Genomic DNA, 114,431 nt, shown 5'->3' with positions numbered 1-114,431 from the left:
GCCGCGCGGGGTGGTGAGCGAGGACGATCCCGCCTTCACCACGATGCGGCGCGCACCGGCGAGCTCTCCGCGCACCCCCGCGGGCTCCGTGGCGGCGGCCGGGCCGCCCGGAGCGGCGGTGGCGTCCGGTGCGGTCGCGGCTGCCTGTTCGCGGCTCATGCTCTCCCTCACGGCTTGCTCTGGAACGTTCTGGGACGGGGACGCTAGCGGTGGCCGTCCAGGCGGCGGTCGGTGCCGCGCGGCCCCGGGGCGGCCTGGCCCGCGATCACCTCCGGCTCCCAGTCGAAGACGATCGACTCCTCCTGCGTGCCGATCATGACCGTGGCCCCGGCGGTCGCGCCCGCCTCGGACAGCGCCGCCTCGACGCCCAGCCGGGCCAGCCGGTCGGCGAGGTACCCCACGGCCTCCTCGTTGGCGAAGTCGGTCTGCCGCAGCCACCGCACCGGCTTCTCCCCGGTGATCAGGTAGGTGTTCGCGCCGGCCGGGCGGATCTCGAAGTCGGGCGCGCCACCGACCGGCTCGGGCCGGATCACCAGCCGGGTCGGCTCGGCCGGAGGCAGCGCCGCGCGGTGCTCCTCGACCATCGCGGCCATGGCGAACGACAGCTCGCGCAGCCCTTCGCGGGTGGCCGCCGACACCTCGAACACGCGCATGCCGCGCGCCTCGAACTCGGGCCGCACCAGCTCGGCCAGGTCGCGGGCGTCCGGCACGTCCACCTTGTTGAGCACGACGATCCGCGGCCGGTCCGACAGCGGACGGTCCCCCAGCACCCGGTCGTAGGCGCGCAGCTCGTTCTCGATCACCTCGAAGTCGCTGACCGGGTCGCGCCCCGGCTCGGGCGTGGCGCAGTCGAGCACGTGCGCCAGCGTGGACGAGCGCTCGATGTGCCGCAGGAACTCCAGGCCCAGGCCGCGGCCCTCGCTGGCGCCCTCGATCAGCCCCGGCACGTCCGCGACCGTGAACGTGGTGTCGCCCGCGCTCACCACCCCCAGATTGGGGATCAGCGTGGTGAACGGATAGTCGGCGATCTTGGGCTTGGCCGCGGACAGCGCTGCGATCAGCGACGACTTGCCCGCGCTGGGGAAGCCCACCAGCGCCACGTCCGCGACGCTCTTGAGCTCCAGCACCACGTCGTGCTCCTCGCCCGGCTCGCCCAGCAGCGCGAACCCGGGCGCCTTGCGCTTGGCGGTGGCCAGCGCGGCGTTGCCGAGCCCGCCCTTGCCGCCGCGCGCGATCACGAACCGGGTGCCCTCGCCCACCAGGTCGGCCAGGACCGTCCCGGCGGCGTCCTTGACGACCGTCCCGTCCGGCACGGGCAGCACCACGTCGCCGCCGTCGGCCCCGGTGCGGTGCCCGCCCTGCCCGGGGCGCCCGTTGGCCGCCTTGCGGTGCGGGCGGCGGTGGTACTCCAGCAGGCTGGCGGCGTTCGCGTCCACCTCCAGGACCACGTCGCCGCCGTGGCCGCCGTTGGCCCCGTCCGGGCCGCCCAGCGGTTTGAACTTCTCCCGGTGGATCGAGGCACAGCCGTTCCCGCCGTTGCCCGCGGCGACGTGCAGCACCACGCGGTCGACGAACTGCGCGCCGGATCCGGCTCCTGCGGCCACGATCTCTCCTCTGCTCATGAACAGGAAACAGGGGCGGACCGTTCCGGTCCGCCCCTGTGTCAACGTCTCGCTGCGGCGGACTACTCCGCCGGGACGATGCTGACCGCGTTGCGCCCGCGGTAACGGCCGAACTCGACCGTGCCCGCGGCCAGCGCGAACAGCGTGTCATCGCCGCCACGGCCCACGTTGAGGCCGGGGTGGAAGTGGGTGCCGCGCTGCCGCACGATGATCTCACCGGCGTTGACGACCTGGCCGCCGAAGCGCTTGACACCCAGGCGCTTGGCGTTGGAGTCCCGACCGTTGCGGCTGGACGACGCGCCCTTCTTGTGTGCCATGACTCGGCCCCTCCCTTACTTCCCGGCCTCGATAGCGGTGATCTTGACCTCGGTGTACGGCTGGCGGTGGCCCATCCGCCGCTTGTACCCGGTCTTGTTCCGGTAGTGCATGATGTTGATCTTCGGTCCCTTGACCGCGCCGAGAATCTCGGCGGTCACCTGGTACCTGGCCAGCTCGGCGGCGGAGCTGACGACGTCGTCGCCGTCCACGACCAGCACGGCCGGGAACGTGACGGTGGAGCCCTCCTCGCCGGGCAGCCGGTCGACGGTGAGCACGTCGTCGACGGCCACCTTCTCCTGCCTGCCGCCTGCGCGAACAATCGCGTACACCGCGGAAACCTCTCGTCTGCGCGCGCTTCCGGAGCGAACCGGTCCCACGCGTGGTCTACCAGCCCCCGGATGGGGGCCTACCCGCGGCTGCGGGCCGCGGGCGGCACGCCGGGCCGCTTCGCCCGGCGCTCTCTGCTGGGATCTCGCCCGCCGGATGAAGGACCGGCGGCCACGCACCGAGTGGTGCAGGTCGAGATGACGTGCTCACGCACGCCGAAACCCCAGGGTACCGGACGCCCGTACCGGACGCGAACGGCCTCGCCCCGCCGGCCCGGGCTCGCGTGACCCCGTCCAGCCCAACGGGACGGCGCAGGCGTGCCCGGCACGCTGAGCGCCCCCTCCGCAGGGCCGTGGTGGCCCAGCACGAGGATTCGCCCGGCGGCCCGGCCCCGGATGTCCGGGGCCGGGTGCGCGATGGTCACTCGCCGGCGGGGTCGCCCGCGGCGGAGCTGGGTTCGGCGGACAGGGCCTTGGCCCGCGGGCGCCGCGTGCGGCGCCGCCGCCCGTTGCCCGCCGCCGCGACCTCGTCCTGGCCCTCGCCCGGGACGGGCTCGGCAGGCTCGACACCGTTGGCGACGGGCTCGACCGCCTCCAGCGGGCCCGGGCCGGCCTCGGCCGTCTCCGCGGCGGCCTGGGCGGCCTCCACGGCCGCCTGCGGCTCGGGCTCCCGGTCGTCGGCCTCCGCGCCGGACGGGTCGCCCACGGGCTGCTCCACCCGGTCGGACGGCTGCTCGGCCGCGACCCGCTTGGCCGACTTGGCCTTGCCCTCCTGCTGGGAGAGCTTCTCCTCGACGGCCTTCTCGACCTCGCCCTTGCGCTTGCGGCGGCGGCCGCCGCCGCTCGCGGCGCCGGCGCCCGCGCCCTTGTCGGCCTTGGGCTCGACCGGCGTCAGATGGACGTGGATGCCGCGGCCGTTGCACGACTCGCAGGTCTCCGAGAACGCCTCCAGCAGCCCCTGCCCGACCCGCTTGCGGGTCATCTGGACCAGGCCCAGCGAGGTCACCTCGGCCACCTGGTGCTTGGTGCGGTCCCGCGACAGGCACTCCACCAGGCGGCGCAGCACCAGGTCGCGGTTGCTCTCCAGCACCATGTCGATGAAGTCGATCACCACGATGCCGCCGATGTCGCGCAGCCGCAGCTGGCGCACGATCTCCTCGGCCGCCTCCAGGTTGTTGCGGGTGACCGTCTCCTCCAGGTTGCCGCCCTGCCCGGTGAACTTGCCGGTGTTGACGTCGATGACCGTCATGGCCTCGGTGCGGTCGATCACCAGCGAGCCGCCGGAGGGCAGCCACACCTTGCGGTCCAGCGCCTTGGCGATCTGCTCGTCGATCCGGTACGCCGACAGCACGTCCTGGTCGTCGGTCCAGCGCTCCACCCGGTCGGCCAGGTGCGGGGCGACGTACTCGACGTACTCCGAGACGGTGTCCCAGGCGTCCGGGCCGGCCACCACCAGCTTGCTGAAGTCCTCGTTGAAGATGTCGCGGACCACCCGGATGGTCAGGTCGGGCTCGCCGTACAGCAGCGAGGGCGCGGAGGCGCTCTTGACCTGCTTCTGGATGTTGGTCCACTGGGCGGCCAGGCGGGACACGTCCCGGGCCAGCTCCTCCTCGGTGGCGCCCTCGGCGGCGGTGCGCACGATCACCCCGGCGTTCTCCGGCATGACCCGCTTGAGGATCTGCTTGAGCCGGCTGCGCTCCTTGTCGGGCAGCTTGCGGCTGATGCCGGTCATCGAGCCGTCCGGCACGTACACCAGGTAGCGGCCGGGCAGCGAGATCTGGCTGGTCAGCCGGGCGCCCTTGTGGCCGACGGGGTCCTTGGTGACCTGCACCAGCACCGACTGGCCGGACTTGAGCGCCGACTCGATCCGGCGCGGCTGGCCCTCCAGGCCGGCCACGTCCCAGTTGACCTCGCCCGCGTACAGCACGGCGTTGCGGCCCTTGCCGACGTCGACGAACGCCGCCTCCATGGACGGCAGCACGTTCTGCACCTTGCCCAGGTAGACGTTGCCGACGTAGGACTGGTGGGTGGCGCGGTTGACGTAGTGCTCGACCAGGACGCCGTCCTCCAGGACGGCGATCTGGGTGCGCTCGCCCTCCTGGCGGACCACCATCTGCCGCTCGACCGACTCGCGGCGGGCCAGGAACTCGGCCTCGGTGATCACCGGCGGGCGGCGGCGGCCCTGCTCGCGGCCCTCCCGGCGGCGCTGCTTCTTGGCCTCCAGCCGGGTGGAGCCGCGGACCGCCTGGACCTCGTCCTCGACCGCCCGCGCGTCGCGGACGTGCACGACGGTGTTGGGCGGGTCGTCGGTGGTGCCGCTCTCGCCGTCCCCGGCCCCGGTGCGGCGGCGGCGACGGCGCCGGCGGCGGCTGCCGACGGCCTGCTCGCCGCCCTCCTCGCCCTCGTCGGCGGCGTCGCCGGTCTCGGCGGCGTCCTCATCGGACTTGGCGTCCTTCTTACGCTGCTTGTCCTCGGCCGTGTCCTTGCCGGAGTCCTTCGCGTCGACGCGGCCGCGCTTGCCCTTCTTCTCCGGCTTCTCGGCCTTCTCCGCCTTGTCGCGGTCCTTGCCGTCCCGGGCCTCCTCGGCCTCGGTCTCGTCGGCGGCGTCCTCGTCGCCGTCCCGGCCGCCCCGGCCGCGGCCCCGGCCGCCCCGGCGCCGGCGGCGGCGGGAGGGACGGTCACCGGACTCGTCGTCCTCGTCGTGGTCGGCCTGCGCCGTGTCGTCGGGCTCCTCGTCCTCGGCGGCCTGGGCGGGCTCGTCCTTGGGACGGGTCGGCGTCTCGGCGGGCTGCGGCGGCTGGAACACCACCATCGGCGGCTGGAACGTCACGCCGGGCACCCCGCCCGAAGCGGGCTCGGCCTCCGGGGTCGCCGTACCGCCCGGACCCATGTCCGGAACGACGGGCACCCCCGGAACCTGCGGCGGGCCCGCCACGGCCGTGTCGGGCGTCACCGGTCGCTCGGCGGCCACGGGCGCGTCGGCGGCCGAACGGCGGCGAGCACGGGTGCGCGCCGGCTTCTCCGAGCCCGACTCGCCCGCACCCTCCAACCCAGAATCCGGCGCCACCGCGGCCCTGCCGGCTCGGGACGCAGAACGCGTCGAACGCGACCGTGAGGTCTTCTCGTCGGCAGACGAGTCCGCCGCGGCGGCCGCACTCTCCAACTCGGGGTCGGGCGCCGTTGCCGGCTTAGTGGCCCGGGACGCGGTGCGGGTCGAACGCGCCCGTGAGGCCTTCTCGTCGGTGGACGAGTCGCTCTCCGGAGCCGACTCGGCCACACGCTCCAACTCCGGATCCGGCGCCATCGCAGGCCTGCTGGCCCGGGACGCAGAACGCGTCGAACGCGACCGTGGAGCCTTCTCATCGGCAGACGAGTCCGCCGCGGCAGCCGCACCTTCCAACTCGGGCTCGGGCGCCGATGACGGCTTGGTGGCCCCGGACGCGGTACGCGTCGAACCCTCGTCAGCGGACGAGTCGCTCTCCGGGGCCGACTCGGCGGCACGCTCCAACTCCGGATCCGGCGCCATGGCGGGCCTGGTGGCCCGGGACGCGGTCCGGGGCGTGCGCGGGCGCGTGGCCTTCTTGGGCTCGGCGGCGTCCTCCGGCTCGTTCTCCGCGGCCTCGTCCGCCTCCTCCTCGTCCTCGGCGGTCTCGTCGACCTCGGACGCGGCGGGCGGCGCAACGGGCGGAGCGGCGGTCACCGGGGGGCTGTCGTCGATCTCCGGGGGCGGCCCCGCGGGGCGGCTGGCGGCGCGGCGGCGCTGCCGTGTCGTTCCGGTACCGGACTCCTCGGTGGAACCGTTCGCGTTCTCAGTGCCTTCGGCCTCGGCCGAATCGGCTTCGTTCTCTAGCATGCGGGCAATCTCCCGTCAGGTTCCCGGGCGCGACCTCGTTCCGCCCCCCGGGGCGGAACGGTGCGGTGCGCCGCACGGGAACTCTCTCCGTCAGTCGTCGGCGCCGTCGCCCCCGGGCCACGTCCGTGGCCTGGCGGCGACGACAAAGTCGTCGGGGGCGCGCCCGCCGCTCCCTGGAAACCGGTTCCGTGTCACCACGGCTTCGGTCTACGAACGGGCGCCGGCGACATCCGCGCTCGCGGCCGGATCGGACTGCGGCAGCGCAGGGCCGCGCGCCGTCACGGCGCCAGCGCCGGACGGCCGTACGGCCTCTCGGTCGGGCGAGTGGTCGCCGCGATCGAGTTCGAGCGGATCAGCGAGCTCACCGGTGACCGCGTCAAGGGGCCCCTGCGCCAGCCTGGTCACCAGTGGCGGTGACGGCGGCGCGAGGTCGGCGACTTGGCGCAGTCCGGTGAGGATGTCGTCGGGTCGTACGGCCGGTGTGGTATGCCGAACAACCATTCGAAGTATTGCACAAGGGGCATCCGCCGCACCCGCGGCGCGCCGGTCCGGCTCCAGAGCCACGACGGCGGCGCGCACGTCGAAACGGCGGCGCCCCTTCTTGGTGAGGCGTTCCACCTCGATCGCCTTGGCGCCCAGGAAGGCGGCCACGGCCTCGGCGGCGTCGGTCTCATGGACGCCGTCCAGCCGCACCCGCCATTCGGACGCCTCGAGCCGATCCGCCAACGCGCTGGTCTTCTCCCGGCCGACGGCCACGGCATCGACGATGTCGAGCCCGTCCGGCAGGGCGGCGTCGAGGTCGGCCCGGACCCGCGCAGGGTCGCGGGTCTCGCTGAGCCCGATCTCGAGGTACTCGGCCTCACTGGCCACCCCGGTCGCCGCCGCACCCGTGTACGAGATCTTCGGGTGCGGGCTGAATCCCGCGCTGAACGCCACAGGGATCCCGGCGCGCCGGACGGCGCGTTCCACGGCCCGGGATATGTCACGATGGCTGGTGAACCGCAGCCTGCCGCGCTTGGCATAGCGCACGCGGAGGCGCTGGATCACTGGGGCCGGCGCTGGACCCTCCGGCATGGGAGCCAGGGCTGTTGTCCTTCCTACTCGTCTCGAGTCGAAAACGTCTCCCTATAGAGTACGGGTCGCCCGGGGCCTTTGGGCCCGGCGGGCTGGCCCAAGGCGTCGCGATCAGTGCCCGCGCGGCCCCGCCCGGTGGCGCGAGCCCCGTCCAGGAAGGCGTTTCAGACGACCGAAAGCGGCAGCAGTTTCTTGCCGGTCGGGCCGATCTGGATCTCGGTGCCCATGGTCGGGCAGACCCCGCAGTCGTAGCAGGGGGTCCACCGGCAGTCCTCGACCTCGGTCTCGTCGACGGCGTCCTGCCAGTCCTGCCAGAGCCACTCGCGGTCGAGGCCGGCGTCGAGGTGGTCCCAGGGCAGCACCTCGACCTCGTCGCGCTCGCGCAGCGTGTACCAGTCGAGGTCGACCGGCTCGCCGGCCAGGGCCTTGTCGGCGCAGGCCGTCCAGCGGGCGTAGGAGAAGTGCTCGCTCCAGCCGTCGAAGCGGCCGCCGTCCTCCCACACCGCCCGGATGATCTTGCCGACCCGGCGGTCGCCGCGGGACAGCAGGCCCTCGATGATCGACGGCTGGCCGTCGTGGTAGCGCAGGCCGATGGCGCGGCCGTACTCCTTGTCGCCGCGCAGGGCGTCCTTGAGGGCGCGCAGCCGCCGGTCGACGGTCTCGTGGTCGCATTGGGCGGCCCACTGGAACGGGGTGTGCGGCTTGGGCACGAACCCGCCGATGGAGACCGTGCAGCGGATGTCCTTGCGGCCGGTGGCGTCCCGGCCCGCCTTGATCACCCGCTTGGCCATGTCGGCGATGGCCAGGACGTCCTCGTCCTCCTCGGTGGGCAGCCCGCACATGAAGTAGAGCTTGACCTGCCGCCAGCCGTTCTCGTAGGCGGTGCTCACGGTGCGGATGAGGTCGTCCTCGGTGACCATCTTGTTGATCACCTTGCGCATCCGCTCGGAGCCGCCCTCGGGCGCGAACGTCAGCCCGGAGCGGCGGCCGCCGCGGGAGAACTCGTTGGCCAGCGTGATGTTGAACGCGTCGACCCGGGTCGAGGGCAGCGACAGCGAGGTGTTGGTGCCCTCGTAGCGGTCGGCCAGGCCCTTGGCCACGTCCCCGATCTCGCTGTGGTCGGCGCTGGACAGGCTGAGCAGCCCGACCTCCTGGAAGCCGCTCTCCTTCAGCCCCTGGTCGACCATGTCGCCGATCGTGGTGATCGACCGCTCCCGCACCGGACGGGTGATCATCCCGGCCTGGCAGAACCGGCAGCCGCGGGTGCAGCCGCGGAAGATCTCCACGCTGAACCGCTCGTGCACGGTCTCGGCCAGGGGCACCAGCGGCTTCTTCGGGTAGGGCCACTGGTCGAGGTCCATGACCGTGTGCTTGTCGACCCGCCACGGCACGCCCGGACGGTTCGGCGCGACCCGCTGGATCCGGCCGTCGGGCAGGTAGGTCACGTCGAAGAAGCGCGGGACGTAGACGCCGCCGGACCGGGCCAGCCGCATCAGCAGCTCGTCCCGCCCGCCGGGGCGGCCCTCGCCCTTCCACTCCCGGATCACCTCGGTGATCGCCAGCGCGATCTCCTCGCCGTCGCCGAGCACGGCGGCGTCGAGGAAGTCGGCGATCGGCTCGGGGTTGAACGCCGCGTGCCCGCCGGCCAGCACGATCGGGTGCTCCTCGCCCCGGTCGGCCGCCTCCAGCGGGATGCCGGCCAGGTCGAGCGCGGTCAGCAGGTTGGTGTAGCCCAGCTCGGTGGAGAACGACACGCCGAGCACGTCGAACGCCGCGACCGGGCGGTGCGCGTCGACGGTGAACTGCGGGATGCCGTGCTCCCGCATGATCGCCTCAAGGTCGGGCCAGACGCTGTAGGTGCGCTCGGCCAGGACGCCCGCGCGCTCGTTCAGGATCTCGTAGAGGATCTGGACGCCCTGGTTCGGCAGCCCGACCTCGTAGGCGTCCGGGTACATCAGGGCCCACCGCACCTCGGCCTCGTCCCAGTCCCGCACCTGGGAGTTCAGCTCGCCGCCGACGTACTGAATCGGCTTCTGCACGCGCGGGAGCAGCGGCTCCAGACGCGGGAAGATCGACTCGACAGGCATGCGGTGTCCTCCGGGGCGGGCTTGGGAACGGACCATCCAGCCTACCGCCGCCGCACCCCGTCCCGGCCCCGTTCAAGATCCCCGCCGGCTCGCGGCGGTTCAGTCGAACGGGCGGCGTCTCAGATGGACGGCCTGCAGCAGTCCCAGCGCGATCATGTTGGCGAACGTGGCGGACCCGCCGTAGGACACGAACGGCAGCGGCAGCCCGGTGATCGGCATGATGCCCAGGGTCATGCCGATGTTCTCGAACGACTGGAAGGCCATCCAGCACACGATCCCCGAGGCCACCAGCGTGCCGAACAGGTCTGCGGCCTGGGTGGCGATCCGCAGGCCGCGCCACATGACCACGCTCAGCAGCAGCACGATCACGGCCGCGCCGACGAAGCCGAGCTCCTCGCCCGCCACGGTGAAGATGAAGTCGGTCTGCTGCTCGGGGACGAAGTGCCCGCCGGTCTGCTCGCCGTTGAACAGGCCCTTGCCCGTCACGCCGCCGGACCCGACCGCGATCCGGGCCTGCTGGGCGTTGTAGCCGGCGCCGCGCGGATCGGCGGACGGGTCCATGAACGCGGTGAACCGCGCCAGCTGGTACGGCTTGAGCAGCTCGAAGAACCAGGCCGCGAACGCCACCAGCAGCCCCGACCCCACCAGGCCGCCCAGCCAGCGCTTGGGCGCCCCGGAGATGGCGAGCATGCCCATCACCACGGCCATGAAGACCAGCGTGGTGCCCAGGTCCGGCTGCAGCATGATCAGCGCGGCGGGCGCGCCCGCCAGCACCAGCGCCAGCAGCATGTCCCGGCCCCCCGGGCCGACCTCGCCGTCGCGCGGCTCGCCCAGGATCATCGCCAGCAGCACCACCAGCCCGACCTTGGCGAACTCCGAGGGCTGCAGCTGGAACCCGCCGCCGAGCACGATCCACGAGTGCGAGCCGTTGATCGTGTCGCCCAGCGGGGTCAGCACCGCGACCAGCCCGACGCAGGACAGGCCGTACAGGATCGGGGCGTAGGCGCGCATCAGCCGGTAGTCGAGCACGGCGACCAGGCCGCACACCGCGAAGGCCAGCACGACGTTGAGGATGTGCCGTTTGAAGAAGCTGTTGGGGTCGTCGCCGCGCTCGGTCAGCAGCGGGACGGTCGCCGCCCGGACCAGCAGCGCGCCGATGATCGACAGCGCCAGCACGGTCAGCACCAGCACCCAGTCCAGCCGGCGCAGCGCGGCCAGCCGCCGCTGCCAGACCGACTGGTCGCGGTAGCCGTCGAGGGCGCCGACCCCGGTGTCGCCGATCATGGCGCGGACCGCAGCGCGCGCAGGTCGGGCAGCTTGTCGGGCAGCCGGCCGTCCTTGAGCGCGGGCTTCTGGCCGCCCAGGCCGTACATCGCCTCGTAGATCTGCCGGACCGCCGGGCCGGCGGTGGACGCGCCGGTGCCGCCCTGGGAGACCATCGCGACCACCGCGTACCGCGGCTTGTCGGCCGGGGCGAAGGAGGCGAACCAGGAGGTGTCGTTCTTGCCCCAGACCTCGGCGGTGCCGGTCTTGCCGGCTACCGGGACCTTCTTGAGGTCGAAGCCCTGGAACGCCCCGGCCGCGGTGCCCGACTTCGGCACCTCCGCCAGCGCTTTGCGCATGTACTTGAGCACCTTGGAGTCGACCGGCAGCTTGGGCGCGCGCGGCGCGTCGAGGCGGCGCGCCACCGAGCCGTCGGGCTTCACCACGGCCACCCCCACCCGCGGGACGACCAGCTTGCCGCCGTTGGCCAGCGCCGCGTACGCGCGGGTCAGCTGCAACGGCGTCACCAGGATGTCGCCCTGCCCCACCGAGAAGTTGGCCGCGTCACCGGCGCGCCACACATAGCCTTCGGCGCAGTTCTCGGCGGCGACCGCCTTGAGGTAGGAGGCACGGCCCGGATCGGTCTTGGCGACCTCGGGGTAGCCCTGCTTGGCGCCCTTGCAGTCGGCCTTCTTGGTGGCGTTCCAGTAGCCGCGCTTCCAGGCCCGGTCGGGGATGCGGCCCGGCGTCTCCCCCGGCAGGTCGATCCCGCTGCGGGCGCCGAAGCCCCACTCGCGGGCCATGCCGACCATCGGGTCCTTGGGATTCTTGCGCGGCTTGGTGGCGCCGTCGCGCAGCCACTCCTCGTAGGCGAACTTGTAGAAGATCGTGTCGCAGGAGACGACCAGGGCGCGGTGCAGGTTCATGGCGCCGTGCCCCTGGCCCTCGAAGTTGGTGAACGCGCGGCTGCCCACGTTGTAGGAGCCCGGGCACGGGTAGATGCCGTTGAGCGAGTAGCCGTCGGCCACCGCCGCCGCCACCGAGGAGATCTTGAACGTGGAGCCCGGCGCGAACTGGCCGTGCGTGGCCCGCGAGATCAGCGGCTCGCCGCGCTTCTTGCCGAGCAGCGCGTCGTACTCGTCCTGGGAGATCCCGCCGGTCCAGATGCCGGGGTCGTAGGTGGGACGGCTGGCCAGCGCCACCACGCGGCCGTTGGTCACGTCCATGACCACCGCGGCGCCCGCGTCGGCCTTCTCGCCGCGCCCGCGGGCCGCCTTCATCTGGTCGTCCAGGGCCTTCTCCGCCGCCGCCTGGATCCGCGCGTCGATGCTGGTGATCACGGTGTCGCCGGGGATCGCGGCCTGCTCGGACGCAGTCCCGGTCACCCGCCCCTGGCTGTCGACCAGCACCCGCCGCAGGCCGGGGCGGCCGCGCAGGTCGGGGTCGTAGGTCGCCTCCAGGCCGTCCCGGCCGACCAGGTCGACCCCGCTGTAGCCGGTGAACTTCTGGTCCTTGCGCTTGTCGAGTTCCTCCTGCGTGACCGGCTGGATGTAGCCGAGGGCCTGCACGGCGGCCGCCCCCTCCGGCCGCGGGTACTCGCGCACCGCCTGGACCGCCGCGGTCACGCCCGGGAAGTCCTCCTGGCGTTCCATGATCTGCAGCGCCCGCTTGGGATCGACCCGGTCGTCCACCGGGATCGGCTGGTACGGCGAGCCGGGCCAGCACGGGCGCTTGACCGTCGGCGAGCACAGCCGGGTCTTCTTGATCAGCTCGTCGTGGGAGGTGCCGAGCACCCCGGCCAGCCGGGTCAGCACTCCCCTTCCCTTGTCCTTCTGCCGCCCCAGCGTGGTCTTGTCGACCGACACCACCAGCGCGGTGCGGTTGCGCACCAGCGCCCGCCCCGAGCTGTCGAGGATCACGCCGCGGACGGCAGGGACGACGATGTCGCGGATGCGGTTCTGCTCGGCGATCTGCTGGTACTTCTCGCCCTCCAGCACCTGCAGCGTCCACAGCCGCCCCATCAGGACCAGCAGCATCGCGGCGACCAGGACGTACAGCACCACCAGCCGGAAATGGGTGCGCGGGTTCACAGTCCCGACCCCCGGCCCGACATCGCGCGGTAGCGGGCGGTGGGCACCGCCATCCGGTTGCGGGTCCGGTCGCGATGCTCATGCCGGCCGGTGACCTTGAGGACCGACCACACCACGAACGGGCTGGCTATCACGTCGTACAGCACCTGCAGCGGCACCATCCGCGACACCAGCGCCCAACTGGAGCGCGGATCGCCCAGCATCATCCCGGTCAGCGCGTACAGCACGGTGCCGGCCAGCGCCCCGGCCGCCACCGCCAGGAAGGGCACCAGCGACTGCCGGTCCATCTCGGCGGCGGCCAGCCCGCACACGTACCCGATCAGGCAGTAGACCAGCGCGTACCGGCCGATCGTGTGGTCGGCGGGCGGGATGATGTCGGCCGCCAGCCCGGCGGCGAAGCCGGCCACGATGCCGGTCAGCGACCCGTACACCAGGGCCAGCGCCACCACGGCCAGCAGCACCAGGTCGGGCGTGATCTGGCCGGGCAGCGGCAGCCGGTTGGCCACCGAGACCTGCAGGATCAGCGCCACCACGAGCACCACCCCGGCCATCAGCTTGCGGCCGGCCGGCGCGGTCTCCGGTGCGTTCAGCACGTCGATCAGTCCCCCGCTTCGCTGGTGGTCGGGCTCGGCGACCCGCTGGCCCGGTCGCTCGGCCGGTCGCTCGCCCGGCCGCTCGGCCGCCCCTCCGGCGCGCCGCTCGGGGTGCCGCTCGGGGTACGGGACGGCGACGGGCTCGGACTGGGCGGCTTGGGCGGCAGCACGGCGTCCCGCGGGTCGGCCTTGGGCGGCGCGACCACCACGGCCACCACGTCGAGGGTGGTGAACCGGGTGAACGGACGGATGTAGGCGGTGCGGGTCAGCCCGCCGACCGGCTCGTCGATCCGCTCCACCATCCCGATCGGGACGCCCGGCACGTACGGCCGCTCGCCCTGCGAGCCCAGCGTCACCAGGCGCTGCCCGACCCGCATGGGCGCGTTGGCGTTCAGCAGCTGGAACCGCATCGGGGTGGCGCCGCCCCCGCCGAACCCGCGGCGGCCCCGGCCCTGCACGATCCCGATCTCCCGGGAGTCCTCCAGCCGGCTGCCGACCGAGGAGGTCACGTCGGTGGCCAGCAGCACGGTCGCGGTGGCCGGGCCGACCCGGGTGACCCGGCCGACCAGCCCGTCCGCGCTCATCACGGTCATGTCGGGTTTGACCCCGCTGCGGCTGCCGACGTCCAGCGTGACGGTGTCCTCGAAGCCCTGGCCGGCCGAGATCACCTGGGCCGCGACGATCTTGTAGCCGCCCATGCCCGCGGTGCCGAGCAGCCGGTCCAGCTGGGCGGCGCGGGTGCGGTCCATCCCGCCCGAGCGCAGCTGCTCGCGCAGCCGCTGGTTCTCGCGTTCCAGCCGGTCGGCGCGGCGGCGTTCGCCGGGCGCGTCGGTGACCGCGTCGAGGGTGTTGCCGATCGGCCGCACCACCGCCGCCGACACCCGTTCGACCGGGCCGAAGACCGCGGCGCCCACGCCGCGCAGCCCGCGCAGCGGGGAGTTCGCCCCACCGCGGTAGTCGACCGTGATCAGCATCAGCGCGACCACGAGCAGCACGCCGAGGACCACGCGGGTCCGCCGGGTGTCCTTCACCCACCGACCTCCCGATTCATCGCCTGTGGGCGGGGGTCAGTGCTGGGGGGACTACCCCCGGCCCCCCGAACGGCTCGCCATCAGTGCCATCAGAGTGTCGTCAGTGTCTGGGCTCGGGGACGAGCACCTGGCGCAGCGACTCGAAGTCCTCCACGCACTTGCCGGTGCCGAGCACGACCGAGTCGAGCGGGTTGTCGACCAGATGGATCGGCATCCCGGTCTCCTCCCGGAGGCGCTCGTCGAGGTTCTTCAGCAGCGCGCCACCGCCGGTGAGGGCGATCCCGCGGTCCATGATGTCGCCGGACAGCTCGGGCGGGCATTTGTCGAGGGTGGTCTTGACCGCGTCCACGATCGCGTTGACCGGTTCCTCGATCGCCCGCCGCACCTCCTCGGAGGAGATCACCACCGTCTTGGGCAGCCCGCTGACCAGGTCGCGGCCGCGGATCTCGGCGTGCGGCTCCTCGTCCTTGGTGGGGAACGCCGAGCCGATCGCCATCTTGATCTCCTCGGCGGTGCGTTCCCCGAGCATCAAGGAGTATTCCTTCTTGGAGAAGGAGATCACCGCCTGGTCGAGCTCGTCGCCGCCGACCCGCACGGACTGGCTGGTGACGATCCCGCCGAGCGAGATGATCGCGACCTCGGTGGTGCCGCCGCCGATGTCGACGACCATGTTGCCGGTCGGCTCGTACACCGGGAGCCCGGCGCCGATCGCGGCGGCCATCGGCTCTTCGATGATGTAGACGCGCCGGGCGCCGGCCTGGTAGCCGGCCTCCTTGACCGCGCGCTGCTCCACCCCGGTGATGCCGCTCGGGACGGCCACCACGATGCGCGGCTTGGCGAAGTGCCGTCTTTTGTGGACCTTCTGGATGAAGTAGCGCAGCATCCGTTCGGTCACGTCGAAGTCGGCGATCACACCGTCCTTGAGCGGACGCACGGCGACGATGTTGCCCGGGGTGCGGCCGATCATCCGCTTCGCCTCGATCCCGACCGCGACGATCTTCCCAGTGTTGGTGTTGATCGCCACGACCGAGGGCTCGTTGAGGACGATGCCGCGCCCGCGCACATAGACCAGCGTGTTGGCAGTGCCAAGGTCGACCGCCATGTCACGGCCTAGAAACGACAGCTTGTTACCCATGAAGAAAGGGAGCCCTTCATGCTTGACGGGCGTGCAGAGCGGCGTCCCCATCGTAACGCGACGAAGCCGGGCAGGGCAGGCACCCGGTGGCCGCGAGTCGCCTAAAGAACACGTTCTGAGCAGCTGGGTTTCCCATTAAAGAGCACGCGGGCCGGAAGATCCGGCCCGCGTGTCCGCTGATCCGCCGCGGCGGCCACCGGAATGTTCGCGCGGCGTTCGCCGCGCCGCCCGCGGTGTTCACCGCGAAGCCCGCGGTGTTCGAGGCGGTGTTCGCGCGGCGGCCGCGGGGTGATCGTGCTCAGCCCAGGTCGGGGAAGAACAGCTTGATCTCCCGGTCCGCCGAGTAGGTGGAGTCGGAACCGTGCACGATGTTCTCGCCGATCTCCAGGGCGTGGTCGCCGCGGATCGTGCCGGGGGTCGCGTTCACCGGGTCGGTGGCGCCGGCCAGCGCGCGGAACGCCTCGATCGCGCGCGGCCCCTCGACCACCATCGCCACCAGCGGGCCGCCGGTGATGAACTCGACCAGCTCGCCGAAGAACGGCTTTTCGGCGTGCTCCTCGTAGTGGGCCTCGGCGGTCTCGCGCGCCAGCGTGCGCAGTTCCAGCGCCACGAGCTTCAGGCCCTTGCGCTCGATCCGCGAGATGACCTCGCCCACGACACCGCGGCGGACGCCGTCGGGCTTGACCAGGACAAGAGTGCGCTCGGACACGGGTGGTCCTCCTTGAAGACTGTCTGACGAGATGGGCGCGCCCCGCCGCAGCGGACTGCCAGAAGGGGCACCCCGGCGCTCCGGGTGTGCGCCGCGAAGCTTACCCGCCTCCGGGCTCCGGGACGGCCTCGCCGCCGCCGCGCCGCCGCCGCGCGGCGAGCGCCAGGACGAGGGCGATCACGCCGGCGGCCACCAGCCAGGCCCGGTAGCCGTCGGTCAGCGCGGCCAGCCGCTGCGCCGCGGTCTCCGGCCGCGCGTGGTACCAGCGTCCCGCCTGGAGGGAGAGCACCAGGAGCTGGCCGGTCAGGACGGCGGGGAAGCACAGGCCGAGCCCGAACAGCGCCGCGCTCGGCCCGGCGTCGCGCAGCGAGGCGGCCAGCGCCGCGCCCACGCCGAGCCCCAGCGGCACCAGCACGGCCGCCAGCAGGCGCGGGTCTCCGGCGGCGGGCGTGGCGAGCGCGACCACGACCGCGACGACGATGAGGCCGTGCCCGCCGGTGACCGCGGCCCGCACCGCCCTCTCCGGGAGCCGGACGGTCAGCAGGGCCCCGGCCAGCGCCGCCGTCCCGCCCGCCGCGAACGGGACCGTCGGGACGCCCCCTGCCCCCTGCGCCGCCCCGCCCGTCGCCCCGTCCACGGCACCGCCCGCCGCCAGCCCCGCCAGCGGACCTGCCAGCGGGTACGCCAGCAGCCCCGCGGTGACCATCACGACCGCGCAGCCGAGCGGGCTGCCCGCGGTCGCGTCCCGTCCCGCGACCACCGCCAGCCCGAACAGCGCCACGAGCGCGATGCCGGCCACCACCAGCCGTGCGCCGGGCGACCAGTCATGGGTCGTCGCCACCGCCAGGAACGCCAGCCCGGCCGCCGGGGCGACCGGAAGCACGAGCTGCCCGCGTTCGGCCGACCTGGGCGCGGGCAGCGGCTCGGCCCGGACGCCCCGCCGGCCCTCGGCCAAGCCCACGATCAGTGCCGCGGCCGCCGCGGCGACCGCGAACCAGGGAAAGGGGGCGAGCGCGTCCCGCCATCCGCCTTCCTCGAGCATGTACAGCGCGAGCGGCATCGCGCCCAGAAGCCCGGCCGCGAGCGTCCCGGCCCAGAACGCGACGAGGAACCGGCTGCGCCGCTCCCACACCAGCACGAGCGACGCGGGAAGCATGAAGCCCGCGCCGGCGCCCTGCGCCAGCCGGGCCGCCGCGACAGCGGGCACCGAATTCGCGTACTGGGCACCGGCCAGGCCCGCGAGCAGCAGCAGCAAGCCGGCGGCCAGGACGAGCCGCGGCGAGGAGCGGCGCGCCAGCCCTGCCGCCGACGGGACGGCCAGCAGCAGCGCGGGGAGGGTGACCCCGGCGGCGCGCACGAAGGCGGGCCCCTCGCCCAGGCTCGCCCGCGCGGCGTCCATGACGCCGGGGCTGAGATCGGGCAGGACCAGCGCGGCCGCGGGCGGGGCGGTCAGGGCGAGCAGCGCCGTCCCGGTTGCGGCCGCGGCGGAACGGCAGGACGAACGGTGGGACACGGCCCTCTCCTCCGGGGTCGTCGCCCACCGATGGGACAAATAGTGAAATGCCCGAATTAGTCAAAAATTGCGGTGGACTGATGGCGAAGCCGTCCCCGCGAATTTAGCGCGCCCCGGCACCTTCCGCCTTGCGCCCCATCCAGATCGCCGTCCCCCACAGCACCCCGAAAAGGGCACCGAGGAAGAACATGGTCGGCACCATGAACCCGGTCGCGATGACCAGCACCTGCAGCGCCGTACCCGCCGGAACCGCCCAGGAGAACCGCAGCATTCCGGCCATGACCAGGCAGATCACCGCGAGTCCACCGCACACCAGGCCCGCGATCAAGGCGTCCACCTTCAGCACCGCGATCGCGACCGGAACGGCCAGGCCGATCACGATCGCCTCGCATGCCAAAACCGTCGACAGCAATCGCCGCACCGGGTTTCCACTGGGATCGCCCGTGCGATTACCTGTGGGATTGCCCGTGGGCGGACGCTCCTGCACGCTCACCGGCCCCCCTCCACACGCAGCAGAGTGCGGGCGTCGCCCGCCGTGACCACCGAACCGGTGATCAGCACGCCCGCGCCCCGGTACTCGCCCGTCTCCTCGGCCAGCCCGATCCCGCGGTCGATGGCGTCGTCCAGCCGCGGCACGGCATGCACCCGCTCGGTGCCGAAGATCCCCTCGGCCAGCTCCGCCAGCTCGTCCACCGGCATCGACCGCGGCGAGGAGTTGCGCGTCACCACCAGCTCCGCCAGCACCGGCTCCAGCTGGTCCAGGACGCCCGCGACGTCCTTGTCGGCCGCCGCGGCGAACACCCCCACCAGCCGGCTGAAGTCGAACGACTCGGTGATCGTCGCGACCGTGGCGGCCATTCCCGCCGGGTTGTGCGCCGCGTCCAGCAGCACCGTCGGCCCGGTGCGCGCCACCTCCAGCCGCCCCGGCGACGACGATTTGGCGAACCCGCTGCGCACCAGCGCCGGGTCGAGCTGCCCCGCCTCGCCGCCCACGTACGACTCCCCCGGGGCGATCCGCGTGGCCGCCTCCAGGTTGGGCTCCCCGCGCGTCGGCGCGCCGCTGGCGAAGGCCTCCACCGCCGCCAGCGCGGTCGCCGCGTTGCCCGCGTGATGCTCGCCGAACAGCGGCAGGAAGATCTCGTCGTAGGCGCCGTGCAGCCCCTGGAGCCGGATCTGCTGGCCGCCGAACGCCACGTCCCGGTGCAGGACGCCGAACTCCACGCCCTCCCGGGCCGCCGTGGCGCCGACCTCGACCACCCGCCGCAGCAGCACCTCGGCGGCCGCCACCGGCTGCTGCGCCAGCACCGCGACCGCGCCCGGCTTGATGATCCCGGCCTTCTCCGCGGCGATCTCCTCGATCGTCTCGCCCAGGTAGCGGGTGTGGTCGAGCCCGATCGGCGTCACCACCGCGACCGTGCCGTCGGCCACGTTGGTGGCGTCCCAGGACCCGCCCATCCCGGTCTCGACGACCGCCACGTCCACCGGCGCGTCCGCGAACGCCGCGTACGCCATGGCCGTGAGCACCTCGAAGAACGACAGCCGCGTGCCGTGCTTGTCGTCGATCAGCCCCAGGTAGGGCAGCACGTCCTCGTACACCTGGACGAACCGCTCCTCGGAGATCGCCTCCCCGTCGACCGCGATCCGCTCCCGCAGCGTGTTCAGCTCGGGGCTGGTGTAGAGGCCGGTGCGCAGCCCCCGCTCGCGCAGCAGCGCCTCGACCAGCCGGGCCGTGCTCGACTTGCCGTTCGTCCCGGCGATATGGATCACCGGATACGCGCGCTGCGGCTCGCCCAGCACGTCGACCAGATCGCGGATCCGGTCGAGGGTGGGATCGATCTCCCACTCGACCCCGCGGCTCATGATCGCGGTCACGACGGCGCGGTAGTCCAGCGGCTCGGTTACCTGGCTCACGATGCCCCAGCCTACTGGCCATGCCCCGCCGCCTGACGGTGGCCCCGAGCCCGCCGGCCGGCGCTGACAAACTGAAGGCATGGCGGCCGAGGTCGAAGAGGTGTTCTTCCGCGAATGGCGGCGGCGCGGGCCGGGCGAGACCCGCAGCCTTGAACGCGCCCGCGCGCTCGCGGAAAGGCTGGCACTCCCGGATCCGGACCGTCCCGTGCTGGCCGTCGTCGGTTCGAAGGGCAAGGGCACCGCCGCCACATACGCGTCGGCCGTCCTGGCCGCGAGCGGGCTGCGCGTGGGAACGGTGACGAGCCCCGCCTACCGCGGCAACCGGGAACGGATCCGCGTGGACGGCCGAGCCGTCGGCGAAGCCGAACTGGAACGCCTGGCCGGGCGCCTCCAGGACGGGATCCGGGGGCTGCCGGGCCGTGCCGGCGGCTACCTGTCCCCCTCGGGGCTGTTCCTGCTGGCCGGGGCGCTGCACGCGCGGGAGGCCGGGCTGGACGTCCTGGTGCTCGAGGCGGGCATGGGCGGCCGCTCCGACGAGATCTCGCTCTTCCCGCCCGCCGTCGCCGGGATCACGCCGGTGTTCCGCGAGCACGCCGGGGTCCTCGGCGACACCGTCACCGAGATCGCCGAGGAGAAGGCCGGGGCCGTGGCGCCCGGCACCCGCGCCGTCGTCTCCGCGCCGCAGAGCGAGGAGGCGGCCCGGGCGATCGCGACGACCGTACGGAAGATCACCGGCGGGGCGGTGGAAACGCCCCGGGCCGGGGGCGGCCTCTCCGCCGACCTGCTGCCGGCCGACCTGCTGCCGGCCGGGCTGTCCCGGTCCGCGGCCGAGACCGGCCACCTGGCCGCCCTGCGCCTCCTGGACGCCTGCGACCGGGACGCCCCACCACCCCGGCGTCTGCGGGCGACACTGGAGACGCTCACCCTCCCAGGCCGACTGTCCTGGCACGGCGTCCCCGGGACCGGCACCGCGCTACTGGCCGACTCGGCCATCGACCGGGCCGGGCTCGCCGCCGCCGTCACCACGGCGCGAACCCGCTGGGGCACGATCGACCACGCCGTCGTATGCCTTCCCGACCACAAGGACGTGGACGGCGCCATCACCGAACTGCGCGACCTGCCGGTGACCTGCGTCCGGCTGCCCTACGACCACCTGCGCTTCTCCCGTCCCCTGCCGGAGACCTGGGACGTCATCGACGCCGCGGCTCTCACCCGCGAGTCCCTGGCGGGCCTGGGCCGCCGCGTGGTCGTCCTGGGGACCGTCTACTTCATCGGCCTGGTACTGGACCTGGTCGACGCCGACACCGACCGCCTCTTCACCCCGCCGCCGCCTTGAGACGGTTCAGGCGGGCTTGGCGCCGGGGCGTTGGTCCTCGACGACGTAGCTCGCCCGGGTGGAGATCGGTGCGCCGGGCTTGGTGACGTAGGGCATCACGCGGAAATCGCTGCGCCAGCGTTCGCTGTTGACGTTGACCCGGACGTAGCCGCGCTGGAAGTTGTAGAACTTCAGGTGCGGGTTGGCCGCCAGGTACGCCTGGCCGGCGGCGTCGATGTCTGCGCCGTCCCTGCCGCTGGTGACCGACGTCCCGACGAACTCGGTCGCGACCGTGCGCGAGTCCGGCTCGTCATAATCGGCCTTGAGGTCCAGCGCGTAGTTGGTGTGGCGGTCCCCGGTGATCACGACCAGGTTGCGGACGCCGCGTTCGTCGGCGGCGGCCAGCACGCGGTCGCGGTCGGCGACATAGCCGTCCCAGGGGTCCAGCGACAGCAACTGGCCGGGTCCGGGGTCCTCGTCGGTCTGGGCCATCGGCGCCTGGTTGCCCAGGATCTGCCAGTGTGCCCGCGAGCGGCTGAACTCCTCGACCAGCCAGTCGCGCTGGGCCGCGCCCAGGATGCTGCGGTCGGTGTCGAAGCGCTCCTCGCAGCCGGTGGTCTTCCCGGTTCCGTTGCCGTGGTTGCAGGGCTGCGGGTCGCGGTACTGCCGTGTGTCGATCATCGTGATGTCGGCCAGCCGCCCGTACGGCAGCCTCCGGTGCAGCCGGATGCGGGTGCCGGAGGGGAGCTGGGCGCTGCGCAACGGCAGGTTCTCGTAGAAGGCCTGGAACGCCGCCGTCCGCCGCTTGGCGAACTCCACCGGATCGGGGTTGGGGTGCCGGCCGCGCAGGACCTTGTCGGCGGCCCAGTCGTTGACCACCTCGTGGTCGTCGAGGGTGTGGATCCAGGGGAAGCGGGCGTGCGCCTTCCGCAGCGGCTCCTCGGCCTTGTAGAACGAGTACTGCAGCCGGTACCGGGCCAGGTCGAACGCCTCGGTGCCGAGCTGGGGCGGCGCGGCCTCAGCGCGCTGGTTGTTGGCCGCGTTGATCTCCAACTCGTAGATGTAGTCGCCGAGGTGCACGATGAGGTCGAGGTCCTCCTCGGCCATGTGGTCGTAGGCGGTGAAGTACCCGTCGTGCCAGGCCGCGCAGGACGTGAAGGCGAAGTTGAGCTCGCGGGGCATGGAGGCGGCGGCCGGTGTCGTGCGGGTCCGGCCGACCGGGGAGATCTCACCGCCCGCGCGGAAGCGGTAGAAGTACTCGCGATCGGGTTCGAGCCCATGGACCTCGGGATGCACCGAGTGGCCCAGTTCCGGCGAGGCCACCGCGGCGCCGCGCCGGACGACGCTCTGGAACCGCTCGTCCCGGGCCACCTCGTACTCGACCCGGACGCTGTGGGAGGGCATACCGCCACCGCCGTCGGCCGCGAAGGGCTCGGGCGCCAGCCGGGTCCACAGGACGAACCCGTGCGGCAGCGGATCGCCCGATGCGACGCCCAGCGTGAACGGGTTGCTCTTGCGCAGGGTCCGGGCCGCGGCGCTCTCCCCGCCCAGCACGCCCGTGCCGAGCACGACCGCGGCCGCGCTCGTCCCGCCCAACCCGAAGAACCGCCGCCGCGACATCAAACGTGAACGCACAGAAACGAGACCTCCACCTCGAACCGGACGGGCGTGATCGGACCCCGCGACCGACCTCGAATCGATCAATGAGGACGACCATTGCCGGACCAGGAAGATGATCTTAGAGGGGAGGATCGGCGCGTTCGGCGGAAACGCGTCATCCGGTCTGGTGCGGGCTCGGGCGGCGCCCCGATCGGGTGGCCCGCCTTCAGGACGTCCTTTTCTCCAAGTCGGTGCGCATGCGCAGCGTCAGCGGGGCCAGGGCGTTGGGCCGGGCCGCTGCCGCCGGCTCGTTCGAGGCGACGAAGCCGAAGGAGTTCTCGGTGGCCCAGGCGCAGAAGAGGTGGGTCTCCCTCAGGACGGCGAACGTCCCGCACGAGATCTGGCCGCCCGCCTTGCCCGGCGGGGTCTTCGCGGCCGTGAGGACCGTGCTGGGACGGGCCTTCTTCAGGAACGCGGCCGGGTCGCCGATGGCGGCCGTGCCGCCCAGGAAAAGAATGCTCTGCGCCCCGTTCACCTGGTCGCGGTAGACGCCGCGGGCGGTGGCGGCCTTCTCGACGCCACCGGCCCGGATCGCGGCGATGACGAACGGGTAGGCGGAGCTCATCGCCGGGGCCGAGGGATCCTTGCGAAGGCCCCCGGCCGTTCCGGCCGCGGCGACCTTGCGCAGCGGAACGTCGTCACCGCCCGCGACCACGACCAGGACGGCCGTGACGGCCGCCGCGAGGACGCCCACTCCAACGGCGACGGCCGCCATCAGCCCGGTCTTCGACTTGCGTTCGGGGGCCGGACGCGGCGGGGCGGGGGCCGGCGGGGCCGGGGGTCGCGGCGTCCAATGCTGGTCTGTGGCGTGCCAGACGTGCTGAGGGCCGGTCGAGATGACCTGGTCGACGAAGGCGTCGGGGGCCGCGGGAGGTGCGGGAGGCGGTTCGGGCGGGGCCGCGGGGGCCGGAGGCGGCGGCGCGACCCGGGCGGCCTCGGGTGAGGGCGCGGGCGCCGGCACGAGCATGATGTCGCCCGGCGCGGGCAGCGGGGGCGGCGGCTCGCCCCCCGGAGGGGGAGGGCCCGCGACGATCGCGGCCGGATCGGGGGGCGGCGCCGCCCTCACCGGGATCGGGTCGATCACAGTGGGCGGCGGCGGCGCGGGCCGCAGGCCGGTCACCGATGGCGGCGGCGTCGGGTCCGGGGTGGACGAGGCCCACCACGGGGCCACCGGCAGCGGCGCGGGCGGCATCATGAACGGCCGGGCGGCGTCCGCCGACGCGTCGCCCTCGCCCGCGACACGCGGGATGAGCTGCGGAGCGTTCAGATCGTCGGACGGCATTTCGGGCCGGGGGGGCGATTCAGTCATTACGCTCCCGAAGGAGTATTCCCACGGATCAAAGATCGTAGCCATGACGCGCGCCGCTCGCGGCGGGTTCACGCATTCCCCCGGCGCGGACGCCGAGGGAACGCGCGACGCGCGGGCGGTCAGCCTGGCAGCGCGGCCAGTTGCGCCTCCAGGCGCTCGATGTCGGTCTCCGACTGGGCCAGCCGGTCGCGGTTCTTGGCGACGACGGCCTCGGGGGCCTTGGCCATGAACGCCTCGTTCGCCAGCTTCCGCCGGGCCTGGTCGGCCTCCTTGCGGGCGGCGGCCAGGTCCTTCTCCAGCCGCCTGCGCTCCGCCGCGACGTCGATGACGCCGGCCGTGTCGAGCCGCACCGTCACGCCCTCCACCGGCAGCGACGCCGTCGCCGAGAACCCCTCGCCCGGCTCGGTGAGCCGCAGCAGCGTGCGGACGCCCTCCTCGTGGACGACCAGCGGCGACCCGCCGAACTCCAGGGCCGCGGCGACCCGCTGCCCCGGCTTCAGCCCCTGGTCGCTGCGGAAGCGCCGCACCTCGGTGACCATCCGCTGCAGCGACTCCACCTCGGCCTCCGCCCCGGCGTCGTGCCGGGACGCGTCCGCGGCCGGCCACTCCGCCCGCAGCAGCGTCTCGGCCTGCGACAGCGACGTCCACAGCTCCTCGGTGACGAACGGGACCACCGGGTGCAGCAGGCGCAGCAGCTTGTCGAGGACCTCGCCCAGGACGCGTCGCGTCGCCGCGGCCTTCTCATCGGCGAGCTGCACCTTGGCCAGCTCCACGTACCAGTCGCAGACCTCGTCCCACGCGAAGTGGTAGAGCGTCTCGCACGCCTTGGCGAAATCGAAGCCCTCCAGCTGCGCGTCGACCTCGGCGATCACCCGGTTCAGCCGGGACAGGATCCAGTTGTCGACCGTGGTCAGCTCGGCGGCGGGCGGCAGCTCGCCGCGCACGTGCGCGCCGTTCATCAGCGCGAAGCGGGTGGCGTTCCACAGCTTGTTGCAGAAGTTGCGGGAGCCCTGCGCCCAGTCCTCGGCCACCGGGACGTCGCCGCCCGGGTTCGCGCCGCGCAGCAGCGTGAACCGGGTCGCGTCGGCGCCGTAGCGGTCGATCCAGTCCAGCGGGTCGACCACGTTGCCGAACGACTTGGACATCTTCTTGCCGTGCTGGTCGCGGACCATGCCGTGCAGCGCGATGGTCTTGAAGGGCTCGGCGCCGTCCATCGCGTACAGGCCGAACATCATCATCCGGGCGACCCAGAAGAACAGGATGTCGTAGCCGGTGACCAGCACCGACGTCGGGTAGAAGCGGTCGAGGTCGGCGGTGCGCTCCGGCCAGCCGAGCGTGGAGAACGGCCACAGCGCCGAGGAGAACCAGGTGTCGAGGACGTCGGTGTCCTGCGTCCACCCGGCCGGCGGCTCCTCGTCCGGCCCCGGGCAGCGGACCTCGCCGTCCGGGCCGTACCAGACGGGGATGCGGTGCCCCCACCACAGCTGGCGGCTGATGCACCAGTCGTGCATGTTGTCGACCCACTCGAAGTAGCGGGCGGCCATCTCCGGCGGGTGGATCGCGACCCGCCCGTCCCGGACCGCGTCACCGGCCGCCTTCGCCAGCGGCGCCACCTTGACGAACCACTGCAGCGACACGCGCGGCTCGACGACCGTGGAGCAGCGCTGGCAGTGGCCGACCGCGTGCTCGTACGGGCGGACCTCCTTGACGATCCGGCCCTGCTCCCGCAGTGCCGCCACCACCGCCGGGCGCGCCTCGAACCGGTCCAGACCCTGGAACGGGCCGTGCGCGGTGATCACACCCCGCTCGTCCATGATCGTCAGAAGCGGCAGGTCGTGCCGCCGGCCGATCTCGAAGTCGTTGGGGTCGTGCGCCGGGGTCACCTTCACCGCGCCGGTGCCGAACTCCGGGTCGACGTGCGCGTCGGCGACCACCGGGATGGAACGGCCGGTCAGCGGCAGCTCGATCTCGCGCCCCACCAGGTGCCGGTAGCGCTCGTCGTCGGGGTTGACGGCCACCGCCGTGTCGCCCAGCATCGTCTCCGCCCGGGTCGTGGCGACCACGATCTCGGCGTCGCCCGAGCCGTACCGGATCGAGACCAGCTCGCCCTCGCGCTCGGCGTGCTCCACCTCGATGTCCGACAGCGCGGTCAGGCAGCGCGGGCACCAGTTGATGATCCGCTCGGCGCGGTAGATGAGGCCGTCGTCGAACAGCCGCTTGAAGATCGTGCGAACGGCGCGCGCACGGCGGTCGTCCATCGTGAACGCCTCGCGCGTCCAGTCGACGCTGTCGCCCAGCCGGCGCATCTGCCCCAGGATCCGGCCGCCGGACTCGGCCTTCCACTTCCAGACCCGCTCGACGAACGCCTCCCGGCCCAGGTCATGCCGGGATTTGCCCTCCTTGGCAAGCTCCCGCTCCACCACGTTCTGGGTGGCGATGCCGGCGTGGTCCATGCCCGGCGCCCACAGCGCCTCATACCCCTGCATGCGGCGCCGGCGGACCAGCGCGTCCTGGATGGAGTGATCCAGGGCATGGCCCATATGCAGCGAACCTGTCACATTAGGTGGCGGGATCACGATGGAGTACGCGGGGGCGTCAGGCCGCCGGCCCGGGTCGGCGGTGAACAGCCCGGCCGATACCCAGCGTTCGTAGAGCCTGCCCTCGACGTTCGCGGGCTGGTACTGGGTGGGCAGATCGACCTCGGCGGCCCCTGGGCCGCGCTCATGGCTGGGCGTCGTCACGGAGCCAGATTCTACGGGTCCCGAAAAGGTAGAACGCCCCGACGCCCTGATGCGTCAAAGAGATCGGCTGCAAGATGCGGAACCTCGCCGGAAGGGCATCCCCTGACCCGCCCGGCCGAGTGCGACAAGGAGTTTGGATATGAGCGGTTGGAACCCCCCGCCCGCGCCCGGAGGTCCCCCGGGCTACGGTTACGGCGCCCCCGGGCCCGGCTTCGCCCCGCCCCCGCCGCGCCGCTCGTCCGGGGCCGGTCTGATCATCGGCCTGATCATCGGTATCGGGCTGATCCTCACCGTGCTGGTCGTGGTGGTCGTGGTGGTGATCGGCGCGACCAGCAAGCACGAGATCAACACCCCCTACACCGCCGGCGGGATGACCCGCGACTACACGACCGAGAGCCGGATCTCCTCCCAGCTCAGCTCGCAGCGGTCGATCATCCGGCGGGCCACCGGCTACAAGATCACCGAGGTGAAGACCGCCGTTTACGGCTCGGGGTCGGAGAAGTACCTGTTCGTGGGCGGCACCGGCGACTTCGATGCGGACGAGCTCTACTCCCAGTGGCGCAGCGCCGTGAACGCCGAGATCTCCAGCAACGTCTCGACGATCACCATTCCGATCTCGGACGCCGGCGGTGACGGCGAGGCGGTGTGCAGCACCGTCCGCAACCGGCAGTCGACGCTGTCGACCTACACCACCGCCATCTGCGCCTGGTCCACCGACAGCTCGTTCGGCACCATCATGCCGATCCCCGACGGGGGCTCGCTGTCGTCGTCCAACAGCGTCAGCTACTCCAGCGTGGCCTCCACGATGCGCCGCATGCGCGACGACATCGAGGACTGATCCCGCGATGGTCGGGACTCCGGTCACCTGACACCGGGTCGTCCCACCGGCGAGGCTGGACAACGGCGTCCGGACTCGACGGGAAGGGGGCGGGATGCGATCGGTGGTGGCGCGCACGGCCGGGCTGGCGGCGGCCTTCGCCGCGGGCGCGGCGGTCGCGCATCTGGCGCACATCCCGCACCTCACCCGGCTGACGACCGACCTGCAGCGTTCCCGGGAACGGATCCTGGCCACCCGGGAGGAGGAGCGCCGCCGCCTCCGGCACGACCTGCACGACGGCCTCGGCCCCACCCTGGCCAGCCTGGCCATGTCGCTGGACACCGCCCGGATCACCCTGGCCGGCGAGCCGGAGCGGATCGAGCCGGTGCTGTCGGAGCTGCGCGACCGGCTGGCCACCACCGTGGGCGAGATCCGCGAGCTGGCGCACGGCCTGCGCCCGCCCGCCCTGGACGATCTGGGCCTGCCGGCGGCGATCGAGTCGCTGGCCGAGGGCTGCTGCGACCGGGTGGACGTCCGCTTCGAGGGCGACCGGACCGATCTGCCCGCCGCGGTCGAGGTCGCCGCGTACCGCATCGTCGAGGAGTCCGTCGAGAACATCCGCAAGCACGCCCGGGCGGCCACCACGCTGGTGCTGCTCAGCCGGGACGCCGAACTGCACATCATGATCGCCGACTCCGGGGTCGGGCTGCCCGAGGCCGTCCGCGGCGCCGGACCGCCCCGCACCGGCGGGCTGGCCCGGATGCGGGAGTGGGCGGCCGAGGTCGGCGGCGGCTGCACCGTCACCTCCCGCCCCGGCGTGGGCACGATCGTCTCCGCCCGCCTGCCGCTGGCCGTGCCCGGCTACCATCGGGCTTTCACCGGCGAAAGCGGGCGGGCATGAGCGCGGAGGGCATCCGAGTCCTCATCACCGACGACCATCCGGTCTTCCGGCAGGGCCTGAAGGGGCTGCTGCAGGCACTGGGCGTCGAAGTGGTCGGCGAGGCCGAAAGCGGCCCCGACGCGGTGCGGATGGCGGCCGAACTGCAGCCCGACGTGGTCGTCATGGACCTGCACATGCCCGGCGGCAACGGCATCGAGGCCACCCGCACCATCACCCGCACCAGTCCCCGCATCGGGGTGCTGGTCCTGACGATGTTCCAGGACGACGACTCGGTCTTCGCGGCCATGCGCGCCGGCGCCCGCGGCTACCTGCTCAAGGAGTCGGGCGCCGAGGAGATCGCCCGCGCCGTCCGCGCGGTCGCCGCCGGCGAGGCCATCTACGGCCCGGAGATCGCCCGCCGCGTGCTCACCTACTTCACCGACATGCCGGACCCGCGCCAGACCGCGTTCCCGCAACTTACCGAGCGGGAACGGGAGGTACTCGAACTGATCGCGCAGGGCCGCAGCAACCAGGACATCGCCGCGACGCTCTTCCTCAGCCAGAAGACCGTCCGCAACCACGTCAGCAACATCTTCATGAAGCTGCACGTGGCCGACCGCGCCCAGGCCATCGTCCTGGCCCGCGAAGCCGGCCTGGGCGAATCCACCCGCAACCCCACCTGACCCCGCCCCCGCCCTGATCAGGCCACAGACGGCGGCCACGGCAAGCGATCTGGCTCGGGCCGAGAACCGCGCACCCCCAGTGCACCACGCGCGGCTTTGTCAGGCGCGGCTAACCGAGGGGGTAACCCCCGCGGGTCTACCTCAAGCACACACAGGGCAGGGCAGAGCCCCGCCAGGGGTGCCGCCCTGCGGCGAGTTTTAGGTGAGTCGGGGGCGTGTGCCCCGGCGATCTCACCAGGACACGACCAGACCCGCCCCCCTCGGGCTACGGGTGGAGCCCCTGCCGGGGTTTGGGAGGCCGTCCGTCCCACCTGGGGGTGGCCCCCCAGATGCCCCGGAGCCCCAAGGGGGTGTGGGGGCGGAGCCCCTGCCAGAGGGCGTGGATGCGGGCCCGATTGGATGTGGCCGTCCCCCGGCCGGGGGCTGGCCCCAGATCAATACAGCACGGCCGAGGGGCAGCGGTCCCTAGCCTGCACAGACACCAGCCCCGTGCACCATCGGGGGTTCCAGGGGGTCGCCCCCCTGGGCCAGCACGAGGAGGGGGCACCGGTCCGCGCTTTCCGCGGACACACTGCTCCCGTGCCCCCTCCCTCCTCCTCAGGCGCTCTTTTCTCTGGGTTCACGCTTGGTGCGTTCGCGTGGGACGAGGGTCGGGTTGACGTGTTCCAGGACGGCCTCGCGGGTGATGACGACGCGGGCCACGTCCTGGCGGCTCGGGACCTCGTACATCACCGAGAGGAGGACCTCTTCCATGATGGCGCGCAGGCCGCGGGCGCCGGTGCCGCGGAGGATGGCCTGGTCGGCGATCGCCTCCAGGGCGTCGTCGGTGAACTCCAGGTCGACCCCGTCGAGCTCGAACAGCCGGTGGTACTGGCGGACCAGGGCGTTCTTCGGCTCGGTCAGGATGTTGATCAGGGCCTCGCGGTCGAGGTTGTGCACGCTGGTGATCACCGGGAGCCGGCCGATGAACTCGGGGATCATGCCGAACTTCAGCAGGTCCTCGGGCATCACCTCGCCGAGTACGTTCACCGACTCGTCGAACTCGGACTTGGAGCGGATCACCGCGCCGAAGCCCATGCCCTGCTTGCCGACCCGGGACTCGACGATCTTCTCCAGCCCGGCGAAGGCGCCACCGCAGATGAACAGCACGTTGGTGGTGTCGATCTGGATGAACTCCTGGTGGGGGTGCTTGCGGCCGCCCTGCGGCGGGACGCTCGCGGTGGTGCCCTCCAGGATCTTCAGCAGTGCCTGCTGGACGCCCTCGCCCGAGACGTCCCGGGTGATCGACGGGTTCTCGCTCTTGCGAGCGATCTTGTCGACCTCGTCGATGTAGATGATCCCGGTCTCGGCCTTCTTGACGTCGTAGTCGGCCGCCTGGATCAGTTTGAGGAGGATGTTCTCCACATCCTCGCCGACATAGCCCGCCTCAGTGAGCGCCGTCGCGTCCGCGATCGCGAACGGCACGTTGAGGAGTTTGGCGAGCGTCTGCGCGAGCAGCGTCTTACCCGAACCGGTGGGGCCCAGCAGCAGGATGTTCGACTTGCCGAGCTCGACGGTGTCGTCCCGCCCCGTGTCACCGGACTGGATGCGCTTGTAGTGGTTGTAGACGGCGACGGACAGTGCCTTCTTCGCCGTGTCCTGCCCGATGACGTAGGAGTCGAGGAACTCGTAGATCTCCCGCGGTTTGGGCAGGCTGTCCCACTTGAGGTCGGAGGTCTCGGAGAGCTCCTCCTCGATGATCTCGTTACAGAGATCGATGCACTCGTCGCAGATGTACACGCCCGGACCCGCGATGAGCTTTTTGACCTGCTTTTGGCTCTTCCCGCAGAACGAGCACTTGAGCAGATCACCACCGTCGCCGATGCGTGCCACCCAACTGTCTCCTTTTCGTGGGGCCGCCCGCCTTGGAGGATGCGGCGCAGCTCGGTTGCGTCCCGAAGGCTTTCGACGTTGGACTCGACGTTACCGCCTGAACGGGACTTGGTAAGCCCCCCGCCCGGAAGTATCACGACCGGGCTGAGGGTTTCCCAGGTCCGCGTGCCGTCTCAGGACGACACTACCTCGGCCTTGCGCTTCCTGCTGAGGAAGACGTCGTCGACCAAGCCGTAGTCCTTGGCCTCGTCCGCCGTCAAGATCTTGTCGCGCTCGATGTCGAACCGGACATCGTCCACGCTCTTGCCGCTGTGCCGGGCGAGGATCGTCTCCAGTTGGTCGCGGATCCGCATGATCTCGCGGGCCTGGATCTCGATGTCGCTGGACTGCCCGTAGGTGCCCTCGGTGGCGGGCTGGTGGATGAGGATCCGCGAGTGCGGCAGCGCGGCGCGCTTGCCGGGCGTGCCGGCGGACAGCAGCACCGCCGCCGCGGAGGCCGCCTGGCCGATGCAGACCGTCTGGATGTCGGGCTTGACGAACTGCATCGTGTCGTAGATCGCCGTCATGGCGGTGAACGAGCCGCCGGGCGAGTTGATGTAGATGCTGATGTCGCGGTCGGGGTCGATCGACTCCAGCGTGAGCAGCTGGGCCATCACGTCGTTGGCGGACGCGTCGTCGATCTGCACCCCGAGGAAGATGATCCGCTCCTCGAAGAGCTTGTTGTACGGGTTCATCTCCTTGACCCCGTACGTGGTGCGCTCGACGAAGGAGGGGATGATGTAACGGTTGTCGACCGGCAGCGGGCCGCCACCGGACTGGACGCCCGGCCGGACCAGATCGCCGAAGCCGGGTCGGATCAGATCGCTCACTGTGTGCCTCCGCTGAGGATTCAGGTCGTCAGGAGACGGGGCCCTGGGAGGGCACCTGGTTGGCGCTGAGCACCACGTGGTCGACGAAGCCGTAGTCCTTGGCCTCGCCGGCGGTGAACCAGCGGTCGCGGTCGGAGTCGCGCTCGATCTGCTCGAGCGCCTGCCCGGTGTGTTCGGCGATCTTCTCGGCGAGCGTCTTCTTCACGTACAGCATCTGCTCGGCCTGGATCTTGATGTCGGAGGCGGTGCCCCCGATGCCGCCGGACGGCTGGTGCATCATGATGCGCGCGTGCGGCAGGGCGTAGCGCTTGCCGGTCGTGCCGGCGCAGAGCAGGAACTGGCCCATCGAGGCGGCCAGGCCCATCCCGACCGTCACCACGTCGTTGGGCACGTACTGCATGATGTCGTAGATCGCCATGCCGGCCGTCACCGAGCCGCCGGGCGAATTGATGTAGAGGGTGATGTCGCGGCGGCCGTCCTCGGCGGACAGCAGCAGAAGCTCGGCGCAGATGCGGTTGGAGATGTCATCGTCGACCTGCTGGCCGAGGAAGATGATCCGCTCGCGCAGCAGCCGCTGGAAGAGCTGGTCGCCCAGAGGCAGCAGGGGCGCCTCGGCGACCCGCGCCTGGATCCGCGACGACTCGTCGAAAGTCGGAGGCATGCTCACCGGGTGTTCCTCCGGTCCTTTTATCGGTTCGGATGATTGGACATTAACGCGCCCCGGGGCCCGGTTAAGCCGGTAGGGCCTCCTTTTCGCTGGGGGCGTACCCGCGCATGGAGATCTCATGGAACGGGGAGCGCCCCGGGCCCGGAGCCGGGCACGGGGCGCTCCTTGGTACGGTCGGGCGCGCGGGCCCGGATCACCCGCCCGGCGGGGCGGGTGATCGGCGACCGGAATCGCCCGGGTTGGCGCGACCTGGTCAGGCGTCCTTCTTGGGCTCCTCCTCGGCGGCCGGCGCCTCGGTCTCGCTCTCGGCGGCCTCGGTCTCGGTCGCCTCGGTCTCGGTCGCCTCGGCGACGTCCTCGGTGCCCTCGGTGTCCTCGGTCTCGGTGTCCTCGGCCTCCGCGTCCTCGGTGGCCTGGACGGTCTCGCCCGTCTCGCCGTTCAGCTCGCGCCGCACGGCCTCGACGTCGATCACGTTGCCGGACTCGTCCTTCACCGTGACGTGCTCGACCAGCAGGTTGAGCGCCTTGCTGCGCAGCACCTCCGACACGACCGCCGGGAGCTGGTTGTTCTCGGTGAGGTACTCGGCCAGCTGCTGCGGCTGCACGCCCATCTGCATGGCCTGGGTGACGACGTACTCGCTGAGCTCCTCGTTCTCGACGCCCAGCTCCTCCTGGACGGCGAGCTGGTCGAGCACGAAGCCGCCCTTGACCGCCTGCCGGGCCGCCTGGGCGACCTCGGTCTCGAAGTCCTCCTCGGACTTCTCCTCGTCCTTGAGGTAGTCGGCCTTGGTCATCCCGGCCATCTGGAGCTGCTGCTCCAGCTGCTGCTCGCGGCGCTGGATCTCCTCGTCGACCACCTTGTCGGGCAGCGGGATGTCGACGCGCTCCAGCAGGGCCTCCAGCGCCTTGTCGCGCGCGTCGGAGATCTGCTGCAGCTTGACCTGCCGGCCCAGCCGGGTGCGGACGTCCTCGCGCAGCTCGTCGATGGTGTCGAACTCGCTGGCCATCTGGGCGAAGTCGTCGTCCAGCTCCGGCAGGTTCTTGACCTTGACGCTCTGCACGGTGACGGTGATCTCGGCCTCCTCGCCGGCGTGCTCGCCGCCGACCAGGGTGCTGGTGAAGGTCTTGTCCTCCTCCGCCGACAGGCCCGGCAGCGCCTCGTCGAGGCCCTCGATGGCCGACTTGCTGCCGACCTCGTAGGAGTAGCCGCTGGTGGAGGCGTCCTCGACGGTCTCGCCGTCGATCTTGGCGACCAGGTCGATGGTGGCGAAGTCGCCCTCCTCGATCGGCCGGTCGGCGGCGGTCAGGGAGGCGAACCGCTCGCGCAGGTTGCCGATGGTCTCCTCGACCTGCTCGTCGCCGACCTCGGCGTCGTCGACGGTGACCTCGAGGCCGTCGTACTCGGGCACCTCGAACTTGGGCCGGATGTCGACCTCGGCGGTGAAGGCGAACTGGGTGCCGTCCTCGAGCTCGGTCACCTCCACGTCGGGCTGGCCGAGGACGAAGATCTCGCTCTCCTCGACGGCGCGGCCGTACAGCTCGGGAAGCGCGTCGTTGACCGCCTCCTGCAGGACCGCACCCCGGCCGACGTACTTGTCGATCAGCGGGGCGGGGACCTTGCCGGGCCGGAAGCCCTTGATCCGCACCTGCTGGGAGATCTCCTTGTACGCCTTGTCGAGGTTCGGCTTGAGCTCGTCGAACGGAACCTCGACGGTGAGCTTGACCCGCGTGGGGGTCAGCTCCTCGACATCGGTCTTCACTGGGGTTGGTCTCCTTGATCGGGCGCTGTCTCGGCCGCGGCGTTCGGCGCGTACTCGCCCGTCCGGTCTCTGAAGCTGTCAGGCGGCAGGAACGGGCACGCCGATGATTGGCTCCGCGCCGTCGCGCGCCAAGTCTATGGGGTACGGGCGAGGACTGCGGACACTCACCCACCCGGGCCCCGCCCGGTTCGGCGGGAAGTTCCGGATCGGTCGCGGACCGCGCCCGTGACGACGGTCACGCACCGCGGATGAGCGGTCTATCAGATGAGCCACACGACCGCACCGATATCACTGAAGTGCCGCCAGAGTGTGACATTGTGCAACCGGTCGGACGATCACGGCGTGCCCCGGTTACGGTCGCCCGTAATCCGCGACACGCCGCGCACGCCCTAGCGGCGGCGCTTGCCTCCCTTGCCGCCGCCCTTGCCGCCTCCCTGGCCGCCGCCGTCCGAGCCTGAGCCCGGCAGGCCCTTGTCGAGCCCGGCCCGGCGCAGCGCGTCCGCCATGGCGCCGCCACCGCCCGAACCCCCGCCCGAACCCCCGCCCGAACCACCGCCTGCCCCGCGGCCGCCGCCGCTGGACCCGCCGCGCCCACCGCGCCCGCCCGGCTGCCCGCCACGGCCACTCTGGCCGCCCTGGCCGCCCTGGCCGCCGCGTCCGCCCTGGCTGCCGCGCCCGCCCTGGCGCTGCGGACGGCCACCGCCGCCCTGACCGCCGCGCTCGCCCCCGCCCGTGCGGGAGCCGTCGTCGAGCCGCAGGGTGAGCGAGATCCGCTTGCGCTTCAGGTCCACGTCCAGGACCTTCACCCGGACGATGTCGCCGGGCTTCACCACGTCACGCGGGTCCTCGACGTACTTGTTCGACATCGCCGAGATGTGCACCAGGCCGTCCTGGTGCACGCCGACGTCCACGAACGCCCCGAACGCCGCGACGTTGGTGACGACCCCCTCCAGGATCATTCCCGGCTCCAGGTCGGCGGGCGTGTCGACGCCCTCCTTGAACACGGCGGTGCGGAACGCCGGGCGGGGGTCGCGGCCGGGCTTCTCCAGCTCGGCCAGGATGTCGGTCACCGTCGGCAGGCCGAACGTGTCGTCCACGAAGTCGGCCGGGCGCAGCGCGCGCAGCGCGGCGGTGTTGCCGACCAGGCCGCGGATGTCGCCGCCCCCCGCGGCCACGATCCGGCGCGCCACCGGGTACGCCTCGGGGTGGACGCTGGAGGCGTCCAGCGGGTCGGTGCCGCCGGGGATCCGCAGGAAGCCCGCGCACTGCTCGAACGCCTTGGGGCCGAGGCGCGGCACCTCCTTGAGCCCGTCGCGGGTGCTGAACGGGCCGTTGGCGTCGCGGTGCGCGACGATGTTCTCCGCCAGCCCCTCGGCGATGCCCGACACCCGGGTGAGCAGCGGCGCCGAGGCGGTGTTGACGTCGACGCCGACCGCGTTCACCGCGTCCTCGACGACGGCGTCCAGCGACCGGGACAGCTTCACCTCCGACACGTCGTGCTGGTACTGCCCGACCCCGATGGACTTGGGGTCGATCTTGACCAGCTCGGCCAGCGGGTCCTGCAGCCGGCGGGCGATCGAGACCGCGCCGCGCAGCGAGACGTCCAGGTCGGGCAGCTCGCGCGCGGCGTACGCCGACGCCGAGTACACCGACGCGCCCGCCTCCGACACCATGGCCTTGGTGAGCCGCAGGTCGGGGTGGCGGGCGATCAGGTCGGCGGCGAGCTTGTCGGTCTCCCGGGACGCGGTGCCGTTGCCGATGGCGACCAGATCGACCGAGTGCGCGCGGGCGAGCCGGGCCAGGACCTCGATCGACTCGTCCCAGCGGCGCCCCGCCGCGCCCGTGTGCGGGTAGATCGTCTCGGTGGCCACGACCTTGCCGGTGGCGTCCACGACGGCGACCTTGACGCCGGTGCGCAGGCCCGGGTCCAGGCCCATCGTGGACCGCGTCCCGGCGGGCGCGGCCAGCAGCAGGTCGCGCAGGTTGGCGGCGAACACCCGGACGGCCTCGTCCTCGGCGTCCTGGCGCAGCCGGGTGCGCAGGTCGATGCCCAGGTGCACCAGGATGCGGGTACGCCAGGCCCAGCGCACCGCGTCGGACAGCCAGCGGTCGGCGGGACGGCCCTGGTCGGAGATCTCGAACCGCCGGGCGATCTCCGCCTCGTAGGAGCTGCGCGCCGCCGGGCCCTCCGCCTCCTCCGGCGCGGCCTCGGGCTCCAGGTCGAGGTCGAGGACCTCTTCCTTCTCGCCGCGGAACAGCGCGAGGATGCGGTGCGAGGGCAGCTTGTCGAACGGCTCGGCGAAGTCGAAGTAGTCGGCGAACTTGGCGCCGGCCTCCTCTTTGCCCTCGCGCACCTTCGAGAGCATGCGGCCCTGTGTCCACATGCGCTCCCGCAGCGTGCCGATCAGGTCGGCGTCCTCGGCGAACCGCTCGACCAGGATGGCGCGGGCGCCCTCCAGCGCGGCGTTCTCGTCCGCGACGCCCTTCTCGGGGTCGACGTGGCCGGCGGCGGCGGCCTTCGGGTCCTGCGCGGGGTCGCCCAGCAGCAGGTCGGCCAGCGGCTCCAGCCCCGCCTCGCGGGCGATCTGCGCCTTGGTGCGGCGCTTGGGCTTGTACGGCAGGTAGATGTCCTCCAGCCGGGCCTTGGACTCGGCGGCGGTGATCTGCGCGCGCAGCTCGTCGGTGAGCTTGCCCTGGGACTCGATCGACTCCAGGATCGCCGCGCGCCGCTCGTCCAGCTCGCGCAGGTAGCGCAGGCGCTCCTCCAGGGTGCGCAGCTGGCCGTCGTCGAGGGTGCCGGTGGCCTCCTTGCGGTAGCGGGCGATGAACGGCACCGTGGCGCCGCCGTCGAGCAGGTCGACGGCGACCCGTACCTGGCCCTCCCTGACGGCGAGCTCGGCCGCGATCCGCTCCGTGATCGACGGGGCGATCGGTGGGGCGGCCTGCGCGGCGGCGCCGTCGGCGGCGGCCGGGTCGGTGGGTGTCTGGCTGATGGATGCGGTCACTGTGTCGATTCGCTTTCTCCCCTGAAGTGTCGCCCATGCATTGTGCAGGTAACGCGGCCGCTTGTCGCGTCACCCCGGAAGTACGGGCGCGGGGCGGCGACCGGCCCGACATGCCCCCGAGCCTGTCTCTTGAAGTGGGCCTAGCACCACTGAAGGCGGCGTCCGTCCCCGCCACAATGGAAGGGCCGACGGCGCGTGCCGCACGGCCCTCGTGACCACGCGCCGGCCCGGACGAGGCGGCCGGGCCGACCCCCTGGAGGCATCGATGAACGACGACGACGGGCGTGGCCGCAGGATCGTCCAGGTCGGGCTCCTCAACTGCCTGCGCGGGCTGGTGCAGGCGGTGATCGCACTGGCCGCGGGCATCCCGCTGTTCGTGCTGGCGGTGCTGTCGATCGTGTTCATCCCGCTCGGCGTCGGGGTGCTGCTGGCGCCGCCGATGCTGCTGGCCGTGCGCGCTTTGGCCAACATGGAGCGGGTGTGGGCGGCGGAGTGGTCGGGTGTGCCGATCCCCGTCCCGTACCGGCGCGAACCGGTTTCGCGGAACCCGTTCCGGCGCCTGAAGTGGGTGCTGGGCGATCCGGCGACCTGGCGCGACCTGCTGTGGCTCCTGGTGAACATGCCGGTCGGGCTGCTGCTGGGGCTGCTGCCGGCCGGGCTGCTGGTGTACGGGCTCGAGGGGATCGTCGTCGCGCCCTGGCTCGGCCAGATCACCTTCTACGGCTGGGGCCCGTTCTGGCCGCTCGAGGACTGGGGCCTGCTGGGCGTGACGGGGGCCATGGCGCTGGGGGCGGTGATGGCGGCGGGCTCGCTGCCGGCGGCCGTGCCGATCCTGAAGGGCCACGCGCTGTTCTCGCAGTCCCTGCTGTCGCCCGCGCGGACGGCGCTGGCCGAGCGGGTGCGGGAGCTGACCGAGACCCGGACCGAGACGGTGGACGCCTCGGCCGCCGAGCTGCGCCGCATCGAGCGGGACCTGCACGACGGCGCGCAGGCGCGGCTGGTGGCGCTGAGCATGAACATCGGCCTGGCCGAGGAGCTGATGAAGCACGATCCGCAGGCGGCGCAGGAGCTGCTGTCGGAGGCCCGGTCGGCCAGCGGGCAGGCGCTGACCGAACTGCGCGGCCTCGTCCGCGGCATCCACCCGCCGGTGCTGGCCGAGCGGGGCCTGGACGGTGCCGTCCAGGCGCTGGCGCTGTCCCTGCCGCTGCCCGTGGACGTGCGGATCGAGCTGCCGGGACGGGCCGAGGCGCCGGTGGAGTCGGCGGCCTACTTCGCGGTCGCGGAGATGCTGGCCAACATCGTCAAGCACAGCGGCGCGTCCCGGGCGTGGGTGCAGATCGAGCACCGCGCGGACCGGCTCCAGATGATCGTCGGGGACGACGGCGGCGGCGGCGCCGATCCCGGCGAGGGCGGCGGAATGCGCGGTATCGAACGGCGGCTGGCCGCTTTCGATGGGACGATGGCGGTCACGAGCCCGCCGGGAGGGCCCACGATCGTGACCATGGAGCTGCCGTGCGCGTCGTCATCGCCGAAGACCTCGCCCTCCTCCGGGACGGCCTGATCCGCCTGCTGGAGGCGTTCAAGTTCGAGGTCGTCGAGGCGGTCGACAACGGGCCCTCGCTGCTGCGCGCGCTGACCGAGCACCGTCCGGACGTGGCGGTGGTGGACGTGCGGCTGCCGCCGACGTTCACCGACGAGGGGCTGCGGGCGGCGCTGGAGGCGCGCGAGAAGGTGCCGGGCCTGCCGGTGCTGGTGCTGTCGCAGCATGTGGAGCAGCTGTACGCGCGCGAGCTGCTGTCCGACAGCACCGGCGGCATCGGCTACCTGCTCAAGGACCGGGTGTCGGACGTGAGCCAGTTCGTGGACGCGGTGCGCCGGGTGGCCGCGGGGGGCACCGCGCTGGATCCGGACGTCGTGGCGCAGCTGCTGACCCGGCACGCCCGCGAGGAGCCGCTGCAGGCGCTGACCCCCCGCGAGCGCGAGGTGCTGGGGCTGATGGCCGAGGGCCGGTCGAACGCGGCGATCGCCTCGGCGCTGTTCGTGACCGAGAAGGCGATCAGCAAGCACACCAACAGCATCTTCAGCAAGCTGGGGTTGCCGCCGTCGGAGGACGACAACCGCAGGGTGCTGGCCGTCCTGGCCTACCTGGGCACGTGATCTCCGCCGGTTCTCACCGCGCCCAGCGGGGGACGAGCCGCTCGTCCCCCTTGGGCGCCAGGTCGCCCGGCTCCTCGTGGCCGCGCGGGGTGTAGGCCTGGGTGCCGGCGGGTGCGGCGACGACGGCGGTGAACCCGTGGGACGGACCGGTGGTCACCTGGCGGAGCACGTCGGCGGGCATCACGACGGTGTCCCCGGGCGTGACGGTGAGGATTGTGCCGCCGAGGTCGATGGTCGCGGCGCCATCCAGGCAGCTCCAGATCTGCTCGGTGTCGAAGGCGTGCAGTGGCCCGGTGCGTCCGGGGGCCATGTCGACGTGCCAGACGGCCGTCCGGGCGCCGCCCTGGGTGGGTGAGGCGAGGGTGGTCATCACTCCGTTGGGCGTCTCGGTGCGGCGGCGGTCGGCGCTGCGGACGAGGGTCATCGGTGAGTCTCCCTAGAATGGTCAATGTGGTTGTCCATGTCGAGAATATAGTCAATGAGGTTGTCTTTTATGTCAAGTGAGCCCGGCACGGGCTTCGAGCTGCCGCTGCGGATGCTGATGGCGTTCCGCACGGCCATCGACGAGGTTCACGCGGACCTGGCCCGGGAAGGGCATCCCGACCTGCGCCCGATGCACGGCTTCGTCTTCCAGGCGATCGGCCCGCAGGGCACCACCGCGGTCGAGTTGGGGCGGCGCCTGGGCATCTCCAAGCAGGCCGCCGGCAAGACCGTCGAGGCACTGGAACGGCTGGGCTACGTCGAGCGCGGGACCGATCCGTGGGACGCCCGCCGCAAGACCGTCCGGTTGACCTCGCGCGGCGCCGACTCGCTGGCCCGCTCGTCGGCCGCGTTCGACCGGATCCGCGACCGCTGGACGGACGAGCTGGGCGCCGACCGGCTGCGCGCCCTGGAGGAGGACCTCCGCAAGATCACCCCCGAGGACTTCTTCCGGCTCGACATCCCCGGCTGGTTCGGTTCCGCCTGACCGGCACCGCCACTGTTCCCCTCCCTTCACCTTTCCGCACTCCGGCCCACTGCCGGACGCCCGGCCGTACGTCCGCAGGCCGAGGCTTAGACCAGCGCCGATGCCGCCCGGAAGGCCGCCGGAGGTCGTCCCGGGGCCCTTGCCGGAGCGTTCCGGCCTCGCTACCATCGGGCCAAATTCTTAGGAAACTTTCCTAAGAGAGAGCGGGTTTGATGTTGGGTTCGGGGGCCGAGCTGAACGGAGAACCATGTCCAGACCGGGCGGACGGCGAGTCCTCGCGCTCGCCGGCGCATTGACGATCGCGGCGTCCACGGCGCTTGTGAGCGCGCCACCGGCGTCGGCGGCGGCGGTCACCGCCGCCTGCGCCAAGACCTCCGACTGGGGCACCGGCTTCGAGGGCCGCTGCACGATCACCAACGGGACCTCCAGCGGCCTGTCCGGCTGGAAGGTCGAGTTCGACCTCCCGGCCGGCACCGCGATCACCTCCAGCTGGGACACCACCCGGACGGTGTCCCAGCAGCCGGGCGGGCGAAGCCGCTACACCTTCGCCAACACCGGCTGGAACGGCACGCTCGCCGCGGGCGCCACCGCGAGCTTCGGCTTCAACGGCACCGGCCCCGGCTGGATCTCCGGCTGCACGGTCAACGGCGGCGCCTGCGACGGCTCGGGCGGCCAGCCCGACCCCGATCCGGACCCCGATCCCGATCCGGATCCCGGGCCCGGGCCCGGCGCCCGCAAGGTGATCGGCTACTTCGCGCAGTGGGGCGTCTACCAGCGCAACTACCACGTCAAGAACATCGACACCAGCGGCTCGGCGGCGAAGCTGACCCACATCAACTACGCCTTCGGCAACGTCCAGAACGGCCAGTGCACCATCGGCGACTCCTACGCCGACTACGACCGCTTCTACCAGGCGGGCGAGAGCGTGGACGGCCAGGCCGACTCCTGGGACACCGGGGCCCTGCGCGGCAGCTTCAACCAGCTCCGCAAGCTGAAGAAGAAGTACCCGCACCTGAAGGTCGTCTGGTCGTTCGGCGGCTGGAGCTGGTCGGGCGGCTTCGGCCAGGCCGCCGCCAACCCGGCCGCCTTCGCCGAATCCTGCTACAAGCTGGTCGAGGACCCGCGCTGGGCGGACGTGTTCGACGGCATCGACATCGACTGGGAGTACCCCAACGCCTGCGGCCTGACCTGCGACACCAGCGGGCCGGCGGCGTTCCGCACCATGATGTCGGCGCTGCGGTCGCGGTTCGGCTCGGGCAACCTGGTCACCGCGGCGATCACCGCCGACGGCACCTCCGGCGGCAAGATCGACGCCGCCGACTACGGGGGCGCCGCGCAGTACGTCGACTGGTACCTGCCGATGACCTACGACTTCTTCGGCGCGTTCGACGCCGACGGGCCGACGGCCCCGCACTCCCCGCTCAACTCCTACACCGGGATCCCGGTGCAGGGCTTCCATTCCGACGCGGCGATCCAGAAGCTCAAGGCCAAGGGAGTCCCGGCGAGCAAGCTGCTGCTCGGCGTCGGCTTCTACGGCCGCGGCTGGCGGGGGGTCACGCAGAGCGCGCCCGGCGGCTCGGCGTCCGGACCCGCGCCCGGCACCTACGAGCAGGGCATCGAGGACTACAAGGTGCTCAAGGGCCGCTGCCCGTCCACCGGCACCGTCGCCGGCACCGCGTACGCCAAGTGCGGCGACCAGTGGTGGGGCTACGACACACCGGCCACCCTCGGCGGCAAGATGACCTACGCCAAGAACCAGGGCCTGGCCGGGTCGTTCTTCTGGGAGCTCAGCGGCGACACCACCGGAGGTGAACTGATCACCGCGATCCGCAACGGTCTCGGCTGATCCCCTTCCTCCCCCGGTCAACGGGCCCCTGGTCTCCTCCGGACGCCGCCAGGGGCCCGTTCCGCCGTCCCCGGCTGGCACAATCGGTGATCGGCACTACCTGATCGGGGAGAGCGTTGGACGACTGGAAGCTGGACCAGACCTTCGCCAGTGGTTCGGGCGAGGTGCGCTGGAGCGCGTTCGGCGAAGGCGCACCGCTCGTCCTGCTGCACGGAACGCCGTTCTCATCCTACGTATGGCGCCGCGTCGGCCGCGCCCTCGCGTCCGCCGGGCACCGGGTGCACGTGTGGGACATGCCCGGATACGGCGCGTCGGAGAAGGCATCCGGCCAGGACGTCTCCCTCGCCGCCCAGGGCCGGATCTTCGCCGAGCTGCTGGAGCACTGGGGCCTGGACGACCCGCTCGTGGTCGCGCACGACTTCGGCGGCGCCGTCGCGTTGCGCGCCCACCTGCTGCACGGCGCCCGCTACCGCGCGCTCGCCGTCGTCGACCCGGTCGCGCTGGCGCCGTGGGGCTCGCCGTTCTTCCGGCTGGTCGCCGCCAACGCCGCGGTGTTCGAGCAGCTCCCGCCCGCGCTGCACCGCGCGCTCGTCCGCGAGTATGTGACCTCGGCGAGCGGCCCCGGCCTGCACCCGGCCACGCTGGACGCGCTCGTGGAGCCGTGGCTCGGCGAGTCCGGGCAGGCCGCGTTCTACCGCCAGATCGCGCAGGCCGACCAGCGCTTCACCGACGAGATCCAGGGCCGGTACGGGGAGATCGGCATCCCGGTGCTGGTGTGCTGGGGCACCGACGACGCCTGGATCCCGGTGGCCAAGGCGCACGAGCTGGCCGCCGCGATCCCGGGCGCGCGGCTGCGGCTCATCGAGGGGGCGGGGCATCTCGTCCAGGAGGACGCCCCCGCCGAGCTGACCGCCGCCCTGCTGGGCTTCCTCGGCGAGGTGGGGCGGTCATGAGCGCCGGGCCCGCCGAGGCCGTCCTGTTCGATCTCGACGGCACCCTGTTCGACCACGGCGCGGCGGCGGCCGCGGCGGCCGCGGCCTGCTTCCCCGAGGCCGACGCGGCGGGCGTGGCCCGCCGCTGGATCGAGCTGGAAGAGCTGGTCTACCTGCGCTACCTGGCCGGCGAGCTGGACTTCGCCGAGCAGCGGCGGGTGCGGATCACGATGCTGGCCGCCGAGCTGGGCCTCGGCGACTGGGACGCCTCCCGCGCCGACGCCTGGATCGCGTCCTACCTGGAGCGGTACCGGGAGCGCTTGGCGCGTCTTCGGCGACGTGGCCGCCTGCCTGGAAGCGCTGGCGGCCCCGCCCCGGCCCCTGGTGACCGGGATCATCACCAACGGCAACGGCGACCAGCAGCGCGCCAAGATCGCGGGGGTCGGGCTGACCGGCCGCTTCCCGCACGTGGTGATCTCCGAGGAGGCCGGCTCCGCCAAGCCCGCCGCGGAGATCTTCCGCCTCGCGTGCCGCACCGCCGGGGTGCCGCCCGAGCGGACCGCGTACGTCGGCGACCGCCTGGCCACCGACGCCCGGGGCGCGCAGGCGGCCGGCCTGCGCGGCATCTGGCTGGACCGCGCCGGCACCGCCCCGGCCGACGACCCCGGCGTGCCCCGGATCACCACCCTCGCCGACCTCCCGCCGCTGCTCCGCTGACCGGTGGTCAGGCGGCGTCGCCGGTGTCCAGGATCGCCTCGATCTCCAGCACGATCTGCACCTTCTCGCTGAGGGCCAGCGCACCGCCGGGGATCGTGGACGAGTCGCCGACCCCGAAGTCCAGCCGGTTGATCTCCGTGGTGGCGGTGAACCCGGCCCGCGCGCCCTTGAACGGGTCGTCGGCGCGGAACGGGTCGGGCCCGAAGCCCTCGATGACCAGGTCGAACGACACCTGGCGGGCCACCTCCCGGAGCGTGAGCTCGCCGTCCAGCACGAAGTTCCCGCGCGCGCCCGCCCGGACGCCGGTGGAGCGGAAGGTCATGCTCGGGTACTTCTCGGCGTCCAGGAAGTCGGCCGCGCGGACGTGCTCGTCGCGCTGGGCGTTGCCGGTGTCGATCGAGCCCAGGTCGACGGTCGCGGTGACCCGCGACTGGAGCGGGTCGGCCCCGGTGACCACCGTGCCCTCGAACGTCCCGAACCGGCCGCGCACCTTGCTGACCATGAGGTGGCGGATCGTGAAGCCCACGGTGGAGTGCAGCGGGTCGATGGTCCAGGTGCCCGCGACATAGCCGGGGATCTCGACAACCTCGGTCGTCATCGTGTCTCCTTAGGAGTGGTTCTGCACAGTAAGTAGGTTCCTATCCATGACCTGCTTCCGGAAAGGAACCGTTCTCATCGTGCGGACCGCCCCGCCGGGCGCACAAGAAGGCACTTTCACCTGCCCTGGTCACCTGGAGATAACCATGCAGCGCAGCATCGTCCCGAATGGCGCGGATCACAGCGCCGCGGCCCGAGGCGCGGGCCCGCGCCTTCCCCTGGAGATGCGGCCGCTCAGCTGCCGGGGCCGGGAGATCCTGGACCGGGTCGGCGACAAGTGGTCGCTGCACGTGCTGGCGGTCCTCAACGGCCGGACGCTGCGGTTCGGCGAACTGCGCCGCGAGATCGACGGCATCAGCCAGCGGATGCTGACCGTCACCCTGCGCAATCTGGAACGCGACGGCGTGGTCAGCCGGACCATGTACCCCGTCATGCCGCCGCACGTCGACTACGCCCTCACCCCGCTCGGCGAGACCCTGCTGGACGCCGCCACCGCGTTCATCCAGTGGGCGGAGTCGCACGTGGACAAGATCGACGCGGCCCGCGCCGACTACGACGCCCGCCAGGCCGAGGAGACGGCGCCCGAGGGGCTCAGGACGTCCTGAACGGCTCCGGAAGATCGGCGTCGCAGAGGGCGCACACGAAGTAGGCGTCCTTCACCAGGTTGAGTCCGCCGCACGCGGCGCAGCGGCGGAAGACGAACTCGTCGGTGAAGCCGTCCGGCCTCCGCACCCCGGCGCGGTCCAGCGCGGCGGCGACCGCCGGCCAGCTCTCGGCGCCCGGGCAGTAGCCGGTCGACTGATTGCTGATCGCGGCGACGGCCACGGACTCGCCGTCCGCCTCGAAGGCGACCTCTCCGGCGGCCAGGACGGGCTCCCCGCCCGCGCACGCCACATGCTCGCTGCGACGCGGGGCCAGGCGCAGCGAGCCGCCGAGGTCGACCACGTACGTGAAAGGCTCGTCGCGCTCGTCCCGCTCCCGGGCGTCCAGCCTGCGCCGCACGTCGTCGGCCGAACCGATCGGCGCCCCGCGCTCCCCCGGCCGCACCCGCGCACGGATCTCGTCCGGACCTACGTAGACATACCGCACGCGCCAATAATCGGATGTCCGCGGCCGCCGGCGCGAGGTATTTTGGCGCGCATGGCCTACTACGAGGTGGGGCGGCGAGCTAGCCGCGCCGAGCCGGGGAACGGGCGGCCATGCCCGGCCCGGCTCGGCGGTGTGCGCCGTCGTCCCGTCGACCTCGTGAGGCCGTTCCATGCTCTCCACTGACATCCGCCGGACGTTCCTCGACTTCTTCGCGGAACGCGACCATCGCGTCGTGCCCTCCAGCCCGCTCGTCCCGTCCGATCCCACGCTGCTGCTGACGGGCGCGGGAATGGACCAGTTCAAGCCGTACTTCCTCGGCCAGGCCGTACCGGAGCACCCCCGGGCGGCGACCGTCCAGAAATGCGCGCGCACCTCCGACATCGACAACGTGGGCCGCACCGCGCGGCACTCCACGTTCTTCGAGATGCTCGGCAACTTCTCCTTCGGCGACTACTTCAAGGAGGAGGCGACCGCCTGGGCGTGGGAGCTGATCACCACCGGCTTCGGGCTCGATCCGGCGCGGCTGTGGGCCACCGTCTACACCGACGACGACGAGGCCGAACGGCTGTGGCGGCGGATCGGCGTCCCCGCGGACAGGATCCAGCGGCTCGGGATGGCCGACAACTACTGGTCGATGGGCGTCCCCGGACCGTGCGGGCCGTCGTCGGAGCTGCACTACGACCGGGGCCCGGCGTTCGGGCGCGAGGGCGGGCCCGCGGTGGACGGCGAACGCTACCTGGAGATCTGGAACCTCGTCTTCATGCAGAACGTCCGGGGCGAGGGCCCGGCGAAGGAGGGCTACCCGGTCGTCGGCGAGCTGCCCGCCAGGAGCATCGACACCGGCCTGGGCCTGGACCGCCTCGCGATGATCCTGCAGGACGTCGGCACGCTGTGCGAGACCGACCTGCTGGCGCCGACGCTGCGGCTCGTCCAGGAACTGGCGGGCCGGGAGGACCCGGGACGCGACGGCAGGGTGGCGGCGGAGCACGCGCGGACGGTCGCGTTCCTGATCGCCGACGGCGTGCTGCCGTCCCAGGACGGGCGCGGGCACGTGCTGCGCCGGCTCATGCGCCGCGCCGTCCGGCACGCGCGGCTGCTCGGCGCCGGCGAACCGGTGCTGCCCGCGCTCACCGGGAGCGTCGTCGACAACCTCGGCCGCGTCTGGCCCGAGCTCGAACGCCACCGCGAGCTGATCGTCCAGGTCTGCGCGGCGGAGGAGGAGGGCTTCGACCGGACGCTGCGGCTGGGCACCCGGCTGTTCGACTCCGCGGTCGCGCGGGCCCGCGCGCAGGGCACCACGGTGCTTCCCGGCCGCACCGCGTTCGACCTGCTCAACACCTACGGCCTGCCGATCGACCTGACCATCGACATGGCGCGCTCGGCGGGCCTGACCGTGGACGAGGACGCGTTCGCGCGGCTCCTGGACGAGCAGCGGCGCCGCGAGCACCGCGCCGGCCGCGACCGCAAGGACGAAGCGGTCGCCCGGCGCGACCTCTTCCGGAACCTGACCGGCCGCACCGAGTTCGTCGGATACGGCTCGACCACCGCCGAATCCCGGGTGCTCGCGCTCGTCAACGGGTCGCGGACCGTCCCGCACGCGTCCGAGGGCGACGAGGTCGAGGTGATCCTGGACCGCAGCCCGTTCTACGCGGAGGGCGGCGGCCAGGTCGGCGACACGGGCACGCTGCGCACCGCTGGCGGCGCGCTGCTGGAGATCCTCGACACCCGCCCGGGACACGTCCACAAGGCGCGCGTCGTCACGGGAGAACCGCGCACCGGCGAGGAGGCGGAGGCGGTCGTGGACGCGGCGCGGCGCGCGGCGACGGCGCGCTCGCACAGCGCGACCCACGTGCTGCACGCGATGCTGGGCGAGCACGCGGCGCAGCGCGGCTCCCGGGTGGAGCCCGGACGGCTGCGCTTCGACTACTCCCACGTCACCGGCGTCGACCTCGGCCACGTCCAGACGCTGGTGAACGACTACCTGCTCGACGACCCCGAAGTGCGGGTCTGGGAGGCGAGCCGGGCGGAGGCGGAGGCGGCGGGCGCGATCGCGATGTTCGGCGAGAAGTACGGCGAGCGCGTGCGGATCGTCGACATCGGCGACGCCTCCCGCGAACTGTGCGGCGGCACGCATGTCGGGCACGGCTCGCAGGCCGGGCCCGTGCACATCGTCGGCGAGACCTCGATCGGCACCGGGCTGCACCGGATCGAGGCGCTCACCGGGTCCGACGCGCTGCGCCACTACGACCACGAGCACGCGCTGCTGACCGAGCTGGCGGCACTGCTGCAGGTACCGCCGGACCAGGCGCCGGCCCGGCTGCGGCAGCGGCTGGAGACGTTCGCCGAGACGCGGCGGCAGCTCGCGGGCCTCCGCGCGGCCGAGCGGACGGCGCTGGCGACCCGCCTCGTGGCCGAAGCGGAACGCCTGCCCGGCGGATGGCTGGTCGCGCGGGCCGTCCAAAACGATGATCTGCGGGCACTGGCGACCGAAACGATCTCCAGACGGCCGGACGAGCCCGGCATCGTCGTGGTCGGCAGCAAAACCAGAGGCAACGCGACGCTGGTCGCCGCGCTGACCCCGGCCGTGTCCGGCCTGCGGGCGGCGGACGTCCTGACCGAGGCCGCGGCGCTCGTCGGCGGCGGCGCCGGCGGCAAGGGCCCGATCGCGCACGCGGGCGGCAGCCGGGCCGAGCGCCTCGACGAGGCGATCACCCAGGCGGCGCGGACCGCGCGCGCCTTGATTACCGCCCCCTGAGGCGTATCGTCCGTTTTAGGGCGAAGGGAGCGGCAGATGCTGCGGGTCTTCTGTTTCGACAGCCTCGGAGTCACGGTCGAGGACGTCTTCCTGATCGACCCCGACCCGGTCCGGGGCGGGCGCGAACGCGGCGTCCGGGTCGAGCTGCGGCTGCTCGACCCGGAGCCGTGGCGCGGCTCGATCAACGCCTCCCAACGGGTCGTGGCGGACCGGGCCGTCTGGCGCGCCGACTTCCTGGAGACCGCCGCGGACACCAAGGACCGCATGCACCACCACCCCGGAATGATCGACAACGAGCCCGGTCAACGAGTGTTCACCGAGGACCTCACCGGCGACCCGATGGGCTGGCTGGAGTCCCAGCTCGCCGACGCCGTCCCGCTGCTGGAGTCCGCCAAGGTCGAGGACCCCGAGCGGCACCGTCCGGCGGCCGACGCGCTGCGCGAGAACCTCGCCGAGGTCGTCACCAGCGTGTCGGCCGTCCTGGACCGGGTCCGGGCCGGCGACCTGGCCAAGACCCCGGTCAGGCCCGGGCCGCGCTGAGGAAGGCGGCCCGCACGTCGATCAACCACGCCTCCACGACCTCTTCCTCCGGCCGCTCCGGCAACGGCGTGCGGGCCGCGTCGAACCCAGCCTCCCCCTCCGCCAGCAGGGTCTTCGCGACGTCCACCTCCCCCGCCGCCACCCGTTCACCGAAGTCCCGATACCACTGCGGATCCGCCAGCCGCACAGTGAGCCGCCCCGTCCGGTACAGGTCCAGCCCCTGGTGGACGAGCCTGGCGAGATGCCGCGCGTGCTTGGCCGTCCGCTTCCGCGTGTCCGCCGAGAACGACCCGTCCTCCCGGTTCTCCAGCCGCCGGAACTGCGACACCGCATACCCGTAGTAGGCGTCCCGCACCCGTCGCGCCGACAGGAACGACTCCCGGATCCCGACCAGGCGCTCCCCCAGCTCAGTACAGGTCTCGTACTCCTCCAGCCACAGCAGCTCCGTCACCGTCGGGTTCACCCCCAGGCAAAGCCCAGCGAACTTCCCCGCCTCATGCCGCGTGACATCGGGATCAGTGCTGACCCTCGTCGCCTGCTTCCCCGTAGGCGGCCGCAACCCGTGAAACAGCACCGTCGGCGCCGCGAACACCGCCAACCGGTCCACATCCGACTCAGGCGTCGCCAGCCCGTACGCGGTGGACCCCACGACCCCCGACAGCAGCACATTGGTGACTTCGACCACGACGGCCCTCCTAGCGCGAACGGCCCTCCCATCTTGAAGACCGTCCCCGCCCCGCGCACCCCCTTTTCCACGCCGAAGGCCCCGCCTCCACCAGGAGACGGGGCCTCTCACACGTCGGGCTGGCGGGATTTGAACCCACGACCCCCGGCACCCAAAGCCGGTGCGCTACCAAACTGCGCTACAGCCCGTCCGACCCGAGCAGTGTAGTGCCGATCAGTCCGGAACGCCTCGTCCATTACCACCCGAACACGAGCGCCCCCGAAACCCTGTACTCTACGGATGGTGATCGACGGCCCCTCCCCAGGGCCACCGCCGATCGCAAGCGGGCGTAGCTCAATGGTAGAGCCCCAGTCTTCCAAACTGGCTACGCGGGTTCGATTCCCGTCGCCCGCTCCCACTGAGAAGGCCCAGGCCAGAGGCGCAATCCTCCGACCCGGGCCTAGCCGCTTTCTAAGATCGTTTCCGCTTCCGTGCCCGTTGCGTGCCCGATCGCTTCTTTGTGCCCTTCTTGGGCTTGCCACCGTCCCGCGCGACCTTGAACGCCTCCCCCAGCGCCACCGCGATCACCTGGTCACGATCTTGACTCGCGTGCTGGTAGATCAGCGCCGCCCGCGTCGAGTCGTGGCCCATCCGGGACATCAACTCCTTGAGGCTCGCACCGGTCGTCGCCGCAAGGGTGTTGCCGACATGCCGCAGCTCATGGAAGTGCAGATCAGGCAGCCCGACGTCATCCCGGACCTTGTTCCAGGTACGCCGGAAGCCCGACCGCCGCAGAGGCCCGCCCTTTGGCCCCACGAACACCCGGCCGTTCGTCCCCTTCTCCGCGAACTCGTCCAGGTGCGCACGCAAGTCCGGGACGATCTCCGGCGGGATCGACACCACCCGCCGCCCGGCACGTGACTTGGGGGTGTCCTCCAAGAGTTGCCCACCGTCCAGCTCGGCCACCGAACCGATGACCCGGACCACACCCGCATCCAGGTCGAGGTGGCTACGCCGCAGGCCGGCCAGCTCACCCCACCGCAGGCTTGCGAACGTGCCCAGAAGCACCAGCGCCCGATACCGCTCCGGGATCTTGGTGAGGATCTCGATCACCTTGGTCAGCGGGATCATCTCCCGCTCAGGCGTGTCGGGGACGCCGGCCCCCTTGATCCGGCACGGGTTACGGCGGATCAGCTCATCATCGACCGCCGTGTTCAGGATCGACTTGAGGAGCTGGTAAGCCTTGGCGACCGTCGACTGTCCGACCTTGCGCAGCCGTTCCTTGCGCCAGCGCCGAACATCGGCCTCCCTGATGTCGACGAGATCGACGTTGCCGAAAGTCGGGACGAGGTGATTGCGGAGCAGCCCGCGATACAGCCCTTCCGTCCGAGGCTTGAACACGCGGTCATCGATCCACTGCTTGGCGAACACCTCGAACGGCACCTTGCCCGCGTTCGGATCGAGCCACTCGCCCCGCTGGATTTTCGCTTCCTTGAGGCCGGACGAGGGGGCGCGGCGGTGGTTCCGCGTGTGCTGGCACGGTCCGCCGCGGAGTTCTTGATCAGTGCCCGAGGCCGCACGCGCCGCCGGCGCCGATCGGCTCTGGCTGATCACGACGAACGACAACCTTCGGGCGCTCCGGTTCTACCAGCGCTACGGCTTCGACCTCGTCGCCGTCGCCCGATCCCGGGCGCTCACTCCGTCGATTCCCGAGATCGGCCTCGACGGCATCCCGATCCGCCACGAACTTGAACTGGAACTCCCGTTGCCGCCTTCCACCGAAGATGCAAGGCAAGTCTGCACAAGATCAGCAGCCGCTGTTCAGACCTACCCTTCACCGGATCTCCCGGAGGATGCCCCGGCCTTCAGGCCGGGGAGGAATCCGGCCTCCCGCGGAGCGGGACAGGGAAAGAGCGATCGCCGCCAGGCGATCGGTCGTCCGCCCTGAGACCGCTGCCTGTCCGGTCATGGGTGATGATCCCCTTGTCCTCTGGTTGTCGTCTGGCGCGGCCGTGAGTGAAATCGGTCATCGGTTCGGTACGCGGAGTGACTGGTTTGGGGACGGATGTCGGCGGTGGCCGGTAGGTTCCCGGGCATGCGGACGGCGTACAAGTGCCGGGCCTACCCGGACTCCGAGCAGGCGGCCCTGCTGGGTCGCACGTTCGGATGCGTACGTCTGGTGTGGAACAAGACCCTGGCCGAGCGGACCCGCCGCTACCACTCCGATAAGGAGCGGACTGCCTACCGGGAGACCGACGCGTGGCTGACGGGGTGGAAGAGGACCGCCGAGCTGGCGTTCCTGTCGGAGGTGTCCTCGGTCCCTTTGCAGCAGGCGCTGCGGCACCAGCACACCGCCTTCGCCAACTTCTTCGCCGGGCGTGCCCGCCACCCCCGGTTCAAGTCCCGCAGCGGCCGCCAGTCCGCGCACTTCACCCGCTCGGCCTTCCGCATGCGCGACGGCCGGCTGCATCTGGCCAAGACCAGCGGCCCGCTGACGTTCGTGTGGTCCTTCGACGAGGTGGACCTGTCCGGGCTGGACCCGACGATGGTGGTGGTCTCCCGCGAGGCCGACGGGCGCTGGTATGCGACCTTCGCCGTCGACACCCAACAGCCCGAACCGCACCCGCAGGCCGGTCGCGAGGTCGGTGTCGATCTGGGGGTGAAGGACTTCGCCGTCACCAGTGACGGCGACCGCATCGTCAACCCGCGGCATCTGGACCGCAAGGCGGCCAACCTGGCCCGCTACCAGCGCCGCATGGCCCGCTGCCAGAAAGGCTCCGCCAACCGCGCCAAGGCCAAGACCAAGGTCGCCCGCGCCCACCGCAAGGTCCGCAACGCCCGGCACGACTTCCTCCACAAGACCACCACCCGGCTCGTGGAATCGGCCGACCTGATCGCCATCGAGGACCTCAACGTCGGGGGCATGGTCCGCAACCGGTCCCTGGCCAGGGCCATCTCCGACTGCGGGTGGGGCGAGTTCCGCCGGCAGCTGGAGTACAAGTGCGGGCGGGCCGGGCGGACCCTGGTGTTGATCGACCGCTGGTGCCCTTCGTCCAAGACGTGCTCGGCCTGCGGGCATCTGCTCGGCGAGTTGAAGCTTTCCACCCGGGCGTGGACGTGCCCGGGCTGCCGCACCCGGCACGACCGGGACCACAACGCGGCCAAGAACATCCTGGCGGCTGGTCGAGCCGTAGCCCGGGGCCCGTCGGCCCCGGGCCATGCCTGTGGAGCCGGTGTAAGACGGCAAGGGTCCTCCCTTCCGCAGTTGGCCGTGAAGCAGGAAACCCCGCCTGCGAGGGTGGGAATCCCCCTCCTTTAGGAGGGGAGGAAGTCAACTCTCAGCTCAGCACGCTGGCCACCGGCAAGGTGCGGCCCGAACGGACACGGCTTGTCCGGCCGGTCGCAGTGCCGTGCCGCCGGTGGCGATGAGCGATGAAGGTCCGGCGTCTTCAGAGGTTCCTCTTAGCTTAGGCACGGGCGGGTTCGATGACCCCGAACCACCGCTGCAAGGCTGCCCGGAGTTCTTCCATTTCCGTGGGATCTGGTCGGGGTGACGCGGATGCCCAGGCCACATAGCAGTCCGGTCGAAGGAGCAGGGCGGTGGGTGCTGGGGTCTGGGGGCGCGCGGTGATGATGTCGACTTGGTCGTGCCGCAGGGCAAGCGTCTCCGCTAGCGATGCTTCTTCGGTCAGGTCAAGCAGCAGGGGGCGTGCGGTTCTGGTCAGCTCGGCCAGCCGGACCGGTCCGGTCGGGGTGTGCAGTTCCATGTCCGGAGCGAACCGGCCGATCAGCGGGTGCGTCTCGGGTTCGCCCATGTCGTAGCGGACGTCGGTGCCTGCGGTGAGTTCGGCGAGGCGCTGTACGGTGCTCTGGTCGCGGAGCAGTTCGGTGAACAGTTCGCGCAGTCCGGTGACGTCGCCGCCGGGGGCTATCAGGGCCGACTGTGCCTGTGCGTTCAATATCATGCGGTGGGCGGCTTGTCGCCGCTCCGTCTCGTAGCTGTTCAGCAGTGCGGGCGGGGTGCTGCCGCGGATCACGGCTGCGAGTTTCCAGCCGAGGTTGACCGCGTCCTGCAGGCCGAGGTTGAGCCCGGGTCCTCCCCCGGTGGCGCCGTACACGTGGGCGGCATCACCGATCAGGAACACTCGGCCCTCGGAGAACCGTTCGGCGACTCGGGTGTTACCGCCGGTCAGTCGGCGCAGCACGTGCGGCCCTTCGCCGTCGGGCGGACCGAGTGGCACGTCGACGCCGAGCACGCGGCGGATGCTCGCTCGCAACTCGTCGAGGCTCATTGCGGCGTCGGTCTCGGGCCGGTCCCACTCTGTGGCGCTGACCAGCGGCGGGTGGCCGGGCAGCGGTGCGTAGGAGAACCCGCCGCGCTCGGTGCGGTGGGGCAGGAACGGCAGAACAGCGCCGTAGCCGGGGACGTTCAGCGCACCGGTCGCGGGATCGACCCAGTCCGCCGGGACCGTCGCGTGCGCCGAGCGGACGGTCATCCGGTCGTAGGTGACGCCGGGGAAATCGATGCCAGAAAGCTTGCGCGTGGTGCTGTGTGCTCCATCCGCGCCGATGAGGTACCGGGCCCGCAGATGGTATGCCCCGCTCGGACTCGCGACGTCGATGGTGACCGCGTCGTCGTCCTGCGACAGGCCGGCGACCTCGTGCCCCCGCTGGATTTCCACGCCCAGTTCGATCGCGCGCTCCTGCAGGACCTGCACGATGCGTCGCTGCGGCACCGGCAGGGCATAGACGGGGCTGTCCTCCAACAGGCTCAGGTCCAGGCCCATCGCGCCGAACATGAAGTACGTGGAGTTCGGCTGCGGTGGTTCTGGGTTGCCGCTGAGGCGTTCGTGCAGGCCGCGGCGGTCGAGCATTTGCACGACCTGGCCGAGCAGTCCGTTCGCTTTGGGTTGCTCACTCGGCTCCGGCAGTCGCTCCAGCACGACCGGGCGGACCCCTGCCAGGCTCAGTTCGCAGGCCAGCATCAGCCCGTTCGGACCGCCGCCGGCGATAACGACATCTGTGATCACGTGTTCTCCTTTGTTCGCACGGAAAAGGACAGGACGGATGGAGCGCTGCAGCGCCTGGCCGGTGGGCGGTGCCGGCGCGGCTCGCTTCGGGTTGCGGTCCTTGTGACGTGGTCAGCCGCGGTAGTACTCGGCGAGGGTGGCGAAGGCGGCCTTGGGCTCCCAGGACATGTCGGGGTAGGTGGCTCCGCAGCGGTCCTCGTAGACCTTGACGATGCCGTAACTGGCCAGGTCCAGGTCCTCGTGGGGGGCACCGTCGGGGCGGTGCACATGGTCGTACAGCGCGAAGGTGAACACGAACGTGCTGTCGATGCCGCCGGCTTCGAATGCCTCCAGCAGCTCACGTACATACGCGGCCTGACCGGCCTCGTCCCGGGCGTATGTACCGTTCAACCGAACAGGGCCGTCTTTGTCGTACTCGACGATCTCCAGACCGAGAGCGCCCCTGTCGCCGGCACCCTGGTAACCGGCGGCCCCGAATTCGGTGATCGCGACCGGCTTTCCCTGCGCGACCAGACCATGGACGTTTTCGGCGAAACGGTCGGCGATCTCGGCCGACCGGTAGAGATCCAACGACATGATGTCGAAGAGTGCCCAGTCGACGCGCTCAAGCGGTACGGAGGCGTAGGTCACCTTGCCGCCGAAGCGCTCACGGACGAGTGCCACGGCCTTGCCGAGGAATTCGTTGACACGTGCGCTGACCTCGCCGATCTGCTCGTGCACGCGATTTGGCTGCCTCAGCAACGCGACCCGCTCGTCGGTGTTGTCACCGGGCAGGAACCCAGGATTCATCAGGCTCAGCTCGGCGCCGACGACGAACACCACCTCGACTGCCCGCCGCCTCAGCCGCTCCGCGCGTTCGGCGCAGTCGGCGAACAGCGTCAGCATCTCCTCGGCGGTCAGTTCCAGTGGGTAGGGGGAGAACCAGACCTCCATGCCCAGGTCGGCGGCGTGCGTCGCCGCCAGCTCGATCCGTTCCGGGTCACCGCCCATGACGCGGACCGCGTTGCAGTGCAGGTCATCGCGGATGATGCGCAGCTCACGCTCGACCGTCTCCGGGTCGAAGTGCTTACGGGAGGTCACTCCGTTCTTCACGAAGCCGGTGTCGTAGCTGATGCCTTTGGCACGCACGTGTTTTCCCTTCTTCCTTCGAGCTCCTTAGGGTACTGGCCGTACCCTAGTTGCCGCCACTCGGCATTGACAACCAGAATGAGAAGGTACGATCGGTACCGTTCTTGGGAAGGGGGGCCGTGGCGGAGAATCCGACACAGCGGCCAGGTGCCGGACAGGCGCGGCGGCGCGGAGCAGCCCTGGAGGAGGCGATTCTGCACGCTGCGGTGGACGAGCTCACCGAATCCGGATACGCCGGGTTGACCATGGACAAGGTCGCCGCTCGCGCCGGCACCAACAAGAACGCCATCTACCGCCGGTGGCCGAACCGTCTGGCACTCGGCGTCGCCGCCTATCGGCAACTGGGCACGACGGTCCCACTCCCGGACACCGGCAGCCTGCGAAGCGACGTCCTGGAACTGCTACGCCAGGCCAACCGTCACTGGAGTTCTCCGCTCGGCGCGATCCTGCGCGAGCTATTCGCCGCGGCCGGCGGCGCGTCGGAACTCCTGGCGCAGTTGCAAGACCAGTCCGGCGACTCCGCGGCCGCCCCCTGGCTGACCATCCTGGGGCGCGCGGTCGCACGCGGTGAAGCAGCACCCGAAGCGCTCCATCCACGGGTCGCCACGGTGGCCATCGTCCTGCTGCGCAACGAATTCGTCGTGCGCGGGGTCCCTACCGCGCCCGACGACGTCCTCGTCGAAATCGTCGACGAGGTATACCTGCCCCTACTGCGGCGACGCGGGTCGACCCCAAGTTGATCTTCTGCCGACGCTGAAGCCCCGGGCCCCCGCACCGCGGTACTACGCCGACTCATACTCCAAGCCCCCGCCCCAATCCCGGACAGAACTGTCCTGTCCGCCCTCGCGAGTTCCGGGTGCAGTTTTCTATCACTTTTCTATCACCGGATCTTGTGGGACGCGGTGAAAGCGACTGCGATCGATCGTCAGAAGCACATGCCTTCTGACCTGCATTTTAGCTGGGAAAATGGAGATCTTCGAGCACACGAATTGGGCGCGGATTACGGCTTCCAAACTGGCTACGCGGGTTCGATTCCCGTCGCCCGCTCCAAGTTTCCCCAGGTCAGAGCCTCGCGGACCGTTCATGACCACCTCTTCCAAGATCATTTGTCAGCCGTTTGCCACTGGGTTCGGGCACGCCTGAGCGGCGTCCTGGTTCATCGGCGAACCTTCGTGATCAAGCTGTGAACGCCCCCGGCAGAGATCGGCGCGGCAAACGACCACGCACCCTCAAAGGCCGTTATTAGTACGCGCCGAAACCCAACGGATATCCCTGACCTGCACTGATGTGGAGAGCGAGGTCAGTGGTGTCGGCGGGCGAGGTCTTGTTTGGCGAGGGCGGCGCCGACGGCTTCAGCGGTGACGTTGGTGTAGATCGCCAGGGAGCGGAGCGGTTGCCGATCAGCCGTGGGAGTAGTCGACCGCTGCGCGGTTTCCGGGGGGCCTGGCGCTTGGCCAGGCCTAGGCGGCAGGGCCCTCTCATTGCTGGCCTGCGCCAGTTCCTTGATGCCGGGTATCGCGGGCGTATCGAAAATCGCATACGCCACCGCAACACTCTTCCGTCTTCAGTGGAGGCATGGACCACAGCGGTCCGTGCCGAGGGCATGGTGCCCCGGCTTCGGGGGCCATCGCGGAGTACGCACCACCCGACTCTGGCTGCAGACCCCGGTCACAGCCGGGTCACAGCTTTGGGCACCGTGCTGTGACCGTCCGCTGGATAGAAAGTTGCGGAGATCACGAAAGGAAAAGGCCGTGGCTGATGACGGAGGATGGGACCGGCGTTCGCTGTTGCGGGGCGCCGCCGTGGTGGCCGGTGCCGCCACGACCGCGCCGCTGCTGGGCGGGGCGGCCACGGCGCGAGCCGACGGCAGTGACGCGGACGCGCTGTTCAAGGCCGGGAAATTCGAGCAGGCCGGCCGCGCGTACGAGGAGATCCTGAAAAAAGATCCCACGAACCTGCACGCGGCCCGCCGGCGCGGCTATGTCGGGCTGCTGGCCAACCAGTTCCCCGACGCCGAAAAATACTTCAAGATGGCCCTCCATCTGGCCCCCGACGACAAGGACGCCAACTACTTCCTGGCCGACTGCTACATCCGGCAGGACAAACTCGCCCTCTCCGCACCACACTGGCAAGCAATCGGCGAAGAAGCCTACGCCAAATGGTTCGCGGCAGTCCGCGGCGAGGCGTATCAGATCCACGGCGACATCGGGCGGGTGCCATTCCAGCAGACGGACCCGATGCCGCTGATAGAGGCCTCGGTCAACGGCGGACCGCCGAAGCGCTTCACGTTCTACACCGGCGCCCCGAATCTGGGCTTGACCGCGACGGTGGCCAAGGAGGCCGGGCTGAGCCCCGTCGCCAGTCAGAAGATCGATTTCCAGGGCGACGTAATATGGGCGTACTACGGGATACTGAACTCCTTCAAGCTGGGCGGCATCGAACTGCGCAACGTCCCCGTGGGCTGGTCGTCGGCGGAGTCGGGCGAAGATGTCGACACTGACAGCGACGGCATGATCGGCACGTGGGTCTTCTACCACTTGCTGACCACCTTCGACTACGCGGGCCGGTCGCTGATCCTGCGCCGCCGCACCCCCGAAACGGCCAGGAAGGCACGCGCCGCCGCCACACGGGCGGGCACCGAGCCGCTGCCGCTGTGGCTGGCCCGTGAGCAATATCTGCACAGCAGGGGCAGCATCGCCGGCGTCGCCGGCTCCGGCACAGGGGTGGTGGGCGTGAACTTCGGCGGAGGGGCCGAGACCGCCGCGGTCGTGTTCGGGGAAACGGCCGAGCAGTTGGGGATCCGCAGCGACTACGACCGCCCGATCGGGACATTTGCCCAAAGCCACCCAGCCGTCACCTATCCCTGCTACCCGGCGGAGATCCGGCTCGGCGACGCCGCCGCCAAGGACATCTACTGCTACACGCACCCACAGAAGGCGCTCGCCCCCTTCGGGTTCGACGTGCGAGCCGCCTTCTTCCACAGCTTCCACAAGCCCTACAACATCACCCTCGACTTCACCGACATGAACCTCTACATCGCCCGCGGCAAGGCCACCTGATCACGGGCGTCATGGGAGCGACCTGGAGCTGCCGGCTCCTTGGCGAACCAGACGCCAACGAACCCCGGCGCCACGAATTGTGCGCCAATGCGCTCGATCGTGGTTGCCCGCGTGTGTATGCCGACCCCACCCAGGACCCGAGGATGCAGCAGTGACCGGCAGTGAGCAAGGACAGACGATGGCGCAGGTGGACACGGCGGAGACCGGACAGGGCGGCGCCGGCCGCCAGGATACCGGCGCCGGGACCTGGCGCGCGGGCATCCGCCGGGCGATCCGCATCGGCTCCCGGCCGGGGCCCTGGAAGCGCGGCCTGGTGCTCGCGGTGCTGGCGCTGCTGCTGGGCCTGTTCATGCTGCTCCATGCGAGGATCCCGAACCGGATCGGGAACCTCGGCAGCCTGGTGGAGACCGTCCTGCCGTGGCTCGGACTGTTCATACCGGTGCTGCTGGCCGGGGCGCTGTGGCGCCGCTCCGCCTCCGCGGTGGCCGCGCTGCTGCTGCCGGTCACGGTGTGGCTGAACCTGTTCGGCGGGCTGCTCAGCGACAAGTCCCACCCGGGCAGCGACCTCACCGTGGCCAGCCACAACGTCGGCGCCGACAACGGCGACCCGGCCGGCACCGCCCGCGACCTGGCCGCCTCCGGTGCGGACGTGCTGGCTCTGCAGGAGCTGACCCAGCAGGCCAGGGGCACGTACGAGAAGGAGCTGGCAAAGGCGTACCCGTACCACACGGTGCAGGGCACGGTCGGGCTGTGGAGCAGGCTGCCGCTGTCGGACACCCAGCCGGTCGACACCAAGATGGACGTCGGGCCGCTGGCGGACACCAAGCCGGTCGACATCAAGATGGCCTACAACCGGGCGCTGCGCACCACGGTGGCCACGAATCAGGGTCCACTGGCGGTGTATGTGGCCCACCTGGGGTCTGTACGGGTGAATCCCAGGGCGGGCTTTGGGACGGGCCATCGTGACAGAGGCGCGCAGGCGCTCGGCGAGGCCATCGCCGCTGAGCAGAATGAGCGGGTGGTGCTGCTCGGCGACGTGAACGGCACCATGGACGACCGCGCGTTCGACGACATCACCTCGCAGATGCGCTCGGCCCAGGACGCGGCCGGGGACGGCTTCGGCTTCAGCTGGCCGGCGAAGTTCCCGATGGTGCGGATCGACCAGATCCTGGTCAGAGGCGTGGAGCCGGAAAGCTCGTGGGTGCTGCCGGCCACCGGCAGCGACCACCGGCCGGTGGCGGCCGGAATCAGCTGGTGAACACCGCGCCGCACCGGAACCGGAGCCCGCCCCGGCCTGTGCACCCAAGAAGCTACGGGATACCAGGCACCTGGTCGGCCGGCACCCCAAGACCTCACTGCCCACTCAGAGATCCTGACGGTCTCGGCGTGCACGAAGACCGGATCTACCTCGACAAGGGGCTGACCGTGCCCTCGCCGGCGACACCCTGGTCGTCCCCGAACTCGACCGGCTCGCCCGGTCCGTGCCCGACGCCCGCGGCGTCCGCCTCTCGCTGGGCGGCAGCATCCACGACCCCGCCGTCCCCATGTCGAAGATGTTCTTCAACATGCTGGCCGCGTTCTTTCGAGGCCGACCTGCTCAAGATGCGCACCCGCGAGGGCATGGCCATCGCCCGCTCCCTCAGCACCCGCCGGCAGGCCGAGCTCGTACGGATGCAGGCACCGGCGGATACACCATCGCCGAGCTGATGGAGGTCTTCTCCGTCGGGCGAGCGACGATGTACCGCGTCGTGGACTGTGCCGCCAGCAAGCCAGCCCGAAGGCGTAGCAGCCTCGTGAGTACCGCAGGCGTGGCCTCGCCTGGGGGGAGCCCGCTGGATGTGCGGATCGCCCGCAGAAACAGCCCGGTGCAAGGTCCGCGGGCTGTGCCAGACGCACGCCGATGCCGTCTTCGGGGCCGAACACCCGCCGTGGCGGCGCCTGGACGCCGGGCCCCAGCGCGAGATCGTCGACGACTGGCTGCGCGGCCTGAGCGTCCTGGCCCACGGCGGTCACCGGCCGCTGGAAGAGCTGATGGCCAGATGACGGCCGTCCACAAACCTGTGTGACCGGGCGGCCATGGCTTCGCTCAAGCGGTGATCGCGAATGGTAGGTCGGTCAGTCGCTCCGATAGCTCCCACAGCCGACGGCCGGTCTCGGGGTCGGTGGCGGCCGGGGCCGGCTGGACCTGCTTGGGTGCGCCGCACTCGTCATCTTCTGGGGGCGGAGGGCGAACGGATCTACCCGGTGCCGCCGCTGTCGATGCCCGACCCGCACGCCGAGTGTTCCGCGGACGAGATGCTCAGCGGAAGTGACGCGGTCGGCGAGCGCGCGGCGCGGGCGTGCCCGGATTTCGTCCTGTCCGACGCCAAACGCCGACGTGGTGCGACGGATCTGCAGCCGGCTCGACGGCCTGCCGCTGGCCATCGAGCCGGCGGCCGTGCGGCTGCGCGTGCTGTCCGCCGACGAAGTGCTCGAACGGCTGGGCGATCGGTTCCGGACGCTCATGGCGGGTTGGGTGGACGTGCCCTCCCGGCACCAGACGCTCAGAGCGATGGTCGACTGAAGCCACGAACTGTGCGACGAGTGGCAGCGCCCGAGCCTGCCGCTGGGCGAGCATGTCCGCCGGCAAGCGGAACAGGGTCCGCAACTCGACGCCGGACGGCGCCCGCCGGACGTGATCCCGACGATGGCTAGGGCTCGCCCGGCCGCAAGGCCGTTCCTAGCCTGGTCGGTCCAGGTGGGTGTCCCCCTGGCCGCCCGCGCGCAGTCGTCGGCGGTCAGCGCCACAGGCCGACCGGACCCGCTGGTAATCCCGGTACGCCGAAGGGTTCCGGCCGTCCTCCCTGACGAGGACCACCACCAGGTGAACGTGACGGTCCGCGTGCCGTGCCGCCACCCACCGGGCGAACTCATCACCTCGGGGAAGCGACCCCAGTCTGGTGGACGACTTCCGCCGCGAGGTCGGCCAACTCTGCCGAGCGCTCAGCCCAGCTCTCCCCCACCTACGAGAACAACCTCGTGCCGACAAGCAACCCGGACATCTTCCTACGAAGATGGCCGACAGAGTACGATCTGTGCCGAACTCCACAAAGAGAAGCATCCGGTTCCCTCGCCGCTTCGGCGGCAAGGAGTCACGCCATATCCATTCTGGCGCGACACCAAGGGACCGGATGAAATACCGATCCCTTGCGCGCCCCGCACGAAAGGGATCGTGTCATGAACGCTACTGTCTCCAAGGATTTGGAGACAAAGTACAACTATCCAAAGGGCACCCTTTGGTGGTTAGCCGAGACCTCCTCATATCTGCTGGGCAGGTCATGGTTCAAAGTCCACGTTCTGCAGTCGCTTCAGGGGGCCGCGCTCGTGGTCACGGCGGTCGAGTACGGCTTGGGCGCCGTGGTCCTGCTGGTCGTGGCCTACTGGAGGCAGATCTGGTACCTGTTTCGTCGAAGCGGCGACGGGCCCCAGAGGTTGAGGTTCACCCGGGCCACCCTGGTGAGCCTGGCCCTTGTCGGGCTGCTGGGCGTTGGCGGCAGAGGATTCTCGACCAAGGCGCTCGAATCAGGCATGGTGCTGGCCACGGTCAACGCCATCGGTTTCGCAGTTCCCATCCTGCTCTTCTCTGTAGGGGCATGGCTGGCGGGACAGCGAGTCGCCGCGGTCGTGGTGCCACCTCTGGTGGCGCTGGGCCTCGGTGTCACCATCCAGGTGTGGAACATGGAATCGTCCTTCCTGGGCGTCCTGTTCGCCATCGGAGCCGGCTGCTCGGGCCTGCTCTACCTGGTGCTCACCCGCCGGTTCATCGAGATACCGCAGGAAGCGTCCGACCAGTTCCAAGCCCTGACGACGCTCCTCGGAGCGGTCGGCATCGCCGTGTGGGCCCTGCTGGCGGGCGAGAGCCTGACAGCGGGCTGGTCCTGGGGTCTGTTCTTCACCCTGCTGTTCGTGGCCGGGCTGACGACGGCGTTCCCCAGGTTCGCTCACACAAGGGGGAGGAAGGCGATTCCGGACGGTTTCTACGCCATTCTGGTGAGCCTCACACCGCTGCTGGGGCTGCCGGTCGATTGGGTGATGGAGGGCAGGGTTCCGAGTCTCTGGCAGATCCTCGGAATGTCACTGATCGGCACGGTCGCTCTCGCTGTGGCCCATCTGGAAGCACAGATGCCCGCAAACACCGGACCGGAAAAGCGGTCCGAGGTGATCGATGTCTCATCCGAGAATAAACCGGACGAGACATCGTTTCTGAAGAAATAGGCGCGGCGGCGTTGGACGCCGCGCCCCCGACCCTGCGGCGGGAGGGATCCCCTCCCGCCGCTCCTCCTTCTGGTGTCGGCAGATCCGAACCGGCAACTGAACCCGCCGAGCCAAGGAGGAGCGCCTCGGGCATGGCACCATGCGGGGACGGTTCTCGGTCCAACCTATTGTCACGCCCGCAAAGGCGTCGGCTCCCCGCGCAGCGGTTACAGCGCCGGCCCGCGGACGGCCACGAGCCGATCGCACCGCAGATACGCGCCACTGTTCGCTGTCGTTGACGAGGAGAAACTGCCGGTTGACGCCCGTGCGTGCGGTGGGCAGCCGGTCGGGCCAGGCCTCCTCCGGCCGTGGCGAGGGCGGATGGACCGGCCCGCACTGATCGAACGCGAAACTCCGGTCGGGGAACCGGCTGGTCACCGATCCGGCTTGGCGTCCTTGGAGCTGGCGGAATCGTTCCGGCCGATCTTCACCTGGCGGGTGGTGTTCTGGCCCAGTTCATGAACGGGCGTCCCAGCCCGGCCGGACTCGTCATGGCCGTCCGAGACATCCTCGCTAAATCCGGCTTTTTCGGCATGAATCATGGCGAACACCAATAAAACTCCCATCCGGACCAGATGGGGATGGAATTAGCTCCTTAGTGGCCCTTCGTCACCCCGCGGACACGGTACGGGGCGAAGGAGGGGCGCCGAAGTCAACGGTGCCTACAAACAATATGGACGAGCACGAGCCTCTGCATACCACACAGAAAAGGCTCAAGGCGATCTGGGACGCGGTCCCGGATATGCCCGGAGCGAAATTGACCGGACCGGACTGGATCCGCAGCCCTGAGAAGAGGGGACTGGATCTGCTGGTCGCCACAACGCTACTGCCAGTGTACTTGCCTACGGTCGCCGTTGGAGCATCGCTGATGTACTTCGGGGATGGTGTAGCGCCGTTATTCTGGCAGCGGCGGATCGGCAGGAACGGTATTCCGTTCAAGCTTCTCAAGGTCCGGACCATGCGGGATGTCCGGGGGCAGGATGCGAGCCGCGGCTCCGCCGACCCTCGGGCCCTCCCCGTCGGAAAAGTCCTGCGCAAGGTCACCATCGACCAGTTCACCGAGCTGGTGAACGTACTCGGCGGAGACATGGCGATGGCCAACCCGCGTCCCTTGCTGCCAAGCGACAGGGGGCTCATGAGGGACCTCCTGACCCCCTCCGAATACAGGGAGTGGGACTGGGCGAGCACGATCGGCAGGCCCGGAATGTACAGCACATTCGGGAACGAGAGTATCCGGTTGGAACCGCAAACCGAGGAATACCTTCGTCGGCGGTTCGAGTGCGACGTCGAGGACGCGCACTGCGCGAGCCTTGAGCGGGACATGAAGATACTGGGTGACACAGCGAAGATCGGCTGGTCCTTCGTCGGTCACGGTTCGTAGGTCATCCGGCGCCAAGGGAGGGCGCGGCAGCCCGGCCGCGCCCTCCCTTCTCACATCCTTGAAACACCCGCTTCGCGGGCGTGCCCGACCCGGATGTTCCGCAGCCAGGTCATTGGCCGGCACGGCCGGCACGACGGGGGCCGGTGGCTGGCTGATGGCCAACGACACACCGCTTCCGGTGGTCTGCTTCGCCGCGGACGCGCCTGGATCAGCGCCGTACGGCTGAACGGGCGCGCGGCACTGCGCGCCTGCGTCATCAGCCATCGCACCACATCCGCGGACATCGAGGTTCTCGTGCAGGCCGTCAAGGACGCACGCAGCACCTGCGCTCGGCGTCCGCGTTCAGTCCGCCCAGTCGGCGAGAGCGGGTAGGGCGTCCTTGTTGACGCGGATGCCGATTCCGGGTGCGGTCGGTAGTTCGGGACGGCCGTCGACCACCGCAGGCTCTCCGAGGAAGAGGGCGTCCACACGCTTCTCGGGGGCCCAGTAGGAGGGGTTGGTGAGGTGTTCGATCCAGGTGCAGCCGGGCTGGGACAGCACGACGTGCAGGGTGGCGGCCGAGTAGACGTGGGGGATGACCTCGAGCCCGGCGCCGGAGGCCATCTGGCACACGCGCCGTAGTTCGGTGATGCCGCCCACCCGGTGGACATCGGGCTGGAGGACGTCGGCGGCCCCGGCATCGATCAGGTGCTGGAAGCCGTACCGCGTGAACTCGTGTTCTCCGGTCGCGATCGGGACGAGTCCCAGTTCGCGGAGCATGGCGTGTCCGGTCACGTCGTCGGGGATGAGCGGTTCCTCGACCCAGCGCAGGCCGAGCCCGCTCAGCTCGCGCAGCATCTCGACGGCGAACGGGCGGTCCCAGCCCATGTAGGCGTCGCTCATCAACTCGATGTGGTCGTCGAGTTCGTCGCGGATCGCCTCGATGTAGCGGAGGTTGGCGAGCAGCCCCTTGCGGCCGTCGGCGGGGCCATAGGGCCAGTTCGCCTTCACACCGGCGTAGCCGCGGTCGGCGTAGTCGCGCGCCATGCGCCGCACCTCGGCCAGGTCGTCGTCGGGCTGGACCTTGCTGGCGTACGCCTGGAGGCGCTGGCCGTGCGGGCCCCCAAGGAGTCGGTACACGGGCTGGCCGAGGGATTTGCCGACCGCGTCCCAGATCGCGATGTCGATGGCGCTGATCGCCTCGATCGCGGCGCCTTTGCGGCCGTACACGATGGAGGCGCGGTAGAGCTGATCCCAGATCTGCTCGGTGGCGCGGGCGTCCAGGCCGGTCGCGATGCGTCCCAGGTGCTCGTTGACCATGGCGGTGGCCGCGCCGGTGCCGTCCTCGGCGTAGCCGATGCCGGTGGTGCCGTCGGCGAGGGCGACCCGGACGACCAGGACGCCCTGTGGCCAGGTGTACCAGGACCAGCCGTCGCCCCGGCGCGGGAACCGGTTCATCGGGCTGGGCCCGCGCACGCTCTTCTGCTGCTGCCAGAAGTTCCCCCACATCGACTTCCCGACATGCCGCGCCTCGACTCGCGTGATCTCCATGGCCGTCTCTCCTCGGGTTTCGGTCGGGCCACCGGCGGGTTTCCGGCGCATTGACATGCTAAGCAGCACCCGCCTATGGTTTGCAAATAGAGCATAAGTATTGCAACATATGCAACGGAGTGAGTTTGGATACAGGATCGATGCGGGCCGTCTCCTGGGCCGGGCCCGGCCGGCTCGCCCATGAGGTCGTCCCGATTCCCCGGATCGTGGACGGCGAAGTGCTGGTCCAGGTGGCACACGCCGGGATCTGCGGCTCCGACCTGGCGATACTCAAAGGGGAGCACGCTCGTGCCCGGCCCGGGGTCCGCCTCGGCCACGAGTTCGCCGGGACCGTCGCCGCCTCGTCGGCCGAGGGTGCCCCCGCGGTCGGGACGCGGGTCGCGGTGCGCCCGCTGATCGCCTGCGCCGACCGGGCCGCCGTCCCGCCGGGCCGGGCCTACACTCCGCCGCCGCCCGGTGAGTCCTGCCGGGCCTGCGTGTCCGGAAACCCGCACGTGTGCCGTTCGCTCGGCCTGTACGGCGTGGACGAGCCGGGCGGGCTCGCCGAGTACGTCGCCGTGCGCGCCGACGCCGTCCACCCCCTGCGGCCGGAGGTCGCGCCGGAACTGGCGGCGCTGGCCGAGCCGCTCGCCGTGGCCGTGCACGCGGTGTCGCGTTCGGGGCTGACCGGCGGGGAGAACGTCGCGGTCTTCGGCGGCGGCCCGATCGGGTTGCTCACCGCGCTGGTGGCGCGGCGGCGCGGGGCCGGCTCCGTGGTGATCGTCGAGCCGAACGCATGGCGGCGCGGCGTCGCCGAACGGTTCGGGTTCCCCGTTCTGGAAGCCGACGCCGACGTCCCCGCGCGCATCCGCGCGGGCACGTCCGGAGACGGTGCCGACATCGTGTTCGACTCGGCGGGGCATCCGGCGGTCGCCCGCCAGATGACCGAGGCCGCCCGGATCCAGGGCACGATCGTGATCGTCGGGGTCCACAAGACGCCGCCCGCGGTGGACCTGCGAACCGTCAACTTCGCCGAGCACCGCCTCGTCGGCGCCCGGGTGTACGCGCGTGCGGACTTCGCCGCCGCCGTCGACCTGATCGAGGACGACGCGCTGGGCCTGGCCGAGCTGCCCCTCCGCACGTTCCCCCTGGACGAGGTGGACGGCGCGTTCTCGGCGGCGGCCGCGGGCGAGGGCAGCGTGAAGGTCCTGATCGCGCCGATCCCAGAGGGAGCGGAATGAAAAGCGCCTGGGTGATCGGCGGGGGCAGCGGTATCGGTCGCGCGGCGGCCGCGCGGCTGGCCCGGGACGGGTACCACGTCGTGGTCTCGGGACGCCGCGAGCACCCGCTGGCCGAGACCGTCGAGACGATCGCCGCCGCGGGCGGGCATGCCACGGCGGTGCCCGTGGACGTGACCGACGACGCCTCGGTGGCCGCCGCGCACGCGGCCGCCGAAGGCGCCGCCGGCCCGCTGGAACTCCTGCTCTGCTCGGCCGGGACGAACGTCCCCAACCGCTGGTGGTCCGACCTGACCGGTGCGGACTTCGCCAAAGTGGTGGACACCAACCTCAACGCGGTCACCCGGTGCGTGCTGGCCGTGCTGCCGGGCCAGCGCGCGGCGGGCTTCGGCCAGGTGATCGTCGTGTCCTCCTGGGCCGGCTGGCGGTACATGTCGGCGGCGGGCGCCGCCTACAGCGCCAGCAAGACGGCGCTGGGCGCGCTCGTCGAAACGCTCAACGACCAGGAGGGGCGGCACGGGATCCGGGCCACGCACCTGTGCCCCGGCGAGGTGGACACCCCGATATTCAGGACGCGGGCCGTTCCACCGCCTCCTGAGGAGCTGGAGCGGATGCTGGCCCCCGACGACGTCGCCGAGGTCGTCGGTTCGATCGCCGCGCTTCCGCCCTCGGTCTGCGTGAACGAACTCGTCGTGACCCCTGTTTGGAACCGCATGTACGTCGACACCACCGCGTACCGTCCGGAGGAGCGATGACGCGGGTCGTGGTGACGGACGCCGACGTCGGGCCCTTGCTGCGCGACGGCGACGGCATCGACCTGGTCCGCGTGGCGCTCGATGACCGTGCGCTCCTGGAGGACGAGCTCGCCCGCGCCGACGCCTACGTGGGCGTGCACTTCGACGCCGGCCTCGCCCGCGCCGTGGGGCCGGCCTTCGCCTTCCTCCAGATCACCGCCGCCGGGACGGACCATGTGGCCGTCGGCGACCTTCCCGCGCGGGTCACGGTCGCCAACGCCTACGGTCACGGCCGCTCCGTCGCCGAGCACGTGCTGATGGTCATGATCGCCGCCCGCCGCGGCCTGCTGCGGCGCGACGCCGAGATGCGCCGCGGCCGCTGGCGGTCGAGGCTCCACGACCCGGACTGCCCGACCTTCTCCACACTTGCGGGAGCAACCGTCGGGATCATCGGTTTCGGGCACATCGGACGGTCCATCGCCCGGCTGTGCGACGCGATCGGGATGCGGACGGTCGCGCTGCGCGGGTCCGCGCGGGGGCGGGACGCCACCGACCCCGACGCCGCCTGGGTGGGCGGTGCGGACGCGCTGGACGACCTGCTGCGGGAAGCCGCGGTCGTGGTCGTGGCCTGCCCGCTCACCGACCGGACCCGGGGCCTGATCGGCGCCCGTGAGCTGGCGCTGCTCGGCCCGTCCGGCACGCTCGTCAACGTCGGCCGCGGCGCCGTGGTGGACGAGGCGGCCCTGTACGAGGCGCTGCGCGACCGGACCATCGCCGCCGCCGCGATCGACGTCTGGACCGCGCCGCCGGGGACGGTGCCGGCGCTCGCCGGCCTGGACAACGTGATCATGACTCCGCATTACTCGGCCACCGCCGACGACACCTACCGGGACCGGGCCGCGCAGGTCGCCGCGAACATCCTCCGGGTGCATCGCGGCGAACCGCCGCACCACATCGTCAGGCAGGGGGAACCCGCCGTATGAAGCCCGTCGACCTGCTCGTGATCGGGGAGACCATGGTGATGGTCACGCCGGAGCACGGCGGCCGTCTGGAGGCCGCCGCCACGTTCAGGCTCAGCCCCGGAGGCGCGGAGTCGAACGTGGCCGCGCTGATGGCGAGGCTCGGGCACACCACGGCCTGGGCCGGTGCGGTCGGCGACGACCCCCTGGGCGATGTCATCGTCGAATCGCTGCGTTCGCTGGGCGTGGACGTCGGGCTGGTCAGGCGGGACGGCCGGCGCCCCACCGCCGTGTACTTCAAGGATCCGGCCCCGTCCGGCACCAGCGTCTACTACTACCGGCGCGGCTCCGCGGCGTCGGCGATGAGCACCGCCGACCTCACCGCGTGGAGGTCGCGGCCGCACCGGCTGACCCACATCACCGGCATCACCGCCGCGCTCTCCGAGCAGTGCCGTGAACTGACCCGCCGGGTGGTGCACGAGCGCCCGCTGCGCCCGGCGCTGCTCAGCTTCGACGTCAACCACCGGCCCGCGCTCTGGAACGGGGACGCGGCCGAGGAGCTGCACGCGCTCGCCCAGCACAGCGACATCGTCTTCGTCGGCCGCGACGAGGCCGAGACCCTGTGGGGCACCTCGGACGCCCGCAGCGTGCGCGCCTTGATCGACCGCCCCGCCCATCTGATCGTCAAGGACGCGGCGGAGGAGGCCGTGAGCTTCACCCCGTCCGGTGTCCACCGCGCGCCCGCCCGGCGGGTCGAGGTCGTCGACGTGGTCGGCGCCGGGGACGCCTTCGCCGCCGGCTGGCTCAGCGGTCTGCTGGACGGCCGGGATGAGGTCACCCGGCTGCGCCTGGGACACTATGCGGCGTCGCGCGTCCTGGGGTCCCCGTCCGACCTCGCGGACCTTCCCCCCGCGAGTGAGATCGCCGACCTCCTGGAGGACGCCTCGCCCCCACCGGCCGAAGGAGTGGTCACGCATGTCCCAGACCGTCGCCCGCGCGATTGAGATCATCGGGTTCGTCTCGCGGCGGCCCCGCTCGCTGGGTGACATCGCCGACCACCTGGGCGTGCACAAGTCGACCGCGCTGCGCATCCTGCAGACCCTGGAGGAGCGCGGCTTCGTCCGGCGGGTGCCCGGCGACGGCTCCTTCGGGGGCGGCTACGGCGTCGGCTTCCAGCTCATCGCGCTCGGCCAGATGGCGCTCGACCAGGTCGAGGCCCGTTCGCTGGCGCATCCCATCCTGCGGGAGCTGAGCGAACGGCACGGCAACACCGTCCACCTCGGCGAGCTCGTCGGCGACCAGATCGTCTACGTCGACAAGGTGGACGGCCGGGGCAGCGTGGCGATGGGCTCGCGCATCGGCCTGCCCGCCAAGACGCACACGGCGGCCGTCGCCAAGGTGATCGCCGCCTACCAGGACCGCGCGGACCGGGCGGCGATCCTCTCCCGGTGCGACTTCACCCGCTACACCCCCACGACCATCACCGACCGCGACGCCCTCGAAAAGGATCTGGATCTCACCAGGAGCCGCGGCTGGGCGGAGGACGACGGCGAGCACGAGGACTACATCAACTGCGTCGCGCTGCCGGTGTTCGACGCCCGGGGCAAGGTCACCCACGGCGTGTCCATCACGGCGCTGCGGGCCGTCGCCCCGCTGGCGCGGCTGCGTGAGCAGATCGCCGACTTCCGCGCGGCGGCACACCGGATCTCCCAGAACCTGGGATGGAGAGGAGACGAATATGGACACCGATGACTTCTTCGGCCACCATCTCGCGCGCGATCCCGTCCTGGGGATATTCCGCGGTCTCGCGCCGGACGACACCGTGGAGCTGTGCGAGCGCGCCTGGGAGTTCGGCGTCGAGCTCATCGAGGTGCCCGTCCAGACGCCCGACGCGCTGCCCTCCCTGCGCGCCGCGCTCGACGCGGCCGGACGACGCGGCAAGCACGTGGGGGCCGGGACGGTGACCACCGTCGAACAACTGGCGGCGGTGCACGAACTGGGGGCGGCGTTCACCGTCGCGCCCGGCCTCCATTCCGAGGTGGCGGCCGAGTCGCTGCGGCTCGGCCTCCCGCATCTGCCCGGCGTCGCCACCGCCACGGAGATCGCCAACGCGCTCGCCTTCGGCTTCACCTGGCTGAAGGCGTTCCCCGCCGCCCAACTGGGGACGGGGTGGATCGCCGCGCAGCTCGCGCCCTTCCCCCTCGTCCGCTTCGTCGCCACGGGCGGGATCGGCCCGTCCAACGCGGGGAGCTTCCTCGCGGCGGGCTGCCGGGGCGTGGCCGTGGGGTCCGCGCTGGCCGACCCGACCGCCTTCTCCAGGCTCCGCGAAGCGGTCGGGGCCGGCGCTCAGGCGAGCTGAACGACAAGAGCACAACGAGAGCATCGTAGAAAGGCGACCCGGAGCCGCGTCGACCGCGCACATCCGGACCCGCCTCCCAGTAGGCCGGCCCTCACCCCGCGCCGGTCCGACCTTGCTGAAGACGGCTTCCCCCACCCCATCGACACAGCCGTCGCCCCGCCCTGCCAACAACGTGCACTGGTATTGCAATATTTGCAAAGCCGCAGGTCATCGCAAGAAAAGAGTAACCGGTGTCCCCACCAGCCGAGTTCGACGCCCGCGCGGCCCGCCGGGTCGTCATCGCCAGCTCCATCGGAACCGTCATCGAGTGGTACGACTTCGCCCTCTACGGCGCGGCGTCCGCGCTCGTCTTCGGCCCGCTGTTCTTCCCCGAGCACAGCGCGGCCGGGGGCGCCCTCGCCTCGTTCGCCGTCTTCGCCGTGGCCTTCTTCGTCCGGCCGCTCGGCGGGCTCGTCGCCGCCCACATCGGCGACCGGATCGGCCGCAAGCCCGTGCTGATCTTCACGGTCACGCTCATGGGCGTCGCCACGGTCGCGGTCGGGCTGCTGCCCACCTACGAGACGATCGGGGTCTGGGCACCGGTCCTGCTCATCATCACCCGCCTGCTCCAGGGCGTCGGGGCGGGCGCCGAGTTCGCCGGCGCGGTCACGGCCGTCGCCGAATACGCGCCCGCCCGGCGCCGCGCGTTCTACACCTCGTTCGCGCAGGCCTCGGTCGGTATGGCGTTCGTCCTGTCCACCGGATTCTTCGCGCTCCTGGCCGCGATCCCGCGCGACGTCCTGCAGGACTGGGCGTGGCGCGTTCCGTTCCTCGCCAGCGTCGTCATCTTCGGCGTCGCGATCTTCATTCGGAAGCGGATCGAGGAGACGCCCGAGTTCGTCCAGGACCGGACCGCGCCCCCCTCGGCGGAGAAGATCCCGCTGCTCCAGGCGTTCCGCGAGGCGCCGCGCCAGCTCATCGTCGGCCTGCTCTGCGGATCCGGCCTGAACGTGGCCGGCTACATGGTCAACACGTTCTCCCTCAGCTACGTCAAGAACACCCTGGAGATGTCGGCGACCGTCGCCACCCTCGGGGTGGTCGCGGCCACCGGAAGCAGCGTCATCGCCGTCCCGCTGTTCGGGATGCTCGCCGACCGCGTCGGCAAGGGCCCGGTCCTGATGGGCGGCGCGATCTTCACCGCTCTCTACATCCCCCCGTTCTTCCTCCTGCTCGACACCCGGCAGCCCGCCCTGGTCATCCTCGCCATGACGATCGCCTACGGCGTCGGGCAGAGCGCCATGCTCGGCGCGCAGTCGGCCTTCCTGTCCGAACTCTTCGAAACGCGCTACCGCTTCACCGCGATCGCCGCCTCACGCGAGATCAACGTGATGCTGCTGGGCGGCACCACCCCCTTCATCGCCACCGCCCTGGTCTCCGCGGCCGGCGGCTCCCCCTGGTACGTCGTCGTCTTCGCCGTCACCTGCCAACTCCTCACCATCGGCGCCGTCCTGCTGTCCCGCACCATCCGCCACCGCCCGGCACCGGACGACGTCCCCGACTCCGTCCTCCCCCGCAAGATCTGAGCCCGTCCGGCGGCGCCCGCGAGGGCGCCGCCGGTTGCGAGTCGTGTGATGCAGCAGGCGGAGGCCAAGTACGCGGCCGATCGGACGCGGCCGTTCGTGACCGGCGCGGGGAGGCACGCGACGGCCGGTCCCGCCGTGGCCGCCGAGACCGAGCGGCAGCTCGGCGGCCTGCTGGAGGAGTTCATCGCGGCGGGCAACGCCGACGGCTTGTGGAACAGCGCCGACCCCGCCGCCGACGCCCTGACCATCCACGACTTCGTCCTCGCCGCCCTCCGCCGCCATCTGCTCCTCGGTGTCGCGCCCTCGCGGAGCACGACGCGGGCCCTCGCCGATTTCGCGCTCCGCGCTCTGGGAGTGCCCGCGGGCGACCGTCCGCGGTGAGCCTCCTGTCACCCCTGGTGAAGAGCCACACCCGTTGGCTATAGCCTGGCGGTTCTCGTAGCAACGGTGGGGGGCTTGGTGGATCCTCTGCAGCCCGGTGACCCGCGGCACGTCGGTAAGTACCGCCTGCTGGGCCGGCTCGGCGAAGGTGGTATGGGGCAGGTGTTCTTCGGCCGTTCCCCCGGGGGGCGTCCGGTCGCCGTGAAGCTCATCCGGCACGAATACGCCCACCGGCAGCGATTCCGCGCCCGATTCGCCCGCGAGGTCGAAGCCGCCCGCCGGGTCGGGGGATTCCATACCGCGTTGGTCATCGACGCCGACCACGATGCCGATCCGCCGTGGATGGTCACCGCCTACATCCCCGGGCCGTCCCTGCACGCCGCCGTCACCGAACACGGTCCGCTCGACGCCCGGGCCGTGCGGATGCTGGGTGCCGGGCTCGCCGAGGGGCTGGCCGCCATCCACGAATGCGGGCTGGTGCATCGGGATCTCAAGCCCGGCAACGTGATCCTGGCCGCCGACGGACCCAGGATCATCGACTTCGGCATCGCCGGCAGCCAGGATTCCAGCAAGATGACCGCGACCGGCGCCGTTCTGGGAACCTACGCCTACATGTCGCCCGAGCAGGTGAACGGTCATCCGGCCGAACCCGCCAGCGACGTCTTCGCGCTCGGGGCGGTCCTGGGCTTCGCCGCCACCGGCCGCAGCCCCTTCCTCGGCGAGACGATCGCCGCCACCCTGCACCGCATCACCGGCGAACCACCCGATCTGCGCGGCATGCCCGTCGAGAGCGGGCATCGTGAGCTGATCGCCGCCTGCCTGGTCAAGGACCCCGCCGCCCGGCCTCCGCTCGCCCACGTTCTCGCCCAGATGGCCGGCCCCTGGCCGGGCGGCGACTGGCTGCCTCCCGCCGTCATGGACATGATCACCTCCCGGGAGTCCGAGTCCACCGATCCCCTGGATCCGGACGCCGAGGAATCGGACCACCGGATCCACGACCAGACCACGGTGGACCCCGCACCCGAACGCGAGATTCCGCGCCGTGCCGTCCTCATCAGCGGGCTCGTGGCTTCCGTGGCCGCCGTCGCCGCCGTGGTGTCGTTCCTGGTCCTCCCGGAGTCGGCGAAGCCGTCGGCGCCCTCCAGGCGTGTCGTCACCGACGACGGCCGCGCGTTCGGGGACGGCGGATGGAGCCGGTTCACCGTGACGGTCGATCCGGCCAACAGCGGCGTGCGGCTGACGCGCCGCCTCGATTCCAGCGTCACCGGACAGAGCGCGTCGATCTCCGTGAACGGCGTACAGGCCGGAAGGTGGGCACCTTTGGAAGGAGCCCTCACCATCTGGATGGACCAGACCGTCGAGCTCCCGATGTCCGTCACGAAGGGCAGAAGGAAACTCACCATCAGGAACACGTTCGAATCGTCGACGAAGGACTTCAACGAGTTCAGCTACTTCGTCGACCAGAAGATCAACGGCGGTTGGCACCGCGCCGATGTGGTCGACATCGGGCCTGGTCACCCCGCCGACGAGAAGGCACATGGATACCGCATCAGCGAGAGAACCTGGGAAGGAGAGCGAACCTTCACCTATCGGGGGTGAACAGGCTGAGCCGTCCGTGTCATCGGCTCCGCACCGGCAGATGCCTTGCGAGCAGCTCCGCGAGGTGGGTGCCGCGCACACCGGCGAGTTGGTCGAGTTGAGTGCGGCAGGAGAACCCGTCGGCGAGGACGACCGCGTCCGCGTCCGCCTCCCGCACGGCCGGCAGCAAGGCCGTCTCCGCCACGGCGACGGAAACGTCGTAGTGCCCCCGCTCGACGCCGAAGTTGCCCGCCAATCCGCAGCAGCCACCGAGGGAGCGGACACTGGCACCGGCGTTCGCGAGCAGTTCGGCGTCGGCCGTCCAGCCCAGGACGGCGTGCTGGTGGCAGTGCGTCTGGGCGATGCCCCGCACACTGTTCAGCGCCGGTGGTGTCCAGGTGGCGGAGGCCGTCAGCAGTTCGGCCAAAGTACGCGTCGCAGCCTGTGCCCGTATCGCGCGGGGGTCGTCGGGCAGCAGTTCGGCCGCGTCCTTGCGCAGTACCGCCGTGCAGGACGGTTCCAGCCCGACGATCGGAATCCCCTGCGCCAGCGCGGGTTCCAGTGCGTCGAGGCTGCGCCGCAGCCGGGCACGGGCACCGTCGAGCTGGCCGGTGGAGATCCAGGTGAGCCCGCAGCACACCGGTTTGCCGGTGAGTCGCACGGCATAGCCGGCGTCCTCCAGGACGCGCACGGCCGCCTGCCCTACCTCCGGGCTGAAGTAGTCCGTGAACGTGTCGACCCACAGCAGCACGGGTTTCCCGGTGGCGGCGGGCCGCCCGGCGAACCACTTCCGGAAGGTGCGTGCGGCCAACCCGGGCAGGTCTCGGCGGGCGTCGATACCGCCCAGCCGCTTGGCGAGGGCCGCCGGCCACGGCCGGTTCAGCACGGCGTTGGCCGGGCGGGGCGCGATCGATGCCAGGCGCGCCCATCGAGGCAGCCAGCCCAGGGCGTAGTGCGCGGCCGGCCTGATCCGGTGGCGGTAGCGCCGGTAGAGCGCCTCGGCCTTGTAGGTGGCCATGTCCACCCCTGCCGGGCAGTCGGACGAGCAGCCCTTGCAGGACAGGCACAGGTCCAGAGCCTGCGCCAGCTCAGCCGAGCGAAAGTTCTTGATCAGTGAGCCGTTCGCGACCTCCTGGAGGACCCGGGCCCGGCCCCGGGTGGAATCCTTCTCGTCCCGGGTGGCCAGATAGGACGGGCACATCACGCCGCCATCGGTGTTGTCGGACCGGCACTTGCCGACCCCGACACAGCGGTGCACCGCGTTCGCCAGGTCTCCCCCGTCGTGCGGGTAGGCGAAGCCCAGTCCGTCGGCCAACGGCCGGACGGAGGGCAGGCGCAGGTTCGCGTCCAGCGGCGCCGGGTCGACGATGACCCCCGGATTGAGCAGATCGTCCGGGTCGAACGCGTGCTTGGCCTGGCGGAACATCTCGATCGCCGGGGCGGAGTACATGTACGGCAGCAGTTCGCCGCGGGCCCGGCCGTCGCCGTGCTCGCCGGACATCGAGCCGCCGTATCGGCCGACCAGGCGCGCGGCCTCGACCGCGAACTCCCGGTACCGGTGCCGCGCCGTGGCGAGGGGGAAGTCGATCCTGGCGTGCACGCAGCCCTCCCCCAGGTGCCCGAAGACCAGGCCGTCGACGCCGTGTTCCCGCATCAGGCGGCCGAACTCGCGCAAGTAGCCGCCGAGGCGGTCCGGGGGCACCGCGGCGTCCTCCCAGCCGGGCCACGCCGGCCGGCCTGCGGGGCTGCGGCCGCCGAGCCCGGCGCCGTCCTCGCGGATCGCCCACAGTGCGCGCGCCGGGCGACCGGTGACGACCGCCGAGTCGAGGCAGCCGGCGTCCGCGATCACCTTCGCCGCGTTCGCCCGGGCCTCGGCCTCGGTGCCGCCCGCCGTCTCGACGAACAGCCAGCCTTCTCCCCGGGGCAGGTCGGGGACCGCGCCACCGCCCCGCCGGGAACGGACGACCGCCACCAGGCGGGCGTCCATCCCCTCGATCGCCACCGGCCGGTGCGGGAGCAGAGCCGGCACGGCATCGGCCGCCGCGGGCATGTCCGGATAGCCCAGCACCGCCAGCGCGACGGCCGCGGGGGGCTCGACGAGCCTCACCACCGCCCCGAGGACCACGCCGAGCGTGCCCTCGGTGCCGACGAGGAACTTCGCCAGGTCCGCACCGTTCTCAGGCAGCAGATGCTCCAGCGAGTAGCCGGACACCTGCCTACCGAAACGCCCGAATTCAGTGCGGATCACCGCCAGGTTCGCGGCGACGATCTCTTCGAGCGCACGGCCCTTGGCCCCCGCCGCACGCAGGCCGGCGCGGCCGAGGCGGCGGGCGTCGAGGCGCTCGCCGTCGGCGGTCAGGACGTCGAGGGACACGACGTTGTCGGCGGCGCGGCCGTACCTGAGCGCACGGGCGCCGCAGGCGTTGTTGCCCAGCGAACCACCGATCGTGGCGCGCCCATGCGTCGAGGGGTCCGGACCGTACCGCAGGCCGTACGGCGCCGCGGCGGCACTGATCGCGTCGAGGATCGCTCCCGGCTGGACGGTGGCCGTACGCGCCTCGGCGTCCACCGACAGCACCCGGTCGAGGTGGCGGGAGAAGTCCAGGACGATACCGGTTCCCACCGAGTTGCCCGCCGTCGAGGTGCCTCCGCCCCGGCAGGTGATCGGAACTCCCGCCGAGCGTGCGACCGCGACTGCGGCCGCGACCTCGCCGGTGTCCCGGGGAAAGGCGACGACCGCGGGAACGACCCGGTAGTTGGACGCGTCCGTCGAGTACTCCGCCCTGCGGCGGGTACCGGCGTCGACCTCGGCCATACCGGCGCGGCGGAGTTCCCGGACCAGTTCGCGCCGATCCGCCAGGCCCTCGTCCTTCCCTTTCCGGGCGCTCATGTCATGCTCACGGCGACCTTCAGGCGGCCCTCCGCCGGCACGTTGGCGGCTTCGAAGGCGGCCTGGATGTCGGCGACGTCGAACGTGTGCGTCACATACCGGTCCGCCAGGACCGGGTGCTCCGCCAGATACTCGCCGGCCAGCCGCAGGTATCGGCGCCGCGACTGCGTCGCACCGGCCCGCATCGTCAGTTGCTTGCGCAGGAACTTCCACAGATCGAGGGCATAAGGGCGGGCCTCGGGAATCCCGAAGTAGTAGACGAGACCCGATGGCGCCACGGCATCGATCGCGTCGCCCAGCGTCTCATGCTGATGCCCGATCGCCTCCACGATCACGTTCGGCCGCCGGTCGTCGGCCAGTTGCGCGGCCCATCGCTCGGTCGCGCCGTGAACGGCCTCGTCCACCGCGAAGAAGCCGGCGACGTCGCCGCGGTCGACGAGATCGACCCCGGTGACCCGCCGCGCCCCGCGCTGCTTGATGACGTGGCTGAACAGGACTCCGAAGGGCCCCTGGCCGAGGACGGCGACGCCGGCGCCGTCAAGGGGGCCCAGCTGGTCGACGGCGTAGAGCACGCAGGCCAGCGGTTGCAGCAGGATCGCGACGGTCGGTTCCAGGGCCGCGTCATACCGCAACAGCCCGTCGCCGTCCGTGACGACGTATTCGGCGATCGCGTTGAAGGAGTTGGCCCATCCGACCACGAGCGCGCCGGGGCTCAGGGAGTCGCACCGCGAGGCGACCACCTCGCCGACCACCTCGTGCATCGGATAGCCCGGGATCTTGGCGGCGTACGGCCCGACCTCCCCGTCGGCCAGCGGGGTCCGGAAACCGCGGAACCTCGGCAGGTCACTGCCGCAGATCCCGCCGGCGAGGGTACGCAGCAGCACCTGCCCGTCCCGCAGGTCACCGGCTGCCGGCGCGGACACGTCGACCTTTTCGAACCGCCCTGGTGCGACAAGCATGTACGCCCACATCGCCGAATCTCTTTCTCTGCGCTATGAATGTCCAACTAACCCGATCTCGGGTCAGCCTTCGTCTCGCTGACCGTCCTCGCGCCGACCGGCATCCGGTGCGGGACGGGCGTCGGAGCGGGCCATGCCGCGCGCGTCCATCCCGCCCAGCGCGTCCGCCGAGACCTCCGCGTTGTGCGCGTGCGCGAAATGGTGCAGACCGAATACGGAGTCCATGCCGGCACGCATCCCCTGCATGTCCTCGGCCTGGTTGACCGCCTTCTTCGCCAGCGCGAGACCGAACCGGGGCATCGCGCCGATGCGCTCGGCGATTTCCAGGGTGGTCTCGAGCAGTCGCGGGCGCGGCACCACGTGGTTGACCATGCCGAGCTCGTGGGCGCGTCGGGCGGTGATCCGGTCGCCGGTGAACAGGAACTCCTTGGCCGCCCTCGGGTTCATCACCCAGGGGTGCGCGAAGTACTCCACGCCCGGTATCCCCATGCGGACCACGGGGTCGGAGAAGAAGGCGTCGTCGGAGGCGATGGCGAAGTCGCACGACCAGGCGAGCATCAGCCCGCCGGCGACGCAGGCCCCGTGCACCATCGCGATCATCGGCTTGGGGATCTCGCGCCAGCGCCGGCACATCCCCAGATACACCTCGGACTCCCGGGCGAAGCGCTGGTCGCCGCCCTGCTTGTCGGCGTGGTCCCACCAGATCACGGCCTTGCGGTCGAACGTCCGGTCCGCGTCGCGGCCCGGGGTGCCGATGTCGTGCCCGGCGCAGAAGTGCGGCCCGTTGCCCCCGAGCACGATGACCTTGACCTGGTCGTCGTCGACCGCCCTTGTGAAAGCCGCGTCGATCGCATAGGTCATCGCGGAGTTCTGCGCGTTGCGGTACTTCGGGCGGTTGAGCCTCACGACCGCCACGTTGCCGAGGCGTTCGTAGGTGACGACCGGGCCGTCGTTCATCGTCGCTCCTAACGATCGTGCGTGCGCTCGGTGTCCGCCAGCATCTGCCTGACCGCCGCCTTGTTGTGTTTGCCGAACTCGGTCTTGGGCAGCTCCGCCACCAGGACGAGCCGCTCGGGGTGGGAATGGCGCGGCACGTCGTGCTCCGACAGGAGCCCGGTGAGGTCGGCCAAGGCCGGTTCGCTGCCGGGTCGCGGCACGACGACCGCGACCGCCTGCTCCCCGAGCCGGGGATGGGGCACCCCCACGACGGAGATGTCGTTGACATCGGGATGCTGGACGAGCAGGCGCTCGAGCTCCAGGGGATCGATGTTGATCCCGCTCCGCCGGATCACGTCCTTGAGCCGGCCGACGTAGCGGACGAACCCCGAGCCGTCGATCGACATGATGTCGCCCGTGTGCAGGTATCCGTCGCCGGTCACCGCTTCCGCGGTCAGTTCGGGGCGATGGAGGTAGCCCAGCATCAGCGACGGTCCGCGCACGAGGTACTCGCCGGTGTCGCCGCCGCCTTCGATGAAGCACTCGACGCCGTCGAAGGGAAGGCCGTCGCGCGCCATTCGGACGTCCTGCGGCGCGTCGACCGGCATCACCGCATGGCCCATGCATTCGGTGAGGCCGTACATGCGGCGGATCCGGAAGCCGAACCGCCGCTCGGCCGCCGCGTACCGCTCGTCGGAGCCGGAGCCCGCGCTCAGCCCGCGCACCGACGACCACATCGACACGTGCTCGTCGTCGAGCTCCAGCATGTCATAGATGTGGGTGCCGGACAGCAGGCACCAGGTCACCCCGTACCGGTCGACGGCGCGGCTGGTCGCCCGCGGCTCCCAGCGGGCGACGGGCAGGACCGAGGCGCCCGCGATGATCGGCGCGTACAGGGTGAACACGGTCCCGCTCGCGTGCCCGAACGGACCGGCCGAGAGGATCACGTCACGCGGGGACAGGCCGCACCGCTCGGCGTACTGGGTGGCCGCGTACACGGCGGCGTTCTCAGCGTGCATCACGACCTTGGACGGACCCGTGGTGCCGCCGGTCGAGAGCAGCAGGAACGGTGCGCCCGTGTCGGTCCGGCCCACCTCGGCCGGCTCGAACCCCGCGCCCGCGGCGGTCACGTCGGCGAGGCCGGACGCCCACGCCGGAGCCTGCGCGGCATCGGTGAGGACCAGCGCCCGGAGGCTCGGAGCGTTCTTCTTCAGCTCCTCGATCGTGTCCTGCCAGTCGGCCCTCGCCAGAACCCGCCCGGAGATCACCACGGCCGCCGCGTCGGTGGCGTCCAGCAGACCCCGCAGCTGCGACCGGGTGGCACGGCTGGGGAGCGGAGCCAGCCTGGCGCCGAGGTTCACCGTGGCGGCCAAGACCGCGGTCGCCTCCCACCCGTTGACGAGGGGAGCGACCACCGTGTGCCCTGGGCCGACACCCCGGTCGGCCAGGAAGGCGGCGAACCGGCGGGCCGCCGTGGCGACCTCGGCATAGGTCTTGGGATCGTCCCCTACGTACAGGGGAGCGTCAGGGCTTCGCCGGGCCTGCTCGACGAGGATCCGCATCAGGTTGATGTCCTGCCACAGGCCGGCACTCCGGTAGGAGGCCTGGAGCTCCGGGGGCAGGAGAGGGTGCGCGCTAGGCTGCATGACCACCGTCCACCAGAACGCACGCGCCGGTCACGTACGATGCCGCGTCGCTGGCGAGGAACCTGACCACGCGGGCGACCTCTTCCGCCTCCGCCCAGCGGCCCATGGGGATCTGGGCGATCGACTCGTCGCGGAATTCCGGCTGCTGCTGTGCCGTTGTCAGATCGGTCTCCACGAGATGCGGAGCGACCAGGTTCGAGCGCGCGCCGGACGGTGCCAGCTCACGCGCCAGCGTCTTGGTGAGCCCCACGAGCGCGTGCTTGCCCGACACGTACGCGGACAGCTCCGGCCGGCCGTGGAACGATCCACTCGATCCTACTGTGACGATGTTCCTGCCGGCGTCACCGGGCGTGTCCCGCCAGGTGCGGATGACCGCGCGGGACGTCAGGAAGGCGCTGGTCAGGTTCAACTCGAGGGTCTTGCGCCAGCCCCCGGCCCGGGTATCGGCGAGCGGCACCTTGAACGACGCTCCGCCCACGTTGTTGACCAGCACGTCGATGCGGCCGAACGCGTCCATCGCATGGCGCACCATCGCGTCCACGGACTCCTCGTCGGTGACGTCGGCCGCCACGCACTCGACCGGACGGCCGATCGGCGCGATCTCTGCTCGGACCGCCTCGAGACCCGCCGGCCGGCGCGCGGTCAGGACCACGCCCTCCGCCCCCGCCTCGGCGGCCTCCACCGCGATGGCCCGGCCGATGCCGCGGCTGGCACCGGTGATCAACACCACCTTGCGGTCGAGCCGGAAGGCCCCGTCAGCGGCGTTCAATCCCCCATGACGACGGCTTGCAGTCGCTCCAGCCACCGGACCACCTCCTCCACATGATCCACGAACGGCATGTGCGCCGCCGTTCGGACCGGCACGAACGCGCCGCCGGTCCGCTCCGTGAGTTCGAGATGGTCCCGAAGGGCGACCGAACGGTCGAAGCGGCCGCCCAGCACGAGCGTCGTCGGCTGGGCCACGGCCAGGTCGATCCGCGGCTCATGGTCGCGGATCGCCCGCAGGTGCCGGGCCATGGTGCCCTCCCTTCGGGACTCGAAGTCGGCGACCACGGCCGCGAGATGCTCGGGCCGCAGGTCCGGGCCGACACAACGCCGCGCCACCTCGGGGAATATCGCGGCGCCTTTCGCGTCGACCCGCTGGATCAGCTCCTTGGAGACGGGGAACTCCCAGCCGGCGGCGAGCAGCATCAGACCCGCCACGGGGAGACGCTGAGCGCATTCGAGCGCCACCAGCGCACCGAGGGAGTTCCCGACCAGGATGCGGGGAGCCGGCATCCGCAGGAGCGACGCCTCGAGCGCGTCCGCCATCTCGGCGACGCTCTCGAGCTCGGGCAAGGCCATCACCGTGCCGTCGAACCGCTTCGCGACCGGCCGCCACAGCGTGGAACCGCCGCCGGCACCGGGGAAGAACGCCCAGGACGCGGTGCGCCGGCCGTTCCCCGCGAAGCCCTCGTTGAGGGGATCGGTCGCCTCGTCGATGGTCACGACATCAACTCCAGCCCCACATCGATGAGTCCGGGAATGGTCCTCGTCAGCCCTTCGTACACGGGATCGACCCGCTTCCCGCGCCTGTGCAGTCCCAGGTTGTAGCCGAGGATCGACGCGTACTTGTGGCAGGTCGCGGCGAGGACGTGATCGAAGTCCGGCTCGTCCGCCATCGCCACCATGTCCTCCAGGGGGATCGCGGCCGCCGCACCGCTGTAGCTCTCCCCGAACCGCTCGCGGATCGCCAGCAGGCACAGGCTCGCCTTGTCCGCGGCCGTGACCCCCAGGTGCGCGATCTCCCAGTCGAGGACGGCGACCGCGGCCCCCTCGCGGAAGACCAGGTTGCCCGGGTGAAAGTCACCGTGCACGAGCCGGACCCGGCCGACGGCGGGCGTGCCCGCGAGCAGCTTCGCCTCCAGCGCCGGGGCGTGCCGGAGCAGCTCGGCGGGCGCGCGCTCGCGCAGCCGCGCCCACCGCCGGACCTCGTCCGCCGGCTCGGTCACCCCTTCGTCGCCGATGCCGGTGGCCGGGGGCGGCACGGCGCCGATCAGGTCGATCGTGTCGAAGGCGGCGCGCATCAGATCATGCGGCGTCATCGTCGCGAGCGCCGCCTCCCCGCTGTCTCCTTCGACCTTGGCCATGAGGACGAACGGACGTCCTTCGATCACCGGGTCGGCGGAGTGCGCGAGGATCCGCGGCACGGGCACGGCGGTCGATGCCAGCGTGTCCATGAGGCGGGCCTGCCTGGCCACGTCGGCGGGCCCCACCGGCCGGGCCCCCGGCGGGGGCAACCGCAGGACGGCCTCGGTACGGCGGCCGTCCAGTTCGGCATCGACCCAGTAGGTGAAACCCGAATGGCTCTCCGGAACGGGGCGCAACGTTACGTCCCGCGCCCCCGGCCAGGCCTTCTCCAGGGCCGCCGCGAGCGCCGGGGCGACCGGCGTCGCGGCTGGTTCAGCTGTCATGATCGCTCCGCGCTAGAACGTCGGCCGCGAAGCCCGCCGCGGCGGCGCGGCGGGTGGGCACGTGGTCGGACGGCCACGGACCCTCCGGAGCCCGGTAGCCCTTGAGGACCTGCCGGGCCACGGCGATCTTGTGGACCTCGTCGGCACCGTCCACGAAACGAGCCGCCCGGGCACGGCGGTACATGTGCTCCAGGGGGAGGTCTCCGGAGAACCCGAGGGCACCGTTGACCTGGACCGCCCGGTCGATGACGCGGTTCAGCACCTCGGCACCGAAGTACTTGATCATGGCGATGTCGGTCTTCGCCGCCGCCGCTCCCCGCGTGTCGATGACCCAGGCGGCCTTCAAGGTCAGCAGCCGTGCGGCCTCCATGTCCGCCGCGCACTCGGCGATCCACGACCGGACCAGGTCCGAGTCGGCGAGCGGGCGGCCGCGCACATCCCGTTGCAGCGCCCGTTCGCACATCATGTCGAAGGCGCGCCGGGCCTGGCCGAGCCACCGCATGCAGTGGTGGATCCGGCCGGGCCCGAGGCGCATCTGCGCGATCTTGAAACCGTCGCCCACGCCGCCGAGGATGTTGGCCGCGTCGATGCGGCAGTCGACGTAGCGCACCTCCGGGTGGCCGAACCCGAGCCGCTCCGCACCGATCATGGTCGGCACGTTGCGCACCACCTCCAGCCCCGGCGCGTCCTTGGGCACGATGAACATCGAGGCCCGCCGGTGCGGCCGCTCGGCCGGGTCGGTGACGGCCATCACGATGAGGAAGTCGGCGGCCACGGCGTTGGAACTGAACCATTTGTGACCGTTGATCACCCACGTGTCGCCGTCCCGGGTGGCCGTGGTGCTCATCCGGGTGGGGTCCGATCCGGCGTTGTCCGGCTCGGTCATCGAGAACGCCGACCGCATCCGGCCGTCCAGCAGCGGGTCGAGCCAGGTCCGCTTCTGTTCGGGCGTGCCGGCGAGGGCCAGGATCTCGGCGTTGCCGGAGTCGGGGGCCTGGCAGCCGAACGCGTACGGGCCCCAGAACGAGGTGCCGATGATCTCGTTGAGCTGTGCGAGCCGGACCTGGCCGAGCCCCTGGCCGCCGAGTTCGGGGGGAAGATGCGCCGCCCAGAGCCGGCGCGCCTTCACCTCCGCCTGCACTGCCCGGAGGACGACCTCGAACTCCTCGTCCGGCACGTCGAGAACCTCGAGCGGCCACACATGGGTCTTCATGAACCGCCGGACCCAGTCGAGCTCGCGCTCGAAATCCGGATCCACCGCGAACACCCCGTGCATGTCCCCGTGCATGTCTTGGTCTCCTCCCGCGACCGGCAGGGTCAGCGCCCTTCCCACGTCGGCTTGCGCTTCTGGACGAACGCCGTGGCGCCCTCCATCGCGTCCTTCGTCTGGTGGTTGCTCATCACCATGAAGTGCTCGAGCAGCGCGATCGTCTCCCGGTCGGCCTCCAGGCCGCGACTCACCGCGAGCTTGCACCATTCGAGCGCCAGCGGGCTCTTGTCGATCAGCGGCGCGACGAAGTCGTCGATCGCCTGCTCGAGCTGGTCGGCGGGCGTGGACAGGTTGACCAGCCCCCACTCCTCGGCCTGCTTGCCCGTGAGGAGCTTGCCGGTCCAGAACAGCTCCTTGGCCTTGCGGAGGCCGATGGAGCGCGGAACCGCCCAGTACGGGCCGGCGCCGCCGAGCAGGCCGCGGTTGAGGTGGTAGTCGCCGATCTGCGCGTCATCGGTGGCGATGGCCAGGTCGCACCACATCATCATCTCGAAGCCGCCGGCGACGGCGAACCCGTGCACGACGGCGATCGTCGGCTTGGAGATGTGCCAGTCGTTGCTGAGCGCGAGCAGCCCGGACGAGCGGACGATGCGCCAGCTCTCGGCCTGGTTGCCGAGCGCCTCGCCCGACAGCTCCTTGAGGTCGCGTCCGGCGCAGAACGCGCGGCCGCGGCCGCGGATCAGGATCGCGCGGACCTCCTCGTCGGCGTCGGCCAGCTTCAGCGCCTCTTCCCGCTCGCGCGCCAGCACGTTGTTGATCGCGTTCAGCGACTCCGGCCGGTTCAGCCAGATGGTCGCGACCTTGCCGTCGTGCGACTTCTCGTACTCGAGGGTTTCGAACTCCACCGGATCCTCCTTTGATAAAATATCCGATATCCGATATCCGAAGACTAGATGATGGGAGCCGTTCGGGCAAGGGGTCCGTCAGGGGATGAACGTCTCAACGAGCGAGTCGACCCCGAGAGCGGACCTTCCGAGCGTCACCTGGTGCTCGGCCGCGCTCCCCCACCTGCTCTGGAGCTCGTGGCCGTACAGCAACCAGCGGTGCAGCGGGTGCTCCATCGTGAACCCGATGCCCCCGTGGACCTGGAGGGCATGGTCGTTGACCAGCGCTCCGGCCTGGCTCGCGACGGCTTTCGCCACGGCGGCCGCCAGGCCGCTCCCAGGGGCGCCCGCGGCGAGCGCCCGTGCGGCGCTCCACGCGGTCGGACGCGCCGACTCGACCGCCGCCGCCATCTCCGCCAGCATGTGCTTGACCGCCTGGAAGCTCCCGATCGGCACCCCGAACTGCTCGCGCGTGCGAGCCTGCTCAAGGCTCAGCTCCAACAGGCGCCGGCCGACACCGTTCAGCAGTGCCGCGGTGACCCACGCACTCCGGGCGCGGAACTCCGCCACCGAAGCTTCGGGGTCGTCCAGCGCGGACCCGGCGAGCGCAGCGACCATCTCACCGCTGCGCATCCTCGCGGCCTCGGCGCCCAGTGCACCGATCTCCAGCAGGTGCATCCGGCCTTCATGCTCCACGAGGGCCAGGTCGGCGCCACGGCGGGTGCCGATCCCGCCGCTCGGGCACACCGCGAGCCCGAGGCTGTCCCCGCCGGCGAACGCCGGCAGCCAGCGTTCGCGCTGCTCGGCCGAGCCGTGACGCGCCACCATGGGAGCGACCACGCCGACCGTCTCGGCGATGGGAACCGGCACGTCGGCATGACCGGCCTCCTCGATGATCAGCACGACGTCCGCCTCGGTCATGCCACCGCCGCCGAGTTCCTCCGGCACCGCCAGCAGGGGCAAGCCGATCCGCGCAAGCTCGGCACGCGGCCCGGCCGGTTCGGCGTCCGCCGCCACCCCCGCGAAGGACTTCGCCGCCAGTTCTGCGAACTCGATCTGCTCGTCGCTGAACGCATCGATCACGGTGGTCACCTCGGCAACTTGAGCACGCGGTCGGCGATGATGTTCTTCTGGATCTGGTTGGTCCCCGCGAAGATGCGGGCGGCCCTGGAGTACCAGTACTCGGCCATCCACTCCTCCGCCGCGGCGGTCCCGCCCCCGTCGCGGAGATCCCCCGTCGCGCGCAGGACCCGCTCCCCGAGCTGGAACAGCCGCACCTGGATCTCAGACCAGATGAGCTTGTTGTAGGCGGAGGTCGCCGTCGGGTGTTCGGACGCGGCCTCGGCCGCCACGCGGGCCGTGTAGTCCCGGTACATGAGCACCTGGGCCAGCACTTCGCCGAACTCAAGTTCGATCGCCGGCTCGAGTCGCACACCCGCCGAGGCGATGGCCCGGCGCAGGTATTCGAGCCGGGTCAGATACTGGACGTAGGAGCGCCGGCCCACTCCGCGCTCGAACCCGAGCGCCGCCATGGCGACCCGCCAGCCGTTCCCGAGCCCGCCGACGACGTTGTCGACGGGGACCCGGACGTCCTCGAAGAAGATCTCCGCGAACTCGGGGCGGCCGTTCAGCTGCACGATGGGCCTGACCTGCACGCCGGGCGTCCGCAGGTCGACCATCAGCCACGAGATGCCGTGATGCTTGGGGCCCTCCTTGCCGGTGCGCACCAGAGCGAAGACCCAGTCGGAGTAGTGCGCTCCCGTGGTCCAGATCTTCTGGCCGTTGACGACCAGGTCGTCGCCTTGGCGGACCGCCTGGGTGCGCAAGGAGGCCAGGTCGCTCCCCGCGTCCGGCTCGCTGAAGCCTTGGCACCACACCTCGTCCGATCGCAGCATCGCCGGAAGCCAGCGACGCTGCTGCCGCGCGGTGCCGAACGCCATGAGGGTCGGGCCCGCCAGCATCAGGCTCTGGATGTTGATCCTTGCAGGGCCGCCGGCCCGCTCGTATTCCTCCTGGAAGACGAGGCGTTCCGGTTCACTCGCGGCGCGTCCGCCGTGCTCCACGGGCCAGTGCACGGCGGCATAGCCCGCGTCGGCCAGCTCGCGCTCCCAGGCCCGGTAGCCCGCGGAGGCGGCATGGTCGTCGAGTGGTGGGAGATCGTGCGGCACGTGTTCCCCGAACCAGGCACGAAGCTCCGCGCGCCAGCCGTCCAGGCTTCGGCCGTCGGATACCGTCCGCGTCATCGTTTCTCCATCACGAGGCTCCACTAGTTGAGATTAAATATCAAAGATATAATATCTATACAGTTTGCGTGCGAGGTGGGGCCTCAGGCGGCGCGCTCAGCGCCCCACGGCCGGCACCGCGTCTGGATCGATCTTTATGTCGATGAGAACGGGCCGGTCCCGGTGCTCGATCGCCGCCAGCGCCTCATCGAGCTCGGCCCGGTCGCGCACGGTGAACCCCTGGCCCCCCAGGGCCGTCGCCACCGGCCCGAAATCCGGCCACTCGAAAGTCGAGATCTCCGGGTCCATGTCCTTGTTGCGCAACTGGATGTGCTCCGCGCCGTACGCCCCGTCATTGAGAACCACGACGACCAGGTCCAGACCGTGCCGGACGGCGGAACCGAACTCCGCCAGCCCGCCGAGCATGAAACCCCCGTCACCGGTCACCAGCAGCACCGGCCGCGCGGGCTCGCCGAAAGCGGCCCCGACGGCGTTGCCCATACCGAGCCCGATCGAGCCGAAGTTGACCGTGTGGACGTACGCGCTGGGTTCGGGCACGCGCAGCAGCCTGAAGGCATGGTGGATGAACCGCCCGCCGTCGAAGACGAGCGTGCGCTCCTTCGGGAACGTCGACTCCAACCGCATGAGCGCCGTGCGGATGTCGACGGTCGCGTCGGTACCGCGGTCCTTGAAGTCCTGACCGGAGCGGGCCGCCAGCCGCTCGGCGAGCTCCGGCGACGCGAAGCCGGTCGGCCTGACGTCGGCCTCGTCGAGCCAGGTGACCAAATCCTCGGCCACCGTCGCGGCGTCGCCCACGACTCCCACGTGCACGCCCGAGTGCCGCGCCGGCGCGACCCGGTCGAGGTCGACCTGGACGAGCTTCTTGCCCTCCAACGCCGACCCTTCGGCCGTCGTCCACTTGTTCAGGGAGGCGCCGAACGCGATGACGCAGTCGCTCCGCATGATGGTGTCCAACGCGACCTCGTCGGAGAGCGTCCCGAAGATCCCGAGGTCGTGCGGCTCGTCCCGGAAGAGATCGCGCGCACGGAGCGTCGTCGCGACCGGAGCGCCGATCCGGCCGGCCAGGTGCAGCAGTGCCTTGCGGGCATCGGGCGCCGCGGCTCCCCGGCCGGCCAGGATGATGGGGCGCTTGGCGGAGGCCACGACGCCCACGGCTTCGTCCATCACCGCCGGGTCCGGCAGGACGGCCTGCGGAGCCGGCCATCTCCGGGGTGCGGGCGAGCGCTCCACCTGCTCCCACTGAAAGTCCACCGGCATGTTGAGCACCACCGGACGCCGTTCCAGGACGGCACGGCGAACAGCCGTCGCCAGGTCCTCGTCGACCGTCCACGGGGCACGGACCTGCTCGAAGCCGGCCCCGGTCGGCACCACGACGTCCCTTTGGGAGATGTTCTGGAAGTTCTCCCGGTCCACCACCGCGGTGTCACCGGCGATCAGCAGCACCGGCGTGCGATCCCTGACGCTCTCCACCAGCGCGGTCACCGTGTTGGTCAGCGCGGGGCCATGGGTGACCGTGGCGACGCCCAGACGACCCGAGGTCCGCGCATACCCGTTGGCCGCCAGGACGGCGCCGGCCTCGTTCGACATCGAGACGAACTTTCCCCCCGCCTGACGCTGGAAGGAGTCCATCGCGTACAGGTTCGCATCGCCCAGCACCCCGAACACGGTCGTGACACCGTGATCGGACAGCGCCCACGCGATCGCTTCATGGAACAGCATTGTCAGTCACCTTCGAGCACTGGATTATCACATCTTGCTGAGCGTGTCGGACCCGCCGAACAGCACCGCCAGGCTGACGCCGGCGGCCGTCACGGCGGTCATCACCAGGGCCACGGCCGCGACCATCGGATAACTGCCGTTGTTCCAGTAGTCGTACAGCAGCGTGCCCATGACCCGCGTCGTGGAGGACCGGACGAGGAGCGAGGCCGTGAACTCATGGGTGAGGAGAACGAACAGCAGCGCCGCCGAGCCGGAGAGACTGGAGCGCATGAGCGGCAGGACCACGGTCGCGTACGTCCGGACGAGACCCGCTCCGCTCACCCGGGCCGCCTCGATGTACCCCTCCCCCAGCGCGAGGAGGGTGGACAACTGCATCCGCGTGGCGAACGGGATCATCAACGTGACGTAGGCGATGATCATCACCCACGGCGTCCCGTACAGCACGAAGGGACGCGAGGTGTAGGTGATCAGGAAGCCGGCACCGAAGATCACCGCGGGGATGCTGAGCGGCATCGAGACCAGGAGGTCCAGGACGCGGCGCATCACCCGGTAACGCTGTCCGCGGATCAGCAGGCACGCCACCAGGAAACCGAGCGGCAACGTGATCGCCATGGCCGTCACCGAGTAGAGCACGCTGTTGACGATGGCCGAGGCCGCCTCCGGCCGGGCCAGCAGCGTCTCGAAGTTCTGCAGCGACAACCTGGCGAACGACGGCTTCGCCGTCCAGTAGGGCGACAGGGCCACGAAGGCCAGCGCGAGGATCGGCAGCACGCTCGAGAACAGGGCGTAGAGCGCGATGACGACGACGGCGGCGACCGACGAGTCCCCTCTCGTGCGCGTCCCCTTCCCGGTGTGGGTGATGAAACGCGACTCGCCGCCCAGCAGTCTCTTCTGCGCAACCACGACGATTATCCCGGCGATGAGCAGCGGCGAGCCGAGCGCCGCGGCCGCACCGTACTGCACGGGGGTCTGCGAGACCTGCAGGTACATCTCGGTGGTGAGAACCTTCACCCCGCCGTTGGCCCCCAACAGAAGGGGTGCCGTGAACTGCCCGAGGCTCAGGAGCAGCACGACGCCCGCGGCATAGATCAGAGAGGGCCGGAGCAGCGGCAGCGTGACGGTGAAGAACACCTTGAACTGCCCGGACCCGCTCACCCGGGCCGCCTCCTGAAGCTCCTCACCGATGTTCCGCAGGCCGGAGGTGAGGAACACGTAGACGAAGGCGCTGAGCGAGAGGCTGGTGACGAAGATGATCCAGCCGATCGAGAACACGTTGAGCGGGCCCTCGAACCCGCCGGACCAGAAGGGCAGCTGGCGCAGCGCGGTGTTCAGGTAGCCGGCCGTGGGAGACGCCAGGAGCGACCAGCCCACGACGGCCGCCACCGAAGGAAGCACCAGCGGAAGGATCGGAAGGACCTTCAGGAAGCCCAGGCGCCGGGGCACCTTGGTACCGGCCCACGCCAGCAGGGTGCCGAGCACGAGCGCCACGGCCACCGATCCGACGGCGAGCCCGACCGTGTTGAGGATGGTGCGCCCGATGCCGTTGACCGAGAACGCGACCCGGTATCCCTCCGCTCCATTGCTGAACGCCCTGACCTGGAGACTCACCAGAGGCGCGATGACCATGTACCCGATCACGGCCGCGAGGGCACCCAGCCCGAGCCGCACCGGAAGTGAGCGAAGGATGTCGGGCACGGCCGGGGTAGACGAACTCCTGGTCACGCGATCACCCCACGGTCGCAGGCTCGGTCGGGCGGCTGAGGCCCTCGGACGCGTCGAAGTAGCGGGCGGCGTTCGTGTCGAAGGCGAACACGACCCGGTCGCCCCGGGCGAGCACCTGGAGGAAGTCGCCGGACCGCCCGATGTCGGCCCGGACGTTCAGCCGATGCCCGCCCTCGACCTCGACCGTCACGTCGAGGTGCTTGCCGCCGAACTCGACGTCCGCGACGACCGCCGGAACGCCCGCCTCATGGGGGGCGAGCGAGTCGGCCTCCGCGGCCAGGCGCGCGTCGTCCGGACGCACCCGCACCGTCACGTCGCTTGTGGAGCGTTCCGGCCGGAGCATCGCACCAAGAACGTCGGCCGTGCCGAATTTCCACGCGCCATCGGCGAAGTGGGCGGCCACCCGGTTCGACATGCCGATGAACGCCGCGACGTACTCCGAAGCGGGGTCCTCGAACACCTCCTGGGGAGAACCCAGCTGCTCGATCCTGCCGGATCGCATGATGGCCATCCTGGTGCCGAGGGCCAGCGCCTCGCTCTGGTCATGCGTCACGAACACCGCAGTGAACGGCTTGCGCTGATGCAGTTCATGGAGTTCGGCACGCACCTGGTCACGCAGCCGGGCGTCGAGGTTGCTCAACGGCTCGTCGAAGAGGACCAGGTCGGGCCGTGCGACGAGCCCCCGGGCCAGCGCGACGCGTTGCTGCTGGCCACCGCTGAGCTGAGCCGGATAACGGTCGAGCAGGTCCTGGCAGTCGACGAGCTTGGCGGTCTCTTCCACCTGGCCGGAGGCGAGGGCCTCCCGCATCTTCCTCGCCTTGAGGGGATAACCGATGTTCTTGCGCACGGTCATGTGCGGCCACAGCGCATAGGACTGGAACACCATGCCGATGAAGCGCTTGTTGGGCGGCAGGTTGAGCCTCTTGGCCTGATCGAAGACGATCGAGTCGCCCAGACGGATCGTTCCGGAGTCCGGGGTCTCCAGCCCGGCGAGGCAGCGGAGAGTCGTGGTCTTCCCACAACCGCTCGGGCCCAGGAGGACCAGAAACTCGCCGTCCTCGATATCGAGATCGAGGTCCGCGACTGCGACCGCGGGCGGACGCCCGTTGAAGCGACGAGTCAGTCCCGAGACCGACACATGGGACATGTTCTTCCTCCCGGCGATGAACAGGCGGTTCGGTCCTTCGGCAGGCCTAGGGGGTGGGCGCACCGCCAAGACGCCTCGGCCTCTCGATCGGCTACCGGAACTGGCCGTTGAACTTGTCAACGAATGCCTTGAACTGCTCAGGGCTCGCGTTCATCACGCCGCCCGTGGTCGTCTTGTCGGCGGTCGTCGCGGTCTTCGGGATGTTGGGGAGCACCGCCGCCGTGCGGTTGGCGACGATCTCCTGCCCCGCCGGCGTGAAGATGTAGTTCATGAGCAGCTGCGCGGCGTTCGGGTGGGCGGCGCCTTCCAGGACGGCTTCGTAGAGCCCGGCCCCCCACGCGGGGTTCGCGAGGCCGCCGTCGACCGGAGCACCGGCGTCCTTGGCCTTGTAGAGCGCGACCTGGGCGACCTGCGTGGCCGCGGCGATCTCGCCGGAGGCGAGCGCTTCGGCCATGGCGGCCCCCGCCTGGTACTTGCGCGGCTTCTGCTTGGCGAGCTTGTCGAGGTAGTCGGCGCCGTTCTGCTTCTGCAGGTAGGTGTAGAAGTCCATGACCGCCGGCGTGAACGGGGCCAGCACGCCGATCTTGCCACCGGACAGTGACGGGTCGAGCAGGTCGTTGAAGCCGCGCAGGCCCTTGGGATGGCGCTCGGTGTTCCAGGCGTAGCTCATCGTCGTCGCCACCGACCTGTTGACCCCGCGGGCCAGCGTGTTCGCCTTCCGGTCGAATCCGGGGGCGCTCAGGGCCGGGCCTCGCGGGTCGGCGAACGCGCCGCGCGCGGACATCCGCTTGAGGTAGTTCTCGTCGCTCATCCCGACGACGTCCGCGACGTGGTTGCCGGTCTTGATCTCCGCGTCGAGCTTGGGCTGGAGATCGCTGTCTGCGGCCCGGAAGACCTGCACCTTGATCCCGTACTGCTTCTCGAACGCCGCCCCGAGCTGGTTCAAGGTGTCCTCGGCGTGCGCACCGTAGATGACCACGCGCCCTTCCGCCTTGGCGTCCGCGACGAGCTTCTGCCACGCCGCGTCACCGGCCGGGCCCGTCTTGTCGGACAGCTGCCATTTCGGGGCGGGCTCGCCCGAGCCGCATGCGGCCAGTCCGATTCCGATCACGAGGGCGGTCACGACGAGTCGAAGGCGGGAGAGAGTCCGCAGCACTGCCGTCCGCGCGCCCTGGGGGGTCCCTGGAGAGGTCACCACAACCAGCTCCTTATTTTTGATAATTGATAAGAGGCCTCATTAGACATGATGCGAGTTGGCCGGTCAAGGGGTGGATGCACAGGAGGTGACGAGCCCGTGCCGGGTCTGCACACATGGGGCTGGCACGGAAGTTTTCGCAGGTCGGCGCGCTCAGCAGGCCTTGGCGCCGGCCACCCGGGCCGTCGGCGGCCTGGAGGCGAGCGTGACCTTCGGGCCTTCAAGGGATCGCCGCGTCGGCGTCGGACTCGGCGATCTGACAGCCATCGCCTTCCCGCCAGGTCAGGTCGACCAGACGGTCATCGGCCGCTCGATCGCGACCGGCACAGGTTCGGGGTCACCGCACGCGCGTGCAGGCCGTCACCTCAGCCGGCGACAGCCCAAGGTGCCCGGGCGACCGCTCCACCGGACGTGGGCTCAGGCCTCCGCGCTGGGCTGGCCGCCGCGTGGCGGCGGCGAGGCCGGGGCCTGGACGGTCAGGCCGTGTCGTCGCCGTCGCCGTCGTCCGGGAAAGACAGGAAGCGCACTGCGTGAGTGCCGGTGTGGCGGATGTGTTCACGCATCGCCTTGGCGGCGGCCTCGCCGTCACGGCGCTCGAGATGCTCGACGATCTCGCGGTGGTCGCGGGCCGCGATCTCCCATCCGGATTCATGGAACCCGCTGGGCACGCTGCTCGCCAGGAGCCCGAGCAGCCACATCAGCCGCGGGGACCGGCTGGCCCGGTTGATGATGGCGTGGAATTGATCGTTGGCCGTTTCCCGCTGGGCGGGGTCTTTGTGGGCGGCCATCTCATCGACCGAGCGATACAGCAGGGCGATCTCCTCCTCGGAGACGTTGATCGCCGCTCGCTGGGTCGCCAACTCCGAGACCATCGCATAGACCTCATATTGGTCGAGGATGTCTTGGCGCCGGAAATCCCAAACAAAGGAGCCGCGCCTCGGCACCGTTCGAATGAGGCCTTCCCGCTCCAGGGCGATCATGGCCTCGCGAATGGGCAGCCTGCTCAGCTCCAGCTTCTCGGCGAGCTCATCCTGGTTGATGCGCTCACCCGGCTTGAGCTGTCCGGTGAAGATCGCCCGGCGAACCCACTGGACGACCACGTCTTGGAGGTTTGGCCGCGGCATTCCATACCCACATTCGTTTCGTGATACACCACAGGAGATTGGCTATAATATCAGAGATATATGATGTCCGATCACGGGTCTCGCGGTCACCCCGACTCGCCCTCGCCTCCCGCCGCCCAGACCGCCGGGCGGGAGGAGTAGGCGACGTACTCCGTCAGCCGACGGAGATCGCGGTCGAACGACGCCTCCGAGACGAACGACGCCACGACCGAGCCGTCGGCGCCCTTGACGACCCCGGAGACGAAGAGGCGGCCACCGCCATGGGCGCTCCCGACGATCTCGTGCCGCGTGTCCCGAAGCCCCCTGCGCCGGAAGAGGGCCAGGATCGCCGCACGCCCATGCACCTCGTGCCGTCCAGATCCTGGCGGCTCCTCAGCGTACGGGGGATGCGAGTACCGTGCCGACTCACTGAAACAGTCGGCCGCGCCAACGAAGTCGCCGGATTCAAGCCGCTCGAAGTACGTCCTGACGAGCCCGAGAACGTCCAATTACCCTCCCCAATCCGTATTTATGATACATTATCAAACACTCCCTGGCGGCTCAGACCTTGGCACCGACGGGCTCGGCCCCGAGGGATGGTGTCGGCCGCGTCCCCAAAGGACGACAACCCGCGACCTTGACAAAGTAAGATGACCGGCCAACGTGGCGACGGTCGCAAGGAATGGCTCAGGCGCCGAGCTTGAGCCGGTCTGCGAGGGCCTCGCGGTGGTGGTCGGGGGTGCCGAACATCAGGGCGGACGAGTGCGCCCGCTTGAAGTAGAGCTGGGCCGCGTACTCCCAGGTGAACCCCATGCCACCGTGGATCTGGATGCACTCCCGGGCCGCCAGCTCGTACATCTCCGAGCAGTGCGCCTTCACAAGGGACGCGAGCACCGGGACCTCGTCCGGGGCGTTGTCGACCGACCAGGCGGCGGTGCGCACGGCGGTGCGCGCGGCGTCGAGTTCGAGGAGGACGTCGGCGCACTTGTGCTTGACGGCCTGGAAGGACCCGATCGGCCGGCCGAACTGGACGCGGGTCTTCGCGTGGTCGACGGCCAGGTCGAGGCAGCGCTGCGCCCCGCCGACCTGCTCGGCGGCCAGGGCGATGGCCGCGAGGTCCAGCACCGATGCGACGACCCGCGGCGCCGTACCCGGGGTGCCGACCAGGCGGGCGGGGCATCCGTCGAACGTCAGGCGCGCCTGCCGGCGGGTGAGGTCCACGGTCTGGAGCGGTTCGCGTTCGAGGCCCTCGGCGTCCGGCGGGACGAGGAAGAGGCTCGGCTCACCCGCGAGGTCCGCGACGACGACGACCAGATCGGCGGCCGCTCCGTCCACGACGAACGACGCCCGCCCCTCCAGCGAGTATCCGTCGCCGGCCGGGGTCGCCTTCACGGAGACGCGGTCGGGCCGCCAGGCGCCGGAGTGTTCCGAGAGGGCCAGGCAGCCGATCGTCTCGCCGTCGGCGAGCGCGGCCACCTCATCGGCCACCCTCTCGTCGCCACTGCGCATCAGCGCCTCGGCGGCGAGCACGCGGCTCCCGAACAGCGGGCTCGGATACAACGCCGTCCCCAGCTCCTCGAGCACGATCGCGAGCTCCGCGAACCCGAACCCCGCACCACCGAGCTCCTCCGGGACGCCGATGGCGGTCACGCCCAGCCGCTTGCCGAGCGCGGCCCAGCCGTCCGGGTCATGACCCGGCTCCGACTCCATGATCCGGCGGACGTCGGCCTCGGTGCCCGACCTGGTGAGGAAGCCGCGGACACTGCTCCGGACGCTCTCATGGTCCTGGTCGGTCGAGAAGTCCACAGGTTCTCCTACAGGTCAGCGGGGAAGCCCGAGCAGCCGCTCGGCGACGATGTTGCGCTGGATCTCGGAAGTGCCGGCCGCGATGGTCTCGCCGAGCGTGCTCAGGTGGACCTTGACCCAGGACGAGACGGAGTCGGCGGGCGCGCCGGGCTCGTCGCACAGGAAGTAGCTCACCGGGTCCTGGCCGGAGTACGTCGTCGCCTCGGCGCCGAGCACCCGGCAGGCCAGACCGGTGATCTTGCCGTGCAGCTCGCTCCACCAGAGTTTCTCCAGGGACGACTCGGCCCCGATCGACTCGCCCTGGGCCCAGCGGGCCAGGTTGCGCTGTCCGTTGAGCCGCATGAGCTCCACCCGGGACCAGCACCACGCGAAGTCCCGCCGTACGAGCGGATCGGCGAAGGCGCCGCGCAGCTCGATCAGGGTGCGCAGCCGGTCGAGTTCGGCGCGGAAGCGGACCGGCAGGGTGGCGGTGGTCTCGCCGCGTTCGAAGGTCAGCAGCCTGGTCGCGGCCTGCCAGCCGCCGCCGACGCCGCCCACCTCGAGACCGGCGCCGGTGCGGGCGCCGGTGAAGAACGTCTCGCAGAACTCGTCGCCGCCGTTGATCATGCGGATCGGCCGCCGCTCGACGCCCGGCTGGTCCAGGGGCACCAGCAGCAGGGTCAGGCCCTGGTAGCGGCTGGTGTCCTGGTCCCCGGTCCGGCACAGGACGAAGATCCAGTTGGCCGTGAGGGCGTTGGAGGTCCAGATCTTCTGGCCGTCGATCACCCACTCGCCGCCCTCGCGGCGGGCCCGCGTGGTGATGTTGCTGAGGTCGCTGCCGTGGCCGGGCTCGGAGAAGCCCTGGCAGAAGACGTACGTGCCGTCGAGGATGCCCGGGAGGAAGCGCCGCCGCTGCTCCTCGGTGCCCAGTGCGAGCAGGGTGTTCCCGATCATCTGGATGCCGAAGGGGTCGTTGGCCCCGCCGCGGGGGACGCCCACCCGCGCGAACTCCTCCGCCACGATCGCGCTCTCCACGGCCGTGTGCCCGCCGCCGCCGTACTCGCGCGGCCACGCCGGCGCGATCAGGCGGTGCTCGACGAGCAGCGCGCGCCAGTGCTCGCGGAACCCCGGGTAGGCGCCGGGATCGAGCCCGCCGCTCCCCTGCCAACCGGCGGGAAGGTGCTCGCGGAGGAACTCGCGCACCTCGTCGCGGAACGAGTCGCCGCGGGTCTGCGTGGTCATCGCGCGGACTCCGGCTCCTCCGCGCGGCGACGCTCGACGGCCTCGCGCAGCGCCGTGCCGTCGGCGTACTCCTCCATGCTCACGATCAGCCCCTGGTCGTCCAGCAGGCCCACGACGCAGGCCTCGAGTTCCACGCCGAGCTCGGTGAAGCGGACGAGGTGCTGCTCGCAGAAGCCGTTGCCGGCGACGAGGCGCCGGACGTCGTCGTACTCCCACGGCCCCGCCGCGTCGCGCAGCCATTGCCACTGCTCGGCCAGGCCTTCCACGCCGGTGGCGGGCGGCCGGCCGGGATAGGTCGCCAGCCGGACCTGGGGACTCATCAGTGCCAGGGCGGCATCCCAGTCGTTGCGCGCCGTGGCCGCGAAGAACGTCTCGGCGACGGCTCCGGGGTCGACCGGGGGCAGGTCGTCGAACGAGGTCCCGCGTCCCAGCGGCGGGAACCGGGGGGCGCGGCGCTCGACGAAGCTGAGCACGCCCTCCTTGAAGTCGGCGCCGGTGAGCGACCGGTCGACCAGGGGCAGCGTCTCGTTCTCGGCCTCCATCAGCTGCAGTGTGGCGTGCCGCGTGACCTGCTTCTTGATCGCCTGCATGGCGGCGGGCGAGCAGGTGTCGGCGAGCTGCCGGGCGTAGGCGACCGCGGTCGCCGTCAGCTCCTCGGCGGGGACGACCCGGTGGACCAGGCCGATCCGCTCGGCCTCGGCCGCGCCGACGCGCCGGGCCGACAGCAGCAGGTCGAGCGCGTGGCCGCGCCCTACCACTTGGGGCAGCAGCCACGAGACGCCGTGCTCCGCCACCAGGCCCCGCTGCGCGAACGACGTCGTGAAGAGCGCCCTCTCGGAGGCGAACCGCACGTCGCACAGCAGCGTGTGTATGAAGCCGATGCCGGCGGCCGACCCGTTGACGGCGGCGATGAGCGGTTTGGGGAAGTCGATGGGTTCGAGGAACGACTCCGAGGCCAGCTCGGGCGGCAGCTCCTCGCCGTTCTGCACGGCGTCGAGGAGGGAGATGTCGGCCCCGACGCAGAAGTGCTTGCCCGTGCCCGTCACCACGACCGCTCGCACCCGCTCGTCCAGGGCCAGCTCCCGCAACGCCTCGAGGTAGGCGACGTGCAGGTCGACCGACCACGCGTTGGCGGAATCGGGCCGGTTGAAGGTGAGCACGGCGACGCCGTCGTCCACAGCGCGCAGGAGCGGCTCGGTCATCAGTGCCTCCAAAATTGAGTATTACTCAGATAACAAACCAAAGAGTCGCAGTGTTAGTCAATGATCCGGGTTATAGTTCTCAGCGATGGTCACTTCCGGATCGACAGACGTGCCGTCCCGTCCAGGTGGCAAGGCCGCCCGCACCCGGCGGCTGCTCCAGCGCTGCACCCTCGACGTCATCGCCGAGACCGGGGAGTTCACCGGTGAGGTCGTGGCCGAGCGGGCCGGCGTGTCGACCGCGACCTTCTACGCGCACTTCGCCACCAAGGACCACGCCATCGAGGCCTGCCTCGCCGTCTGCTTCGAGGAGTACGAGGAGCGGATGAGGCGGGTGGAGTCCATCGAGCACCTGCTCGACGCGGGGCTGGAGGCCACGCTCGCGGCCATCGTCACGACCATCACGCGGCTGAACGAGGAGTACCGCGCGCTTCTCCGGCTGGCGCGCGCCCGTATCCAGGCCAGCCACCTGCTCCGGGACCAGTCGCGGAGCGAGGAGCACCGCGCGTTCGCGGCGACCCTGCGGTTCGTCCAGCTCGGGCAGGCCGCCGGACGCATCCGCGCCGGTGACCCCGAGGTGCTGACCGCGACCATGCGGACGGTCGTGGAGGGCCTGGACAGCTGGACCATCCGCGCCCACCCCGGCGTGGCCGAACGGGAGGTCCCGGAGCTGCTGTCCCGCTACCTCAGCCCTCCGGCGCCGTGAGGCGAGACCGGCGGCACCCCAAGGAGCCTTCATGACCGACTACCACGACATCCTGGTGCGTCCGCTCGCGGGCGACGAGCGCATCACGGAGATCGTGCTGAACCGCCCCGACCGCAAGAACGCCTACACCCAGCGCCTCTGCGACGAGTTGTGCGACGCCCTGCGCGAGTTCGACCGGAGCGCCGTGACCCGCGTGGTCGTGCTGACCGGGGCCGGCGACGCGTTCTGCTCCGGGGGCGACGTCCAGAGCCAGGAGGAGATCGAACGGGGCGAAGCGCATCCGTTCGGGCACGGACTCGTCATGCGGGACACCGGGCACGCCGTGGTACGGAGCCTGCTCGCGGTCGCCAAGCCCGTGGTCGCCGCGATCAACGGCGCGGCCGTGGCCGGCGGTCTGACCTTCGCGCTGGCCTGCGACCTCCGGATCGCCCGGCGCGGCGCCCGGCTCGGGGACACCTCCGGCCGTCTCGGACTGCTGCCCGACGAGGGCGGCGCCTGGTTCTTCCCCCGGGCGATGGGGCTGGAGGCGGCGCTGCGGATGAGCCTGCTGGGCGAGGTGTACGACGCGGCCGACGCCCAGCGCCTGGGCTTGGTCGGCGAGGTCGTCCCCGATGAGGAGTTCGCCGAAGCCGTGCGCTCGCTGGCGGTCAGGCTGGCCGACGCCGCGCCGCTGTCCGCGTCGGTCGTCAAGCGGCTCATGCGCGGCGCCGCCGACATGACGCTGGACCAGTCGCTCGACGCGCTCGGCATGGCCGTGGACGTGGTGAACCGCAGCGAGGACGTCGCCGAGGGCGTCGACGCCTTCCTCCACCGCCGTCCGCCGTCGTTCCAGGGCCGCTAGCCACTTCGAGGCTGTCCGGACTCACTTATCCGGCGGTGGTCGTTTCCCGACCGCGCAGCACATGCTTGAGGATCTTTCCCGATCCGCTCTTGGGCAGCTCCGGGACGAACTCGATGGCGCGCGGGCACTTGTACCTCGCCAGCCGGGAGCGCGCGTGCTCCAGCACCGCGTCCCGGTCCAGGGTCGAGCCCGGGGTCCTGACCACCACGGCCTTGACCCGTTCGCCCCAGTGCTCGTCCGGGACTCCGTACACCGCCACCTCGAGGATCTCGGGGTGCGCGAGCAGCGCGCTCTCGACCTCGACCGAGTAGATGTTCTCCCCACCGGAGATGATCATGTCCTTCAGCCGGTCCTTGAGGTACAGGTAGCCGTCCTCGTCGAGGACCCCGACGTCGCCGGTCCGGAACCACCCGTCCGGCTTGAAGGCGGCGGCCGTCTCCTCGGGGCGGTTCCAGTAGCCCAGGGCGTTCTGCGGGCCGCGCAGCCAGACCTCGCCGTCGGCGCCCGCCGGGACGTCCTCGAGCGTGGCCGGGTCGACGATCCTGATCTCGTACTTCGTGCAGGCCCGGCCCACGGTGCCGGGGCGGTCGTCCTCCTCGCCATGGCGGCGCAGCGGCGCCACCGAGACCCCGCCGCAGGTCTCGGTCAGGCCGTAGCCCTGGGTGAAGCCGCACCGCGGCATCAGCGCCATCGCGTCCTGGATCAGGGTCCCGCCGGACGGCGCCGCCCCGTAGATCAGCACCTCCAGGCTGGACAGGTCGTACTTCTTCAGCGCGGGCTCGTGCACGAAGCCGTTGAGGATCGTCGGCACCAGGGCCGAGTGCGTGGCCTTCCGCTCGTCGATCGCGCGGGCGATGGTCTCGGCCGACGCGTCCGGCGGAAGGATCACCTCGCCGCCGGCGAACAGCGTGCTGAAGATCGACCCGGTGCCGCTGACGTGGAAGAGCGGGAGCACGGCGACGAAGCGCATGCCGGGCCGCATCAGCCAGCGCGCGCTGACCTCGCGCAGCATCTCGTTGACGTTCCGCTCACTGATCATGGCGCCCTTGGCCCGCCCGGTCGTGCCCGTCGTGTAGAGCATCATGAGGACGTTGCCGGGCTCGCCGCGGTCGGCCGGTTCCACCGCCTCTCCGGTCTCCAGCCACTCCCGCAGATCGGACCGGGGACCGTCGAGCGTGACGACCCGCGGCAGCCGCTCGGCCTGGGCGAGCAGGTCGAGCAGGTCATGGTCGGCCAGCACCAGCGAAGGCTCGGCATCCGCCACGATCTGGGCCACCTCGAACGCCGAGAGCCGCCAGTTCACCCCCACGAGGACCACACCCGCGCGCGAGGCGGCGAAATGCGCGGCGACGAACGGCAAACCGTTGTGCGCGAGGAACAGCACCCGGTCGCCGGGCCGGAGACCGGACGCCTCGAAGGCCCGCGCGTAGCGGCCCGCGACCTCGGCCAGTTCGGCGTAGGTGAACCTGCGACCGGCGGTGGTGAGCGCCGGCGCCTCCGGCGTCCGGGCGGCGTGCTCGTCGAGGAGCGCCGCCATGGTCACGGCCTGCGGAACCTGCGTGGGCGCCATGGTGTTGTCCTTCCGTGGTCCGGTCACCGGAGCGCTTGTCGACGGGCGGACGGCTCAGGCACGGCCGGCCTCCTTGTCCCTCAGCGCGTGCTTGAGGATCTTGCCGCTCCCCGTTTTGGGGAGTCCGGCGGCGAATCCGATGATGCGCGGCCGCTTGTAGCGGGCCAGCCGCCCATCGAGCCAGGCCTCCAGGTCCGCCGCGTCCAGGGTCTCGCCCTGGCGCAGGACGACGACGGCCTTGACCGTCTCGCCCCAGTGCGGATGGGGCACGCCCACCACCGCGGCCTCGAATACGGCGGGGTGCGAGGTGATCGCGTTCTCGACCTCGATGGAGTAGATGTTCTCCCCACCCGAGATGATCATGTCCTTGAGCCGGTCCCGGATGTAGAGGAACCCCGCGCCGTCCAGGCAGCCGATGTCGCCGGTCCGGAACCACCCGTCGGGGGAGATCGCCGCCGCGGTCTGCTCGGGCCTGTTCCAGTACCCGACGGTCAGCTGCGGCGTCCGCAACCAGATCTCGCCGTCCTCGCCGGGGGCCACGTCCCGGCCCGTCTCAGGGGCGACGATCCGGCACTCGCAGGTGTCGACGACGGCCCCGACCGTGCCGGGGCGCGGGTCGACGTCGCCGTGCCGGTGGATCGGGGCGATCGCGACGCCGGCACAGGTCTCGGTCAACCCGTAGCCCTGGGAGAAGCCGGTGCCGGGCAGCATCCGCATCGCATCGCCGATCAGGGAGCCGCCCGCGGGCGCGGAGCCGTAGATGACGACCTCCAGGCTGCTCAGGTCGTGGGACTCCGCGGCGCGCTCACCGACGAGGCCGGCGAGCACGGTCGGCACGAAGGTGGTGTGGGTGACTCCGTGCCGCTGGACGGCCTCCGCGATGTCCGGCACCGACGTACCGGCCGGTACGACCACCTCGCCGCCCATGGACACGCAGCACATCACCGAACTCATCCCGCTGACGTGGAACAAGGGAAGGCAGGCCAGGAACCTCATGCCGGCGTGCATCCGCCACGCGGCCGTGGCCTGGGCCGCCATGTGGCGGAAGTTCCGCTCGACCAGCTGGACGCCCTTGGGCGTCCCGGTCGTCCCGGTGGTGTAGAGCAGCAGGGCGACCGACTCCTCGTCCTGGTCGGCGTCCGGAGGCCGCGCGGGGTCTCCGGCCGCACGCCAGGACGCGAACACCGGATCCCCGTCCGGAGCGCGGTCCAGCCAGACCACCGGCCGGCCGGCGTCCAGCAGCCGCGCGAACTCGGCCTCCGCGAAGACCAGGCTCGGGTCGCTGTCGTCGAGCACCGCCCGCACCTCCGCCGGCTCCAGGCGCCAGTTCAGGCAGACGAGGACGACACCGGCCCAGGACGCGGCGTACACCAGCTGGACATAGGGCGGCCCGTTGCGGGCGAGGACGGCGATGCGGTCACCGCGGCGCAACCCGCTCCGCCGCAGCCGGTCGGCGATCCGCGCCACGTCGTCCCGCAACTCGCCGTAGGTCCGCGTCCCGTCCGGCGCGGTCAGCGCGGGATGCCCGCCCCGCTCCCGGGCGTGCCGGTCGAGGGTGCCCGCGAGTGTCTCCACGGATCCGGTCGTCATGGTCACCTCAGGTCCCGGCCTCCTGCGTGAACAGGAACGGGCGATCGAAGTCGAGGGAATCATATAGACGCCCCAGGTGATTTGTCATGAGGAATAACGACATTCCTCATGAGACTCGCGACCCGTTATCGTGCGCGGGGACGCGTGCGGTGGGCGGCCGTACCCGACAAGACCGCCACCACCGTGAAAAGCACCCACCAGGGCAACGACCTTCGCAGATCCTGGAACCGTTGAACGCTGTCCACCGGGTCCTCGGGGTCGTAGACGACTTCGACATCGGTTCCCTGCCTGGCCGTGGCGGGCCAGCTGCGGCGCCTCTCCTCCGCTCGGACCCGGCGGTCGTCGCGCGTGGTGAACTCGACGACGATGTGCCCCGAGGAGCGGTTGCCTGTGGTCTCCACCACCCGCGCCACGGCCTTGGACTTGCCGGACTGTTCCACCCATGCGGCGATTCCGCCGCCCCCCCAGGTGACTGAGAGCAGCCCCGCGAAAGAGGCGATGACGATGCATATGACGTAGACGGGACGATAACGCCGCGAACGGGACTCTGGCATGCTCCAATGATCGTGGATGAGCGCCCCGCAGGTCGCGGCGGTCCGCACCCGGCTTCGACGGGCTCGCGGCTGCGAGGGCACGATCTTCGTCCACAGCGCCGATCCGAGCGGCGCGGAGACGATCGTCCGAGTGCTGAGGCGCTGGAACCACCGGGTTCGGCGGGCGACCGCCTAGCTTGCACGAACGGCATGGATGCCGGAGTGCAGCCACAGGACGAGCAGCGTCAGGGCTGTCGCGGCGATGGGTACCGCGGCCGTTGCCAGGACGATCGCTTGCAGGCCGAAGCCAGCGACCAGAGGGCCGGACAGCAGGACGGTCACCGGCATCAACGCGTAGCCGGTGACCATGTTCCAGCTGTTGACGCGAACCAGTGCCGCGTGTGGGATCTCGGCCTGCAGTGCGGTCGTCCAGAAGACGTAGTAAACGGCCTGCGCCGCACCTGGGACGAGCGCGGCCACGGCAATGGCCTGCCAGGGCGCTCCGCCGCCCATCAACAGCAGTGGTATCGACACCGACGTAAGAAGGAGTGCCGAGACGGGGATGAGGTGGGCCGGCTTCCAGCGGATGCCGATCAGGGCTCCGGCGAGTGAACCGAGGGGTAGGGCCGCGCTGATGACCCCCCATGCCCATGCGCCGCCATGGCCGTTCTCGGTGTAGAGCGGGCCGGCGGTCTTCATGTAGCAGGCCAGGGCCGTGGTGATCACCGTGCAGTGCAGGGTCATGATCCACACCCACGGGCGGCCCTTGAATTCTCGCCAGCCTTCCCACAGTTCGCGGAGGGGGCCGGAGCCGGTCCGGCCGGGTCGTTGAGTGACGAGGCGGCTGAGCAGTGCGGCGCTGATGCCGCAGAACGCTCCTCTTGCCCCTGCCGCCCAGGCGGGACCGACCAGGGTGACCACCGCGCCCGCTGACACGAACCCGATCAGGTGGCCGACCGACTCGGTCTGGTTGATCAACGCGTTTCCCGCAGGGCGTTCGCGTCCCGCCATCAGGTCGGCGATGACCCCTCGTACCGTCGGCAGGAAGACGGCCGTCGCGACTCCGCCCAGCCCGGCGAGCGAGCAGAGCAGCGGAAGCGGAGCTCGGTCCATCGAGAGGGCCCCTCCCAGCGCCAGCCATGAGAGGCAGGCGAGGATCTCCGCGCCCATGAGCACGTGGTGACGCCGGAAGCGGTCGCCGATGACGCCGCCGCAGACGATGAGCAGCGCGGGGAAGGCGTTGCAGGCGAGAACGAGTGAGAGTTCCGGGGCGCCGTACCCCGTTTCCATGACGCCCCAAGCGAGGGCGACCTGACCGATCCCGACGCCCGTGCTCGAGATGACCCGGGATACGAACAGCGGAGCGGCCGATGCTCGCCTGAGCAGGGAGAGCGGGGTCGCCGTTTCCGACACCACCTCGTCGACGAGGCCCTTCGCATCTCGCGCCGCGGACTTCACCTGTCACCTCCGGTGGACAGAGAGTAACGAGTGCGGCCATCCGCGTCACCGGATGAGGGTGACTGTTTCGCATCAGTGATGCGGTGTCGCTGTCGGTCTCGTGCATTGGCGTGCCCGCGGCCTCACTTCCGAGCAGCTCGGCGACCGCCTGGTCCCCGACTTCGGCACACGTTCGCCGATCTCGACGCGGTGGCCGCCTCCGAGGTGCTCGCCGACCTCGAGCCGGTCATCGCGTGAACGCCCGGCCGCTGTGGGCGACGTCCGCGAGCCGCGGACGTCGCCCCGTCCTCAGCCGGCCATGGTCATGAGCGCCCGCGCCTGGGAATCTTCAGGTCGCCAAGGTATTTGCGACCGGTCCAGGCGGTGTTCGCCGACCCCGGAGGGTTGAGCGGTCGCGGCGAACTCGCGTCGGTGGTCTCGTCCACGCCCGCATCGTCGTGCTCGACGAAGAAGTGGTGATGGCCGGGGTTCTTGAGCGCCGAGAAGATCTTCGGCCAATCGAGGTCGCCCTTGCCGGGGTCGACGAAGCGGTAACGCCTGCCGGCGTTCGCGGTGCCGGGCTGCGCCGCACGGGGGCCGTTCGGATCCCAGCGGATGTCCTTGACGTGGAACAGCGGGAAGCGCTCCGGGTCGCGGCTGATGTACTCGTAGGCGCTCTGCCCGGAGATCTCGATCCATCCCAGGTCCAACTCGAACCTTACGTACCGCGGGTCGGTCTCCTCGAGCAGGATGTCGTAGAGCGGCTTCCCCTTGACCAGCGTGAACTCTACGTCGTGATTGTGGAAGTAGAAGTACTCGAAGCCGTTCCGGACGGCCTCCTCGCCCCACACGTTGAACGCCGCGGCCATCTCCTTGTAGCCGTCCACCGTGCGCGGGGCGACGTAGGAATGACCCGTGCCGACCGCCTTGAGGCCGAGCGTGTGCGCCTCTTCGTAGATCCGCGCCCGCTCTTTGGGGTCGTACCAGATGTTCTGCACCATGGCTCGTGGGCCGAAGTGGTTTCCGGCGACCTTGAGGCCGTAGCGCGCGGCCAGCTTCCGGACCTCGCTCGGGGTGCGCCCGTCGTAGTCGCCGCCGATCTCGAATTCGGCGTAGCCGGCGTCGGCCAGGATCTCGAAGGTTCCGGGCAGGTCGAGCTCGTTGTCGGCGACCAGGTCGCGAACGGTGAACAGCTGGATGCCGATGTTACTGGCCGGAATGTTCCGGCCCTTGCCGAAGCCGTGGTCAAGCCGGTCGCCGGTTCGGGGAGTGTCTGCGTGCGCCGCGGTGACGCCCGAGAGCGGCCCGAGCGCGCCGGCCACCGTGGCTCCGCCTGCCGCGCCCAGGAGTCCGCGTCGGGTCAGTTTCTGCCTGTCGGTCACGTCAGTCTCCTCCTCCTGCCCTGAGCGGGCATCGCCGCGTCCGGCTTGCCCGGCACCTGTGACCGGCGGCGACTTTCGCCGGGCTTCGCCTGATCACAGGGCCGTTCAGCGGACGCCTGTGAGCGTATGTCTCGGCTGCGGCAAAAGAAAGAGTTGAATTGGCACAACTTTCTCCACTCACAGGACAAAGTTTGGCGACCGCTCGCGATGAGCCGGTCGGACCGGCCCGGCAGCCGTTCGCACGCAGCAGACCCCGGAAGGACCTCGAAGGCCGGAGCATCCTCTGGGAGATCCGGTGAACGAAGTACCCGTGGAGCGGAGTACTCACTATTGAGCGATGAGCGTGAGGAGCCCCATGAGTTATCCACCGCCCGCGAATTCCCCGTATCGCGCCCCTCGGGACACCGTCCGGTACGGCCTCGGCGAAGACACCGGGCACGGCCTGGGCACGAGCGCGGGCCGCAACGGTTTCCACGATGACCCCCGGTTCGGCTTGGGCGAACCGGGCCGTCCAGGCGTCCTCTCTCCTCCGCCCCCTCGTACGTGGCCCCAGGACGATCCGTTCAGCCGCCCCGCGCCGCCCGACCCGTGGACGTTCCCGGAGTTCGACGAACCCCGCCGCGGCGGCCGGGGCGGCCCCGGCAAGGCGGTCGTCGCGGCCGTGGTGGCGGCGCTGCTGATCGGGGGCCTGACCGGAGGGGTGGCCGGGGCGGCCGCCGGGCGGATGACCGCCGGCGGCCAGGCGTCCACGGCGGTGCCGGAGTCGGCGACCGGGCCGGTGAGCCGCACGGCCGGCGATCTGAGCAGCGTGGCCGCGCGGGTGCAGACGAGCGTGGCGTCCATCGAGGTGCGGTCCGGGAGCGGGCAGGGCACCGGGTCCGGGTTCGTGATCGGCCAGCGCGGCCGGGTGCTGACCAACGCGCACGTCGTCGGGGACGGCGGGCAGGTCACCGTGGTGCTGGCCGACCAGCGCCGGCTGGCGGCCCGTGTCGTGGGCTCCGACCGCGCCAACGACCTGGCGGTGCTGGCGATCCCCGCCGGTCAGAGCCCGGCGCCGCTGCGGTTCGGGCGTTCCGCGCAGGTGCGGGTCGGCGAGCCGGTGCTCGCGCTCGGCTCCCCGCTGGGCCTGCAAGGGACCATCACCAGCGGCATCGTCAGCGCGCTGAACCGCGAGGTCCGCCTGGGCGAGGGCGGGAGCGGGGGCACCGCCCTGCAGACCGACGCCTCGATCAACCCGGGCAACTCCGGCGGCCCGCTGGTCAACGCCCGCGGCGAGGTCATCGGGGTCAACACGGCGATCGCGACCCTGATGCGCGGCGGAGGCGGCGGCTCGATCGGCATCGGATTCGCCATCCCGGCGGACCGGGCACGGGAGGGCGCCCAGCGGCTCGCCGGCTGACGCGAAGGTCGGCGGGACTTTGCCTTGGCGTCAGCCTTGCCCCGTCTGGCGGCGGAAGAGGCGTTCCAGCTCGCGGCGGTCGCGCTTGGTGGGACGTCCCGCGCCGGGCTCGCGCCTGGCGATCGGGATCAGCGCCTCGCGCGGTGGCGGCGGCGGGCTCTTGTCGATCAGGCATTCCTGGGCGACGGGCGCCCCGACCCGCTTCTTGATGACGCGCTGGACGACGACGATCCGCTCGCGCCCGTCGAGCCGCAGCCGCACCTCGTCACCCGGCCGCACCGCGGAGGCCGGCTTGACCCTGACGTCGTTCACCCGCACATGCCCCGCGCGGCACGCGTTGGTCGCCATGGAACGGGTCTTGACCAGCCGTACGGACCACAGCCATACATCGACCCGTACCGAGCCTGCCTCAGCCTCCATATCGGTGACCCTATTCGACCCGATTCGTTAGGCGCATGTGCATTATGGCGACGGGGCTGTGGGCGTGGTGGATCACGCCGTGGCTCACCGAACCGAGCCTGGGCGCGTCGAACCAGTCGTGGTCGTGGGTGCCGACCACGATGAGGGCGGCCCGGCGGGACGCTTCGCAGAGGGCGCTGACGGGGTGGTCGCGGACGATCTCCTCCACGGCCTCGACGTCCGGGTAGAGCTCCCGCAGGGGCGCGAGCCCGCGAACGATCTCCCTCCTCAGCTTCTCCTCCACGTCTCGGACGTCGACCTCGGGTGCGGTCGTGCCGGACAGCCGCCAGGCGTGCAGGACCCGGACGCGGGCGCCCCGCACTGAGGCGGCGTCGAAGGCGTACCGGAGGGTCCGGGTGGGGTCGGCGACCAGGTCGACGCCGGCGACGACCTCGCCGTCGGCGGCCTCGGCGTCGCCGCGCACGATCACGACGGGCGCGGCGGCGTGCCCGGCCAGGCGCAGGCCGGTGGAGCCGAGCAGCAGGCTGGCGAACCCGCCGCGGCCGCGGTGCCCGACCACCACCTCGAAGGCGTGCCGGGACCGGTCGGCCAGGGCGGTGGCGGTGGCCTCGGCGACCAGTTCGGTGGTGATCTCGATCCCGGGACGCCGCTCGCGGGCCAGCCGTTCGGCGCCGGCCAGCAGTTCCTCGCCGGCCGCGGTCACCGGGCGGGCGAACTGGCCGGGCGCGAACAGCGGCAGCTCGTACAGGCCCTTGTCGATCGAGTGGACGACGCGCAGCGGCAGGCCGCGCAGCGCCGCCTCGTCCGCCGCCCACCGCACGGCGCGGTCGGCGCCGGGAGAGCCGTCGGTGCCCACGACGATGGGATCGGTCATGCGGTGTCAGCTCCTCGAGTGCGGATCGGCCGGCGCGATCTTCACTGTGGTCGAGGAGCGGCGGGCTCAGATACTCCGCTGCGGCCTTTTCACCGGCGCACTACCAGGAATTGGGGAAAGCAGCACGGGGCGGCCCCGTCACCGGGCGGCGAGCCGGGCCCCGCCGTCCGGCGCCGTGCCGGACCCGAGCCCGGCCAGCGGCTCCCCCCGACCGCTCTGCAGCCCGGTCAGGATCCGCCGGGCGGCGCCCATCAGCTCGGTCACGTCGCCGCCCGCCAGCGCGTAGGTCACCGTCGTCCGCTCGCGGCGGGCCGTCACGATGCCGGCGCGGCGCAGCACCGCCAGCTGCTGGGAGAGGTTGGACGCCTCCACGTCGATCTCGGCCAGCAGGTCCCGGACGGGCCTGGGCCCGTCGCACAGCAGTTCCAGCACCCGGACGCGCACCGGGTGGCCGAGCGTCTTGAACAGGTCGGCCTTGGCCTGATGAAGGGGAACGGGCATCCCTCAGATTATCGCCCGGGGCCCGCGAGGAGCGCGGGCGCCACGGGTCAGGCACCGGGCTCCCGGTCGTGCTCGTCGGCGGCGTCCTCGGGGACGGGAACCTGCCGGACCTGCGACTCGGGGGCGTCGGTGACGCCCATCTCGCGGCGCAGCCGGTCGAGGTCGGTACCGCCTCCGCTGTACTTCAGCTTGCGCGCGACCTTCGTCTGCTTGGCCTTGGCCCGACCGCGTCCCATACGCCCGACCTCTCTCGTTCAAGGGCCACGTCACCCTTGAACGACGCGGCCCGGCTATCGCCGACTCATGCGGAGCACGCCGCAAAGTGTAGCCAATTGAAAAATTGTGCAACTCGAAGACGCGATGTGACGGCCCCCACATCCGGCGCCACAGCGGCCCGCCCCGCCCGGGGCGGGCCGCCTCCGGCCCTGGTCATGAGGATGTTTCTTCCAGTGCACGGTCATCTGTCGATTGCAGGGAGTCGCCGGGGCGGTCCGGGCCGGTGGCGTGCCGGGACGGGAGCACGGCGATCGCGACGATCGCCGTGCCGGCGAACAGGACGGCCGCGGCGAGGAAGACGAACAGGTTGGCCCCGGCGACCCGGCGGCTGCGCAGCAGGCGCCGAGGAGCAGGAACCCGCCGAAGGTGAGGGCGTAGACCAGGCCGTGCACGCCTACCGGGCGGCCTGGTACTACACCGTCGGGGAGATCCTCGTCAGGGCCGCGGCCGCGCGCCGCCGCGCGGAGGGCGAGCGTCCCACCTACCGCGACCGGGCGTTCGCCGACCTGGACCCCGAGGTCCACCCCCGGCTGTCCGCGCTCGCCGGCCGGTGGGCCCCGCTCACCGCCGCCGACACCTACGCCGACGGGCTCCGCGCGCTGCTGGACGGCCTGCTCGCCCGGCACGGCGGCGAGCGGGCCGGCTGAGGCCCGGCGAAGGCGGGGGCGCGCCGCGCGGGCGGCCCGACCCGGCCCTGGAGTCCGCTAGCGTCTGGGTAGCCAGCTAGCGGAAAGGACCACATGGCGGAGAAGGTCATCCTCGTAGACGACATCGACGGCACCGAGGACAGCGATGTCGCCAAGCGGGACTTCGACGTCCTCGGGCGGAAGTTCACGATCGACCTGAGCGACGCGAACGACAAGCGCCTGCGGGACGCGATCGACACCATCGAGGCGTTCGTCGCCAAGTCCCGCGAGGTGAAGGCCGCCGGGCGCGGGCGCAAGGCCGCGAGCCCGGCCAAGGTCAAGGGCTACACCAACTCCGACGTGCGCGAGTGGGCCAGGGCCAACGACGTCGAGGTGTCGGCCAAGGGAGTGATCGCCGACGAGGTGTACGCGGCGTTCATCGAGGCCCACCCCGACGCCGCGCCCGACGGCACGCCCGCGTCCGGGAGCGACCCGAAGGACGAGCCCGGAGACGATACGTAGGGCCTGACCTCAGGTACCGCGCGAGCGCGCTACCTGGCCGGTGAGGCGACGCCGGAGGCGAGCCTCACCGGCCGGATCGCGAAGCGATGTCGCGCTCGCACCAAGCACGGTCAGGGTGCGAGCCGCCAGGCGAGCCCCTGGGCCGGGATTGAATGGACACAGCCACGCCGGCGGACGCGACGCTGACGCAGCCGATCGCGAACCACTGCGGCCAGGCGAGCCGTTCGTCCAGCAGCATCAGCCCCGCCATCGCCCCCGCGGCCGGTTCCAGGCTCACCATCACGGCCACCACCCGTTCCGGGAGGCGGCGCAGGGCGGCCTGGTCGAGCGACCAGGGGAGCACGGCCGACACCAGCGCGGTCGCGGCCCCGGCGAGGAGCACCTCACCGCCGAGCAGAGCGGTCCCGGCGGTCGCCGGCCCGAGCGGCAGCGTGATCAAAGCCGCGAAGACCACCGCCCAGGTCAGCTCGGCCCCGTCCGCCCCGCGGGCGCCGACCCGCTTGTTGAGCACCAGGTAGGCGGCCATGAACCCGCCGGAGGCCAGCGCGAACGCGACGCCCGCCGCCGAGGGCGCGGCCTCCGCGCCGTCCCCCGGACGGTAGATCAGCACCACCCCCAGGGCGGCGAGCGCCGTCCAGAGCAGATCGGCGGCCCGGCGCGCCCCCGCCAGGGCCAGCGTGAGCGGTCCCAGGAACTGCACGGTGGACGCGATCCCGACCGGCAGGCGCTCCATCGCGGGATAGATGAACTGCATGCCCGCGATGGCCGCCCCGAGGAAGCCGATCAGGGGCAGCGCGTCCCGCCGCGGCGGGCGCGGGCGCCACAGCACGAGCAGGATCGCGGCGGCGAACGCGAGCCGCAGCGTGACGACCCCGAGCGCGCCCACCTCAGCGAACATGGTCTTCCCCAGAGCCTGGCCGGTCTGGACGGCCAGGACGCTGCCGAGGACCAGGAGCGGCGCGGGCACGAGCCGGGCCCGGCGGCCGTGATCTTCCATGCCGGTAGTCTGCGAGCGGTCGATCATGCGGGTCCATCGAAAGATTCCGCAGGGTTCCATGTTGAATGGCCACATGATCGACCCTCGACTGCGAACGCTGCGCGTCCTCCAGCAGGAGGGCACGGTCACCGCGGCCGCCGACGTCCTGCACCTGACGCCTTCGACGGTCTCCCAGCAGCTGCGCGGGCTGGCCAAGGATCTCGGGGTGCAGTTGCTGGAGGCGCAGGGCCGCCGCGTCCGGCTCACGCCCGCCGCGTACACGGTGCTCGACCACGCCGACGCGCTCTGCTCCCAGTGGGAACGCGCCCAGGCCGACCTCGCCGAGCACCGCCGGGGCGGCTTCGGCCAGGTGCGGTTCGCCGCCGTGTCCAGCGCGCTGGCCGCCCTCGTCACCCCGGCGGCCGCACGGCTGCGCGAGGAGCATCCCCGGCTGACCGTGCGGATGGCCGAGGAGGAGAGCGAGAAGGTGTTCTCGCTGCTGCTGGCGCGCCGTACCGACATCGCCGTGGTGATCCCGACCGCGGACGGCCCGCCGCCCGACGACCCGCGCTTCGACCAGCGTCCGCTGCTGGACGAGCCGCAGGACCTGCTCGTCGCGCCGGATCACCCGCTGGCCGGCGGCGGCGCCGTGCGGCTGGCCGACGCGGCGCGCGAGCCCTGGATCGGCTCCCCGGGCCGCCCCGACCAGCACCAGGTCATGATCACCGCGTGCGCCGCGGCCGGGTTCACGCCCCGCATCGCGCACCACGCCAATGACTGGTTCGCCGTCTCCGCGATGGTCGCCGAGGGTTTCGGGATCGCGATCGTCCCCCGGCTCGCGCCGCTGCCGCCCGGGGACCAGGTGGTCCGGGTGCCGCTGCGCGGGGAGCCGGTGCCGTCCCGGCGGATCATCACCTGCGTCCGCTGGGGCAGCGACCGGCAGCCTCCGATCGCGCACGGCCTGGAGGCGCTCCGCCGGGCCGCGGCCGAGCGGCGGGCGCGCGGACGTCCCCGATGAGCGCCCGCCGCGGGGATCAGGAGTCGGCCCCGAGGCCGATCTGCCGGAGGGCCTCCCGCAGGACGGTCTCGTACGGTGTGCCGTCGTCGAGCCGGAGCCAGTAGCCGGTCGCGGCGGCGGTCGCGCCGACCGCGGACGCGGCCAGCACGGCGGCCGACAGCTCGTCGGCGCCGCTGCGCTCGCCGATCGCGGCGGCCAGCGGCGGCTCGATCTCGGCCATGGCCTTGAGGTACTCGCCGCGCAGCGACGGATTGGAGGCGATCATGCGGATGATCGACCGGTCCGGGTCGGCGGCCGCGTACACCTCGACCACGGCGGCGACCAGCGCCTCGTGCAGCGGCTCGTCCCCCGGACGGGCCCGCAGCGCCGCCGCGACCTGCTCGCCGCGGTCCGCCGCGACGGCGCAGATCGCCTCTTCGCGGCTGGAGAAGTGGTTGTTGTAGGTGCGCGGCGAGACGCCGGCCAGCTCGGCGATCTGCGCGACGCGCACGTTCTCCGGGCCGTTCTCGAGGGCCAGGCGGAGAGCGGCCGCGCTGATGGCGGCACGGGTGGCGAGCCGGTTGCGGGTGCGCAGGTCCAGATCGTCCATGGGCGCAGTCTAGCAACGAGCTTTGCGGGACGCGCAATTTGTGCGTGCCACGCAAGTTGTGGTTACAGTACCGGCGTCAGGGATTGGCACTCCCCGAGTGAGAGTGCCAATCGGGGGCCGTCATGGATCCGGCTGGCGACACCCCTTCCGGGGTGGTCCGTCGCGGGCGCCGGCCAGGTCCGTCACGGCCGTCTTGTCCCGGGAGGACTGGAGCCTATGGCTGCAAAGATGATCGCGTTCGATGAGGAGGCCCGTCGGGGTC

Annotated in this window: 104 protein-coding genes and 2 tRNA genes (1 of these 106 running past the window's edge); 40 read left to right on the top strand and 66 right to left on the bottom strand. The window is 71.2% G+C overall.

Features of this window, described 5'->3' with window-relative positions:
- The 16 genes from proB to ABD340_RS38645 all read right to left on the bottom strand — a co-directional run.
- A protein-coding gene (gene proB, locus ABD340_RS38720; protein WP_344596092.1) for a glutamate 5-kinase crosses the window boundary here: on the bottom strand, positions 1–42 show its 5' portion. 1,044 nt of this gene lie to the left of the window's left edge; 42 of the gene's 1,086 nt are visible here — the first part of the coding sequence; the start codon lies at positions 40–42; its stop codon lies beyond the left edge, outside the window.
- Positions 43–203: 161 nt separating this feature from the next.
- Positions 204–1,604, bottom strand: coding sequence for a GTPase ObgE (gene obgE / locus ABD340_RS38715; RefSeq protein ID WP_344596023.1), 1,401 nt, complete (start codon positions 1,602–1,604; stop codon positions 204–206).
- Positions 1,605–1,684: 80 nt separating this feature from the next.
- Positions 1,685–1,939 (bottom strand): 50S ribosomal protein L27, encoded by a 255-nt coding sequence (gene rpmA, locus ABD340_RS38710; protein WP_344596022.1) that lies wholly within the window; start codon positions 1,937–1,939, stop codon positions 1,685–1,687.
- A 15-nt stretch (positions 1,940–1,954) separates the two neighbouring features.
- Positions 1,955–2,269: a 50S ribosomal protein L21 gene (rplU, locus tag ABD340_RS38705; RefSeq protein WP_344596020.1), complete on the bottom strand. Its 315-nt coding sequence runs from the start codon at positions 2,267–2,269 to the stop codon at positions 1,955–1,957.
- 418 nt (positions 2,270–2,687) lie between these two features.
- On the bottom strand, positions 2,688–6,119 hold the full coding sequence (locus ABD340_RS38700; RefSeq protein ID WP_344596019.1) for an Rne/Rng family ribonuclease: 3,432 nt from the start codon (positions 6,117–6,119) through the stop codon (positions 2,688–2,690).
- Between the two features lie 207 nt (positions 6,120–6,326).
- Entirely contained in the window at positions 6,327–7,193 is an 867-nt protein-coding gene (locus ABD340_RS38695; protein WP_344596017.1) for a TIGR03936 family radical SAM-associated protein, read from the bottom strand.
- A 164-nt stretch (positions 7,194–7,357) separates the two neighbouring features.
- Positions 7,358–9,280: a TIGR03960 family B12-binding radical SAM protein gene (locus tag ABD340_RS38690; RefSeq protein ID WP_344596015.1), complete on the bottom strand. Its 1,923-nt coding sequence runs from the start codon at positions 9,278–9,280 to the stop codon at positions 7,358–7,360.
- A 99-nt stretch (positions 9,281–9,379) separates the two neighbouring features.
- Complete coding sequence (gene rodA, locus ABD340_RS38685) at positions 9,380–10,564, bottom strand: rod shape-determining protein RodA (protein WP_344596013.1); 1,185 nt, start codon at positions 10,562–10,564, stop codon at positions 9,380–9,382.
- Positions 10,561–12,633, bottom strand: a complete 2,073-nt coding sequence (mrdA, locus tag ABD340_RS38680) for a penicillin-binding protein 2 (protein WP_344596012.1) — start codon at positions 12,631–12,633, stop codon at positions 10,561–10,563. Before mrdA ends, rodA begins: the two co-directional genes overlap by 4 nt.
- Positions 12,630–13,226 (bottom strand): rod shape-determining protein MreD, encoded by a 597-nt coding sequence (mreD, locus tag ABD340_RS38675; protein ID WP_344596010.1) that lies wholly within the window; start codon positions 13,224–13,226, stop codon positions 12,630–12,632. Before mreD ends, mrdA begins: the two co-directional genes overlap by 4 nt.
- Positions 13,227–13,231: 5 nt before the next feature.
- Complete coding sequence (gene mreC, locus ABD340_RS38670) at positions 13,232–14,257, bottom strand: rod shape-determining protein MreC (RefSeq protein ID WP_344596009.1); 1,026 nt, start codon at positions 14,255–14,257, stop codon at positions 13,232–13,234.
- Positions 14,258–14,357: 100 nt separating this feature from the next.
- The gene (locus ABD340_RS38665; protein WP_425547512.1) at positions 14,358–15,392 is read right to left on the bottom strand and encodes a rod shape-determining protein; all 1,035 of its coding nucleotides are present in this window, start codon (positions 15,390–15,392) and stop codon (positions 14,358–14,360) included.
- Between the two features lie 298 nt (positions 15,393–15,690).
- Positions 15,691–16,101: a nucleoside-diphosphate kinase gene (ndk, locus tag ABD340_RS38660; RefSeq protein WP_344596007.1), complete on the bottom strand. Its 411-nt coding sequence runs from the start codon at positions 16,099–16,101 to the stop codon at positions 15,691–15,693.
- A gap of 100 nt (positions 16,102–16,201) precedes the next feature.
- Positions 16,202–17,614: a hypothetical protein gene (locus ABD340_RS38655; protein WP_344596005.1), complete on the bottom strand. Its 1,413-nt coding sequence runs from the start codon at positions 17,612–17,614 to the stop codon at positions 16,202–16,204.
- Positions 17,615–17,717: 103 nt separating this feature from the next.
- Positions 17,718–18,035 (bottom strand): DUF4233 domain-containing protein, encoded by a 318-nt coding sequence (locus tag ABD340_RS38650; RefSeq protein WP_344596003.1) that lies wholly within the window; start codon positions 18,033–18,035, stop codon positions 17,718–17,720.
- Between the two features lie 68 nt (positions 18,036–18,103).
- Complete coding sequence (locus tag ABD340_RS38645) at positions 18,104–19,474, bottom strand: bifunctional folylpolyglutamate synthase/dihydrofolate synthase (protein ID WP_344596088.1); 1,371 nt, start codon at positions 19,472–19,474, stop codon at positions 18,104–18,106.
- A gap of 130 nt (positions 19,475–19,604) precedes the next feature.
- Between ABD340_RS38645 and ABD340_RS38640 the strand changes: the two genes are divergently transcribed.
- Positions 19,605–20,861 carry a folylpolyglutamate synthase/dihydrofolate synthase family protein gene (locus tag ABD340_RS38640; RefSeq protein WP_344596001.1) on the top strand — a complete coding sequence of 419 codons (1,257 nt, stop codon included), beginning with the start codon at positions 19,605–19,607 and terminating at the stop codon, positions 20,859–20,861.
- A gap of 6 nt (positions 20,862–20,867) precedes the next feature.
- On the opposite strand, the gene ABD340_RS38635 is transcribed toward ABD340_RS38640, so the two are convergent.
- From ABD340_RS38635 to ABD340_RS38625, 3 genes are all read right to left on the bottom strand, one after another.
- On the bottom strand, positions 20,868–22,475 hold the full coding sequence (locus ABD340_RS38635; RefSeq protein WP_344595999.1) for an alkaline phosphatase D family protein: 1,608 nt from the start codon (positions 22,473–22,475) through the stop codon (positions 20,868–20,870).
- Between the two features lie 190 nt (positions 22,476–22,665).
- Complete coding sequence (locus ABD340_RS38630; RefSeq protein WP_344595998.1) at positions 22,666–23,808, bottom strand: hypothetical protein; 1,143 nt, start codon at positions 23,806–23,808, stop codon at positions 22,666–22,668.
- Between the two features lie 119 nt (positions 23,809–23,927).
- The gene (locus ABD340_RS38625) at positions 23,928–26,549 is read right to left on the bottom strand and encodes a valine--tRNA ligase (protein WP_344595997.1); all 2,622 of its coding nucleotides are present in this window, start codon (positions 26,547–26,549) and stop codon (positions 23,928–23,930) included.
- Between the two features lie 139 nt (positions 26,550–26,688).
- On the opposite strand from ABD340_RS38625, the gene ABD340_RS38620 reads away from it, so the two are divergent.
- The 3 genes from ABD340_RS38620 to ABD340_RS38610 all read left to right on the top strand — a co-directional run bounded on the left by ABD340_RS38620 (position 26,689) and on the right by ABD340_RS38610 (position 28,929).
- On the top strand, positions 26,689–27,387 hold the full coding sequence (locus tag ABD340_RS38620; protein ID WP_344595995.1) for a hypothetical protein: 699 nt from the start codon (positions 26,689–26,691) through the stop codon (positions 27,385–27,387).
- A gap of 94 nt (positions 27,388–27,481) precedes the next feature.
- Entirely contained in the window at positions 27,482–28,267 is a 786-nt protein-coding gene (locus ABD340_RS38615; RefSeq protein WP_344595994.1) for a sensor histidine kinase, read from the top strand.
- Positions 28,264–28,929: a response regulator transcription factor gene (locus tag ABD340_RS38610; protein WP_344595992.1), complete on the top strand. Its 666-nt coding sequence runs from the start codon at positions 28,264–28,266 to the stop codon at positions 28,927–28,929. Before ABD340_RS38615 ends, ABD340_RS38610 begins: the two co-directional genes overlap by 4 nt.
- Positions 28,930–29,526: 597 nt before the next feature.
- Here ABD340_RS38610 and clpX read toward each other — a convergent pair.
- The 5 genes from clpX to ABD340_RS38585 form a co-directional block, all read right to left on the bottom strand.
- Positions 29,527–30,801, bottom strand: a complete 1,275-nt coding sequence (gene clpX / locus ABD340_RS38605; protein ID WP_344595991.1) for an ATP-dependent Clp protease ATP-binding subunit ClpX — start codon at positions 30,799–30,801, stop codon at positions 29,527–29,529.
- A 173-nt stretch (positions 30,802–30,974) separates the two neighbouring features.
- Positions 30,975–31,637 carry an ATP-dependent Clp protease proteolytic subunit gene (locus tag ABD340_RS38600; RefSeq protein ID WP_344596086.1) on the bottom strand — a complete coding sequence of 221 codons (663 nt, stop codon included), beginning with the start codon at positions 31,635–31,637 and terminating at the stop codon, positions 30,975–30,977.
- Positions 31,638–31,698: 61 nt separating this feature from the next.
- Positions 31,699–32,331 carry an ATP-dependent Clp protease proteolytic subunit gene (locus ABD340_RS38595; RefSeq protein ID WP_344596085.1) on the bottom strand — a complete coding sequence of 211 codons (633 nt, stop codon included), beginning with the start codon at positions 32,329–32,331 and terminating at the stop codon, positions 31,699–31,701.
- A gap of 259 nt (positions 32,332–32,590) precedes the next feature.
- Positions 32,591–34,096 (bottom strand): trigger factor, encoded by a 1,506-nt coding sequence (gene tig, locus ABD340_RS38590; RefSeq protein WP_344595990.1) that lies wholly within the window; start codon positions 34,094–34,096, stop codon positions 32,591–32,593.
- 389 nt (positions 34,097–34,485) lie between these two features.
- Positions 34,486–37,026, bottom strand: coding sequence for a Tex family protein (locus ABD340_RS38585; protein WP_344596083.1), 2,541 nt, complete (start codon positions 37,024–37,026; stop codon positions 34,486–34,488).
- A gap of 340 nt (positions 37,027–37,366) precedes the next feature.
- Between ABD340_RS38585 and ABD340_RS38580 the strand changes: the two genes are divergently transcribed.
- Together ABD340_RS38580 and ABD340_RS38575 are read left to right on the top strand one after the other, a co-directional pair.
- Positions 37,367–38,662 (top strand): sensor histidine kinase, encoded by a 1,296-nt coding sequence (locus ABD340_RS38580; protein WP_344595988.1) that lies wholly within the window; start codon positions 37,367–37,369, stop codon positions 38,660–38,662.
- The gene (locus ABD340_RS38575; RefSeq protein WP_344595986.1) at positions 38,614–39,258 is read left to right on the top strand and encodes a response regulator; all 645 of its coding nucleotides are present in this window, start codon (positions 38,614–38,616) and stop codon (positions 39,256–39,258) included. The genes ABD340_RS38580 and ABD340_RS38575 overlap by 49 nt, the downstream gene beginning before the upstream one ends.
- Before the next feature lie 13 nt (positions 39,259–39,271).
- On the opposite strand, the gene ABD340_RS38570 is transcribed toward ABD340_RS38575, so the two are convergent.
- Entirely contained in the window at positions 39,272–39,682 is a 411-nt protein-coding gene (locus ABD340_RS38570) for a cupin domain-containing protein (protein ID WP_344595985.1), read from the bottom strand.
- Positions 39,683–39,751: 69 nt separating this feature from the next.
- On the opposite strand from ABD340_RS38570, the gene ABD340_RS38565 reads away from it, so the two are divergent.
- From ABD340_RS38565 to ABD340_RS38550, 4 genes are all read left to right on the top strand, one after another.
- Positions 39,752–40,225 carry a MarR family winged helix-turn-helix transcriptional regulator gene (locus ABD340_RS38565; protein ID WP_344595983.1) on the top strand — a complete coding sequence of 158 codons (474 nt, stop codon included), beginning with the start codon at positions 39,752–39,754 and terminating at the stop codon, positions 40,223–40,225.
- 247 nt (positions 40,226–40,472) lie between these two features.
- On the top strand, positions 40,473–42,071 hold the full coding sequence (locus tag ABD340_RS38560; RefSeq protein ID WP_344595982.1) for a glycosyl hydrolase family 18 protein: 1,599 nt from the start codon (positions 40,473–40,475) through the stop codon (positions 42,069–42,071).
- 116 nt (positions 42,072–42,187) lie between these two features.
- Entirely contained in the window at positions 42,188–43,024 is an 837-nt protein-coding gene (locus ABD340_RS38555; protein WP_344595981.1) for an alpha/beta fold hydrolase, read from the top strand.
- Positions 43,025–43,342: 318 nt separating this feature from the next.
- The gene (locus ABD340_RS38550) at positions 43,343–43,720 is read left to right on the top strand and encodes an HAD family hydrolase (RefSeq protein WP_344595980.1); all 378 of its coding nucleotides are present in this window, start codon (positions 43,343–43,345) and stop codon (positions 43,718–43,720) included.
- A 7-nt stretch (positions 43,721–43,727) separates the two neighbouring features.
- Here the strand turns inward: ABD340_RS38550 and ABD340_RS38545 are convergent, their stop codons facing one another.
- A complete protein-coding gene (locus ABD340_RS38545; RefSeq protein WP_344595979.1) occupies positions 43,728–44,318 on the bottom strand; it encodes a YceI family protein in 591 nt (196 codons plus the stop codon).
- Positions 44,319–44,463: 145 nt separating this feature from the next.
- On the opposite strand from ABD340_RS38545, the gene ABD340_RS38540 reads away from it, so the two are divergent.
- Positions 44,464–44,922, top strand: a complete 459-nt coding sequence (locus ABD340_RS38540) for a winged helix-turn-helix transcriptional regulator (protein WP_344595977.1) — start codon at positions 44,464–44,466, stop codon at positions 44,920–44,922.
- On the opposite strand, the gene ABD340_RS38535 is transcribed toward ABD340_RS38540, so the two are convergent.
- The gene (locus ABD340_RS38535; RefSeq protein ID WP_344595975.1) at positions 44,909–45,406 is read right to left on the bottom strand and encodes a hypothetical protein; all 498 of its coding nucleotides are present in this window, start codon (positions 45,404–45,406) and stop codon (positions 44,909–44,911) included. The two genes, ABD340_RS38540 and ABD340_RS38535, sit on opposite strands and share 14 nt — an antisense overlap.
- 169 nt (positions 45,407–45,575) lie before the next feature.
- On the opposite strand from ABD340_RS38535, the gene alaS reads away from it, so the two are divergent.
- Both alaS and ABD340_RS38525 read left to right on the top strand, forming a co-directional pair.
- On the top strand, positions 45,576–48,161 hold the full coding sequence (gene alaS, locus ABD340_RS38530; RefSeq protein ID WP_344595974.1) for an alanine--tRNA ligase: 2,586 nt from the start codon (positions 45,576–45,578) through the stop codon (positions 48,159–48,161).
- Positions 48,162–48,197: 36 nt separating this feature from the next.
- Positions 48,198–48,701: a hypothetical protein gene (locus ABD340_RS38525; RefSeq protein WP_344595972.1), complete on the top strand. Its 504-nt coding sequence runs from the start codon at positions 48,198–48,200 to the stop codon at positions 48,699–48,701.
- Here the strand turns inward: ABD340_RS38525 and ABD340_RS38520 are convergent.
- Positions 48,682–49,386, bottom strand: a complete 705-nt coding sequence (locus tag ABD340_RS38520) for a DNA polymerase beta superfamily protein (RefSeq protein ID WP_344595971.1) — start codon at positions 49,384–49,386, stop codon at positions 48,682–48,684. The genes ABD340_RS38525 and ABD340_RS38520 overlap by 20 nt on opposite strands.
- Before the next feature lie 114 nt (positions 49,387–49,500).
- A tRNA-Pro gene (locus ABD340_RS38515) sits at positions 49,501–49,574 on the bottom strand.
- A 134-nt stretch (positions 49,575–49,708) separates the two neighbouring features.
- Between ABD340_RS38515 and ABD340_RS38510 the strand changes: the two genes are divergently transcribed.
- Positions 49,709–49,779: transfer RNA gene (locus ABD340_RS38510), tRNA-Gly, on the top strand.
- A 57-nt stretch (positions 49,780–49,836) separates the two neighbouring features.
- Here the strand turns inward: ABD340_RS38510 and ABD340_RS38505 are convergent.
- Positions 49,837–50,808: a tyrosine-type recombinase/integrase gene (locus ABD340_RS38505; protein WP_344595969.1), complete on the bottom strand. Its 972-nt coding sequence runs from the start codon at positions 50,806–50,808 to the stop codon at positions 49,837–49,839.
- A 121-nt stretch (positions 50,809–50,929) separates the two neighbouring features.
- Here ABD340_RS38505 and ABD340_RS38500 point away from each other — a divergent pair, with 121 nt between their 5' ends.
- On the top strand, positions 50,930–51,313 hold the full coding sequence (locus ABD340_RS38500) for a GNAT family N-acetyltransferase (RefSeq protein WP_344595968.1): 384 nt from the start codon (positions 50,930–50,932) through the stop codon (positions 51,311–51,313).
- Positions 51,314–51,460: 147 nt separating this feature from the next.
- On the top strand, positions 51,461–52,684 hold the full coding sequence (locus ABD340_RS38495; protein WP_344595966.1) for an RNA-guided endonuclease InsQ/TnpB family protein: 1,224 nt from the start codon (positions 51,461–51,463) through the stop codon (positions 52,682–52,684).
- Between the two features lie 148 nt (positions 52,685–52,832).
- On the opposite strand, the gene ABD340_RS38490 is transcribed toward ABD340_RS38495, so the two are convergent.
- Positions 52,833–54,395, bottom strand: coding sequence for an FAD-dependent monooxygenase (locus tag ABD340_RS38490; protein WP_344595964.1), 1,563 nt, complete (start codon positions 54,393–54,395; stop codon positions 52,833–52,835).
- 111 nt (positions 54,396–54,506) lie between these two features.
- On the bottom strand, positions 54,507–55,523 hold the full coding sequence (locus ABD340_RS38485; RefSeq protein ID WP_344595963.1) for a glycoside hydrolase family 113 protein: 1,017 nt from the start codon (positions 55,521–55,523) through the stop codon (positions 54,507–54,509).
- Positions 55,524–55,642: 119 nt separating this feature from the next.
- Here ABD340_RS38485 and ABD340_RS38480 point away from each other — a divergent pair, with 119 nt between their 5' ends.
- From ABD340_RS38480 to ABD340_RS38465, 4 genes are all read left to right on the top strand, one after another.
- Entirely contained in the window at positions 55,643–56,263 is a 621-nt protein-coding gene (locus tag ABD340_RS38480) for a TetR/AcrR family transcriptional regulator (protein ID WP_344595962.1), read from the top strand.
- A 150-nt stretch (positions 56,264–56,413) separates the two neighbouring features.
- Positions 56,414–56,710 carry a hypothetical protein gene (locus ABD340_RS38475; RefSeq protein ID WP_344595961.1) on the top strand — a complete coding sequence of 99 codons (297 nt, stop codon included), beginning with the start codon at positions 56,414–56,416 and terminating at the stop codon, positions 56,708–56,710.
- A gap of 564 nt (positions 56,711–57,274) precedes the next feature.
- A complete protein-coding gene (locus ABD340_RS38470) occupies positions 57,275–58,582 on the top strand; it encodes a tetratricopeptide repeat protein (protein WP_344595960.1) in 1,308 nt (435 codons plus the stop codon).
- Positions 58,583–58,760: 178 nt separating this feature from the next.
- Positions 58,761–59,840 carry an endonuclease/exonuclease/phosphatase family protein gene (locus ABD340_RS38465; RefSeq protein WP_344595959.1) on the top strand — a complete coding sequence of 360 codons (1,080 nt, stop codon included), beginning with the start codon at positions 58,761–58,763 and terminating at the stop codon, positions 59,838–59,840.
- Positions 59,841–59,985: 145 nt separating this feature from the next.
- On the opposite strand, the gene ABD340_RS38460 is transcribed toward ABD340_RS38465, so the two are convergent.
- A complete protein-coding gene (locus ABD340_RS38460) occupies positions 59,986–60,111 on the bottom strand; it encodes a hypothetical protein (RefSeq protein WP_344595958.1) in 126 nt (41 codons plus the stop codon).
- 307 nt (positions 60,112–60,418) lie between these two features.
- Here ABD340_RS38460 and ABD340_RS38455 point away from each other — a divergent pair, with 307 nt between their 5' ends.
- The 3 genes from ABD340_RS38455 (at position 60,419) to ABD340_RS38445 (ending at position 62,836) form a co-directional block, all read left to right on the top strand.
- Positions 60,419–60,625 carry a hypothetical protein gene (locus ABD340_RS38455; protein WP_344595957.1) on the top strand — a complete coding sequence of 69 codons (207 nt, stop codon included), beginning with the start codon at positions 60,419–60,421 and terminating at the stop codon, positions 60,623–60,625.
- 337 nt (positions 60,626–60,962) lie between these two features.
- Positions 60,963–61,145, top strand: a complete 183-nt coding sequence (locus tag ABD340_RS38450; RefSeq protein WP_344595956.1) for a hypothetical protein — start codon at positions 60,963–60,965, stop codon at positions 61,143–61,145.
- A 653-nt stretch (positions 61,146–61,798) separates the two neighbouring features.
- A complete protein-coding gene (locus ABD340_RS38445) occupies positions 61,799–62,836 on the top strand; it encodes a DMT family transporter (protein ID WP_344595954.1) in 1,038 nt (345 codons plus the stop codon).
- Between the two features lie 413 nt (positions 62,837–63,249).
- Here the strand turns inward: ABD340_RS38445 and ABD340_RS38440 are convergent, their stop codons facing one another.
- The gene (locus ABD340_RS38440; RefSeq protein WP_344595953.1) at positions 63,250–63,426 is read right to left on the bottom strand and encodes a hypothetical protein; all 177 of its coding nucleotides are present in this window, start codon (positions 63,424–63,426) and stop codon (positions 63,250–63,252) included.
- A 122-nt stretch (positions 63,427–63,548) separates the two neighbouring features.
- Between ABD340_RS38440 and ABD340_RS38435 the strand changes: the two genes are divergently transcribed.
- The gene (locus ABD340_RS38435) at positions 63,549–64,256 is read left to right on the top strand and encodes a sugar transferase (RefSeq protein ID WP_344595951.1); all 708 of its coding nucleotides are present in this window, start codon (positions 63,549–63,551) and stop codon (positions 64,254–64,256) included.
- Between the two features lie 342 nt (positions 64,257–64,598).
- On the opposite strand, the gene ABD340_RS38430 is transcribed toward ABD340_RS38435, so the two are convergent.
- Positions 64,599–65,786 (bottom strand): enolase C-terminal domain-like protein, encoded by a 1,188-nt coding sequence (locus ABD340_RS38430; RefSeq protein WP_344595949.1) that lies wholly within the window; start codon positions 65,784–65,786, stop codon positions 64,599–64,601.
- 125 nt (positions 65,787–65,911) lie between these two features.
- On the opposite strand from ABD340_RS38430, the gene ABD340_RS38425 reads away from it, so the two are divergent.
- The 9 genes from ABD340_RS38425 (at position 65,912) to ABD340_RS38385 (ending at position 74,597) form a co-directional block, all read left to right on the top strand.
- Complete coding sequence (locus ABD340_RS38425) at positions 65,912–67,006, top strand: zinc-dependent alcohol dehydrogenase (RefSeq protein ID WP_344595947.1); 1,095 nt, start codon at positions 65,912–65,914, stop codon at positions 67,004–67,006.
- The gene (locus tag ABD340_RS38420) at positions 67,003–67,758 is read left to right on the top strand and encodes an SDR family oxidoreductase (RefSeq protein ID WP_344595945.1); all 756 of its coding nucleotides are present in this window, start codon (positions 67,003–67,005) and stop codon (positions 67,756–67,758) included. Before ABD340_RS38425 ends, ABD340_RS38420 begins: the two co-directional genes overlap by 4 nt.
- Complete coding sequence (locus tag ABD340_RS38415) at positions 67,755–68,720, top strand: 2-hydroxyacid dehydrogenase (protein WP_344595943.1); 966 nt, start codon at positions 67,755–67,757, stop codon at positions 68,718–68,720. Before ABD340_RS38420 ends, ABD340_RS38415 begins: the two co-directional genes overlap by 4 nt.
- Complete coding sequence (locus ABD340_RS38410) at positions 68,717–69,700, top strand: sugar kinase (RefSeq protein WP_344595941.1); 984 nt, start codon at positions 68,717–68,719, stop codon at positions 69,698–69,700. The genes ABD340_RS38415 and ABD340_RS38410 overlap by 4 nt, the downstream gene beginning before the upstream one ends.
- Positions 69,672–70,448: an IclR family transcriptional regulator gene (locus tag ABD340_RS38405; protein ID WP_344595939.1), complete on the top strand. Its 777-nt coding sequence runs from the start codon at positions 69,672–69,674 to the stop codon at positions 70,446–70,448. The genes ABD340_RS38410 and ABD340_RS38405 overlap by 29 nt, the downstream gene beginning before the upstream one ends.
- Positions 70,435–71,055 (top strand): bifunctional 4-hydroxy-2-oxoglutarate aldolase/2-dehydro-3-deoxy-phosphogluconate aldolase, encoded by a 621-nt coding sequence (locus ABD340_RS38400; protein ID WP_344595937.1) that lies wholly within the window; start codon positions 70,435–70,437, stop codon positions 71,053–71,055. The genes ABD340_RS38405 and ABD340_RS38400 overlap by 14 nt, the downstream gene beginning before the upstream one ends.
- A 230-nt stretch (positions 71,056–71,285) precedes the next feature.
- Positions 71,286–72,617, top strand: coding sequence for an MFS transporter (locus ABD340_RS38395; protein WP_344595935.1), 1,332 nt, complete (start codon positions 71,286–71,288; stop codon positions 72,615–72,617).
- A 48-nt stretch (positions 72,618–72,665) separates the two neighbouring features.
- Positions 72,666–72,998 (top strand): hypothetical protein, encoded by a 333-nt coding sequence (locus tag ABD340_RS38390; protein ID WP_344595934.1) that lies wholly within the window; start codon positions 72,666–72,668, stop codon positions 72,996–72,998.
- Positions 72,999–73,076: 78 nt separating this feature from the next.
- Entirely contained in the window at positions 73,077–74,597 is a 1,521-nt protein-coding gene (locus ABD340_RS38385; protein WP_344596081.1) for a serine/threonine-protein kinase, read from the top strand.
- A 19-nt stretch (positions 74,598–74,616) separates the two neighbouring features.
- On the opposite strand, the gene ABD340_RS38380 is transcribed toward ABD340_RS38385, so the two are convergent.
- The 20 genes from ABD340_RS38380 to ABD340_RS38285 all read right to left on the bottom strand — a co-directional run bounded on the left by ABD340_RS38380 (position 74,617) and on the right by ABD340_RS38285 (position 98,912).
- Positions 74,617–77,466, bottom strand: a complete 2,850-nt coding sequence (locus tag ABD340_RS38380; RefSeq protein ID WP_344595932.1) for an FAD-binding and (Fe-S)-binding domain-containing protein — start codon at positions 77,464–77,466, stop codon at positions 74,617–74,619.
- On the bottom strand, positions 77,463–78,425 hold the full coding sequence (locus tag ABD340_RS38375) for an alcohol dehydrogenase catalytic domain-containing protein (RefSeq protein WP_344595930.1): 963 nt from the start codon (positions 78,423–78,425) through the stop codon (positions 77,463–77,465). Before ABD340_RS38375 ends, ABD340_RS38380 begins: the two co-directional genes overlap by 4 nt.
- A gap of 63 nt (positions 78,426–78,488) precedes the next feature.
- Positions 78,489–79,382 (bottom strand): enoyl-CoA hydratase, encoded by an 894-nt coding sequence (locus tag ABD340_RS38370; RefSeq protein WP_344595929.1) that lies wholly within the window; start codon positions 79,380–79,382, stop codon positions 78,489–78,491.
- 8 nt (positions 79,383–79,390) lie between these two features.
- Positions 79,391–81,007, bottom strand: a complete 1,617-nt coding sequence (locus ABD340_RS38365; RefSeq protein ID WP_344595927.1) for a class I adenylate-forming enzyme family protein — start codon at positions 81,005–81,007, stop codon at positions 79,391–79,393.
- Positions 80,997–81,812, bottom strand: a complete 816-nt coding sequence (locus ABD340_RS38360) for an SDR family NAD(P)-dependent oxidoreductase (RefSeq protein WP_344595926.1) — start codon at positions 81,810–81,812, stop codon at positions 80,997–80,999. The genes ABD340_RS38365 and ABD340_RS38360 overlap by 11 nt, the downstream gene beginning before the upstream one ends.
- Positions 81,773–82,495, bottom strand: coding sequence for an alpha/beta fold hydrolase (locus ABD340_RS38355; protein ID WP_344595924.1), 723 nt, complete (start codon positions 82,493–82,495; stop codon positions 81,773–81,775). The genes ABD340_RS38360 and ABD340_RS38355 overlap by 40 nt, the downstream gene beginning before the upstream one ends.
- Positions 82,492–83,460 (bottom strand): phosphotransferase family protein, encoded by a 969-nt coding sequence (locus ABD340_RS38350; RefSeq protein ID WP_344595923.1) that lies wholly within the window; start codon positions 83,458–83,460, stop codon positions 82,492–82,494. Before ABD340_RS38350 ends, ABD340_RS38355 begins: the two co-directional genes overlap by 4 nt.
- The gene (locus tag ABD340_RS38345; RefSeq protein ID WP_344595922.1) at positions 83,450–84,748 is read right to left on the bottom strand and encodes an acyl-CoA dehydrogenase family protein; all 1,299 of its coding nucleotides are present in this window, start codon (positions 84,746–84,748) and stop codon (positions 83,450–83,452) included. Before ABD340_RS38345 ends, ABD340_RS38350 begins: the two co-directional genes overlap by 11 nt.
- Positions 84,749–84,777: 29 nt before the next feature.
- Positions 84,778–85,575 (bottom strand): enoyl-CoA hydratase/isomerase family protein, encoded by a 798-nt coding sequence (locus tag ABD340_RS38340; protein ID WP_344595920.1) that lies wholly within the window; start codon positions 85,573–85,575, stop codon positions 84,778–84,780.
- 78 nt (positions 85,576–85,653) lie between these two features.
- Positions 85,654–86,637, bottom strand: a complete 984-nt coding sequence (locus ABD340_RS38335; protein WP_344595919.1) for an acyl-CoA dehydrogenase family protein — start codon at positions 86,635–86,637, stop codon at positions 85,654–85,656.
- A gap of 5 nt (positions 86,638–86,642) precedes the next feature.
- Positions 86,643–87,797, bottom strand: a complete 1,155-nt coding sequence (locus ABD340_RS38330; RefSeq protein WP_344595917.1) for an acyl-CoA dehydrogenase family protein — start codon at positions 87,795–87,797, stop codon at positions 86,643–86,645.
- A gap of 96 nt (positions 87,798–87,893) precedes the next feature.
- Positions 87,894–89,516: a thiamine pyrophosphate-binding protein gene (locus tag ABD340_RS38325; protein ID WP_344595915.1), complete on the bottom strand. Its 1,623-nt coding sequence runs from the start codon at positions 89,514–89,516 to the stop codon at positions 87,894–87,896.
- A gap of 27 nt (positions 89,517–89,543) precedes the next feature.
- Entirely contained in the window at positions 89,544–91,211 is a 1,668-nt protein-coding gene (locus ABD340_RS38320; protein WP_344595913.1) for an ABC transporter permease, read from the bottom strand.
- 31 nt (positions 91,212–91,242) lie between these two features.
- The gene (locus tag ABD340_RS38315) at positions 91,243–92,385 is read right to left on the bottom strand and encodes an ABC transporter ATP-binding protein (protein ID WP_344595912.1); all 1,143 of its coding nucleotides are present in this window, start codon (positions 92,383–92,385) and stop codon (positions 91,243–91,245) included.
- A gap of 91 nt (positions 92,386–92,476) precedes the next feature.
- On the bottom strand, positions 92,477–93,580 hold the full coding sequence (locus tag ABD340_RS38310) for an extracellular solute-binding protein (protein WP_344595911.1): 1,104 nt from the start codon (positions 93,578–93,580) through the stop codon (positions 92,477–92,479).
- A 476-nt stretch (positions 93,581–94,056) separates the two neighbouring features.
- The gene (locus tag ABD340_RS38305) at positions 94,057–94,680 is read right to left on the bottom strand and encodes a GntR family transcriptional regulator (protein ID WP_344595909.1); all 624 of its coding nucleotides are present in this window, start codon (positions 94,678–94,680) and stop codon (positions 94,057–94,059) included.
- Between the two features lie 110 nt (positions 94,681–94,790).
- Positions 94,791–95,192 carry a nuclear transport factor 2 family protein gene (locus tag ABD340_RS38300; RefSeq protein ID WP_344595907.1) on the bottom strand — a complete coding sequence of 134 codons (402 nt, stop codon included), beginning with the start codon at positions 95,190–95,192 and terminating at the stop codon, positions 94,791–94,793.
- Positions 95,193–95,370: 178 nt separating this feature from the next.
- Complete coding sequence (locus tag ABD340_RS38295; protein WP_344595905.1) at positions 95,371–96,489, bottom strand: acyl-CoA dehydrogenase family protein; 1,119 nt, start codon at positions 96,487–96,489, stop codon at positions 95,371–95,373.
- A 15-nt stretch (positions 96,490–96,504) separates the two neighbouring features.
- Positions 96,505–97,710: an acyl-CoA dehydrogenase family protein gene (locus ABD340_RS38290; RefSeq protein WP_344595903.1), complete on the bottom strand. Its 1,206-nt coding sequence runs from the start codon at positions 97,708–97,710 to the stop codon at positions 96,505–96,507.
- Entirely contained in the window at positions 97,707–98,912 is a 1,206-nt protein-coding gene (locus ABD340_RS38285; RefSeq protein ID WP_344595901.1) for an enoyl-CoA hydratase-related protein, read from the bottom strand. The genes ABD340_RS38290 and ABD340_RS38285 overlap by 4 nt, the downstream gene beginning before the upstream one ends.
- Positions 98,913–98,997: 85 nt before the next feature.
- Between ABD340_RS38285 and ABD340_RS38280 the strand changes: the two genes are divergently transcribed.
- Positions 98,998–99,615, top strand: coding sequence for a TetR/AcrR family transcriptional regulator (locus ABD340_RS38280; RefSeq protein ID WP_344595899.1), 618 nt, complete (start codon positions 98,998–99,000; stop codon positions 99,613–99,615).
- 31 nt (positions 99,616–99,646) lie between these two features.
- Positions 99,647–100,456 (top strand): enoyl-CoA hydratase/isomerase family protein, encoded by an 810-nt coding sequence (locus tag ABD340_RS38275; RefSeq protein ID WP_344595897.1) that lies wholly within the window; start codon positions 99,647–99,649, stop codon positions 100,454–100,456.
- A 25-nt stretch (positions 100,457–100,481) separates the two neighbouring features.
- On the opposite strand, the gene ABD340_RS38270 is transcribed toward ABD340_RS38275, so the two are convergent.
- The 3 genes from ABD340_RS38270 to ABD340_RS38260 form a co-directional block, all read right to left on the bottom strand.
- Positions 100,482–102,026: a class I adenylate-forming enzyme family protein gene (locus ABD340_RS38270; protein WP_344595895.1), complete on the bottom strand. Its 1,545-nt coding sequence runs from the start codon at positions 102,024–102,026 to the stop codon at positions 100,482–100,484.
- 54 nt (positions 102,027–102,080) lie between these two features.
- Positions 102,081–103,616 (bottom strand): class I adenylate-forming enzyme family protein, encoded by a 1,536-nt coding sequence (locus tag ABD340_RS38265; RefSeq protein WP_344595893.1) that lies wholly within the window; start codon positions 103,614–103,616, stop codon positions 102,081–102,083.
- Positions 103,617–103,741: 125 nt separating this feature from the next.
- Positions 103,742–104,170 (bottom strand): DUF3592 domain-containing protein, encoded by a 429-nt coding sequence (locus tag ABD340_RS38260; protein ID WP_344595891.1) that lies wholly within the window; start codon positions 104,168–104,170, stop codon positions 103,742–103,744.
- A gap of 16 nt (positions 104,171–104,186) precedes the next feature.
- Between ABD340_RS38260 and ABD340_RS38255 the strand changes: the two genes are divergently transcribed.
- The gene (locus ABD340_RS38255; protein ID WP_344595890.1) at positions 104,187–104,345 is read left to right on the top strand and encodes a hypothetical protein; all 159 of its coding nucleotides are present in this window, start codon (positions 104,187–104,189) and stop codon (positions 104,343–104,345) included.
- On the opposite strand, the gene ABD340_RS38250 is transcribed toward ABD340_RS38255, so the two are convergent.
- Positions 104,342–105,607, bottom strand: a complete 1,266-nt coding sequence (locus ABD340_RS38250; protein WP_344595889.1) for an MFS transporter — start codon at positions 105,605–105,607, stop codon at positions 104,342–104,344. The two genes, ABD340_RS38255 and ABD340_RS38250, sit on opposite strands and share 4 nt — an antisense overlap.
- A 302-nt stretch (positions 105,608–105,909) precedes the next feature.
- On the bottom strand, positions 105,910–106,968 hold the full coding sequence (locus ABD340_RS38245) for a sugar phosphate isomerase/epimerase family protein (protein WP_344595887.1): 1,059 nt from the start codon (positions 106,966–106,968) through the stop codon (positions 105,910–105,912).
- A 355-nt stretch (positions 106,969–107,323) separates the two neighbouring features.
- Here ABD340_RS38245 and ABD340_RS38240 point away from each other — a divergent pair, with 355 nt between their 5' ends.
- Complete coding sequence (locus ABD340_RS38240; protein WP_344595886.1) at positions 107,324–108,367, top strand: S1C family serine protease; 1,044 nt, start codon at positions 107,324–107,326, stop codon at positions 108,365–108,367.
- Between the two features lie 30 nt (positions 108,368–108,397).
- Here ABD340_RS38240 and ABD340_RS38235 read toward each other — a convergent pair whose 3' ends face one another.
- From ABD340_RS38235 to ABD340_RS38220, 4 genes are all read right to left on the bottom strand, one after another.
- Positions 108,398–108,787, bottom strand: coding sequence for an RNA-binding S4 domain-containing protein (locus ABD340_RS38235; RefSeq protein WP_344595884.1), 390 nt, complete (start codon positions 108,785–108,787; stop codon positions 108,398–108,400).
- A gap of 10 nt (positions 108,788–108,797) precedes the next feature.
- The gene (locus tag ABD340_RS38230; protein WP_344595883.1) at positions 108,798–109,661 is read right to left on the bottom strand and encodes a universal stress protein; all 864 of its coding nucleotides are present in this window, start codon (positions 109,659–109,661) and stop codon (positions 108,798–108,800) included.
- A 138-nt stretch (positions 109,662–109,799) separates the two neighbouring features.
- Positions 109,800–110,162 (bottom strand): ArsR/SmtB family transcription factor, encoded by a 363-nt coding sequence (locus ABD340_RS38225; protein ID WP_344595881.1) that lies wholly within the window; start codon positions 110,160–110,162, stop codon positions 109,800–109,802.
- 47 nt (positions 110,163–110,209) lie between these two features.
- Entirely contained in the window at positions 110,210–110,398 is a 189-nt protein-coding gene (locus ABD340_RS38220; protein WP_344595879.1) for a DUF3073 domain-containing protein, read from the bottom strand.
- Between the two features lie 426 nt (positions 110,399–110,824).
- On the opposite strand from ABD340_RS38220, the gene ABD340_RS38215 reads away from it, so the two are divergent.
- Both ABD340_RS38215 and ABD340_RS38210 read left to right on the top strand, forming a co-directional pair.
- Positions 110,825–111,085: a hypothetical protein gene (locus ABD340_RS38215; protein WP_344595877.1), complete on the top strand. Its 261-nt coding sequence runs from the start codon at positions 110,825–110,827 to the stop codon at positions 111,083–111,085.
- A 93-nt stretch (positions 111,086–111,178) separates the two neighbouring features.
- Positions 111,179–111,586, top strand: coding sequence for a histone-like nucleoid-structuring protein Lsr2 (locus ABD340_RS38210; RefSeq protein ID WP_344595875.1), 408 nt, complete (start codon positions 111,179–111,181; stop codon positions 111,584–111,586).
- A gap of 64 nt (positions 111,587–111,650) precedes the next feature.
- Here the strand turns inward: ABD340_RS38210 and ABD340_RS38205 are convergent, their stop codons facing one another.
- Positions 111,651–112,583, bottom strand: coding sequence for an EamA family transporter (locus ABD340_RS38205; protein ID WP_344595873.1), 933 nt, complete (start codon positions 112,581–112,583; stop codon positions 111,651–111,653).
- A 73-nt stretch (positions 112,584–112,656) separates the two neighbouring features.
- Between ABD340_RS38205 and ABD340_RS38200 the strand changes: the two genes are divergently transcribed.
- Positions 112,657–113,580 carry a LysR family transcriptional regulator gene (locus ABD340_RS38200; RefSeq protein WP_344595872.1) on the top strand — a complete coding sequence of 308 codons (924 nt, stop codon included), beginning with the start codon at positions 112,657–112,659 and terminating at the stop codon, positions 113,578–113,580.
- A 16-nt stretch (positions 113,581–113,596) separates the two neighbouring features.
- Here the strand turns inward: ABD340_RS38200 and ABD340_RS38195 are convergent, their stop codons facing one another.
- Complete coding sequence (locus tag ABD340_RS38195) at positions 113,597–114,169, bottom strand: TetR/AcrR family transcriptional regulator (protein ID WP_344595870.1); 573 nt, start codon at positions 114,167–114,169, stop codon at positions 113,597–113,599.
- Between the last annotated feature and the right edge of the window lie 262 nt (positions 114,170–114,431).

It is taken from the genome of Actinomadura vinacea (genome assembly GCF_039532545.1).
In the GTDB taxonomy this organism is placed as follows: domain Bacteria; phylum Actinomycetota; class Actinomycetes; order Streptosporangiales; family Streptosporangiaceae; genus Spirillospora; species Spirillospora vinacea.
Note: the sequence above shows the minus strand (reverse complement) of the source record. Positions and strands in the feature narration are given on the sequence as shown.

Excerpts from the sequence above, each read along its gene's own strand:
- ABD340_RS38265 (WP_344595893.1), bottom strand. The coding sequence starts at position 103,616 with ATGACGACCGGATCCGTGGAGACACTCGCGGGCACCCTCGACCGGCAC.
- ABD340_RS38540 (WP_344595977.1), top strand. The coding sequence starts at position 44,464 with ATGCAGCGCAGCATCGTCCCGAATGGCGCGGATCACAGCGCCGCGGCC.
- ABD340_RS38285 (WP_344595901.1), bottom strand. The coding sequence starts at position 98,912 with ATGACCGAGCCGCTCCTGCGCGCTGTGGACGACGGCGTCGCCGTGCTC.
- ABD340_RS38445 (WP_344595954.1), top strand. The coding sequence starts at position 61,799 with ATGAACGCTACTGTCTCCAAGGATTTGGAGACAAAGTACAACTATCCA.
- ABD340_RS38375 (WP_344595930.1), bottom strand. The coding sequence starts at position 78,425 with ATGCTTGTCGCACCAGGGCGGTTCGAAAAGGTCGACGTGTCCGCGCCG.
- ABD340_RS38220 (WP_344595879.1), bottom strand. The coding sequence starts at position 110,398 with ATGGGACGCGGTCGGGCCAAGGCCAAGCAGACGAAGGTCGCGCGCAAG.
- ABD340_RS38695 (WP_344596017.1), bottom strand. The coding sequence starts at position 7,193 with ATGCCGGAGGGTCCAGCGCCGGCCCCAGTGATCCAGCGCCTCCGCGTG.
- ABD340_RS38620 (WP_344595995.1), top strand. The coding sequence starts at position 26,689 with ATGAGCGGTTGGAACCCCCCGCCCGCGCCCGGAGGTCCCCCGGGCTAC.
- ABD340_RS38315 (WP_344595912.1), bottom strand. The coding sequence starts at position 92,385 with ATGTCCCATGTGTCGGTCTCGGGACTGACTCGTCGCTTCAACGGGCGT.
- ABD340_RS38415 (WP_344595943.1), top strand. The coding sequence starts at position 67,755 with ATGACGCGGGTCGTGGTGACGGACGCCGACGTCGGGCCCTTGCTGCGC.
- ABD340_RS38280 (WP_344595899.1), top strand. The coding sequence starts at position 98,998 with ATGGTCACTTCCGGATCGACAGACGTGCCGTCCCGTCCAGGTGGCAAG.
- ABD340_RS38435 (WP_344595951.1), top strand. The coding sequence starts at position 63,549 with ATGGACGAGCACGAGCCTCTGCATACCACACAGAAAAGGCTCAAGGCG.
- ABD340_RS38370 (WP_344595929.1), bottom strand. The coding sequence starts at position 79,382 with ATGAACGACGGCCCGGTCGTCACCTACGAACGCCTCGGCAACGTGGCG.
- ABD340_RS38225 (WP_344595881.1), bottom strand. The coding sequence starts at position 110,162 with ATGCCCGTTCCCCTTCATCAGGCCAAGGCCGACCTGTTCAAGACGCTC.
- ABD340_RS38195 (WP_344595870.1), bottom strand. The coding sequence starts at position 114,169 with ATGGACGATCTGGACCTGCGCACCCGCAACCGGCTCGCCACCCGTGCC.
- ABD340_RS38255 (WP_344595890.1), top strand. The coding sequence starts at position 104,187 with ATGAGCGCCCCGCAGGTCGCGGCGGTCCGCACCCGGCTTCGACGGGCT.
- ABD340_RS38270 (WP_344595895.1), bottom strand. The coding sequence starts at position 102,026 with ATGGCGCCCACGCAGGTTCCGCAGGCCGTGACCATGGCGGCGCTCCTC.
- ABD340_RS38380 (WP_344595932.1), bottom strand. The coding sequence starts at position 77,466 with ATGAGCGCCCGGAAAGGGAAGGACGAGGGCCTGGCGGATCGGCGCGAA.
- ABD340_RS38400 (WP_344595937.1), top strand. The coding sequence starts at position 70,435 with ATGGACACCGATGACTTCTTCGGCCACCATCTCGCGCGCGATCCCGTC.
- ABD340_RS38645 (WP_344596088.1), bottom strand. The coding sequence starts at position 19,474 with ATGAGCCGCGGGGTCGAGTGGGAGATCGATCCCACCCTCGACCGGATC.
- ABD340_RS38325 (WP_344595915.1), bottom strand. The coding sequence starts at position 89,516 with ATGCTGTTCCATGAAGCGATCGCGTGGGCGCTGTCCGATCACGGTGTC.
- ABD340_RS38210 (WP_344595875.1), top strand. The coding sequence starts at position 111,179 with ATGGCGGAGAAGGTCATCCTCGTAGACGACATCGACGGCACCGAGGAC.
- ABD340_RS38290 (WP_344595903.1), bottom strand. The coding sequence starts at position 97,710 with ATGACCACGCAGACCCGCGGCGACTCGTTCCGCGACGAGGTGCGCGAG.
- ABD340_RS38235 (WP_344595884.1), bottom strand. The coding sequence starts at position 108,787 with ATGGAGGCTGAGGCAGGCTCGGTACGGGTCGATGTATGGCTGTGGTCC.
- ABD340_RS38390 (WP_344595934.1), top strand. The coding sequence starts at position 72,666 with ATGCAGCAGGCGGAGGCCAAGTACGCGGCCGATCGGACGCGGCCGTTC.
- ABD340_RS38565 (WP_344595983.1), top strand. The coding sequence starts at position 39,752 with ATGTCAAGTGAGCCCGGCACGGGCTTCGAGCTGCCGCTGCGGATGCTG.
- ABD340_RS38595 (WP_344596085.1), bottom strand. The coding sequence starts at position 32,331 with ATGCCTCCGACTTTCGACGAGTCGTCGCGGATCCAGGCGCGGGTCGCC.
- ABD340_RS38405 (WP_344595939.1), top strand. The coding sequence starts at position 69,672 with ATGTCCCAGACCGTCGCCCGCGCGATTGAGATCATCGGGTTCGTCTCG.
- rpmA (WP_344596022.1), bottom strand. The coding sequence starts at position 1,939 with ATGGCACACAAGAAGGGCGCGTCGTCCAGCCGCAACGGTCGGGACTCC.
- ABD340_RS38260 (WP_344595891.1), bottom strand. The coding sequence starts at position 104,170 with ATGCCAGAGTCCCGTTCGCGGCGTTATCGTCCCGTCTACGTCATATGC.
- ABD340_RS38455 (WP_344595957.1), top strand. The coding sequence starts at position 60,419 with ATGTGCGGATCGCCCGCAGAAACAGCCCGGTGCAAGGTCCGCGGGCTG.
- ABD340_RS38240 (WP_344595886.1), top strand. The coding sequence starts at position 107,324 with ATGAGTTATCCACCGCCCGCGAATTCCCCGTATCGCGCCCCTCGGGAC.
- ABD340_RS38275 (WP_344595897.1), top strand. The coding sequence starts at position 99,647 with ATGACCGACTACCACGACATCCTGGTGCGTCCGCTCGCGGGCGACGAG.
- ABD340_RS38365 (WP_344595927.1), bottom strand. The coding sequence starts at position 81,007 with ATGCAGCCTAGCGCGCACCCTCTCCTGCCCCCGGAGCTCCAGGCCTCC.
- ABD340_RS38545 (WP_344595979.1), bottom strand. The coding sequence starts at position 44,318 with ATGACGACCGAGGTTGTCGAGATCCCCGGCTATGTCGCGGGCACCTGG.
- ABD340_RS38700 (WP_344596019.1), bottom strand. The coding sequence starts at position 6,119 with ATGCTAGAGAACGAAGCCGATTCGGCCGAGGCCGAAGGCACTGAGAAC.
- ABD340_RS38230 (WP_344595883.1), bottom strand. The coding sequence starts at position 109,661 with ATGACCGATCCCATCGTCGTGGGCACCGACGGCTCTCCCGGCGCCGAC.
- rodA (WP_344596013.1), bottom strand. The coding sequence starts at position 10,564 with ATGATCGGCGACACCGGGGTCGGCGCCCTCGACGGCTACCGCGACCAG.
- ABD340_RS38665 (WP_425547512.1), bottom strand. The coding sequence starts at position 15,392 with ATGGGTAACAAGCTGTCGTTTCTAGGCCGTGACATGGCGGTCGACCTT.
- ABD340_RS38200 (WP_344595872.1), top strand. The coding sequence starts at position 112,657 with ATGATCGACCCTCGACTGCGAACGCTGCGCGTCCTCCAGCAGGAGGGC.
- ABD340_RS38430 (WP_344595949.1), bottom strand. The coding sequence starts at position 65,786 with ATGGAGATCACGCGAGTCGAGGCGCGGCATGTCGGGAAGTCGATGTGG.
- ABD340_RS38350 (WP_344595923.1), bottom strand. The coding sequence starts at position 83,460 with ATGACAGCTGAACCAGCCGCGACGCCGGTCGCCCCGGCGCTCGCGGCG.
- alaS (WP_344595974.1), top strand. The coding sequence starts at position 45,576 with ATGCTCTCCACTGACATCCGCCGGACGTTCCTCGACTTCTTCGCGGAA.
- ABD340_RS38345 (WP_344595922.1), bottom strand. The coding sequence starts at position 84,748 with ATGCACGGGGACATGCACGGGGTGTTCGCGGTGGATCCGGATTTCGAG.
- ABD340_RS38580 (WP_344595988.1), top strand. The coding sequence starts at position 37,367 with ATGAACGACGACGACGGGCGTGGCCGCAGGATCGTCCAGGTCGGGCTC.
- ABD340_RS38410 (WP_344595941.1), top strand. The coding sequence starts at position 68,717 with ATGAAGCCCGTCGACCTGCTCGTGATCGGGGAGACCATGGTGATGGTC.
- ABD340_RS38560 (WP_344595982.1), top strand. The coding sequence starts at position 40,473 with ATGTCCAGACCGGGCGGACGGCGAGTCCTCGCGCTCGCCGGCGCATTG.
- ABD340_RS38330 (WP_344595917.1), bottom strand. The coding sequence starts at position 87,797 with ATGACGCGGACGGTATCCGACGGCCGAAGCCTGGACGGCTGGCGCGCG.
- ABD340_RS38495 (WP_344595966.1), top strand. The coding sequence starts at position 51,461 with ATGCGGACGGCGTACAAGTGCCGGGCCTACCCGGACTCCGAGCAGGCG.
- ABD340_RS38615 (WP_344595994.1), top strand. The coding sequence starts at position 27,482 with ATGCGATCGGTGGTGGCGCGCACGGCCGGGCTGGCGGCGGCCTTCGCC.
- ABD340_RS38570 (WP_344595985.1), bottom strand. The coding sequence starts at position 39,682 with ATGACCCTCGTCCGCAGCGCCGACCGCCGCCGCACCGAGACGCCCAAC.
- ABD340_RS38630 (WP_344595998.1), bottom strand. The coding sequence starts at position 23,808 with ATGACTGAATCGCCCCCCCGGCCCGAAATGCCGTCCGACGATCTGAAC.
- ABD340_RS38465 (WP_344595959.1), top strand. The coding sequence starts at position 58,761 with ATGGCGCAGGTGGACACGGCGGAGACCGGACAGGGCGGCGCCGGCCGC.
- ABD340_RS38690 (WP_344596015.1), bottom strand. The coding sequence starts at position 9,280 with ATGCCTGTCGAGTCGATCTTCCCGCGTCTGGAGCCGCTGCTCCCGCGC.
- ABD340_RS38610 (WP_344595992.1), top strand. The coding sequence starts at position 28,264 with ATGAGCGCGGAGGGCATCCGAGTCCTCATCACCGACGACCATCCGGTC.
- ABD340_RS38420 (WP_344595945.1), top strand. The coding sequence starts at position 67,003 with ATGAAAAGCGCCTGGGTGATCGGCGGGGGCAGCGGTATCGGTCGCGCG.
- ABD340_RS38640 (WP_344596001.1), top strand. The coding sequence starts at position 19,605 with ATGGCGGCCGAGGTCGAAGAGGTGTTCTTCCGCGAATGGCGGCGGCGC.
- ABD340_RS38525 (WP_344595972.1), top strand. The coding sequence starts at position 48,198 with ATGCTGCGGGTCTTCTGTTTCGACAGCCTCGGAGTCACGGTCGAGGAC.
- ABD340_RS38205 (WP_344595873.1), bottom strand. The coding sequence starts at position 112,583 with ATGGAAGATCACGGCCGCCGGGCCCGGCTCGTGCCCGCGCCGCTCCTG.